The sequence below is a fragment of the Cypionkella aquatica genome (assembly GCF_030161095.1).
In the GTDB taxonomy this organism is placed as follows: domain Bacteria; phylum Pseudomonadota; class Alphaproteobacteria; order Rhodobacterales; family Rhodobacteraceae; genus Cypionkella; species Cypionkella aquatica.
Genome location: NZ_BSPP01000005.1, coordinates 167,100 through 277,228, shown reverse-complemented (window position 1 = coordinate 277,228; position 110,129 = coordinate 167,100). Strand labels below are relative to the sequence as shown.

The 110,129-nt window shown below is 61.1% G+C and carries 118 protein-coding genes, 2 tRNA genes and 1 other RNA gene (1 of these 121 only partly in view); 41 read left to right on the top strand and 80 right to left on the bottom strand.

What is annotated here, in order from left to right; translation table 11 throughout:
* The 25 genes from QQJ98_RS08315 to QQJ98_RS08195 form a co-directional block, all read right to left on the bottom strand.
* Positions 1–965, bottom strand: the 5' portion of a protein-coding gene (locus QQJ98_RS08315) for a PBECR2 nuclease fold domain-containing protein (RefSeq protein ID WP_284324887.1). It extends 424 nt beyond the left edge of the window; only the first 965 of its 1,389 coding nucleotides appear in the window; the start codon lies at positions 963–965; the stop codon falls past the left edge of the window.
* A gap of 110 nt (positions 966–1,075) precedes the next feature.
* Positions 1,076–2,509 (bottom strand): phage portal protein family protein, encoded by a 1,434-nt coding sequence (locus QQJ98_RS08310; protein WP_284324886.1) that lies wholly within the window; start codon positions 2,507–2,509, stop codon positions 1,076–1,078.
* Entirely contained in the window at positions 2,506–4,155 is a 1,650-nt protein-coding gene (gene terL, locus QQJ98_RS08305) for a phage terminase large subunit (protein ID WP_284324885.1), read from the bottom strand. Before terL ends, QQJ98_RS08310 begins: the two co-directional genes overlap by 4 nt.
* Positions 4,152–4,655: a DUF1804 family protein gene (locus QQJ98_RS08300; RefSeq protein ID WP_284324884.1), complete on the bottom strand. Its 504-nt coding sequence runs from the start codon at positions 4,653–4,655 to the stop codon at positions 4,152–4,154. Before QQJ98_RS08300 ends, terL begins: the two co-directional genes overlap by 4 nt.
* Positions 4,642–4,887 (bottom strand): hemolysin XhlA family protein, encoded by a 246-nt coding sequence (locus QQJ98_RS08295; RefSeq protein WP_284324883.1) that lies wholly within the window; start codon positions 4,885–4,887, stop codon positions 4,642–4,644. Before QQJ98_RS08295 ends, QQJ98_RS08300 begins: the two co-directional genes overlap by 14 nt.
* Before the next feature lie 29 nt (positions 4,888–4,916).
* On the bottom strand, positions 4,917–5,957 hold the full coding sequence (locus QQJ98_RS08290) for a peptidoglycan recognition protein family protein (RefSeq protein WP_284324882.1): 1,041 nt from the start codon (positions 5,955–5,957) through the stop codon (positions 4,917–4,919).
* Positions 5,958–6,052: 95 nt separating this feature from the next.
* The gene (locus QQJ98_RS08285; protein ID WP_284324881.1) at positions 6,053–6,445 is read right to left on the bottom strand and encodes a hypothetical protein; all 393 of its coding nucleotides are present in this window, start codon (positions 6,443–6,445) and stop codon (positions 6,053–6,055) included.
* The gene (locus tag QQJ98_RS08280) at positions 6,442–6,867 is read right to left on the bottom strand and encodes a hypothetical protein (RefSeq protein WP_284324880.1); all 426 of its coding nucleotides are present in this window, start codon (positions 6,865–6,867) and stop codon (positions 6,442–6,444) included. The genes QQJ98_RS08285 and QQJ98_RS08280 overlap by 4 nt, the downstream gene beginning before the upstream one ends.
* A complete protein-coding gene (locus QQJ98_RS08275; RefSeq protein WP_284324879.1) occupies positions 6,867–7,295 on the bottom strand; it encodes a regulatory protein GemA in 429 nt (142 codons plus the stop codon). The genes QQJ98_RS08280 and QQJ98_RS08275 overlap by 1 nt, the downstream gene beginning before the upstream one ends.
* Positions 7,292–7,591 (bottom strand): hypothetical protein, encoded by a 300-nt coding sequence (locus QQJ98_RS08270; RefSeq protein WP_284324878.1) that lies wholly within the window; start codon positions 7,589–7,591, stop codon positions 7,292–7,294. The genes QQJ98_RS08275 and QQJ98_RS08270 overlap by 4 nt, the downstream gene beginning before the upstream one ends.
* The gene (locus QQJ98_RS08265) at positions 7,584–8,162 is read right to left on the bottom strand and encodes a hypothetical protein (protein WP_284324877.1); all 579 of its coding nucleotides are present in this window, start codon (positions 8,160–8,162) and stop codon (positions 7,584–7,586) included. Before QQJ98_RS08265 ends, QQJ98_RS08270 begins: the two co-directional genes overlap by 8 nt.
* Positions 8,163–8,169: 7 nt before the next feature.
* An RNA gene (locus QQJ98_RS08260) (hammerhead ribozyme type II) lies at positions 8,170–8,245 on the bottom strand.
* 7 nt (positions 8,246–8,252) lie between these two features.
* Entirely contained in the window at positions 8,253–8,525 is a 273-nt protein-coding gene (locus QQJ98_RS08255; protein WP_284324876.1) for an HU family DNA-binding protein, read from the bottom strand.
* Positions 8,526–8,541: 16 nt separating this feature from the next.
* Complete coding sequence (locus tag QQJ98_RS08250; RefSeq protein WP_284324875.1) at positions 8,542–9,180, bottom strand: hypothetical protein; 639 nt, start codon at positions 9,178–9,180, stop codon at positions 8,542–8,544.
* On the bottom strand, positions 9,180–9,809 hold the full coding sequence (locus QQJ98_RS08245; RefSeq protein WP_284324874.1) for a DUF3164 family protein: 630 nt from the start codon (positions 9,807–9,809) through the stop codon (positions 9,180–9,182). Before QQJ98_RS08245 ends, QQJ98_RS08250 begins: the two co-directional genes overlap by 1 nt.
* A 1-nt stretch (position 9,810) precedes the next feature.
* Complete coding sequence (locus QQJ98_RS08240) at positions 9,811–10,191, bottom strand: hypothetical protein (RefSeq protein ID WP_284324873.1); 381 nt, start codon at positions 10,189–10,191, stop codon at positions 9,811–9,813.
* Positions 10,179–10,757: a helix-turn-helix domain-containing protein gene (locus QQJ98_RS08235; protein WP_284324872.1), complete on the bottom strand. Its 579-nt coding sequence runs from the start codon at positions 10,755–10,757 to the stop codon at positions 10,179–10,181. Before QQJ98_RS08235 ends, QQJ98_RS08240 begins: the two co-directional genes overlap by 13 nt.
* A 1-nt stretch (position 10,758) precedes the next feature.
* Positions 10,759–11,535 (bottom strand): AAA family ATPase, encoded by a 777-nt coding sequence (locus QQJ98_RS08230; RefSeq protein WP_284324871.1) that lies wholly within the window; start codon positions 11,533–11,535, stop codon positions 10,759–10,761.
* A 34-nt stretch (positions 11,536–11,569) separates the two neighbouring features.
* Positions 11,570–13,723, bottom strand: a complete 2,154-nt coding sequence (locus QQJ98_RS08225) for a Mu transposase C-terminal domain-containing protein (RefSeq protein WP_284324870.1) — start codon at positions 13,721–13,723, stop codon at positions 11,570–11,572.
* Positions 13,720–14,187: a hypothetical protein gene (locus QQJ98_RS08220; protein WP_284324869.1), complete on the bottom strand. Its 468-nt coding sequence runs from the start codon at positions 14,185–14,187 to the stop codon at positions 13,720–13,722. Before QQJ98_RS08220 ends, QQJ98_RS08225 begins: the two co-directional genes overlap by 4 nt.
* Positions 14,187–15,038 (bottom strand): ParB/RepB/Spo0J family partition protein, encoded by an 852-nt coding sequence (locus QQJ98_RS08215; protein ID WP_284324868.1) that lies wholly within the window; start codon positions 15,036–15,038, stop codon positions 14,187–14,189. The genes QQJ98_RS08220 and QQJ98_RS08215 overlap by 1 nt, the downstream gene beginning before the upstream one ends.
* 49 nt (positions 15,039–15,087) lie before the next feature.
* Positions 15,088–15,318, bottom strand: a complete 231-nt coding sequence (locus tag QQJ98_RS08210) for a hypothetical protein (protein WP_284324867.1) — start codon at positions 15,316–15,318, stop codon at positions 15,088–15,090.
* The gene (locus QQJ98_RS08205; protein WP_284324866.1) at positions 15,315–15,677 is read right to left on the bottom strand and encodes a site-specific integrase; all 363 of its coding nucleotides are present in this window, start codon (positions 15,675–15,677) and stop codon (positions 15,315–15,317) included. The genes QQJ98_RS08210 and QQJ98_RS08205 overlap by 4 nt, the downstream gene beginning before the upstream one ends.
* Entirely contained in the window at positions 15,677–16,030 is a 354-nt protein-coding gene (locus tag QQJ98_RS08200) for a uracil-DNA glycosylase family protein (protein ID WP_284324865.1), read from the bottom strand. Before QQJ98_RS08200 ends, QQJ98_RS08205 begins: the two co-directional genes overlap by 1 nt.
* On the bottom strand, positions 16,027–16,323 hold the full coding sequence (locus QQJ98_RS08195; protein WP_284324864.1) for a helix-turn-helix domain-containing protein: 297 nt from the start codon (positions 16,321–16,323) through the stop codon (positions 16,027–16,029). The genes QQJ98_RS08200 and QQJ98_RS08195 overlap by 4 nt, the downstream gene beginning before the upstream one ends.
* Positions 16,324–16,473: 150 nt before the next feature.
* Between QQJ98_RS08195 and QQJ98_RS08190 the strand changes: the two genes are divergently transcribed.
* From QQJ98_RS08190 to QQJ98_RS08180, 3 genes are read left to right on the top strand one after another with little or no spacing between them, the layout of a single operon-like run.
* Positions 16,474–17,229 carry an XRE family transcriptional regulator gene (locus QQJ98_RS08190; protein ID WP_348523130.1) on the top strand — a complete coding sequence of 252 codons (756 nt, stop codon included), beginning with the start codon at positions 16,474–16,476 and terminating at the stop codon, positions 17,227–17,229.
* 26 nt (positions 17,230–17,255) lie between these two features.
* A complete protein-coding gene (locus tag QQJ98_RS08185) occupies positions 17,256–17,489 on the top strand; it encodes a hypothetical protein (RefSeq protein ID WP_284324862.1) in 234 nt (77 codons plus the stop codon).
* A gap of 54 nt (positions 17,490–17,543) precedes the next feature.
* Positions 17,544–18,371: a DNA adenine methylase gene (locus QQJ98_RS08180; RefSeq protein WP_284324861.1), complete on the top strand. Its 828-nt coding sequence runs from the start codon at positions 17,544–17,546 to the stop codon at positions 18,369–18,371.
* A 605-nt stretch (positions 18,372–18,976) separates the two neighbouring features.
* Here QQJ98_RS08180 and QQJ98_RS08175 read toward each other — a convergent pair.
* Positions 18,977–19,066: transfer RNA gene (locus QQJ98_RS08175), tRNA-Ser, on the bottom strand.
* A gap of 52 nt (positions 19,067–19,118) precedes the next feature.
* On the opposite strand from QQJ98_RS08175, the gene QQJ98_RS08170 reads away from it, so the two are divergent.
* Positions 19,119–19,355, top strand: coding sequence for an ATPase, T2SS/T4P/T4SS family (locus tag QQJ98_RS08170; RefSeq protein WP_284324860.1), 237 nt, complete (start codon positions 19,119–19,121; stop codon positions 19,353–19,355).
* Positions 19,356–19,500: 145 nt separating this feature from the next.
* On the opposite strand, the gene QQJ98_RS08165 is transcribed toward QQJ98_RS08170, so the two are convergent.
* From QQJ98_RS08165 to ychF, 4 genes are all read right to left on the bottom strand, one after another.
* Positions 19,501–19,923, bottom strand: coding sequence for a hypothetical protein (locus QQJ98_RS08165; protein WP_284324859.1), 423 nt, complete (start codon positions 19,921–19,923; stop codon positions 19,501–19,503).
* Positions 19,923–20,474, bottom strand: coding sequence for a hypothetical protein (locus tag QQJ98_RS08160; protein WP_284324858.1), 552 nt, complete (start codon positions 20,472–20,474; stop codon positions 19,923–19,925). Before QQJ98_RS08160 ends, QQJ98_RS08165 begins: the two co-directional genes overlap by 1 nt.
* Entirely contained in the window at positions 20,471–20,899 is a 429-nt protein-coding gene (locus QQJ98_RS08155; RefSeq protein ID WP_284324926.1) for an RHS repeat-associated core domain-containing protein, read from the bottom strand. Before QQJ98_RS08155 ends, QQJ98_RS08160 begins: the two co-directional genes overlap by 4 nt.
* Positions 20,900–21,232: 333 nt before the next feature.
* A complete protein-coding gene (gene ychF, locus QQJ98_RS08150; protein WP_284324857.1) occupies positions 21,233–22,330 on the bottom strand; it encodes a redox-regulated ATPase YchF in 1,098 nt (365 codons plus the stop codon).
* A gap of 241 nt (positions 22,331–22,571) precedes the next feature.
* Here ychF and trpA point away from each other — a divergent pair, with 241 nt between their 5' ends.
* Both trpA and QQJ98_RS08140 read left to right on the top strand, forming a co-directional pair.
* Positions 22,572–23,363: a tryptophan synthase subunit alpha gene (trpA, locus tag QQJ98_RS08145; protein ID WP_284324856.1), complete on the top strand. Its 792-nt coding sequence runs from the start codon at positions 22,572–22,574 to the stop codon at positions 23,361–23,363.
* 172 nt (positions 23,364–23,535) lie between these two features.
* The gene (locus tag QQJ98_RS08140; RefSeq protein WP_284324855.1) at positions 23,536–24,699 is read left to right on the top strand and encodes an alpha-hydroxy acid oxidase; all 1,164 of its coding nucleotides are present in this window, start codon (positions 23,536–23,538) and stop codon (positions 24,697–24,699) included.
* A 28-nt stretch (positions 24,700–24,727) separates the two neighbouring features.
* On the opposite strand, the gene QQJ98_RS08135 is transcribed toward QQJ98_RS08140, so the two are convergent.
* Together QQJ98_RS08135 and QQJ98_RS08130 are read right to left on the bottom strand one after the other, a co-directional pair.
* Entirely contained in the window at positions 24,728–25,867 is a 1,140-nt protein-coding gene (locus tag QQJ98_RS08135; protein ID WP_284324854.1) for an MFS transporter, read from the bottom strand.
* A gap of 107 nt (positions 25,868–25,974) precedes the next feature.
* Entirely contained in the window at positions 25,975–26,901 is a 927-nt protein-coding gene (locus tag QQJ98_RS08130) for an NAD(P)/FAD-dependent oxidoreductase (RefSeq protein WP_284324853.1), read from the bottom strand.
* Between the two features lie 45 nt (positions 26,902–26,946).
* Here QQJ98_RS08130 and QQJ98_RS08125 point away from each other — a divergent pair, with 45 nt between their 5' ends.
* From QQJ98_RS08125 to QQJ98_RS08115, 3 genes are all read left to right on the top strand, one after another.
* Positions 26,947–27,411, top strand: a complete 465-nt coding sequence (locus QQJ98_RS08125) for an RrF2 family transcriptional regulator (RefSeq protein WP_284324852.1) — start codon at positions 26,947–26,949, stop codon at positions 27,409–27,411.
* Between the two features lie 58 nt (positions 27,412–27,469).
* Positions 27,470–28,066, top strand: a complete 597-nt coding sequence (locus QQJ98_RS08120; protein ID WP_284324851.1) for a 50S ribosomal protein L25/general stress protein Ctc — start codon at positions 27,470–27,472, stop codon at positions 28,064–28,066.
* A 258-nt stretch (positions 28,067–28,324) separates the two neighbouring features.
* Complete coding sequence (locus tag QQJ98_RS08115) at positions 28,325–28,687, top strand: Hint domain-containing protein (RefSeq protein ID WP_284324850.1); 363 nt, start codon at positions 28,325–28,327, stop codon at positions 28,685–28,687.
* On the opposite strand, the gene QQJ98_RS08110 is transcribed toward QQJ98_RS08115, so the two are convergent.
* Entirely contained in the window at positions 28,666–29,700 is a 1,035-nt protein-coding gene (locus QQJ98_RS08110) for a glycosyltransferase family 2 protein (protein WP_284324849.1), read from the bottom strand. The two genes, QQJ98_RS08115 and QQJ98_RS08110, sit on opposite strands and share 22 nt — an antisense overlap.
* A 251-nt stretch (positions 29,701–29,951) precedes the next feature.
* On the opposite strand from QQJ98_RS08110, the gene pth reads away from it, so the two are divergent.
* Both pth and mnmH read left to right on the top strand, forming a co-directional pair.
* Entirely contained in the window at positions 29,952–30,656 is a 705-nt protein-coding gene (gene pth / locus QQJ98_RS08105; RefSeq protein WP_284324848.1) for an aminoacyl-tRNA hydrolase, read from the top strand.
* A 77-nt stretch (positions 30,657–30,733) separates the two neighbouring features.
* Positions 30,734–31,789 (top strand): tRNA 2-selenouridine(34) synthase MnmH, encoded by a 1,056-nt coding sequence (gene mnmH / locus QQJ98_RS08100; RefSeq protein WP_284324847.1) that lies wholly within the window; start codon positions 30,734–30,736, stop codon positions 31,787–31,789.
* A 45-nt stretch (positions 31,790–31,834) separates the two neighbouring features.
* Here the strand turns inward: mnmH and selD are convergent, their stop codons facing one another.
* Positions 31,835–34,030 carry a selenide, water dikinase SelD gene (gene selD / locus QQJ98_RS08095; protein ID WP_284324846.1) on the bottom strand — a complete coding sequence of 732 codons (2,196 nt, stop codon included), beginning with the start codon at positions 34,028–34,030 and terminating at the stop codon, positions 31,835–31,837.
* A 118-nt stretch (positions 34,031–34,148) separates the two neighbouring features.
* Between selD and rpoN the strand changes: the two genes are divergently transcribed.
* The 3 genes from rpoN to QQJ98_RS08080 all read left to right on the top strand — a co-directional run bounded on the left by rpoN (position 34,149) and on the right by QQJ98_RS08080 (position 37,930).
* Positions 34,149–35,477, top strand: coding sequence for an RNA polymerase factor sigma-54 (gene rpoN, locus QQJ98_RS08090; RefSeq protein ID WP_284324845.1), 1,329 nt, complete (start codon positions 34,149–34,151; stop codon positions 35,475–35,477).
* 53 nt (positions 35,478–35,530) lie between these two features.
* Entirely contained in the window at positions 35,531–37,555 is a 2,025-nt protein-coding gene (locus tag QQJ98_RS08085; protein ID WP_284324844.1) for a hydantoinase/oxoprolinase N-terminal domain-containing protein, read from the top strand.
* A gap of 298 nt (positions 37,556–37,853) precedes the next feature.
* A tRNA-Met gene (locus tag QQJ98_RS08080) sits at positions 37,854–37,930 on the top strand.
* 64 nt (positions 37,931–37,994) lie between these two features.
* Here the strand turns inward: QQJ98_RS08080 and QQJ98_RS08075 are convergent.
* Entirely contained in the window at positions 37,995–39,263 is a 1,269-nt protein-coding gene (locus tag QQJ98_RS08075) for a class II D-tagatose-bisphosphate aldolase, non-catalytic subunit (RefSeq protein WP_284324843.1), read from the bottom strand.
* 98 nt (positions 39,264–39,361) lie between these two features.
* Between QQJ98_RS08075 and QQJ98_RS08070 the strand changes: the two genes are divergently transcribed.
* Entirely contained in the window at positions 39,362–40,171 is an 810-nt protein-coding gene (locus QQJ98_RS08070) for a DeoR/GlpR family DNA-binding transcription regulator (RefSeq protein WP_284324842.1), read from the top strand.
* A 23-nt stretch (positions 40,172–40,194) separates the two neighbouring features.
* On the opposite strand, the gene QQJ98_RS08065 is transcribed toward QQJ98_RS08070, so the two are convergent.
* A complete protein-coding gene (locus QQJ98_RS08065) occupies positions 40,195–41,337 on the bottom strand; it encodes an alpha-D-ribose 1-methylphosphonate 5-triphosphate diphosphatase (protein ID WP_284324925.1) in 1,143 nt (380 codons plus the stop codon).
* Positions 41,338–41,509: 172 nt separating this feature from the next.
* Here QQJ98_RS08065 and QQJ98_RS08060 point away from each other — a divergent pair, with 172 nt between their 5' ends.
* Positions 41,510–42,193, top strand: a complete 684-nt coding sequence (locus QQJ98_RS08060) for a DUF1045 domain-containing protein (protein ID WP_284324841.1) — start codon at positions 41,510–41,512, stop codon at positions 42,191–42,193.
* Here the strand turns inward: QQJ98_RS08060 and phnN are convergent.
* The 9 genes from phnN to phnG form a co-directional block, all read right to left on the bottom strand.
* Positions 42,175–42,708 carry a phosphonate metabolism protein/1,5-bisphosphokinase (PRPP-forming) PhnN gene (gene phnN, locus QQJ98_RS08055; protein ID WP_284324840.1) on the bottom strand — a complete coding sequence of 178 codons (534 nt, stop codon included), beginning with the start codon at positions 42,706–42,708 and terminating at the stop codon, positions 42,175–42,177. The two genes, QQJ98_RS08060 and phnN, sit on opposite strands and share 19 nt — an antisense overlap.
* Positions 42,705–43,388 (bottom strand): phosphonate C-P lyase system protein PhnL, encoded by a 684-nt coding sequence (gene phnL, locus QQJ98_RS08050; protein WP_284324839.1) that lies wholly within the window; start codon positions 43,386–43,388, stop codon positions 42,705–42,707. Before phnL ends, phnN begins: the two co-directional genes overlap by 4 nt.
* The gene (locus QQJ98_RS08045) at positions 43,385–44,347 is read right to left on the bottom strand and encodes a magnesium transporter CorA family protein (RefSeq protein ID WP_284324838.1); all 963 of its coding nucleotides are present in this window, start codon (positions 44,345–44,347) and stop codon (positions 43,385–43,387) included. Before QQJ98_RS08045 ends, phnL begins: the two co-directional genes overlap by 4 nt.
* A gap of 1 nt (position 44,348) precedes the next feature.
* A complete protein-coding gene (gene phnK, locus QQJ98_RS08040; RefSeq protein ID WP_284324837.1) occupies positions 44,349–45,158 on the bottom strand; it encodes a phosphonate C-P lyase system protein PhnK in 810 nt (269 codons plus the stop codon).
* A complete protein-coding gene (locus tag QQJ98_RS08035) occupies positions 45,158–46,057 on the bottom strand; it encodes an alpha-D-ribose 1-methylphosphonate 5-phosphate C-P-lyase PhnJ (protein WP_284324836.1) in 900 nt (299 codons plus the stop codon). The genes phnK and QQJ98_RS08035 overlap by 1 nt, the downstream gene beginning before the upstream one ends.
* Entirely contained in the window at positions 46,054–46,377 is a 324-nt protein-coding gene (locus QQJ98_RS08030) for an endonuclease domain-containing protein (RefSeq protein WP_284324835.1), read from the bottom strand. Before QQJ98_RS08030 ends, QQJ98_RS08035 begins: the two co-directional genes overlap by 4 nt.
* Positions 46,378–46,547: 170 nt before the next feature.
* Positions 46,548–47,630, bottom strand: a complete 1,083-nt coding sequence (locus tag QQJ98_RS08025; protein ID WP_284324834.1) for a carbon-phosphorus lyase complex subunit — start codon at positions 47,628–47,630, stop codon at positions 46,548–46,550.
* Complete coding sequence (phnH, locus tag QQJ98_RS08020; protein WP_284324833.1) at positions 47,630–48,196, bottom strand: phosphonate C-P lyase system protein PhnH; 567 nt, start codon at positions 48,194–48,196, stop codon at positions 47,630–47,632. Before phnH ends, QQJ98_RS08025 begins: the two co-directional genes overlap by 1 nt.
* On the bottom strand, positions 48,193–48,657 hold the full coding sequence (gene phnG / locus QQJ98_RS08015; RefSeq protein ID WP_284324832.1) for a phosphonate C-P lyase system protein PhnG: 465 nt from the start codon (positions 48,655–48,657) through the stop codon (positions 48,193–48,195). Before phnG ends, phnH begins: the two co-directional genes overlap by 4 nt.
* A 95-nt stretch (positions 48,658–48,752) precedes the next feature.
* On the opposite strand from phnG, the gene phnF reads away from it, so the two are divergent.
* Both phnF and QQJ98_RS08005 read left to right on the top strand, forming a co-directional pair.
* Positions 48,753–49,502: a phosphonate metabolism transcriptional regulator PhnF gene (gene phnF, locus QQJ98_RS08010; RefSeq protein ID WP_284324831.1), complete on the top strand. Its 750-nt coding sequence runs from the start codon at positions 48,753–48,755 to the stop codon at positions 49,500–49,502.
* A gap of 98 nt (positions 49,503–49,600) precedes the next feature.
* A complete protein-coding gene (locus QQJ98_RS08005) occupies positions 49,601–50,782 on the top strand; it encodes an alpha-D-ribose 1-methylphosphonate 5-triphosphate diphosphatase (RefSeq protein ID WP_284324830.1) in 1,182 nt (393 codons plus the stop codon).
* A 343-nt stretch (positions 50,783–51,125) separates the two neighbouring features.
* Here the strand turns inward: QQJ98_RS08005 and QQJ98_RS08000 are convergent, their stop codons facing one another.
* From QQJ98_RS08000 to phnC, 5 genes are all read right to left on the bottom strand, one after another.
* Entirely contained in the window at positions 51,126–51,743 is a 618-nt protein-coding gene (locus QQJ98_RS08000) for an LbetaH domain-containing protein (RefSeq protein ID WP_284324829.1), read from the bottom strand.
* A gap of 302 nt (positions 51,744–52,045) precedes the next feature.
* Positions 52,046–53,374, bottom strand: a complete 1,329-nt coding sequence (phnE, locus tag QQJ98_RS07995) for a phosphonate ABC transporter, permease protein PhnE (RefSeq protein ID WP_284324828.1) — start codon at positions 53,372–53,374, stop codon at positions 52,046–52,048.
* On the bottom strand, positions 53,375–54,253 hold the full coding sequence (gene phnE / locus QQJ98_RS07990) for a phosphonate ABC transporter, permease protein PhnE (protein WP_284324827.1): 879 nt from the start codon (positions 54,251–54,253) through the stop codon (positions 53,375–53,377).
* 81 nt (positions 54,254–54,334) lie between these two features.
* Entirely contained in the window at positions 54,335–55,225 is an 891-nt protein-coding gene (phnD, locus tag QQJ98_RS07985; protein ID WP_284324826.1) for a phosphonate ABC transporter substrate-binding protein, read from the bottom strand.
* A 33-nt stretch (positions 55,226–55,258) separates the two neighbouring features.
* Positions 55,259–56,071 (bottom strand): phosphonate ABC transporter ATP-binding protein, encoded by an 813-nt coding sequence (gene phnC, locus QQJ98_RS07980; RefSeq protein ID WP_284324825.1) that lies wholly within the window; start codon positions 56,069–56,071, stop codon positions 55,259–55,261.
* A 219-nt stretch (positions 56,072–56,290) separates the two neighbouring features.
* Between phnC and QQJ98_RS07975 the strand changes: the two genes are divergently transcribed.
* From QQJ98_RS07975 to QQJ98_RS07960, 4 genes are read left to right on the top strand one after another with little or no spacing between them, the layout of a single operon-like run.
* Positions 56,291–57,394 carry an ABC transporter substrate-binding protein gene (locus tag QQJ98_RS07975; RefSeq protein WP_284324824.1) on the top strand — a complete coding sequence of 368 codons (1,104 nt, stop codon included), beginning with the start codon at positions 56,291–56,293 and terminating at the stop codon, positions 57,392–57,394.
* 58 nt (positions 57,395–57,452) lie between these two features.
* Positions 57,453–58,319, top strand: coding sequence for an ABC transporter permease (locus QQJ98_RS07970; RefSeq protein WP_284324823.1), 867 nt, complete (start codon positions 57,453–57,455; stop codon positions 58,317–58,319).
* The gene (locus QQJ98_RS07965) at positions 58,316–59,098 is read left to right on the top strand and encodes an ABC transporter permease (protein WP_284324822.1); all 783 of its coding nucleotides are present in this window, start codon (positions 58,316–58,318) and stop codon (positions 59,096–59,098) included. Before QQJ98_RS07970 ends, QQJ98_RS07965 begins: the two co-directional genes overlap by 4 nt.
* The gene (locus QQJ98_RS07960) at positions 59,098–60,165 is read left to right on the top strand and encodes an ABC transporter ATP-binding protein (RefSeq protein WP_284324821.1); all 1,068 of its coding nucleotides are present in this window, start codon (positions 59,098–59,100) and stop codon (positions 60,163–60,165) included. The genes QQJ98_RS07965 and QQJ98_RS07960 overlap by 1 nt, the downstream gene beginning before the upstream one ends.
* Before the next feature lie 148 nt (positions 60,166–60,313).
* Here the strand turns inward: QQJ98_RS07960 and QQJ98_RS07955 are convergent, their stop codons facing one another.
* Positions 60,314–61,372 carry an AbrB family transcriptional regulator gene (locus QQJ98_RS07955; RefSeq protein WP_284324820.1) on the bottom strand — a complete coding sequence of 353 codons (1,059 nt, stop codon included), beginning with the start codon at positions 61,370–61,372 and terminating at the stop codon, positions 60,314–60,316.
* Between the two features lie 221 nt (positions 61,373–61,593).
* Here QQJ98_RS07955 and QQJ98_RS07950 point away from each other — a divergent pair, with 221 nt between their 5' ends.
* The 9 genes from QQJ98_RS07950 (at position 61,594) to QQJ98_RS07910 (ending at position 70,111) form a co-directional block, all read left to right on the top strand.
* Positions 61,594–61,923, top strand: a complete 330-nt coding sequence (locus QQJ98_RS07950) for an acylphosphatase (RefSeq protein ID WP_284324819.1) — start codon at positions 61,594–61,596, stop codon at positions 61,921–61,923.
* 130 nt (positions 61,924–62,053) lie between these two features.
* On the top strand, positions 62,054–62,668 hold the full coding sequence (locus QQJ98_RS07945; RefSeq protein WP_284324818.1) for a Rieske 2Fe-2S domain-containing protein: 615 nt from the start codon (positions 62,054–62,056) through the stop codon (positions 62,666–62,668).
* Positions 62,665–63,510, top strand: coding sequence for an aromatic ring-hydroxylating oxygenase subunit alpha (locus tag QQJ98_RS07940; RefSeq protein WP_284324817.1), 846 nt, complete (start codon positions 62,665–62,667; stop codon positions 63,508–63,510). Before QQJ98_RS07945 ends, QQJ98_RS07940 begins: the two co-directional genes overlap by 4 nt.
* Entirely contained in the window at positions 63,507–64,175 is a 669-nt protein-coding gene (locus QQJ98_RS07935; RefSeq protein ID WP_284324816.1) for a glutathione S-transferase family protein, read from the top strand. The genes QQJ98_RS07940 and QQJ98_RS07935 overlap by 4 nt, the downstream gene beginning before the upstream one ends.
* Positions 64,172–65,530 (top strand): amidohydrolase, encoded by a 1,359-nt coding sequence (locus QQJ98_RS07930; protein WP_284324815.1) that lies wholly within the window; start codon positions 64,172–64,174, stop codon positions 65,528–65,530. Before QQJ98_RS07935 ends, QQJ98_RS07930 begins: the two co-directional genes overlap by 4 nt.
* A 16-nt stretch (positions 65,531–65,546) precedes the next feature.
* The gene (locus QQJ98_RS07925) at positions 65,547–66,638 is read left to right on the top strand and encodes a BMP family ABC transporter substrate-binding protein (RefSeq protein ID WP_284324814.1); all 1,092 of its coding nucleotides are present in this window, start codon (positions 65,547–65,549) and stop codon (positions 66,636–66,638) included.
* A gap of 4 nt (positions 66,639–66,642) precedes the next feature.
* The gene (locus QQJ98_RS07920) at positions 66,643–68,133 is read left to right on the top strand and encodes an ABC transporter ATP-binding protein (RefSeq protein ID WP_284324813.1); all 1,491 of its coding nucleotides are present in this window, start codon (positions 66,643–66,645) and stop codon (positions 68,131–68,133) included.
* On the top strand, positions 68,130–69,203 hold the full coding sequence (locus tag QQJ98_RS07915; protein WP_284324812.1) for an ABC transporter permease: 1,074 nt from the start codon (positions 68,130–68,132) through the stop codon (positions 69,201–69,203). Before QQJ98_RS07920 ends, QQJ98_RS07915 begins: the two co-directional genes overlap by 4 nt.
* Complete coding sequence (locus QQJ98_RS07910; protein WP_284324811.1) at positions 69,200–70,111, top strand: ABC transporter permease; 912 nt, start codon at positions 69,200–69,202, stop codon at positions 70,109–70,111. Before QQJ98_RS07915 ends, QQJ98_RS07910 begins: the two co-directional genes overlap by 4 nt.
* 73 nt (positions 70,112–70,184) lie before the next feature.
* On the opposite strand, the gene QQJ98_RS07905 is transcribed toward QQJ98_RS07910, so the two are convergent.
* The 5 genes from QQJ98_RS07905 to uraH all read right to left on the bottom strand — a co-directional run bounded on the left by QQJ98_RS07905 (position 70,185) and on the right by uraH (position 74,402).
* A complete protein-coding gene (locus QQJ98_RS07905; protein WP_284324810.1) occupies positions 70,185–70,778 on the bottom strand; it encodes an exonuclease domain-containing protein in 594 nt (197 codons plus the stop codon).
* Positions 70,779–70,803: 25 nt separating this feature from the next.
* Positions 70,804–72,012 (bottom strand): ABC transporter permease, encoded by a 1,209-nt coding sequence (locus QQJ98_RS07900; protein WP_284324809.1) that lies wholly within the window; start codon positions 72,010–72,012, stop codon positions 70,804–70,806.
* Complete coding sequence (locus QQJ98_RS07895) at positions 72,013–72,720, bottom strand: ABC transporter ATP-binding protein (protein ID WP_284324808.1); 708 nt, start codon at positions 72,718–72,720, stop codon at positions 72,013–72,015.
* Positions 72,720–73,958, bottom strand: a complete 1,239-nt coding sequence (locus QQJ98_RS07890; RefSeq protein ID WP_284324807.1) for an efflux RND transporter periplasmic adaptor subunit — start codon at positions 73,956–73,958, stop codon at positions 72,720–72,722. The genes QQJ98_RS07895 and QQJ98_RS07890 overlap by 1 nt, the downstream gene beginning before the upstream one ends.
* Positions 73,959–74,048: 90 nt before the next feature.
* Positions 74,049–74,402, bottom strand: a complete 354-nt coding sequence (gene uraH / locus QQJ98_RS07885; protein ID WP_284324806.1) for a hydroxyisourate hydrolase — start codon at positions 74,400–74,402, stop codon at positions 74,049–74,051.
* Between the two features lie 164 nt (positions 74,403–74,566).
* On the opposite strand from uraH, the gene puuE reads away from it, so the two are divergent.
* The 3 genes from puuE to QQJ98_RS07870 all read left to right on the top strand — a co-directional run bounded on the left by puuE (position 74,567) and on the right by QQJ98_RS07870 (position 77,413).
* Positions 74,567–75,982: an allantoinase PuuE gene (puuE, locus tag QQJ98_RS07880; protein WP_284324805.1), complete on the top strand. Its 1,416-nt coding sequence runs from the start codon at positions 74,567–74,569 to the stop codon at positions 75,980–75,982.
* The gene (locus tag QQJ98_RS07875; protein ID WP_284324804.1) at positions 75,979–76,821 is read left to right on the top strand and encodes a bifunctional allantoicase/(S)-ureidoglycine aminohydrolase; all 843 of its coding nucleotides are present in this window, start codon (positions 75,979–75,981) and stop codon (positions 76,819–76,821) included. Before puuE ends, QQJ98_RS07875 begins: the two co-directional genes overlap by 4 nt.
* Positions 76,822–76,924: 103 nt before the next feature.
* Entirely contained in the window at positions 76,925–77,413 is a 489-nt protein-coding gene (locus QQJ98_RS07870; protein ID WP_284324803.1) for an ureidoglycolate lyase, read from the top strand.
* Here the strand turns inward: QQJ98_RS07870 and QQJ98_RS07865 are convergent.
* Entirely contained in the window at positions 77,402–77,884 is a 483-nt protein-coding gene (locus QQJ98_RS07865; RefSeq protein ID WP_284324802.1) for a hypothetical protein, read from the bottom strand. The genes QQJ98_RS07870 and QQJ98_RS07865 overlap by 12 nt on opposite strands.
* A gap of 3 nt (positions 77,885–77,887) precedes the next feature.
* A complete protein-coding gene (locus QQJ98_RS07860; RefSeq protein WP_284324801.1) occupies positions 77,888–78,328 on the bottom strand; it encodes a GNAT family N-acetyltransferase in 441 nt (146 codons plus the stop codon).
* A gap of 66 nt (positions 78,329–78,394) precedes the next feature.
* Between QQJ98_RS07860 and QQJ98_RS07855 the strand changes: the two genes are divergently transcribed.
* The gene (locus tag QQJ98_RS07855; RefSeq protein WP_284324800.1) at positions 78,395–79,264 is read left to right on the top strand and encodes an endonuclease/exonuclease/phosphatase family protein; all 870 of its coding nucleotides are present in this window, start codon (positions 78,395–78,397) and stop codon (positions 79,262–79,264) included.
* 222 nt (positions 79,265–79,486) lie between these two features.
* Here the strand turns inward: QQJ98_RS07855 and QQJ98_RS07850 are convergent, their stop codons facing one another.
* Positions 79,487–80,806, bottom strand: a complete 1,320-nt coding sequence (locus QQJ98_RS07850) for an aspartate aminotransferase family protein (protein WP_284324799.1) — start codon at positions 80,804–80,806, stop codon at positions 79,487–79,489.
* The gene (locus tag QQJ98_RS07845) at positions 80,803–81,807 is read right to left on the bottom strand and encodes a phosphotransferase (protein ID WP_284324798.1); all 1,005 of its coding nucleotides are present in this window, start codon (positions 81,805–81,807) and stop codon (positions 80,803–80,805) included. The genes QQJ98_RS07850 and QQJ98_RS07845 overlap by 4 nt, the downstream gene beginning before the upstream one ends.
* Positions 81,808–82,052: 245 nt before the next feature.
* Here QQJ98_RS07845 and QQJ98_RS07840 point away from each other — a divergent pair, with 245 nt between their 5' ends.
* The gene (locus tag QQJ98_RS07840; RefSeq protein WP_284324797.1) at positions 82,053–82,766 is read left to right on the top strand and encodes a CbiX/SirB N-terminal domain-containing protein; all 714 of its coding nucleotides are present in this window, start codon (positions 82,053–82,055) and stop codon (positions 82,764–82,766) included.
* 135 nt (positions 82,767–82,901) lie between these two features.
* Here the strand turns inward: QQJ98_RS07840 and QQJ98_RS07835 are convergent, their stop codons facing one another.
* The 7 genes from QQJ98_RS07835 to QQJ98_RS07805 form a co-directional block, all read right to left on the bottom strand.
* A complete protein-coding gene (locus QQJ98_RS07835; protein WP_284324796.1) occupies positions 82,902–84,308 on the bottom strand; it encodes a glutamine synthetase family protein in 1,407 nt (468 codons plus the stop codon).
* Positions 84,309–84,315: 7 nt separating this feature from the next.
* Positions 84,316–85,692: an aspartate aminotransferase family protein gene (locus QQJ98_RS07830; RefSeq protein WP_284324795.1), complete on the bottom strand. Its 1,377-nt coding sequence runs from the start codon at positions 85,690–85,692 to the stop codon at positions 84,316–84,318.
* A 125-nt stretch (positions 85,693–85,817) separates the two neighbouring features.
* Positions 85,818–87,386, bottom strand: coding sequence for a 5-guanidino-2-oxopentanoate decarboxylase (locus tag QQJ98_RS07825; protein ID WP_284324794.1), 1,569 nt, complete (start codon positions 87,384–87,386; stop codon positions 85,818–85,820).
* Entirely contained in the window at positions 87,383–88,570 is a 1,188-nt protein-coding gene (locus QQJ98_RS07820) for a pyridoxal phosphate-dependent aminotransferase (protein ID WP_284324793.1), read from the bottom strand. The genes QQJ98_RS07825 and QQJ98_RS07820 overlap by 4 nt, the downstream gene beginning before the upstream one ends.
* Positions 88,567–89,211 carry a TetR/AcrR family transcriptional regulator gene (locus tag QQJ98_RS07815; protein WP_284324792.1) on the bottom strand — a complete coding sequence of 215 codons (645 nt, stop codon included), beginning with the start codon at positions 89,209–89,211 and terminating at the stop codon, positions 88,567–88,569. The genes QQJ98_RS07820 and QQJ98_RS07815 overlap by 4 nt, the downstream gene beginning before the upstream one ends.
* A gap of 195 nt (positions 89,212–89,406) precedes the next feature.
* Positions 89,407–90,327 carry a cation diffusion facilitator family transporter gene (locus tag QQJ98_RS07810; protein ID WP_284324791.1) on the bottom strand — a complete coding sequence of 307 codons (921 nt, stop codon included), beginning with the start codon at positions 90,325–90,327 and terminating at the stop codon, positions 89,407–89,409.
* Positions 90,328–90,402: 75 nt separating this feature from the next.
* Positions 90,403–90,981, bottom strand: a complete 579-nt coding sequence (locus QQJ98_RS07805) for an SH3 domain-containing protein (RefSeq protein ID WP_284324790.1) — start codon at positions 90,979–90,981, stop codon at positions 90,403–90,405.
* A 97-nt stretch (positions 90,982–91,078) separates the two neighbouring features.
* On the opposite strand from QQJ98_RS07805, the gene QQJ98_RS07800 reads away from it, so the two are divergent.
* From QQJ98_RS07800 to QQJ98_RS07785, 4 genes are all read left to right on the top strand, one after another.
* Positions 91,079–92,065 carry a 2-hydroxyacid dehydrogenase gene (locus QQJ98_RS07800; protein WP_284324789.1) on the top strand — a complete coding sequence of 329 codons (987 nt, stop codon included), beginning with the start codon at positions 91,079–91,081 and terminating at the stop codon, positions 92,063–92,065.
* Positions 92,066–92,165: 100 nt separating this feature from the next.
* Positions 92,166–92,852, top strand: coding sequence for an MIP/aquaporin family protein (locus QQJ98_RS07795; RefSeq protein WP_284324788.1), 687 nt, complete (start codon positions 92,166–92,168; stop codon positions 92,850–92,852).
* Positions 92,849–93,271, top strand: a complete 423-nt coding sequence (locus QQJ98_RS07790; protein WP_284324787.1) for an arsenate reductase family protein — start codon at positions 92,849–92,851, stop codon at positions 93,269–93,271. The genes QQJ98_RS07795 and QQJ98_RS07790 overlap by 4 nt, the downstream gene beginning before the upstream one ends.
* Positions 93,272–93,403: 132 nt before the next feature.
* Positions 93,404–94,063, top strand: a complete 660-nt coding sequence (locus QQJ98_RS07785) for a TerC family protein (RefSeq protein WP_284324786.1) — start codon at positions 93,404–93,406, stop codon at positions 94,061–94,063.
* A gap of 156 nt (positions 94,064–94,219) precedes the next feature.
* Here QQJ98_RS07785 and QQJ98_RS07780 read toward each other — a convergent pair whose 3' ends face one another.
* From QQJ98_RS07780 to QQJ98_RS07760, 5 genes are all read right to left on the bottom strand, one after another.
* Positions 94,220–95,461: an NAD(P)/FAD-dependent oxidoreductase gene (locus QQJ98_RS07780; RefSeq protein WP_284324785.1), complete on the bottom strand. Its 1,242-nt coding sequence runs from the start codon at positions 95,459–95,461 to the stop codon at positions 94,220–94,222.
* Between the two features lie 85 nt (positions 95,462–95,546).
* Positions 95,547–96,707, bottom strand: a complete 1,161-nt coding sequence (locus QQJ98_RS07775; RefSeq protein WP_284324784.1) for an iron-containing alcohol dehydrogenase — start codon at positions 96,705–96,707, stop codon at positions 95,547–95,549.
* A 3-nt stretch (positions 96,708–96,710) separates the two neighbouring features.
* Positions 96,711–98,090, bottom strand: a complete 1,380-nt coding sequence (locus QQJ98_RS07770) for an aldehyde dehydrogenase family protein (protein WP_284324783.1) — start codon at positions 98,088–98,090, stop codon at positions 96,711–96,713.
* 76 nt (positions 98,091–98,166) lie between these two features.
* Positions 98,167–99,531 carry a glutamine synthetase family protein gene (locus tag QQJ98_RS07765; protein ID WP_284324782.1) on the bottom strand — a complete coding sequence of 455 codons (1,365 nt, stop codon included), beginning with the start codon at positions 99,529–99,531 and terminating at the stop codon, positions 98,167–98,169.
* Positions 99,532–99,620: 89 nt separating this feature from the next.
* The gene (locus tag QQJ98_RS07760) at positions 99,621–100,439 is read right to left on the bottom strand and encodes an N-formylglutamate amidohydrolase (protein ID WP_284324781.1); all 819 of its coding nucleotides are present in this window, start codon (positions 100,437–100,439) and stop codon (positions 99,621–99,623) included.
* Positions 100,440–100,597: 158 nt separating this feature from the next.
* On the opposite strand from QQJ98_RS07760, the gene QQJ98_RS07755 reads away from it, so the two are divergent.
* Positions 100,598–101,467, top strand: coding sequence for a MurR/RpiR family transcriptional regulator (locus QQJ98_RS07755; protein ID WP_284324780.1), 870 nt, complete (start codon positions 100,598–100,600; stop codon positions 101,465–101,467).
* Between the two features lie 53 nt (positions 101,468–101,520).
* Here QQJ98_RS07755 and QQJ98_RS07750 read toward each other — a convergent pair whose 3' ends face one another.
* From QQJ98_RS07750 to QQJ98_RS07715, 8 genes are all read right to left on the bottom strand, one after another.
* The gene (locus QQJ98_RS07750) at positions 101,521–102,387 is read right to left on the bottom strand and encodes a DMT family transporter (RefSeq protein WP_284324779.1); all 867 of its coding nucleotides are present in this window, start codon (positions 102,385–102,387) and stop codon (positions 101,521–101,523) included.
* A 147-nt stretch (positions 102,388–102,534) separates the two neighbouring features.
* The gene (locus tag QQJ98_RS07745; protein ID WP_284324778.1) at positions 102,535–103,467 is read right to left on the bottom strand and encodes a 2-hydroxyacid dehydrogenase; all 933 of its coding nucleotides are present in this window, start codon (positions 103,465–103,467) and stop codon (positions 102,535–102,537) included.
* A gap of 32 nt (positions 103,468–103,499) precedes the next feature.
* Positions 103,500–104,123 carry a DUF1345 domain-containing protein gene (locus QQJ98_RS07740; RefSeq protein WP_284324777.1) on the bottom strand — a complete coding sequence of 208 codons (624 nt, stop codon included), beginning with the start codon at positions 104,121–104,123 and terminating at the stop codon, positions 103,500–103,502.
* 81 nt (positions 104,124–104,204) lie between these two features.
* A complete protein-coding gene (rodA, locus tag QQJ98_RS07735) occupies positions 104,205–105,344 on the bottom strand; it encodes a rod shape-determining protein RodA (RefSeq protein ID WP_284324776.1) in 1,140 nt (379 codons plus the stop codon).
* A gap of 10 nt (positions 105,345–105,354) precedes the next feature.
* Positions 105,355–107,340: a penicillin-binding protein 2 gene (gene mrdA / locus QQJ98_RS07730; protein ID WP_284324775.1), complete on the bottom strand. Its 1,986-nt coding sequence runs from the start codon at positions 107,338–107,340 to the stop codon at positions 105,355–105,357.
* Positions 107,341–107,364: 24 nt separating this feature from the next.
* Positions 107,365–107,955 carry a rod shape-determining protein MreD gene (locus QQJ98_RS07725; RefSeq protein WP_284324774.1) on the bottom strand — a complete coding sequence of 197 codons (591 nt, stop codon included), beginning with the start codon at positions 107,953–107,955 and terminating at the stop codon, positions 107,365–107,367.
* A complete protein-coding gene (gene mreC / locus QQJ98_RS07720; RefSeq protein ID WP_284324773.1) occupies positions 107,948–108,880 on the bottom strand; it encodes a rod shape-determining protein MreC in 933 nt (310 codons plus the stop codon). The genes QQJ98_RS07725 and mreC overlap by 8 nt, the downstream gene beginning before the upstream one ends.
* Positions 108,881–108,931: 51 nt before the next feature.
* Complete coding sequence (locus QQJ98_RS07715; protein ID WP_284324772.1) at positions 108,932–109,969, bottom strand: rod shape-determining protein; 1,038 nt, start codon at positions 109,967–109,969, stop codon at positions 108,932–108,934.
* Positions 109,970–110,129: the final 160 nt, after the last annotated feature.

Genomic DNA, 110,129 nt, shown 5'->3' with positions numbered 1-110,129 from the left:
TAGTCTTCGACTGGCAAGTCTGGGGCCAAGAGCTTGGCAGTGGTTGGGCGAGCGCGCGCGACAAGATCGGCAATCGGCTCCGGCGTATCGATGGACACCAACTGGCGCAGACCGGCTGCGGCACCTCCCCCTTCGTCGATCAGGGCCGATGGCACCAAACCGCGCTCCCACAGATCTCCGGGCATGTAGTCCCAACCATAGCCGATTCCGGCAGGCTGCATGATCATCTGCTTAGAGGCCGGATCGATGACCGGCATCACTGCATCTCGCGGGGCTTCATCTGGGCCATCTTTACCAAGGCGGCGCAAATCGCCGCGCGACAGGGATTTGACGCCACAGCTGCACAACCAATCATTCGGCGGGAAATGGGTGTCCCACCACGGATCATCCCAACGCAGAACGTGGCCATTCCAATCAGTGTGCAGCTTGCGCGGCGTCAGCGGAATCCGGCTGTCGGCATGGACATACTGCCAAAACGGACGCAGCTTCACCACATCCGGGTCGCGCATTTGCTTCAGGCGACCCGCCATGAAGCTGGTGCGCATGTTGGTCTCAAAAATGGTGCGGATGCGCCAATCACGCTCGCCGCGATAATCCCAGCCATACTTTTCAACGAGGCGGTCAAAATCAGCGGCGAAATCTTCTACCCGACCGCCGTTCTCGGCATGACCTGCCAATGCGTCCTGAAACTCCTCGAGCATGGCAACGTCAGTCGCACCCGCGATGACGAACGACCGATCATGGTTGCCTTGCAGGGTATCGAGCCACCATTTGCTCGGTGTCGGCCGTTTCTGCCGCAGGAAATCCACCTGTTCGCGGAAGGTCAGCCTGACGGCCGTCGCTGCAAAACTTGGGGAGACATCCCCATCCTGAAACGCCGCTTCGCGCCCGGAATAGGCTGAAAGCTCCATCGCGTCGGCAAGCTGCTTTGCCAGCGCGTCAGGCGTCCAGTTCGCCGCCAACATCACAAGTTTGGCGCGCGCCTGATCAAGAGTGTCAGCGGTTACGGCCTGACGGATCGCCTCAATGCGCTTTTCTAAGAGCCGCTTGGTCTGCTGGACCAGCTGATCGGTGATCAGATCAACTGGCCCGTCCTCGGCGGCAAAGCAGCAATGATCATGCTGCGGAAGTTTTTTTTTGAGCCGTCGGCAAAGGCTGCGGGATTGTCAGTCGTAACAGCCGGCGGCTTTGGCCCGCGCGTCGGTGTTGCGGCGGCAAATGCCACGCGTGCGATCACCAGTTGGTCGATTGAAGCATCGGCCATTCGTGTGACAACCTCGAAGCCGACGAGGAAGTCGCGCGCTTGGCCGTCGTCCTCGATGCGCGCGGCCAGCGTCAGGATCGCGACAAGTGTATCAACCTCTGCCGCTTCCGCTTCGGCCATTGCCTTGCGGGCGGCAGCGCGGGCGGTGGCACTTTCCTGACGCTCTCGGCTGACCTTTGGCACCCCGGCTCCGGGCACATTATATTCCACGATCCACCGGATCAGCGTGTCACTTAAGGAGTCGGTCAGCAAATCAGCATCGCTATCGACCAGCATGTCGAGCATATCGGCATGGGTTTCTGACGCGGCCTTTGACCCCGATTTGCCGATATCGGTGGTCAGCGTCTCGCCGGTGACGCAGATCGAAATCTGCTTGTCCCAATAGGTTAAGAATTCCTGATAGCTTACCGAGCCGCCGCGTGCGGCCTCAAGGAAGGATACGTCAGTGCCGATGGGTACGGTGATTGCCGAACTGGTGCGGATCGATGTCAGCGAATTCAGCAAACGGCGCTGTTCTTCGCTGATGGTGCCATAGGGCGTTTTGCCGATGACCGTGGGGCCAGCGAACTTGTCGAGGAAGTGCAGCCAGAACGCCACACCTTCGCGCTTGAACAGCACCGGCCAAAATAACCGAGAACCAACCCCGAGGCCGTAGGGATTGTTGCCTTTGACGCCATGCCGGTGAACGATGAACTTGCGCTCTGGTAACTCAATCCCGTCGCGCATGTTTGCCCAGGTCAACAGGCGCGGCCGCCAATCCTGACCGAACGCAAAGCGGCGCTGGTCGTGCGATTTGACCTGGGCGGGCACGATCCGATTTCCCTTACGCGCCCAGACCACTTCAGAAATTGCAAAGCCCTTCAAGGTGGCATCAAGCAGGTCTTCGCAAATCCGGTCGAACGGGATCGACGCCAAGATTTCGCGCACCACCTCGACGGCCTGCTGATCCAGTTCCGAATCGGAGGATGCGGTGACAGCCCATTCCCGCGCCGTCAGGCTGGAGCGGCGTTTTTGCAGCATCGCCCCGGCATGCGGGTCTTGCGCCACTTCGTCATAGATCTTCAGGCCTTTGCCGCCGCCGCGTTTGATCAGCGTGTCGTCGGCATGTTGCAAAGCCCCGTTGAAAAACGGGATGGTGATATCGTTGGTCGCGTTGGCGATCATGGTGCGGGCTTCAACCGGCAAGTTCGTGCGGGGTGCCGCCTCGGCAAAGGCGGCGGTGCGGCGGTCTTTTTTGCGGCTCATAGCCTGTAATCTCCGTATGAATCGCGCGCGCTGTCATTGGCCGTCATCAAATGCCCGCCGCCGCCCGCCGACGCGCCGCCCGAATAGAGCAGCGCATTTTGCCACAGCATGTCGAGCGCGTCGGGTCCGTCATCGTGATCGGCATTCGGCCATTGCTGTAACTGGTCGATCAGGGTTTGTTGTGTAGGATGCAGACGGATCAGCCCGGCCGAGATCGGCGGCTGCAGCCGCTCGATGCGCAGGTTCTTGTCACTGTTGGGGATGATCGGGATTGCCGAAATGCCCACGCCCTGCTTTGCCGCCTCAATCATCAGCGTGGTGCGCAGAAACTCTTGGAACTGCACCGATTCCACAAACCACAAAAGACACCGATAATCGCGCTGCATTTTGATGGTGTCAGAAATGATGATGTCGGGCAGGCGTTTGCGGATCGACGCCTCAACCACATCCATCTTGCCGGTCAGCCGATCCATTCCGCCGATCAAGATAGCGGACGGGTCTCGGCCATTGCCTTTCTTGCCGAGCGAAGGGTCGATAGCGCCGAAATGCACCCACTCGCGCATCGGCTGGACCCAATAGATCAGCTTGCCAAATGGGTTGCCCTCACTCAGCGGCTTGTTTTGGTATTCGGTCTGGAAAGCGTCATGAGAGGCCGCGCGTTCCAGCATCAGGAACAAGAGGGACTGGATGCCGGGCCAGTTGACGATAGCGCCCGCGTCCATTTCGGCCTTGCGGGCGCTATAGAAGGCCGTGGCAGATTCTTCGCCGTCGTTGTTGTAAGCCTCTTCAAACTGGTCCCAAAGATCCATGCGATCCGGCCATTTGACCACGGCTTGGAACTCAGTCACCCGCCAAACTGGCGATTTTGCCGCGCGCACCAGCACCGCGTCGAAATGCAGCACGGTGCCGACCCAGATGACGTGCATCGAGCCATCGGGCGGGCCGACTTTCAGGGCTGCCCGCGTGATCCATGTTTCCAGCTTTTTACGCTGATCTGGGTTGCGCACTGCTTCGTCATTTTCCAGATCATCGAAAAACATCAGGTCAGGCCGATACGGCCCGTGGCGACGACCCCGGATCTTCTGCAACGCGCCCAAGCCTTCGACTCGGATATTGGTGCGGGTGACGATCTCGCCCTCGCGCCAGACGCGACCCTGACCGCAAGCGTCAGGAAAATCATGGCTCAAGCGCGGATTGGTGGTCAGCTCGGCCTTCAGCGCCTCAATCAGCAGCGCTGCCTGCGCATAGACGTCACAGACCTCGAGGCAGTAGCGGGTTTTGCCCAGCACGATGCAATAGAGTGCAAAACCTAACGACAGGTGGGTCGATTTGGACGAGCCGCGCGGTGCGATGAACAGATCCCGGACACCCTTTGGGCTGCCGAGGATTTCCGGCACGCGAGCGAAAATGTGCTTGTGAAACAAGCTATGCTCGCCACGCACATAGTGCGGCAGGTAGGTTTCCAAGAAATACTGGAAACCATCTTCGGCGCGCACACGGCGCAACCGTTCAGCTTTGGCGGCGAGATCGGCCGGGAAGTCATCGACGCTGAGTTCAATCCAGCGGGAAAAATCGCCAGCCATTACGGCAAGGCGATCTTTGAAATCCTTTTTGCTGACAGCCGCCTTCAGCTGCGGACGCTTCATGACGTGTAAAGCCCAGCCAAGCGTTCACCGAAAGGCTCGATGATCTCCAAGATCGCAGCGGCGTGCTGCGGGAAATTCTGACGCACGAACTCCAGCAAATGCCCCATCACATCCTGGGCAACACCAAGCTCGGAGATTTTCGGAGCCAGCTTGCGCGCAGCTGACGTCATCTTGGTCATGGCGTCTGCAAGCGCGACCAGGTGCTGAACTTTGGCCGCTGTGGTGAGTTCAGGATTGTCGCGGATGTCATCCAGCAGGGATTGCGCCATGATCATGAAGTCTTCGACGACCGAAGATACCACGGTCTCAATGCCTTCACCGGCGATCACAGAGGCGGTGCGCGCTTTATCCCAATCATCGCCTTCATCCTTGGCCGCTTTCTTCCAGCGCCCGAAGGTGGCCTCAGAGATGCCGTACGCAATCGAGATCGTGGAGCCGGTCATCCGGCGATAGATGTAATCGCCGCGGGCTTTACGGCGGGCGTCTTCACGGACCGACATGGAAACCACCTTTCAGCGCAAAGCCGATTGCCGCAAGGATCAAGGCACCCACCACCAAGCGCAGTACCCAAGTGATACCGTCCTGAATTTTGGTGAGCGACTTCTCGATGTTCACGGCGCGCACTTTCTCCTCGGCCGTATTAACTTCCAGCCGGTTGATGCGCCCATCATGCAGGTCCAGCCGCTGATGGGCGTTTTGCAGCCGTTCTACGAATTGCGAAATATCAGACACTTAAGAGCCTTTCTGCTCGATAGCGGCCTTCAGGCCGTCTTGCCGGTGCGCTGGTCTTCAACGCGGGCTTGCCCTGCGCGCCAGGATTGCCAAGCGATAAAGATGCCTGCCACGAGGATGACACCGCCGCCGATCAAACCGTGATCAGCAAACAGCTTTTGAATCGCATTGGATTGCCCAGTGATCTGCGACACCGCGCCGGTGAGCTGATCAATAACGGCAATCGCGCCGCCACCGCCTACCAGCGTGCCGACGACCGCGTTGGCAATCGACGCACTGGCAATGCGGCTGCCACCCGCCGACAAGCTGGCCAGCGAGGCCATGGCCCGCTGCGGCGCTACGGCGCGCGGTTTTGCCACTGTCATCGCTTCACGCGACAATGCGCCAAAAATGCCATCGGCGATCAGATGGTTGTCGGCTTGGAAGGCCAAGACGGCTGACCGCGTGCGTGCGCCGAAATCACCATCCAACGCACCGGCGAAGTAGCCCAGCTTTGCCAAGGATTGCTGCAACAGCTTCACAAGCTCGCCTTTGCTGCCCAGCGTCATCGAAACCACATTGCTTTCGAGCACCTCAAGGCCTTCGCCATCCAGCGGCGGGACCGTCGCGACCTGATAATCAGCTGCCATCGTGATATCGTTAAGATGCGCCTTGGGGTCCAAGCCCAATACTTTGCGGTAGTCGATAACGGGGCAGGTCTTGTTTGCTACCTCACAATGACCGTGGAAGGTCATGATGTTGCGATATGCCTTGTTGATCTGACGGCACAAAGACCGCAGCGTTTTGAACTGCTCTTCGGTGAATTTTTCCTCCAGAAGGCCATGCAGGCAGATCGCGATTGTGCCGACGTTGTTGCCCTCTTGAGCTGCCGGGATTTTTTCCAGATCACGGCCCATTTCCAGCGTGCCGTCTTTGCGGATGAAGAAATGGTAACCGACGCCGGACCAGCCACGCGCTTTGTGCCAAGCGTCCATCGTGGCAACGTTGTCATGGGCTGGATTGTCGGAGGCCGAGCAATGCACGAAAACGCGCGTGACCGGGCGGGCGGGCTTTTTGAAGGTGTAGGACACAGAGGGGCAACCTTGATCAGAGGGAAAGCGCTATGATCGGGGTATGCCTCGCGCGTGGGGTGCGAGTTGCCCGGACATCAGGTCCGGTCTGGCGATTATTCTGAAAAAAGATCGGGTTGACGCTTATCGTCACGGCTGTTTGCCACCCGACGCACATGCCGGGTAGACACGCCCAAGGCCCGCGCAATCGAAGCGCGATCCATGCCGCGCGCTTCCATCCGCATCACATCAGCCCGCACCGATTTTGGCGCACGGGCGTGTGGGACGTAGATCTGATTGCCCGACAGAAACTGGCATAGCGCAAGCGCATCGGTTTCACCAAGAGCCAAAATGACGGGGTGATCCGCCTTGGGTGCCACAGGGAATTTCACCTCCAGCCCGCCGAAGTGTTGGATCAAGGCCAGAGCCACCCGCATGCCAAGCGTCTCCGCGACATCGACAAGCGACATCGGCAGAGCGTTAACATTGACGGGCAGCTGCTGGGTCATCCCCTGACCACCCCTTTTTGATGGACAGATTCAGCGGCAACGCTGGCGCGCATCGCAACACCGAGCCGCACCTCGCAGTAGGCCGAGAGCGTCATACGGGGCCTGAAACCTGCGCCACGCGCCTCCAGTTCGAGCCTGACAGCGGTATTGACCACCGCGAAATAGCTGCAGTCGAAATGCGCGCCGATCTGACGCGCCGCCACGCCTGCCCGCCACATCAGGCGGAATTCCTTTTCTTGATGTGGGCGGATGACCTCGCGACGACCTGTGCGGCGCTGGGGCAAGCCGAGCGCAATAGCGCGGTCCTGAAGACAATCGACAGACATGCCAAGGTTGGCAGCTGCCTCCGGCAGGAGCACCTCGACGTTGCTCCACGCACGCTGGATATCGGCGTTTTTCGCCCGAATTGACCGCATTGCCATCAGCCAGCCCTCCGGGCTTTGCCGCGCTGTTCCATCTTTTTCAGCGCTTCGATGATCGGTGTGGCCTGCACTGAATCGAGCAGATCAGGATCAACCGCGACCGAAGCGTCATCGGGGGCGACGAAACGCTTGCAAAACGCCCGCAGCGCCGGGCGTGAAGCATCGTCGATCACTCCGAGGCGATGGCAGGATTTCCATAGAGCATGGATCAACCGCACATAGGGCTTCACAGAGGCCGGAAGTTTGCGCCCGCCGGATTTCACCCGAAAACCGAGGCGCTTCAATTCGTCAAGAACGTCAAGTTTCTGACGCTCGGTCATGACGCGCAAACTGACCTTCCCCGTCACGCGGGCCAGCATGGCGCGGTAATCGTCCTCGACCATCTGCAGTTGGCCTTTGGCGATGTTGATGATGGCTGTGGTGTTCATGCCGGTTCACCTGCAGCAGATGCCAGGATCGCGTGACCTGCATCCGAGAGGGCGCAGTTTTTATCAATCATTCCGGCAATATAGAGCGGCCAAGCCCCTGCGATGGACATTTTGTGCCCGCGATCTCGGATCTTCTGCCCATCGAGGGTGTCCAGAAACACCTGCCTGCCATCGTCACTAACATGAGCGACGACTCTGCCCGATGCCAACAGCATCAACGCCTCAATGGGTGCCGGTTTAGACATTGCGGCTTGGCACGCACTGATTTCATCTGGGGTGTAAATGCCATCAGTCACGGCTGCACCGCGCGCAGCTGTCGGGGTGAGAAATCGACGGGACAAACGGTGTTTTACACATCGCGCATGGCACCTTGCCGCCGCCCGCCAAATGCTCCTGCAGCTTGCGACATTGTTGCGCCCAGACCGAGCGCAACTGCCCAACGGTCAGATCGAAGGTCGGAGCGATCAGATTGAGCTTTTCGCCCGAACTGATGCGCGCGAAAGCCTCTTCCAACTGAGCTTCGGTCAGGCGGTCGGAGACGACCATCAGAGGCGCGGTCTTTGGCCGTACAGCAGGCACCTTCGGCTTTGCCACAACGGCAGGTGTATGCCTCAGGGGGGGGGAGGCCCGTTTCACCTCAACTACATCCAGAAGCGAAGCCTGTGTCTCTGCCTCAGCCGCTGCTGCATCGCGCAAAGCCTGACCGAATGACGAGACGGCTTGCTCGGGCAACTCGATCTCTTCTTCCTGAAGGAAGAACATGACCCGCGATGCCACATCCTTCTCGGGAAAAATGCCGACAAGGATCGGCCGGGACAGCACGATCTCAAATTGCCCATCGGGGCGGTCACGCAACATATAGCTCATCTCTACCTCCGGGCTGCTCATCAGGACACGGCCACCACGCCGCACCGACCGCCGCCCGGTGTGATCCGGGCGGGGTTTCGCAAGGGACGGTCAGGCCACCTTCTTCGGGGATGGCTTGAAGGTCAGCTTGCGGCTTTCTGGGATTTCCATCGGAACGCCGGTGGCCGGATTGCGACCCGGGCGTGCCGGGCGTGCTTTCACCTGAAACTTGCCAAATCCGATCAGCGAAATAGTGTCGCCTGCCTCGGCGCGCGCGGTGATGCCGTCAAGAAACTGCTCAAGAATGTCCTTGACCACGACCTCGGGGACGCGACTCTTGGTGGCGATTTCGCGGATAATATTGCCTTTGTTAACAGTGCCCATAGGTTCCTCCTTGGGGTTAACCGACCAGCGACGTGCTGGACGGGGCAGTCTCGCTGGGCAGCGTTAGCAGCCCGTCGATTTGAAGTTCTTGTGCGCGGTTCAGCCACGAACGCGCGGCCCATAGCCAATCGGAGCCATGTGGCAGGCGCAGGATCAGCGCAGCACCATGCAAAGCGTCCCGGCGTTCGTCCTCGGTGAGTTCCGCCGGGAGAGGCTCCTTGAAAAAGTATAGCCGCTCGGCCTGCAGCGCGATCCAGTCAGCACGGCGGATTTCCAAGCTCATCGGCTGTGGTGCGCATGACCACGCCGCCCCGATTGCCCGGTCCATGCGGCCCTTGGCATTGTTGATCGCGTTCTGGACCGCCACGGGGTTGCCTGATGCACAGATCAACTCCAAAGCAGGCGTCGTGATATCGCCAAGGAACGCCTCATGTGCGTCGTGTAACAGCGCCCAGCCTTTCAGCGCCTTGGTGGGGCAGAGTGCTTCCACCAGCAGCGAATGCGCGGCAACTGACCACGGCAATCGGCTGTGGCCCGTGAAGCGGTTGATCTTGGAAAGCGCCTCCGCGATCATCGACCCGGCGAAATCACCTGGACAAAGCATCGCCAGATCAACCGGCCCGCGCGAGGTGTGAAATGGGATCTGCATGCCCATCAGGCTTTCGCCAAATTGATGGTGACCTGTTTCCACGCCGCGCCATAATCTGCCCGCCGTTCAATCACGACATAGGATTTGGACCCGATGAGCACGCGGCTATCGGTGATCGCGCGCATAGCCTGTTCCCAGATCGGATGTTCGATCTTGAGGTTTTGCAGCCCGTAGACCGCGTCAGAATTTACCACGCCCGGCTTTTCCATGTGAAAAGCATGGGTCAGCAGCGGCATGATCTCATCCGGGATGCGGTCCCGGAATTCCTCAATGTATTGATCGACCAGCTGTTTCGCGATTTGCAGCTGGGGGCCGAACGCCACCTGATCAGCAATGCTAATCCTGACACGCTTCAGGCCGTCAAAGCTGGTCAGGGTGATATTGCCCTTCTCGCCGCCGCGCTTGACGCCATAATGCTCGGCCAAAAGAGCGACCGTGGTGTAGACGTCGTCATAAGTATGGCCTTTGAAGCGCTCGACCTGACCGTTCAAATCGTCCGCAAATCCATGAATTTTATCGACGGTTTGCGAGATCAGCTTGTCCGCGTCTTTGACGTTGGCGACGGGAACCGCGCGCCCTTTGCTGTCGAGCATGTGGGTCGGGTGATCGCCGGTGATGATGAAGTCAGCTGCCATTTCAGGCCTCCTTTTTGGTTTGGGTGATTGGGTTTAGGGGGCACGCGCGACATGCCGCCCAGAATTTCAATTCGTCCGGGGCAGACATCTTCATGGGTGCCAAGGCATGGCCTTTGCAGACATCGATGCCGATGCCTTTGCGCAAATGTGGGCACAGCACCTGCCCGCGAAACTTCGAGATGACGACCGCCGCAAATTTGGCTGAAACCTTGTCCAGTCCAGCGGGATAGGTGCCTGACAGCAGCATCGAAAGCGAAGGGCGCGGCATGCCGATGTCACGGGCGACAGCTGCAATGCTGCGGCGCTTTACATCGACTTCCGTGCGCAGCAGCTGCACCCACTCAGGATCGGGAAGATCAAGCCCAAGCGCTACTTTGTGCATGGCGTATCCTCCCCGGTGTTCGGATCGCGGATGCAGCCGTATTTGATGCTGTGGACCGGCGCGATATTCCCGGTATTGCGCAGCAAAGTGAATCGGAGCAGGCCATTGCTGGTCGTCGCAGTTCCAGCCTCGCGTCGCGGCTGGCGCTGCAAATATCCGGCCGCTTCAAGCGCGCGATACCACTTGTGCAAATCCTGTTCAGCGTTGACCTCGTCACGCGCCGCCAGCATGGCGATTTTGCGGATCGTGAAGCTACAGGATTGGACCCGCATGGCCTGCCAAGCTCGTTGCCGCAGGGTGCCTCGCACTGGCTTGCGGCAAGCTGCTTCAGCGGTTGGCGCGCCGTTTGGGATTTCCGCGCCGCCTGCGATAAAGGCTTGCCCTGCGGCGGTTGCGGTAAAGCAACCTTCTTCCCGGCGCTCGATCAGGCCGCGATTAATCAGCCGATGCAATGCTTTGGCAATCTTGTAGCGCGGACGCTCAATGGTTGCGGCCAACGCATCAATAGATAGACAAGCCGATCCGACGCCATAAAGCACTTGTGTCTGAGTGGATGCTTCGACCATTTCAGCGACCCGGCACCATGATTGCCTGACCCGATTTCCGGTCATTGATCAAATGCTCACCAGCCATTTCCCGCAGCGTCAGCCCCTCGGGGCCTGCGGGAGCGTTACGCTGGCCAAAGCGTTCGATTGACACGATGGCTTCAAGAATTTCCCGATTAAAGCCACGAGTTGCCTGCGCGACAAAGCTGGCAAGATCAGGGGCCACAGGTATCGCGCATTTGCGATCTAGGAAGACCTGAACATCATCAATGCCAGCAGGTTCAAAGCGGATGTAGCGACTGATCCGGCTGGCAGTCTGCGGGTGCTTGGTCAAATTGTCCCGGATGCGCCCCATGCCGACAAGCACGAAGGGTACCTCGGTCAGATCTGTGAAGTCGCGGATTGTATCGACCAATGCGGACTTGCCAGAAACGTGGTCCGCTTCATCAATGACGATGGCAAATTGCTGACGCGCGGTTTGCGCGCGTGCCAAGCGTTCAGAGAGGGCGGCGATACATGCGCGGAAGCGTTTTTCATGACCGCGCGGGATTTCAGCGTCAGAAACACCGAGGCCGATCAACAATTCGGACATCATCCAATACGCTGACCATTCGGTCTTGGCGCGCAAATAGATGCAATCTTCCATCGCCGCCCAACGATGCAGGATGGTCGTTTTGCCCAACCCCGGAAGTCCGTCTACGACGACCAACCGGCATTCAACTGACCCGCGCGCCTCAAGCGCGGTCATGCCCTCCATGAACTTTGTGTAGTTTCTTGTTTCAACGAAGCCCTGTTTCATTTATTCTGTCCTCTCTTCTACTGCTCGTCAGTGATCAGGCGGCGGACCTCAGCAGGTCGTCCAACATGGCAAGGTCCACGCCTGATATTCTCAAAAACTCACGCCCCGCCCGACCAGCCGTCAGGTCCAGCAAAAGCTGACGCCGCCCACTGGTGAGCTTTGAGGCGTCAGCCAACACATCGAACGCCAGCTCGACATCCGGGTGCTGCGCGCGTGGCACCGCCTTCGGTTTGGGGAAATTCATCGGTCGCACCACTTCGGCCAATTCTGGCTCCGGCGTGATAACGGGCATGGGCATCGCCACCCCAAGATCAATGAGCCGGGCATCGTCCAACTGTTCAACGATCTGCTGCTGCTTTTTGCCGATCCGCTTAAGCTGACCTTTGACGCGCTTCTCTTCCGCCTCGCGTTGATAGGTGTGGGGGATGTAACGCTCTTTGTTGCCCGAGAATTCAGCCACACAGATCAAGCGGCCCGGCTGACCGTCTTCTTCCTCGAACTCACGAACCCAAACTTTATCGGCCCGATGCAGATCATAGCCAACCCAGACCTTGCGGCTGTGCCAAGCCTCCAGATCAGTGTGGAAATACTGGTTTTTGTTCCATTCGACCAAAGCTCGGCGACAAATCCGCACCTCATAGGGCCGGAACAAATCGTCTTCCTCGTCAGCATCAATCGTGACGGGCTCAAAACCCGATGCAACATGCGAGGCCCAGCATTCGTTGGGCGACATATGCCGCATTTTTCCGGTGATCGGGTCTTCGATCTTTGGCAGGCCACTGTGCGGTGCATCATTGTATTCCGTGACGGTCTGTTCGCACATCGCAAGGAAATGCTCCCACGTCGGCAGGTTGTTCGAACGACCGAATTGCTTGATTTCCGAACGGGTCAGCTTGTGGATCGCATTCCCGGCCTGCTTGTCCATCGTTTCGCCGATGTAGGTGGGCAAACGACGGGCCAGCGGGTTCCAACAGGTGCCGTTGAAGCGTTCGATGATGCCTTTGGCCTGCGAATTGTATGGCAGCGCGTGCATCTTGGTGATGCTGAGGCGTCCCATCAAACCGCCGACATCGCCGTCAACGGTCTTGTTTTTGTACCCCGGCCCTCGGTCGGTGTAGAAAATCGCGCAGACACCGTTGCTGGTACAAGATCGGCGCAGAGCCTCGACCACCGCAATGACGTTTTCCTTGCGCGAGATCGCAATGCCAACACATTTGCGCGTGGCGACATCAAGCACCGAGGTGATTTCCGGGCGGATAGCATTGCCGCTGACCGGATCGGCAATTTCGGCGTCAAAGGTTTTGCCATCGGCGGTGTAGATCGTGGTCGGCCAAAGCCCCTCGGTCGTCCTCTGGATATAGGCCATTCGCGACCGCAGCGTCAGCAATCCTTCGCGTCCGACGTTCTTTTCGATGTCGTTCAGCTTGACCTTCAGGGTGTGGCGCACCTGATCAATGGTCAGCGGGAATGCTGGGTTGGTGTCCATATAGGCGGCGAGCGCCTCGGTGGCGTGCGGTTTGGAGCCGATAGCATAGTGTTTCAGGAAATCCACAAAGCCTGGCGGTACAGGATCGGCTTCTTTGCTGACAACCGGAGCAAGTCCTGCGACTCCGCGTGCTTCACGCGCTGCAAACCAGCGCTGGATGGTGCGGATGCTGATTGATTGGTCACCTTTCTGCCGATCATTGGCCATCGTAAGGACTGCCTCTGTCAGCCCAAACATCTCTGGATCGGTCAGCCAATGTCGAAACTCTGCCTGAGCCAAGCCGAAGTCCTTGACCGCCGATGCACGCGATTGACCGCGCGGGATTTGATAAGCTTCTATCGCCAACAGAACCTGCGACCGGGCTTCCATCACGCCGCGCTGACGGGCGGAAAGCGAGGCGGTTTTCAGGGTGGCGAGTTTGCGACCATCAGATTCCTGACGCTGCAGGACTTCTGCAGCCCGATGCACTTTCATATCTCTGCTGGCCAATGCCTGCTGCAATTCAAATGGCAGTAGAGACTGGTGATACTCGCGCCCACCGCCAAGGCCTTTGCGCTTACGGCAAAGGTTCGGCGGCAAATCTATCCAGCCCTCACGGGCCGCATGAACTTGAACGCCACGCTCGCTTTGCGGGAAGGCGGTAACGCCGCGCTTTGTGGCGACCTCGGCCAACTCGCGTGCTGTGAAGAAAACCTGCGTCATTTCCGCACCCTCCGACGCGCCGAAAGCACTTGTCTGCGCGACTGCATTTCTTCGATATGCTCGTCCAAAAGCTGCTCTTCGATCATTTCAGCGTATTCGCTTTCAATGACCGTCAGCCCGAACTCACCCGGCACAAAGCCCAGCAAATCCTTCGCACCTGTTGCATCAACAAGGGCGATGAACGCGTCCAACGGGATACGATGATCTTCTGAGCCCTCTGACGACCATTTGTTCAACATTGCCTCTGAAACCGTGCGCCCCAGATAAAGCGATATGCGGCCCGCAATATCAGCGCGGTCCAGTCGCCCCTCTGCTCTGGCATCACGCAGCGCACGCGAAATCAGCCGCGCAATCTTGTTTTCCAAGGCTCCGCGCCCAGCAACATCAGGACCATAGCCAACAGCCACCTTAGGCGGCTGCCAGCTAAAGAGGTCTTTGGTCAAAGGGTCGCGGTGCCGGGTCATCAGATGCGACCCTGACGCTGCAGGGAGGCGACGATGCGCTCTTGGTTGGCGGCGATCAGGCGATCAAGCACCGGATCGGCCAACTTCCCAAAAACCTTGTTAGCCGTCAGGAACTTGCGCTCGACATCATCAAAGATGACGCCGTTGTTGAGCAACCCCATCGCGTCGGCCACCGAGGAGACACGGGCGTTTTGCGCCAGCAGCTTGTCGAGGATTTCCGCTTGGCGCTTGGGTTTTTCGCCTGAGAGCAGCATAAGCTCTGACTGCTTCTCCGCCCAAGGCGTGCCTGCCAGCCGCTGGCGGCTGTCTGGCGTCAGGTCGGACCAGATTTTGACGGCCATCATGATTGTTCGAGCAGAGAGGCCGATTTTCTTCGCGGTCACCTCGGCAAAACCGAAGACCTCCGCTGGCTTTTCACCAAACTGCAAACTTTGCAGTTTGGTCCCTTCTTTGCCCTTTTTAACGTTTTTGTCGCCGCCACGCTTGGATTGCGGATGCAATCGTTCCCAGACTTGCTTCAAACCATGAAGGTGGTGGCAGCGATCCAATGCGATCAACTCTGCACGACCGAGGTTTTCCATTACCTCTTCCAGCAGCGCCTCATCATCGGTTTGCGCGTCGGAAACAGTGGCTGGAATTTCCCGCCGATCCAACAGGCGATAGGCTTCAAGGCGCACCCGCCCGGCGATCAAGCGATAGCCGTCGCCATCTGACCTTACGCGGATCGGGTGCAGCAAACCTTGCACCGCGATGACCGCGGCCAGCCCTTCCGCCCATGCTGGGTCAAAATCACGCGCCCGGTCGGACGGAACCTCGATATGATCAAGGGAAATGTAGTGAATTTCTGTCATTTAGGTGCCTGTAAACACTAAGGAATGCCCGCGCGTTGATCGCGCGGTGCTATTGATTAAGCGACAAGGCTTGACGACCGGCGGATGTTAAAACGCAGATTTCGCCGTATTCCGCCTTGGCCCACTCAGCGAGTTTCATGCTGATCACGCGCCCAACGACGGTCGGTTGAACTGGCCCAAAGATGCGCCAAGCGCCAATTCCGCAGTTGCGCTTTGTGACTTTTTCAGCGTCGATCTCGCGAAGCGCAGCCTGCTGTGCAGACGTGAGCAGCTTGATCATCGCGCCACCCCTGCGGCCAGATGCGCGCCCCATGCGGCGTCGAAGATCGCGATACCGATCAGGCAGATCGCCGCAAACAGTCCGATGATGTACATTTCGCGCTTTTCGCGCGCCCAGCTGGCATCTTCGATCTTTTGACGGTCCAGCATCTTCAAGACATGCCGCGCCCGTTCTTGATCGATCCAGTCGCTGTTATCGCGCAGCCAGATGCAGGCAGCGCGCATCATGTTCTCGGTGTGCAGGCTGGGCCGAGCCAGCACTGCCCTCGCGGCCTCGGTGTTGGTCTCACGCGGCACAAGGATCACGTCATCATGACCGAGTTTGATGGCGGGTACGCGCAGCTGCAACACTTCGCCCATCACTGCACCGCCCGTTCTTCGCGAGTCTTGATCACCGGCGCATGTGGTGACGGGAAAAGCGTCACCGTCATGCTTTCGACGGTTCGGCGAACCACCGCCTCACGAGCGCGCTTTTCACATAGCCGCAGCTTCGCGCGCAGCAGTTCGACCTGCTCCAACAACCAGTTGCGATGAATGCGCAGGGCCGACGCGGTGGCGCGCACTTCAGTTGGGGGGGCCGAGACGGTCGCGTTGAGCATGCCGATGGCCGCGCCGATCTCGCTGGCCGACAGGGTCAAGTCAGCAATCGCATCGCGCAACTCGCCCGAACCCATGTCAAAGCCGCAGCGGTTTACTGACAAACGAAGGGTCATGCCGCCTCCCGCTTGTCAGCTTCACGTTGTGCTTTTTTACTGGCAATCAGGGCCTCATTCTCCTTAGAAAGGATGCGAGACTTTCTGATGGGATAACGGTCCGGGAAGAGCTCTGCGACGGGGACGCTGAGATACTCAGCAAGTGCTGCCTCCGCAGGGCGATTGGTCCGGTTCCAGACGTGCCGGAAGTGGGACGGGTCAATACCTTGGAGTTGGGCAAGACCGGTCATGGTCATGCCTTTTTCTTCCAGGGCGCATTTGATCCTGGCCTTCGACCAGGTCTGATTATTCATCGGGGTTCTCCAGCTTTGGGCGGGTGCCGCAAACACTCGCCTTTTGTTGAGGCTTGAAACGCAACAGCGGCCTTTTTGAACGGGCCGCATAAATAATGGATAAACAACAAATGGTGCTTAGTAAACACCATTTGTTGTTTAAATGGTGGATTGTTGGCTAGACCTGAAAACGAGCCGAAAACGCCCCTCGCTGCGCGGCTTAGGTCTGTTCGGCAGGCTTTGGGAGACATGGATCGCGATGATCTGGCTGCACAACTTAACGTCAGTAAAAACAGTATCGCGTATTACGAGCGCGGAGATCGCACCCCTGATGCAGACACACTTGCTGCCTACAGCCGCCTGTTCAATGTGAACATGAATTGGGTAATAAACGGCGAAGGCCAGATGTTCCGCACGGCCCTTGACGTCATAGTACAAGCACAACGTCGGGCAGAGGCTAAGGAATTGCTGGCTGAACAAGAGCACCCGAACGAAGGTGCCATGTCCGATATGGTTACCATCCCCCTTTATGATGAGGTGCGCGCATCCGCCGGTCATGGCTCAGTTGCAATCAACGAAACTGCAACTACACGCATAGCCTTCGAGCCAAACTGGCTTGCTGATCTAGGCGTCAGGCCAGAATCTGCGGTAATACTGTCTGCTCAAGGCGACAGCATGGAGCCCACCATCATGAATGGCGCGCCGATGTTGGTCGATACCTCCAAGAAAGATGTTCGAAACGGCTTTATCTATGTCTTTGATGTGGCGGGTGATTTGATGGTTAAACGGATCGAGCGCCTCCCAGACGGCACAATAAATCTGCTCTCTGACAACAGCGGTAAGTATCCGTCACGCAACCTTGATCTCGAAACCGTGTCGAGAATGACCGTTATCGGACGGGTGTATGCCGCCGTCAGCAAATTTTAAAATTGCAACATGCAGGAGCGAAATTGATGATTCCCGATGATGATGAACTCGGAAAATTGCTAGCAGACGGCTGGGATGTTTGCGGATATTCGGTTTGCTTGCTCGCAGCCGGTGCGCAGTCCCATCACATTCTGCTTCGCAAGGGTGTCAGCCTAACCTCCTTCGGCATCCTTCAGAATGGCAAGAACGAGCTGGCCAGAGGTCCTAGTGTGCTGACGCCAAAACCTGAAGCGCCGATAAAGAAGGGCTTCTTTGGCTGACACGCAGGATTGTTCCTGATATGTTCCAGGCTCTCCCAATGAGCCAGGACAATCATGAACGCCCTAAATCCCGCAAACGCGATCTCCCCCGTGGCCCCTTGGCTCGGGGGAAAACGTAACCTAGCCAAGCGCATATGCGCTATCATCGACGCCACACCCTGCACGACATATGCCGAGCCTTTCGTCGGCATGGGCGGTATATTCTTGCGCCGCAGCCAGCGCCCCAAGGCCGAGGTGATCAACGACTATGGCCGGGATGTCGCCAACCTTTTCCGCATTCTCCAGCGCCACTATCCGCAGTTTCTCGAAGTTCTGCGGTTCCAACTGACTACACGGGCGGAGTTCAACCGACTTGTCGATACCAACCCTGAAACGCTCACCGACCTCGAACGTGCCGCGCGCTTCCTTTACCTCCAGCGCACTGCCTTCGGCGGTAAAGTCTCAGGTCGCAATTTCGGCGTATCCAAAGACCGCCCCGGCCGCTTCAACCTGACCACGCTGGAGCCGATGCTCGAAGACCTGCACAGCCGCCTTGCAGGCGTTGTGGTTGAGTGCCTGGACTGGTCTGATTTCATCCGCAGATATGACGGCCCTGGCACGCTGTTCTACTGTGATCCGCCTTATTGGGGCTGCGAAACGGACTATGGCAAGGCGATGTTCGACCGCACCAGCTTCGCCCGCATGGCCGATCAGCTCAGCCACATCCAAGGCCGCTTTATCCTTTCGATCAATGACGTGCCCGAAATCCGTGAGATATTCACCGCCTTCCATATTGAGGGGGTGACCACCACTTACAGCATCACTAACCGCACGGGCGAGGTCAGTGATCGGGCTGAACTGCTAATTTCCAACTGGCCGCTGGCCGTTAGGAACGCCCCGTAAGGCGCAATTTCTAACGCAATACTCGGAAGAGCAGTTCGGAGTCCGCATTTTGCATCATCGCATCATGCCTGCGTTTTTCCAGTGTCCTTTCAAAGGCTTGCGCAAACTCCGAAATGACGCAGCAAACTCCGCATGGATTTCGGAGTTTGCTGCCTAACGATCAACCTTCCTGCCGCCCAACACAGCCTTTGCCGAGCTTACTTTGTGGCCATTCATCAGCGCGAAAGCCTTTATTTCATTGAGTGTTAGCCAAGTGCTAGGCAATGCGCGGACTCTGCCAGCACAATGAAATATTCTGCGCGGTAGATGCGCGATTTGCCCGCCATTTCATCGACCATCTTTCATCGCCGCACACTACCACCGTCAGCTTTTACAGCTCTTTTCTCTGGTGTTCTCAATGCCTTGGGCAGTGACAGGCTCTTTTCAATGGAGATGACAAAGGTAGTCCCCCCCTACAGCTTCTGTCCTAGCTCAAAACCGGGATTCAGGCAACCTGAGGGAGACTCAGTGGGACGCGCGGAAACCCAAATTCCGCGCAACGCACGGAAATAATTGGATAAAATAACTCAATGCGGGACTGCGTGACACTATCAGAAACTGGGTATTGGCGGAAGCGGTGGGATTCGAACCCACGGTAGGGTTCCCCCTACGCTCAGTTAGCAACCGAGTGCTTTCGGCCTCTCAGCCACGCTTCCGACGGGCTTTATTTAGCGGGGCAGGGGGGCGGGGGCAAGAGGGAAAGCGGGGGTGGGGTGCGGTTTTGCGGCTGGGCGGCGGTTGGTTTTGTCGACCTCGCATACCAATGCGGCGGCAGGGGCGGTGGCGCGGTTGGGGAATTTGGGGGTGGCGGAGTTTTTGCTGCGGGATGTGTTGCGGGGGGTGCCGGGGCAGGAGTCGCAGGTGATGCCCAGCGGGACATGCGGCGGGGCGGGGTGCTCGGGTTGTGGCGGCACCGGGGTGGGGGAGCGGCGGCTGCGGGCATAACTGGTGGAAGGGTGAGGGGCGGTCCCGAGTCGGGACCTTTTTTATGTGTTTGGATTCATAGGGTTAGGGTGGGATGTTAAGGTCTTGTTAGGGATTGTAACAGACCATCTTATGCTAGTTTACTTTGACAAAAGCGCTCGCTGGACTAGTTATAGTATCCTGATCGAAATGCCAACAAACTTTCAATAGGAGCCGATGGGTCATCTTTCGCCAGTGACGCAAAAATACTTATCCCTAGCTGATATGCAATCGCACCATCGGATTCGAGTACAGTTTGATCATCAAGACCAGAGAGTAAAGAAACAGCTTTGCCAAAAGCTGCGCCCAAAATGTCCACATCACCTATTTTAGGTCTGGCAGGGCCAGAAAATTCCACTGCTTCCAATAGCCCACTTGAATCATAATAACAGAATATTCCATCGGATTGAAAAAAATCACAAGGGAACGAAGACTGGGATGTTCGCTTAAATGTCTTATACTCACTGCCAATTATAGCTCGAACTTCATATGGGCTCATGTCAAACTTTATTAAGCCAACACCCTTAAGTGGAAAAATTTGAAAATCCATCAGTAGTGTCCCTCGCTTTCCGAATAGTTGAGCATCTGTTCTATTGCCTGATTATATCTATTTCCAAACTTACCTATAATATCATCTACATCCATTTGCTGCGCACCCCGAAAATCGCCTTGAGAAATTCGATCCGCTTGTGCTTGACGATAGTTTCGAGATTCCCTTGAGTTACCCCAACTTGCGGTCATCTGATGATCCTCAACACGCATCGCAACGGCAGGCCCTTTTCCGGTCGGTAGTGGACTGACAGAGTTCGCTGGCGTTTGATGAGCTTCATATCCAGGGATACCTTTGACGTCTTTGTAAGGACCGCCTAATTGAAGAACTTTTGTCTCAGTTGAAACAGTTGCTAATGTAGGGGCACGAGCAGCAGTTGATACCGCTCCAGTATAAACGGCCACGGCAACTTCCGCCATACCTGATAGCTCCCAAGTGGCTGCGCTCAAGTAGTCACCGCGCAAAAATGCTTCTTCAGCTCGATTGGCGGCCACTTTGCCCGGAATCATGTTTGGAGCAGATTTGGCAGTATTTTTTGCCGTATCTGTCACGGCATACCTATCAGTTCGCCCTCCGAGGACAGCTTCAGAGAAAGCTGTACCGACGAACCGACTGCCCTATCGAACCAAGATGGCTCTCGTTCTTTTGCTTGATGCCCTGACGGATCACTCTTATTGACCAGATCGCCGAAGCTATACCCATACCGATTGGTCCCCACCCCTGCCTTCATCACCTCCCACCAATCGGGCTGGATAAACATGCTGAGTTTGGGGTCGTAATACCTTGCGTTGAGGCATTGCAGGCCAGCGTCGCCGTCGTAGCGCTCGCCGATGTAGCCTTTGCTCCCGTTCGCGACGCCAATGTCAGCGTCGTAGGTGATCGCCTCGCCATAGGGGCGGAACACCGAGCGTTCGGTCATTTTGCCTTGTTTGGAAGGCGTGGCGGCATCGGTGGTGAACTGAGTGACACCGCGCACGGTGCCCAAAGCGGCGCGGTGCAGGGCGGTGGCGTAGGTGGCATTGGCGTAGTAGACGAGGCGGATGTTCGGCAGCGGAGAGGCGTAGATCGCCTTATCCTCGGTATCTCACCAATCCCGCACCTCGATCAGGCCTGCATAAACCGTGACGCTTTGCGCCGCTGAGGGGGCGGTGGTGCAGTTGGCGGCGGGGGCGAAGCCTTCGGTCTTTGCGGGCAGCGGTTAGGCGATGCAAATGGGCAGTGATGAACAAAAGCTTAACGGGGTATCCATAACCCCTTGATATATTTAGAGCCCCCCGGTTGTCCACGCGTGGACAACCGGGGGCAGGTCTCAGCCATTAAACAGGAAATGCAGCACATCGCCGTCTTTGACCTCATAGGTCTTGCCTTCCACCCGGAACTTGCCCGCTTCTTTCGCCCCGGCCTCACCTTTGCCGGCGATATAATCGTCATAGGCGACGGTCTCGGCCCGGATAAAGCCCTTCTCGAAATCGCCGTGGATCACCCCAGCCGCCTGCGGGGCGAGCATGCCCTTGTGGATCGTCCAGGCGCGGGCTTCTTTCGGGCCGACGGTGAAATAGGTCGACAGACCCAACAATTTATACCCGGCACGGATCAAACGGTCCAAGCCCGCCTCGTGCAGCCCCATTTCTTCCAGAAACATCGCGGCTTCGTCATCGGCGAGCTGGGAAATCTCTTCTTCGATCTTGGCCGAGATCACCACCGACCCGGCACCCTGTTTGGCAGCCATTTCGGCCACGCGGGCCGATTGGGCATTGCCGTCCGCCGCACAGGATTCCTCGACATTACAGACATACAAAACTGGCTTGGAGGTCAGCAGCTGCAACAGCCGCCATTGCCGCTGATCTTCCTCGGCTACCTGAAGGTTACGCGCCGGGTGCCCCGCTTCCAGCAGTTTCAGTGCTGCGCGCAGCAGGCGATCTTGATCCAAAGTGTCCTGATCGCCGCCGCGCAGCTTCTTTGCCAACCCGGTCAAACGGCGCTCGATGCTTTCCATATCCGCGATCATCAGTTCGGTCTCGATGGTTTCCGCATCGGCCACCGGGTCAATCTTGCCCTCGACATGAGTGATGTCGCCGTCTTCAAAGCAGCGCAGCACATGCGCCACCGCATCACATTCGCGGATATTGGCGAGGAACTGGTTGCCGAGGCCCTCGCCCTTCGACGCACCCCGCACAAGGCCCGCAATATCGACAAATGTCATCCGGGTCGGGATGATCTGTTTGCTGCCCGCAATCGCCGCCAGTTTGTCCAGCCGCGCATCCGGCACCGCCACTTCACCGACATTGGGCTCGATGGTGCAGAACGGGAAGTTCGCCGCCTGCGCCGCCGCCGTGCGGGTCAGCGCGTTGAACAGGGTGGATTTGCCGACATTCGGCAGACCAACGATACCCATTTTGAAACCCATAGCGGCACCTCTTTTGCTGGCTGAATGCCAAGACCGCCTGCGGCATAGGCAGGAGTGGCGGTGCGGTCAAGGCTTTCCCTTTGTAATCCGGGGCGCGCGGCTTTGTTGCAGCCTCTGGTGGGCGCATTTGGGCCAATGTGAAACGGCAAGGCTTGGCCTGTGGCGGGCGGCGTGATGGGCCATTGATTTTCCGGGCTTTCCCATGCAAACCCTTCAAAGCTTTGCAGGGATGGGCCGGAACATGAGCAGAATCGACGATACCTTCGCAGGTTTGCGCGCGCAGAACAAAAAGGCCTTCGTCGCCTATATCATGGCGGGCGACCCGGATGTGGAGCGGTCTCTGGCGGTGATGAAAGGCTTGCCGGGCGCTGGCGTCGATGTAATCGAGCTTGGCCTGCCGTTCACCGATCCGATGGCCGATGGCCCGACCATTCAGCTTGCCGGCCAACGCGCTCTGGAAGCGGGGATGACGCTGGACAAGACCCTGCAGATGGTGCGTGATTTCCGCAGCGGCGATAAGATCACCCCGATCGTGCTGATGGGCTATTACAACCCAATCTATTCCCGCGGCGTTGATCTTTTCCTGCAACAGGCAACCGAGGCTGGCATAGACGGCCTGATCGTCGTTGACCTTCCGCCCGAAGAAGACAGCGAGTTGTGCCTGCCCGCGCAAGCCGCTGGGCTGAACTTCATTCGGCTTGCGACGCCCACCACTGATGCAAAACGCCTGCCGAAAGTGCTGCAGAACACGTCGGGCTTTGTCTATTATGTCTCGGTTACCGGCATCACCGGGGCGGCTGCGGCACAGGCCGCCGATGTCGCGCCCGAAGTCGCGCGCATCAAGCAATCGACCGATCTGCCCGTGATCGTCGGCTTTGGCATCAACACGCCAGAGGCGGCACAGGCCATCGCATCGGTGGCTGACGGCAGCGTGGTCGGCTCTGCCATAGTTGCCCAGATCGCGGCTGGCAAGCCGGTGGCCGAGGTGCTGAGCTTTGTCGCCAGCCTTGCTGCAGGCGCACACGCGGCCTGATCGCGCGGATCGCAACGATTTTTACAGATAACATTTACAGATAACGGGGGGCCGGGGGGTGGAAGCCCCCCGGTTTTTCTGTTGTGCGGGTTTTCTTGGGTGCAAAGCCCATTGCGCCGAAACCCTGAAATTGGTAATCATCCGTTACCAATTTCAGCAAAAGGCCGCGCATATGCCCGTGATCACCTGCATCGACGATCTGAAGCAGCTTTACAAAAAGCGCACGCCGAAGATGTTTTATGATTACTGTGAAAGCGGCTCCTACACCGAGCAAACCTTCCGCGAGAACACCACTGATTTCGCCAAGATCCGCCTGCGCCAAAGGGTTGCCCGCGATCTGACCGGGCGCAGCACGGCCGTCTCGATGCTGGGCAACCAGATCACCATGCCGGTCGCACTGGCCCCAGTAGGCTCGACGGGTATGCAAAGCCCGGATGGTGAGATCAAAGCCGCCCGCGCCGCCGCCGCTTTCGGTGTGCCGTTCACCCTGTCCACCATGTCGATCTGCTCGATTGAGGATGTGGCCGCCCACAGCCCGACGCCGTTCTGGTTTCAGCTTTATGTGATGAAAGACGAAGATTTCGTCGATGCCATCATCGAGCGGGCGCGGGCTGCGAAATGCTCGGCTTTGGTGCTGACGCTTGATCTGCAAATTCTTGGACAGCGCCACAAAGATCTGAAAAACGGCCTGACCAGCCCGCCAAAACTGACCCTGCCAAACATGATCAACATGGCGACCAAACCGCAATGGTCGATGGGCATGCTGCAAACCCCGCGCCGCACCTTCCGCAATATCGTCGGCCATGTGAAAGGTGTGACTGACCTCGCTGACCTCACCAAATGGGCGAATGAGCAGTTTGACCCGATGCTGGATTGGGGCAAGGTCCGTCGCATCCGCGATCAATGGGGCGGCAAGCTGATCCTGAAGGGCATCTTGGACGCCGACGATGCGCGCATGGCGGCTGATGTCGGGGCCGATGCGATGGTTGTGTCCAACCACGGCGGGCGGCAGTTGGACGGCGCTTTGTCGGCAATCCGGGTGCTGCCGTCGATTGTGAAAGCGGTGGGCGATCAGACCGAGGTTTACATGGATTCTGGCATCCGCTCGGGCCAAGATGTGCTGAAGGCGCTGGCGATGGGGGCGAAATCCACCTTCATTGGCCGCAGCTTCATCTATGGTCTGGGGGCTATGGGGCAGGCCGGTGTCACCAAGGCGCTAGAGGTCATCCAGAAGGAACTCGACATCTCGATGGCTTTGTGTGGCGTGCAAAAAGCGGCCCAGATCAGCCGCGAACAAGTGCTGGTGCCGAAGGATTTTGAGGGCGATTGGGCGTGACCAGCGCTGCGATGAATCCCTCGCCAGCTTAGCGCCGCAACAACACCCGTGCCAACACCGGGATGCCAGCCAACATCACCGCCGCACAGACAAAGGCCGCCCGCAATCCGACATGGCCAGCCACAAAGCCAATCGCGGGCGGGCCAAAGAAATAGCCGAAATAGCCGATCAGCGTGGCGCGCGCCACCGCCCGCGCCCGCGCCGCAGGATCGGCACGTTGTCCGACCAGCGAAAACACCGTCGGCGCGATCACGCTTGATCCAATCCCCATCACGATGAACCCTGCATAAGCCATCGCCGGACTCAGCGCCAAAGCCGCCCCCAACGCACCCGCAGCCGAGATCATCGCCCCCGCCGTCAGCAGCCAGATTGCAGGCACCCGCGTCGCCAGACCCTGCCCGAACAGCCGCGCCACCCCCATGGTGATCGCCATGACTGCAGGCCCCATCGCGCCGTCTGACGGGCTGCCGCCAAGGTTTTTCTCAATATGCAGCGCTGACCAGTTTTCGGCGGCATTTTCGGTCAGAAACGCAATCAGCACCATAGCGCCACCGATCACGGGCACCAGCCCCAGATGCGCCGCTCCCTTGCCCTTGGGCCGTGCAAGCCCCTCAATCCGCCCATCTTTTTCATAGGCCGCCAGCGTCACAACCGCCGCCAGCAAAGCCATGCTGCACAGCACCCAAGCCGGCGACCACCCGGCGCTGCGTAACGCCCCGGTGGCAATCGCGCCGCCCGCATAGCCGAAACTATAGGCGGCATGGCACAGGTTCATCAGCGGGCGGCCACTTTGCATCTCAATCGTCGCGACCCGCGCGTTCATCAGCACATCGGTCAGCCCAGTGCCCGCACCGCAGGCCATCATCGCCAAGGGAAACAGCATCAGGCTTGCGGTTTGTCCGGGCAAAGTGAAGGCCAGACACATCAACATGCAAGACAGCAGCATCGCCCGCCGCCCAAATGCCACCCCCAGACGCGGTGCCACCAGCATTGCGCAGACCGCTGCAATCGGCGTCATGAACATCAAGGCTCCCAGATGAGACTCGTCAATGTCCAGCATTGTCTTGATATCGGGCAGATCGGCGGCAAAAGAGCCCCACAACACCCCCATCGCGGCAAAAGCCGCCACGGCGGGGCGGGCGATGCGCAGGGTGGATAGGGCGGTCATTCTGCTCTCCTCACTGCCTTGGCTAAGCGCCCGCCGGCGCTTTGGCTTGCTCAACAGCGACACCCTTGGGCCAGATTGACCGGTGTTTGATCAAATTATCCCAAGGTTTACAAGGGTGGTATCAGGGATTGATGCGCAGCCACGCCCGCCATCGCGCCATCGCGGGCGGCAAACACCGCGCCATACACCGGACGGCTGAGATCGCCCGCCGCATAGACCCCCGGCACCGAGGATTGCTGCATCATATCCACCTCCAGATAGGGGCCGGTCGGGCCATCCATCTGCGCACAGCCCAACTGCTCCCCCAGATCGCAAGCAGGGGCCGAGCGTGAGGTCAGATAGATCACCGCGCAAGCCACCGCTGCACCCGATTGCAACTGCACCACCCGCAACCCCGCCGTATCGGCTTGAAACCCCACAACCGGGCTTTCATGCAGCGCAATCCCGGCGTGGGCAAGACTGGCCTTTTCGTCCGCCGTCAACTGGTAGCCATTGGCAAACACCGTCAGATCATCGGTCCAAGCGCGCAGCAGGCTGGCGTGATGCGGCAACCCATCGGCCCCCATCAAGATGCCGGTTGCGCGGTCGGCGTTCTCATAGCCGTGGCAATAGGGGCATTGCAGCGCCCAGTCGCCCCAACCCTGCGCCAATCCCGGCAGGGCTGGCAGAGTATCGACCATGCCATAAGACAGAATAACCCGGCGCGCATGGATCAGCGTTTTGGCCTGCACCGCAAATACATCGCCCCTGCGTTCAATCTGCGTGACCCGCTCGGCCAGGATCTGCACGGTGGGATAGGCCAGCACATCCGCCCGCCCCGCCGCCTGTATGGCCGCAGGGGCCACGCCGTCCTGCCCCAAAAAACCATGCCCCGCCGTCGAGAACCGATTGCGGGTTTCGCCCAGATCGTAAACCACGACCCGCTGCCGCGCCCGCCCCAAATACAGCGCCGCCGAAAGCCCGGCAAAGCTGCCACCGATCACCGCGACATCGACAGTTTCGGGCACATTCTGGGGCCGATTTTCCATGCTCATCTGATTTTCCTTGCTTGCTGCGAATCATGTAACTATAAAAGTTACATGAAACACAACGGAAAACTAGCCCTCGCCCTGCACAGCCTTGGTCATCTGGCGCTTAGCCAAACGCCGATGACATCCGAAGCCATCGCTGCCCAGAACCAGACCCATCCGGTCGTGGTGCGTCGCGTGCTGGGGCGGTTGCGTGCGGCAGGCCTGTTGCAATCGGAAAAGGGCCATGCTGGTGGCTGGCGACTGGCCCGCCCCGCCGCCCAGATTTCGGTTGCCGATGTCTATGCCGCGATTGACGAGCCGTTTTTGTCGCTGCAATTGCCCAAAGCCCCGCCCGAATGTGGCATCGTCGCTGCCATGCAAACCCTTGTAAGCGCTGCGATGACCGAGGCCGAGGCGGTGCTGCACAGCCATTTCGCGCGCCAAAGTATCGCAGACCTGGCACAGGCCATGCAGGGCCATGGCCATGCAGCCCCTGAAAAACCAGCTTTCCTTCCGGGTGATTCCCCGCTATAGGCCCGCGATCGCGCCATGCACCCTTGAACGTTGGCGGATATATATATGGAGAAACACAATGGCACGCGAGATCCTTGATCTTCACGCCGAAGTTCGTACGGGGACAGGCAAGGGGGCCGCTCGTCAATCACGTCGTGATGGCTTCGTTCCCGGTATCGTCTATGGCGATAACACTGCACCCTTGGCCATCAAGGTCAACTACAACGCCTTGCTCAAGCGCCTGAAAGCTCGCCGCTTCCTGTCGTCGCTGTTCAACCTGAAGGTTGAAGGCCACGCGGACGTGCATGTGATCTGCCGCGCAGTGCAGCGTGACGTGGTCAAAGACCTGCCGACGCATATCGACCTGATGCGCCTGCACGACGAAAACCGCATCAACCTGTTCATTCACGTGACCTTCATCAACCATGATGCGGCTCCGGGTCTGAAAAAAGGCGGCACCCTCACCGTTGTGCGCAACGATGTGGAACTGAACGTCCTTGCAGGCGACATCCCGGATCACGTCACAGTCGATCTGACCGGCAAAAACATCGGCGATGTGATCCACATCAATGACGTGGTTCTGCCAGAAGGCACCAAAGCCACCATCGACCGTAACTTCGTGATCGCCAACGTGGCGGCTCCGGCTGGTTACGTCGAGGCTTCGGAAGCGGAATAAGCGTCTTTCATCGCTTAGACTGACAAAACGCGGCGGGGTAACCTGCCGCGTTTTGCATATGATTTGATCGAGTGCTTTGAAACCAAACCCTGACACGCGCTCCGATCACTGTCCGAGCAAGCGCGATGGTTCCGCGTTGGGAGTGGCGATGGCGATTTACACGATGCGGGCATTTTCAAACGCTGACCTCGGTGGCCCGGCCAGCAGCATTTCAACCGAAACCTTCAACGCAACCCGCGAACGGCTGATCGACAATCTGTGCGCAGGCGACAGGATCGCCAAATCATCGCAAGCTGCCACAGTGAAATCTTCGCAGGCGCACCTGAGAGTCTGGCCTCGGCCAAGCACATGACATGGCGGCCCGGTGTCAGTATCGGCACGGGTGGTTGGGTCAGCTATCAGCATCTGCTGTTTGATCGCCCCGAAATCGTCTTTGCCAATGCTGCAGCCAGCGAAAGCCTGTTTCTGGGGGCAAAATGTCTTGCGGCGCTGACCCGTGACCCACCTGCCGAAGTGATGCAGCTTTGCCCCGATCTGCAACGCGGCCAAGGTCGTGGCGACAGCCATGCGCGCACCGCCCGCCTGTGTGCTGATCGGTTTCAGGCGAGGCTGCTGGCCTGATGGCCGCAGGCCAATGCATCCGCCTGCGCCATAAACGCCGTAAAACGTGGATCATCTTCAGCGCGTTTGCCCGCCTTTTCGGCGATGGCGCGGATATGGTCGGCGCAACACAAAGCATGCAGCCGCGCCACATCTGGTGCTGCCATCACCTGTTCAAACACCGCATCAAACCGCGCCGAATAGCGGAACGCCGATATATCCATCTCGCGCCCCGCATCCGCCGTGCGATAATACAGCGCACGATAGCGGTTGCCCAAAGCCACCGGAGATTTGGTGCCACGTTTCAGCCGAAACGTCTCATTCGAGCGCAGCATGTAATGATTGATCTGCGCCACCTCGTGGCTGACCAGCGGCTCGGGCATCAGCGTCAGATGGGTTTTCAGCGGCACCCAGTGCGGCAATTTCTGCCCGGCACTGTTCACCCAGATGCCCCCGGTTGCGCCGCGTTTCTGCGCCGCGCGCTCATAGTCAAAGCCGCGTGGCGTGTGTTCGGCCAGATGGCTGAAATACTTTGGCAGCCGGAAGATCGACTTCACAAACCGCGACGAGCGATGCGTGGTGGCATGCGCGCTGGTGAACTGCCGATGCACAGGGCGATCCTCGAACGTCTTGCGCCCCGAGGTGCCAAACACCCGCCAATTGATCGACATGCCCAGATAATCCGGCTGATCGCTGGCCAGATCCAGCAGATCGCCGATCAACCCATCGCCGCGATGGATCACCAGAAACTCATCGACATCACAGATCATCAGCCAATCGGCGCGGCGCACCGCCTTGTGATTGGCGGCGGCGTTCAGTTTGGCGCGGGTGATCGGCTTGCCGGGCTCAATATCGTGGCGCAAGTGATGCACCAACCCGGCCTTTTGCAGCGCATCCAGCAGCTGGGGCGAGTGGTCGGTGCAATTGTTTGTCACCACCACGGCATCGGTAAAGCCCAGCATACGATACCAGCACAGCCATTCAACGATGAACGGCCCCTCGTTTCGCATCGACGCCAAAACCGTAATCCGCACGCCTGATGGGTCTTTCTTGTTGTGCTGTCTGGGTCAGCCATTGCGTCTAAGCTGATCTGCACGGGGTGGCAAGTCAAGCACTGCGCAGCGGGGATTTTGGCGGCAAATGTTAATTTTTTCCTAAGATTTATTTTTAACCTATTGAAATATAATGGCTTTGAAATGGTCCCGAGTTGGGACCGCGACCGCCACCTTGCATCCGCGCCCCCCGCAGGGCATCTATCGCGGGCAAGCGACAATGGGGCGGCGGGATGAAACTGTTTGTGGGCCTTGGCAATCCGGGCGCGAAATATGCCGAAAATCGTCACAACATCGGCTTCATGGCGCTGGATCGCATCGCCGCAGACCACGGCTTTACGCCATGGCGGCGCGGTTATCAGGGTCAGGTGTCCGAGGGGCGCTTGGGTTCGGAAAAGGTGGTGCTGCTCAAGCCCGAGACTTTCATGAACCTGTCGGGGCAATCGGTGCGCGCGGCGGTGGATTTCTTCAAGATTGATCTGGCTGACATCACGGTTCTGCATGACGAGCTTGACCTCGCTCCCGGCAAGGCCCGCGTCAAACAGGGCGGCGGTCACGCTGGCCACAATGGCCTGCGCTCGATCCACGCGCATCTGGGTGAAGCTTACGGCCGGGTGCGGCTGGGCATCGGCCATCCCGGCCACAAAGATGCGGTGGCGGCCTATGTGCTACACGATTTCGCCAAGGCGGATCAGGATTGGCTGGATGATCTGTTGCGCGGCATCTCTGACGGCGCGCAGGCCTTGGCCGAGGGCGACGGCCAGCGCTTTATGAACGCCGTGGCCTTGCGGGTGGCACCCCCCAGATCATCGACCGGGGCCGAAGAAAGACCCGCCAAAGTGGCAAGACAACCCAAAACCGACAAGCCCGTGCTGGCAGAACCCGCCCCGCCCGCCGAAATCAGTGCCTTGGCCAAACTGAAAGATTTCTTCCGCTGACACCGCAGTTTGTCCCACCGGACAGCGCCACGCAGCGCCACCTTTCCGCCACGCGACGGATCGGCTAGGCTTGCTGCATGGCAATCACCCTGACCTCGCTTTCCGATCTTGCAGCGCATGGCTTTGATGACATCATCGACGCCCGCGCCCCCGCCGAATATGCCGAAGATCACCTGCCGGGCGCGATCAGCCTCGCGGTGCTGGATGATGCCGAACGTGCGCAGGTTGGCACGATCTACAAACAGGTCAGCCCGTTTTCCGCCCGCAAGATCGGCGCGGCCTTGGTGGCGCAGAACGTGGCGCGGCATTTGCAGGGGCCACTGGCGGACAAGCCCGGCGGCTGGCGGCCTTTGGTCTATTGCTGGCGCGGTGGCCAGCGCTCGGGGTCATTTGCGCTTATCCTTTCGCAGGTCGGCTGGCGGGTAGAGACGATTGCGGGCGGCTATAAGGCGTGGCGGGGGCTGGTGGTCAAGGCGCTGTATGACACGCCGTTTCCGTGCAAAGTCGTGGTGCTGGACGGCAATACTGGATCGGCCAAAACAGAAATCCTCAATCTGTTGCCCGCGCTTGGTGTTCAGGTGCTGGATCTCGAAGGGCTCGCCCATCATCGCGGCTCGGTGTTTGGCAACCGCGGCGCGCAGCCGTCACAAAAGGCGTTTGATTGCGCCTTGGCGATGGCGATGTCGAAACTGGACCCCAGCCGCCCTGTGGTGATCGAGGCCGAAAGCTCGAAAGTCGGCGAATGTCGCTTGCCGCCGGGCATATGGAAGGCAATGCAATCCGCCCCCCGCATCGCCATCGCCGCAGAAGTCCCTGCGCGGGCCGCCTATCTGCTGCGGGCGTACAGCGATATGACCGCCGATGCCGCGCGACTGCTGCGGATTGTCGAACAACTGCGCCCCTTCCATGCCGCCGACCGCATCGCCGCATGGCAAGCCATGGCAGGGGCGGGCGATTTTGCCGAGCTTGCCGCCGGGCTGATGCAGCATCACTACGACCCGCGCTATGCCCGCCACCGCGCGCGGATAGAGACTGGCCTGACCGAGATTGCCGCGCAGGATCTGGGCGCGCAGGATCTGGCGCGGCTGGCGGATCTGGTGGCACGCGCCGTGCAAACGGCGGTCGTGCGGTAAGCTCGGGACGCTCCGCGGGGGATATTTAGACCATTGTGAAACGGCTTAGCGCAGCTCTATCCGGGCTGGGCCCGAGATTAAGCCGGAGATTGGGCCCGAGATTGGGCCGGGGATGATCTCGCCGATCAGATGGGCGTTTGGCAGGCTGTGCAGCAGGGTTGCTGCGATCTCGGCGGGGACGGTTGCAAGCAGGCCGCCTGCGGTTTGCGGATCGTAAAGCAAGGCTTTCAGGGCGGTTTCGGCCCCGCTGATCCGGCCAATCGCCGCCGCCCGGTTGGCGGGCGCAAGGCTGGAGGCTTGGCCCGCTGCGGCCAATGCCAAGGCACCGGGCAGGGTGGGGATCGCCGCGCTGTGCAAAGTGGCCGCGACGCCTGAGGCATCAAGGATTTCCAGCAGATGTCCCACAAGGCCAAAGCCGGTCACATCGGTCATCGCGGTCGCATAGGGGGCCAGCACCGCGGCCGCCGGGCCATTCGGTTGAATCATCTGCTGCAAGGCTGCGGCAACGGCTTCGCCCAAGATCAGGCCGGGGACCAATGCCATCGCCATCTCGGCGGCCATCACTGTGCCAGAGCCAATCGGTTTGGTCAGGATCAGCACGTCACCGGGCCGCGCGCCCCCCTTGGTGATCGCGCGCGTGGTCAAGCCGGTGACAGTGAAACCCACAGTCAGTTCTGCACCAATCGCGGTATGGCCGCCGACCACATCAGCCCCCGCCTCACGAAAAACGGCGGCGGCTTCGGTCATGATCTCAGCCAGCATCAGCGCGGCTTTTTCAGGCGACAGCCGGGGCAAGGTGATCTGCGCCAGTGCCACTTGCGGCGCTGCCCCCATTGCCCAGACATCGCCCAAAGCATGCACCGCCGCGATCCTTGCCATCATCCGCGCATCATGGCTAAAGCTGCGCAGATGGTCGGTGGTGATCACCTGCACGCCCCCCGGCACCGCCAGAATTGCCGCATCATCGCCGGGGCCCGAGATCACCTCGGCCCGCTGCGGTTTCGGCAGGCCCGCCAAGGCTGCAGACAGGTCCGCCGCCCCCAGCTTGGCACCACAGCCGCCGCACATCGGCTTGTCGCCCATCGCCTCGATCAGGCCGGGCACTGCGGGATGCGGCACCTCGCGCGCCATCGTCGGATAGCGGCCGAATTTTGCCATGAATCTGCGGTCGATGCGGTCTTTGCACGCCCACAGCCAAGCGCCATCCAGCGGCAGCCCCCATTTATCGGCCACCGCAGACTTGCCCCCGGTTGAGATCAGCTTGAGGTAATCGCGCTGCGGCTTGAAGGCTTTCAGCGCCTGTCCCAACAGGCTTGCGCGCAGATTATGCAGCAGGATCGGGGCTGCGCGCACTGCATAGACTCCCGCCTTTGGGCGCGGTGCAAAGCCCATATGCACGCAATCGCCCGCCGCAAAAATTGCAGGGTCCGAGGTTTGCAACCGATCCGATACGCTGAGAAACCCGTCCTGGAGGGCAAGCCCAGTCTCAGCCAGCCAAGCCTGCGGGCGGCTGCCTGCCACGGCCAGCGTGAAGTCTGACGCAAGCGCGGTGCCATCTTGCAGCAAAACCGCATCCTGCCGCAGGCGGGCAGGTGCTGCGGCGGTGATCAGCCGGATCTCGGCACGCTGAAGATGGCCCAGCAAAGCCGCCCGCGCGCCGCGCCCGATGGCGGGCAGGGCGGTGGGGCCTTGTTCCAACAGCGTCACCTCAGCGGCTGGCAGTCGGTGTTTGGCGGCCAGTGCCAATTCAACCCCGCCGACACCCGCCCCGATCACCGTGATCTTGGGCTTGGGCAAAGCCCGCGCGATAAAGGCCGCCCAGTCATCGGCGAAATCGCCCAACGGTTTGGCGGCATGGCCAAATTCGGCAAACCCCGGCAGATCCGGCAGATCCGAGCTGATGCCGATGTCGATACTGCACAGATCATAGGTCAGCGGTGGACCAGCAGCCAGATGCAGCAGGCGCGCGCTGCGGTCGATCAGGCGCACTCTGTCCAGCACCAGCCGCGCATTGGCAAAGCGCGCCAGCCGCACAAGGTCGATCATGATCTCGTCGCGCGCGTAATGGCCCGCAATCAGCCCGGGCAGCATCCCCGTGTAGGGCGCGGCGGGGTCCGGGTTGATCAGCGTCAGCCGCACGCCGGGCAAGGGCTGCATCGCCCACATCCGAAGCACCAAGGCGTGCGCATGACCGCCGCCCACCAGCACCAGATCTTTGACGATGGGAAAATCGGTCTGCATCGCGGCTTTCGGTTGTTTTGCGAGTGGTAGCGGGCCATGGCCGCAAACACCACCCTTGCGTGGCGCGGCCGTGCAACGGCCCGTTGCGCGCGGCATCCACTGCGACTAACCTTGCACCATGAGATCACCCCAATCGCGGATCGGCCTGACCCAGACTCAGCGGCTAGAGCTGAACGCCAGCCTGCAAGCCTCGATCGCGATTTTGCGCACCGATGCGGCAGGGCTGACCAAATTTCTAGAAGAACAAGCCGCGCAAAACCCGCATCTGAGGCTGGATCCTGCCCCGGCGCCCAGCCTGCAAGATTGGCTGCCGCGTTGGTCCGGCGTCTTGGTGGCGGGCAGCGGTCTGGGGCTTGCGGCCGAGACGGCGGACACCAGCCCCAGCCTCATGGCGCATGTGATGGGCGAGATTGAACGCCTGAACCTCGCCCCGAAACAGCTGAAAATCGCGGTGGCTCTGGCCGAGGTGTTAGAGCCTTCGGGTTGGCTTGGCGCCGAACTTAGCCTTGTGATGGCCGAGACCCGCTCGACCCTGCCCGAGGTCGAGGCCGTGCTGCAGCGCTTGCAACAGTTTGAACCGACGGGGATATTTGCGCGCAATCTGGCGGAATGTCTGCGCTTGCAGGCGATTGAGGCTGATGCCTTTGATGCCGATATGGCGGCCGTGCTGTCGCATCTTGATCTGCTCGCCACCGGCAATCTGGCGCGTCTGGCCAAGGTGTGCAACACCACCGAGGCCGCCGTCTTGCAACGCTTCAAGGTGATCCGCGCGATGAATCCCAAGCCGGGGGCGGAATTTGCCAGCGTTTCCGCTGCGCAAACGCGCGAGCCTGATCTGGTTGTGACAGCCACCCCCACGGGTTGGGGCATCGCTTTGAACCGATCTGCCCTGCCCAGCCTGCGGGTAGAGCGCTCCGAGGCAGGCTCGGCAGACGGCTTGGCGCAAGCCAAATCGCTGCAACGCATGGTCGAGGCGCGCAATTCCACCCTGCTGCTGGTTGGGCGTGAAATCCTTGCCCGCCAGCAAGAAGCGATCCGGCTCGGGCCGACCGGCCTTGCCCCGATGACAATGGCCGATCTGGCCGAGGCTTTGGGCTTTCACGAAAGCACGATCAGCCGGGTGGTGGCAGGGGCCAGTCTGGACAGCCCGCGCGGCACTTGGTGGCTGCGGCAGATGTTCAGCCCGGCCTTGGGCGGCAACGGCCAGCCGCTGATTTCGGGGGCTGCGATGCGCGGCAGGATGGCCCGGCTGATCGCGGCGGAAAATCCCAGCCGCCCGTTGTCAGATGCAGCGCTGACCATGGCTTTGGCAATCGACACCGGTGTCACCCTTGCACGGCGCACCATCGCCAAATATCGCGAGGCCGAGGGCATCCCCACCGCCTCCAGACGCAAACGCAAGGCTATTCTGCCGCGAACCAGCCGAAAAGGTCGCGTTGAGGGCTGACTTCACCCGACAGCGCCGCTATTTGCGAAGGCAGTTCTATAGCGGGAAGTCAGATGGCGCATTTTCTGGGCGTGGATACCGGCGGCACCTATACCGATGCGGTGATCGTGGACGACGCTGCCGATCTGGTGATCGGCAAGGCGAAATCCTTGACCACCCGCGCCGATCTTGCGCTTGGGATTGGCCGTGCCGTTGACGCGGCCTTGGCGCAATCGGGGGTCGCTGCGCAGGATGTGGCCTTGGTGTCGCTGTCCACCACCCTTGCCACCAACGCTTTGGTCGAGGGCCAAGGTGGGCGGGTCGCGCTGATCTTCGTCGGCTTCGATGATGGCGATCTGGAGCGTGGCGGCTTGATCGAGGCGCTGAAGGGTGATCCGGTGGTCAAGATCGCCGGGGGCCACAGCCATGCAGGCATGCAAGCCGCCCCGCTTGATCTGGCAGCCCTTGCCGCCCAACTGACCGAGCTTGGCCCGCAGGTGATGGGCTTTGCCGTCGCCGCGCGCTTTGCCACCCGCAACCCGGCGCATGAAATCGCCATCCGCGATCTGATCCGCAGCGCCACGGGTCGCCCTGTCACCTGCTCGCACGAATTATCCGCGCAGTTGAACGGCCCGAAACGCGCGCTGACGGCAGTGCTCAACGCCCGGCTGATCGGCATGATTGATCGGCTGGTGGCGGCCTGCGAGCGTCACCTTGCCGAAATCGGCATCACCGCGCCGTTGATGGTGGTGCGCGGCGACGGCGCGCTGATCTCGGCTGCTATGGTGCGCGAACGCCCGATTGAAACAATTCTGTCCGGCCCCGCCGCCAGCATCGTCGGCGCGCGCTGGCTGACCGGGGCCAAGGATGCGCTGGTGTCTGACATCGGCGGCACCACCACCGATGTCGCTTTGCTGCGCGACGGCCTGCCCGAGATTGATCCGCAAGGCGCCCGCGTCGGCGGTTTCCGCACGATGGTCGAGGCGGTGGCGATGCGCACCTCTGGCCTTGGTGGCGATTCAGAGGTGCATCTGATCACCGAGGGCCTCAGCGGCGGCATGCGGCTGGGCCCGCGCCGCCTGATCCCGATTTCTCTGCTGGCGGCGGATCATGGTGCAATGGTGCATGCCGCCTTGGACAAAGCTTTGTCGTCGGACAAGGCGGGCGATATGGATGGCCGGTTTGTGGTGCCGATGGCGGGGCAGACCGGCGGGCTTAGTCCCCGCGAATTGACCGTGCTGGACCGCATCACCGCTCCGATGCCGATGGCGCAGGTGCTGACCACCCGGTTGGAAATTGCTGCATTGGAACGTCTGGTCGCGCGCGGTCTGGTGATGATGGCCGGGGTGACGCCGTCAGATGCCAGCCACGTTCTGGGCGGGCTTGACGCTTGGGACGCAAGTGCTGCCGCAAAGGCGGTCGAATTGATGGGCCGCCGCCGCAATGGCGCAGGCGAGCGGTTCTCGAACGATCCGCGCGCCTTGGCGCAGGGCATTGTCGATCAGCTGACCACGCAGACCGTCGAATGTCTGCTGGAAGCCGCCTTTGACGAAGATCCGGGCTTTACGGGCGAAAATCCCGAACAGCTTGCCCGCCATGCGCTTACAAAAGCCGCGCTGAACCGCCACCGGGGTGTGATCGAATTTACCGCGCGTCTCGGCGTGCCAGTGATCGGCCTTGGCGCCTCGGCCCCCTATTACTACGGTGCAGTCGGTCAGCGCTTGGGGTGTGAGATGATCCTGCCCGAACATGCAGGCGTCGCCAATGCCATCGGCGCGGTTGTCGGCCAAGTCAGCCAGCGCGCCACCGCCATCGTCACCAGCCCCGGCGTCGGGCGCTTTACAGCGCATCTGCCCGATGGTTTGCAAACCTTCGCTGATCCCGAAACCGCGATGGCCGCCACCGAAGCCGCGCTGACGCTGGAAGCGGTACGCCGCGCCAAACACGCAGGTGCCGAAGACCTGCGCATCACCTCTGCCCGCGATCTGCGGCAAGCCTCGGTTGAGGGGCAGGCGATGTTTGTCGAGGCGACAATTTCCGTCACCGCCTCGGGTCGCCCTCGCGTCGCCCATGCGATGCCCGAAGAAGCGGTGCTATAGTCCCATTGGCGGCCCGCCCGCACAGCGCCCGCAGGCAGGGCAGGCGCTGAATTTGCATGTTAGACACCATATTTAGGGGTGGCCATCCTCAAAAACACAACCCACAGGAATCTGTCCCAGCGGGGACAGATTTCACCGCTATGGCACAGGCAAATTGGTCCGCAAACCTCGCCCCCGCGGGTGCAGCACCCAAGCCGCCAAAAACCCCGCCTTTCGCCAGAATACTCCGGCCAAGCCGCAGAATCTGCCACAATACCCCTTGACGCCCCCCGCCCCCCAAACTACTCACCGCGCCAGTGGCGAGGTAGCTCAGTTGGTTAGAGCACACGACTCATAATCGTGGGGTCGAGAGTTCAAGTCTCTCTCTCGCCACCAGCAAAATCCAAGAATTTCTCCTTTGTTTTGCTGGTGGCCATCCGCCGCTTTTGGCGCTGGTCTGCTAGACTTGCTTCCCATAACAAGCGTCGAAATAGGGCTGCAAGGCGCGGGTGACAGCGGCGCGCAGCAGGGCAGGGGCGGTCTTGGCCAGCTTGCCCTGCATCACATCGGGATAGGCCGCGCCAAGGTGTTGCGAGATCAGCGGCTCGGGAATTTCCATATCCCCAAACCGCGCCAACAGCCCTGCGACGGCGGCGCTGGCAACCGGATCGGTCCAGTAATAGCGGATACGGTCGGAATAGCTGTAATGGCGTTGCAGATGCTGGTGCAGAGCGGAACCGTGGTAGTATTTCGCCCAGTAAAGCGGCTTTTGCAGCATCAGCATCTCCATCGCGTCCTGCAACCGCGGCTGGTCTGGGAACAGCACATCGGCGATATGGTCAAGCCCATACAGGGCCTCACGCAGCGCAAAGGTAAGGCCGGGGCCGACTTTCAGGATGCCAAAGCCATCCTGTACCAGATCGGCCAAAGCCTGCGGGGTCTGGTAATCGGTGGAGTGGGCCTCAAACAGCATCGGCAGTTGCGGCAATATCGAGATCAGATCACCCGCGGCAGAGCGGTCATAGGCAACGACGTTTTCATTGCCAAACTCCACCCCCGGCTGCACCACAAGCCCGACCACCCGCGCAAAAGCGGCCTCAATGCCAGCAGCGGCAAATGCCGCGCGTTGCAGGCTGGCGGTTGCCAGCGCGGCTTGCGAGGATGTCGGCACCAACCCCTCAACCTCTTCCCAAGCGCCACCAGGCACCGGCACTTCGGTGCCAATGATGTAAACTGGCGGCGTTGGCGCATGCGCTTCGGCGACAGCCGCAAGCTCGGCATTGCGCGCGGCGATGGTGGCATCGGGCAGCGGCTTCGGATCATCGGCACAAGCCATGCTGGCATCCAGATGGATCTTGGCAAACCCCGCCTGCGCATAACCCGCCACCATGTCGCGCGCTTTCGCCATCGCCGCCGCCGCAGGCAGGGCGGTCCATGGGTTGGGGCCAAGGTGATCACCACCCAAAATCAGACCCGCCGGATCAAACCCCTCGACCGCCGCGATGCCCAGCACATAGGCGCGGAAATCGGCCGGGGTCATGCCGGTATAACCGCCCTCGTGATTAACCTGATTGCAAGTCGCTTCGATCAAGATTGGGGTTCCCCGCGCCAAAGCCGTCGCAAAGCTGGCCGCAATCACCACCGGATGCGCCGAGCAGATCGACGGGATGGCGCGCACCTCGCCAGATTTCCGCGCCGGGGCTAGGGCGAGTAATGCAGCGATGGTCATGGCTGATGATCCTTGTTGATCAAACTGGAAGATAATTTCTTCCTAAAAATCATAAATGATCATCTGGTTGATTGACAATGATTATCTCTGATCGCTGAATGGCAACACCGTGCAAGCCAAGCCATGCCGAGATCGCCATGAAGACTGATCGCCCCACCGCCATCCGGCAGCATCTTTTTGCCCACGGCTATTGCTCGATTGCAGAAATCGCAGCGGCGGTGGGCGCGTCTGAACCGACGGTGCGGCGTGATCTGTTAACGCTTGTCGCTTCGGGACAGATCTTGCGCAGCCATGGCGGCGCGCAAATCGCGGTCAGCTTGGGCACCGAAGTGGCGTTTGAAAGCCGCGAGCAGATCAACCTGCCCGCCAAGCGCGCCATCGGACAGGCAGCTTACGCCATGCTGCGGCCAGAGACGGCGGTGTTTCTGGCAGCGGGCACCACGGTTTTGCAATTGGCGCGGCGCTTGCGGTTGAACCCGATGCCGCTGCGGGTATTCACCAATTGCCTGCCTGTGGCGCAGGTGCTGATGCCCGTCGCCAAGATCAGCGTCACGCTTCTGGGTGGCAATCTGCGGCGGCAAAATGCCTCGATGGTCGGGCCGTTGGCCGAGTCCGCGCTGACGCATCTGTGGTTTGACCAGCTGTTTCTGGGCGGCGGTGCAATTTCGCAGGCCGGAGAAATCTCCAGCGCGGATGAGGCCGAGGCCCGGCTCAACGCGCTGATGCTGGCGCGCAGCACAGCCCCGGTGATCGTGGCAGATGCCGCCAAATTTGGCGCGCAACTGACCTATGGCATCGCGCAATTGGGCGGCGGCATGCATGTGCTCAGCGATGCGGGCCTTGATCAGCGTTGGCGCGACCGGCTTGGCGATCTCGGCTGCACGGTGGCGCTGGCTGCACCTGTTTGACGCCTTGTGCAGCGCTTGGCGCGTTATCCGACGCGCTGCCCCAGCACCCAAGTGCCGCGCAACGCCGCAGCACCTTGCAACCGCGCCACCCGGATCACATCACCGCGCGCGCCAAGGCTTAGGCTGCCCCGATCTGTCAGCCCTGCCGCCCGCGCCGGGGCCTGCGTCACGCAAGCCACACCGCGCGCCACATCGCCCCAAAGATCGCCCAGCAGCAAAGCCGCCGACAGCAACGCCGAAGGCACATAATCGGACGACACAATATCCAGCAAATCCGCCTCGGCCAGCACGCTTGCCGCGACATTGCCGGAATGAGAGCCGCCGCGGATCAGGTTCGGGGCGCCCATCATCACCTTGATGCCATTGGCATGGCAGGCGCGGGCGGCCTCAACCGTGGTCGGAAATTCGGCGAAATGCGCGCCGTGGCGGGCGGAAATCGCCACCTGAGCGGCGGTGGTATCATCATGGCTGGCAAGCACCGCCCCGAAACGCCGCGCTTCGGTGACGGCGGCGGCTTCGTGCGCTTGGCCCAAGCGGCTGGAAATCGCCACCTGTTCGGCAATATGGGATTCAAATTCGGATTCCGACAACCCGTGCTTGCCGCAGACATAAGCGCGCAGCTGGTTGATGTCGCGGAACTGCCGCTGACCCGGCGTGTGATCCATCAGGGACACGATGCCGATGCGATCAGCGGGGCCGAATTTCGCCAGCTCGTCGATCAAAGTCTCACTACAAACTTCCGCCCGCAGATGCAGAAAATGGCTGATCTTCAGCGCACCTTTGTCGCGCAGCCCCAGAATTTCGTCGGCGAGATGCCGGGCATATTCGCCGTAATTCATCTTTTTTGAAGATTGGATCGACCCCACCCGCAGCGCGTCAAACACCGTGGTGATGCCAACGCTAGCCAATTCCGCATCATGCGCGATGATGGCGCTGGCATGCGGCCAGTTGACCTTGGGGCGCGGCTCGATATGGCGTTCAAGATTGTCGGTGTGCAGCTCAATCAGGCCGGGCATCAGCAGATCGCCACCGCAATCAGTGGCCCCGCTTGGCACTGCAGCGCCTTGATCTATCGCGGTAATCACCCCGTTCTCGATGCGGATTGCACCCAAAATCACGTCATTCGGCAGCACCAGCGTGGCATTGGCAAGGATCGTCTCGGTCATCATCAGGCTTTCACTTGTTTTGCTGTGTAGATCTCGGTGGTCGCCGTATCATTAAAAAANGTGGCATTGGCAAGGATCGTCTCGGTCATCATCAGGCTTTCACTTGTTTTGCTGTGTAGATCGCAGAAAACTGTCACAACGGTGTGACGATAGGCGATTAGGGGCGGCGGTTATGGATCAAATGAAACGCTTCGCACTCTATTACGCGCCTGCGCCGGGGGCCTTCGCCGATGCCGCCGCAAGTTGGCTGGGTTGGGATCTGGCGGCGGGACGTGCCGTGGCGCAACCCCAGCCCGATCTGCCGCGCCCCTTGGCCGAAATCACCGCCGAGCCGCGCAAATACGGCTTTCACGCCACCCTGAAGCCGCCGTTCCGACTGGCCGAGGGCAAAAGCCCCGATGATTTGGCGCAGGCTGTTGCACGGCTTGCAAGCACCCTTGGCCCCGTAAAGCTGCCGGGCTTGCAGATGGTCGCGCTTGACGGGTTCCTCGCCCTGACGCCACTTGGCGATCAAACGGTGCTGCAAGACTTTGCCGCCGAAATCGTCCGCAGCATTGACCCATTTCGTGCCGCCCCGACGCCCGCCGAAATCGCGCGGCGTCGCCCCGAACGCCTGACCCCGCGCCAGCGCGTGCTGCTTGACACCTATGGCTATCCCTATGTTCTGGAGCAGTTTCAGCTTCATCTGACCCTGACCGGGCCTTTGCTGGTCGACGAAGCCGCGATCACTCAGGCCGCCATCGCGCATTTTGCCGGGTTGATCCCGCAGCCATTCCACATCAGCGACATTTGCCTGTGCGGCGAGGATGCGATGGGGCGTTTCCACCTGCTGCACCGCTATCCCCTCAGCGCGTAAAGCAGCTTGGCGATGCCCTTTTCGGGGGTGGCGTCATTGCTGATCTCGATGGCGGGCAGGCCCTCGGGCAGCGCATAACTTGCACGTTTCAAGCGATCAGCGATCTCGGCTCGGTTTTCCCGGCCGCGCAGGGCAAGGCGATCCGCCAATACCTCAGGCGGGGCCGAAATCTGGATCACCCGCAGACCCGGATAGGCCGCAAGCGCGCCCGCCAAGGCGGCCCGAGAGCCATTGATCAGCACGTTTCGCCCCTGTGCCAGCGGGGCCAATTCGGCAGCGTCGACACCGTAAGACAGCCCATGCGCCTGCCAATGCAGCGCAAACTCCCCCGCCTGCAACCGCGCTTGGAACGCAGGCGCGCTCACCCCTTCAAACGGCTCGCCCCCGGCCACCTGCGCCCGCGTGATCACCCGGCGCGCCCAATGCAGCCGCGGGTCTGCAGCCACGGCCCCCGCCAGCAACGTATCCTTGCCAGCCCCCGATGGCCCGACAACCAGAAACAGCTGGCCCGTCATGCCGCCACTTTCGGCGTAAAGGCCCTTACATCAACCACCCGGTCACAGACCCTGTCGCGCGCGGCCTCGTCGTGGAAAATCCCCAAAATAGCCGCCCCGCGCGCCTTGGCTTCCTCGATCAGGGTCAGCACCACTTCGCGGTTCACCGCATCCAGACTGGCGGTCGGCTCGTCCAGCAACATCACCGGATAGCGGTGGGCAAAGCCGCGCGCGATGTTGACCCGTTGCTGTTCGCCGCCCGAAAACGTCGTCGGCGACAGCGCCCACAGCCGCTCGGGGATGTTCAGCCGCGCCAGCAATTCCGCCGCCCGCGCGCGGGCTTGGTCTACCGGCACGCCAAGGTTCAAAAGCGGTTCCGCCACCACATCCAGCGTCGGCACCCGTGGCACCACCCGCAGAAACTGGCTGACATAGCCCAACACCTGACGCCGCAACGCGATGATCTGACGCGGGGCCGCCTGCGCCACGTCCAGCCCCGCCACCATGATACTGCCCGAAGCCGCCAGATAATTGCCCCAGACCATCCGCATCAGCGTCGACTTGCCCGCCCCCGAGGCGCCAATCAGCCCGACACATTCGCCTGCACCCACCGCCAGATTGGCCCCCGCCATCACCGGGATCACCGCAGCGCCCTGATTGTGCAGGGTAAAGCTTTTCGCAACGTCACGAATTTCGATCATAGCCAGCGTTTCCATTTGAAGAAAAGATAAGTCCCACTGGCCGAGGCCAGCATCAGGATCAGCGCCAAGGGATAGCCATAGTGCCACGCCAGTTCCGGCATATAGGCAAAGTTCATCCCATAAAGGCTGGCGATCAGCGTCGGCGGCATGAACAGGGCCGCCACGACCGAAACGATCCGCACCGTGACGTTTTGCGACAGATTGATCATCCCCAAAGTTGCATCCGAGGTCAGCGCCAGGCGCGAGCCGAGGAAGTCTGCATGCACCTCTAGCGCCTGCAAATCCCGCATCAAGCCCTTGACCAAAGGCCGCAGCACATCGCCGCCCGCCCGATCCGCAAGCGTCTGCCCAAAGAAGCTCAGCGCGCGTTCAACAGTCAGCAACCCCAGCCGCACCCGCCCCAAAAGATCGCCTTCCCGGCCGACTTTCTGCAATGCCGTCTGCAACGCATCCGCCTGCAACCCATTCGCGCCGCCCGAATAAATCCCCGAGGCGACCTCATCCAGACCCCGACCGATGCCTTCCAGAATATCAGCCATCCGACCAATGATCTCTTCAATCAGCCCAAGGAACAGCTTTTCTGGCCGCTCACAGCCGGGGCCAACTTTGTCGGCGCGTTCAGGGTAGGTCTCAAACGGGCGCGGTGCGTGGTGGCGCACGGTGATCAGGCGTTCGGGCGACAAGATGAAACACACAGGGCCAGAAATCGGCGCTTTGCTTTCGGACAGGCCCGGAAGAACCACTGTCATGTAATCCGCCCCGCCCTCGCGGTAGAGCCGATTGGAAATCTCGATCTCTTCCATATCCTCCAGCGTTGGCACCGGCAGACCCAACCGCGAAACATCGGCGGCTTGGTTCGACAATGGGCGATAAAGGTCGATCCAGATGGCCGCGGTCAGATCAACCGGCGGCGGCATCTGGATCAACCTGCCAGCTTCGGGGCGATAGGCAAAAAGCATGTCAGACCTGCAGAACTGAGGAAACCAACAGCTGTGTATAGCTGTGCTGCGGATCATCCAACACCTGATCAGTCAGTCCCTGCTCGACCACATGCCCGCCCTTCATCACCATCAGGCGATCCGCAAGCAGACGCACCACCGCCAGATCATGCGTGACGATGATCGCAGATAGCCCCATCTCGCGCACCAGACCGCGCAGCAAATCCAACAGCCGCGCCTGAACCGAAACATCCAGCCCGCCGGTCGGCTCGTCCATGAACACCAGACGCGGGCCGGTCACCAGATTGCGCGCAATCTGCAAACGCTGCTGCATGCCGCCCGAAAATGCGCGCGGGCGGTCGTCGATGCGGTCAGAGGCAATCTCGACCCGGCCCAGCCAATCGACAGCTGTGGCGCGAATATCGCGGTAATGTCGCGCGCCCACGGCCATCAACCGCTCGCCGACATTGCCGCCCGCTGACACGCCCATCCGCAAGCCATCGCGCGGGTTTTGATGCACAAAGGCCCAATCGGTGCGCGCCATCCGCCGCCGTTCCGCTTCGGCCATCACCACCGTATCGCGCGGACCCTGCGCGGTTTGAAAAATAACCTCGCCCTGATCCGGTTTCAGATGCCCGGCCAAACACGACAACAACGTCGATTTTCCCGAGCCACTTTCGCCCACAATCCCCAACACCTCGCCGGGAAAGAGGTCAAACGAGACATGCGCACAGCCAACCCGCGCGCCGTAATTTTTGCAGAGCCCCTGCACCGAAAGCAGTGGCGTGGCCTCATTCACATTGGCCCAAATACTCAAATCCACCGCCCCCATCACGCGCTCCCTGCCAGATTTGGCACAGCCATAGCCCCCAAATGCCCCGCCTCCTGCCGCACCCGGCAGAAATCGGTGTCCGAGCAGACAAACATCCGCCCGCCCTGATCATCGGTGATCACTTCATCGAGATAGCTGTCGGATGCGCCGCACAGGTCGCAGTCATGCGGTGCCTTTGATGCCTCGAAAGGGTGATCGTCGAAATCGAGGCTGACGACATGGGTGAACGGTGGCAGGGCATAAATCCGCTGCTCGCGCCCCGCGCCAAACAATTGCAACGCCGGACTGTTTGACAGTTTCGGATTGTCAAACTTCGGGATTGGCGAGGGGTCCATTACATAGCGACCCTCGACCTTGACCGGGTAAGCGTAGGCGGTGGCGATGGTGCCGTGGCGTGCAATGTCTTCGTACAGTTTGACGTGGATCAAGCCGTATTCTTCCAACTCATGCATCTTGCGGGTCTCGGTTTCGCGCGGTTCCAGAAAGCGCAACGGCTCGGGGATCGGCACTTGATAGACAAGGATCTGGCCCGCCGTCAGCGCGGATTCAGGGATGCGGTGGCGGGTCTGGATCAGCGTCGCCTCGACGGTAGATTCAGTCACCGCAACACCCGCAGTGCGCTGAAAAAACTTGCGGATCGAGACCGCGTTGGTGGTGTCATCGGCACCTTGGTCGATGACTTTCAGCCGATCGTCGGGGGTCAGACAGGCCGCTGTCACCTGCACGCCACCCGTGCCCCAACCGTAAGGCATCGGCATCTCGCGGCTGGCAAAGGGCACCTGATAGCCGGGGACGGCCACGCCTTTCAGAATGGCGCGGCGGATCATCCGCTTGGTCTGCTCGTCAAGGTAGGCGAAGTTATAGGAGTCCGCCAGGGTGGCGTCATGATGCGCGGTCATAGGCTCAACTCCTGTGCCAGATGCTGCAAGCAGCCGGGCAGATTGGTCAGAATAGCAGTGGGCTGCAGATGCAGCAGACGAAAGCCCTGCGCTTTCAGCCAAGCCGCGCGGGCAGGCGGCGAAACCGCGTCAATCTCGAGGATCAGCCGCCGCTCGACGCATAGAAAATCAACGATAAATGCTCCAATCGGCGCTTGGCGGCGGAATTTCAGCCCGCCCAAGCCGCGGTTGCGCAGCGCTTGCCACAACGCTTGCTCGGCCAGCACAAGGTTTTGGCGCAGCAGGCGCGCGTCATGGGTTTGCCGTGGATCCTGGCGCATCGCTCCCCTCACCCTGACCCTCTCCCAAGGGAGAGGGAACTCTGGATGCCGCGAAGCATTGCAGAAATATGGTGAGGAAAACCTTAACGCAGACAAGCCCGGCGCAATTTCAGCAAAGCGACCGAGTCCCCTCTCCTGTGGGAGAGGGCTCGGGTGAGGGCGGCAACCGTTCATTCCGCAGCCTCGCGGCTGGCGAAGACTTCGGCACGCAGGCGGCGCACCAGTTCCAGTTCCGATTGAAAATCAACGTAATGCGGTAACTTGATATGCTCCAGAAATCCGGTTGCCTGGACGTTATCGGCGTGCATCAACACGAATTCCTCGTCCTGCGCCGGAGCGCCGGTATAATCCTCGCCCAGTTCTGCCCAGCGCAGCGATCGGTCGACAAGGCTCATCGCAATGGCTTTGCGCTCGGTTTGCCCGAACACCAGCCCATAGCCGCGGGTGAACTGGGGTGGTTCAGTTTTGCTGCCCTTGAACTGGTTCACGGTCTCACATTCGGTCAGCTCGATCTCGCCGATTTCAACGGCGAAACCCAGTTCTGGAATGTCCATTTCCACCGCCACCACCCCGATCCGCAACTCGCCGACGAAGGCATGGGTGCGCCCATAGCCACGTTGGGTCGAATAGGCCATCGACAGGATAAAGCCTTCATCACCGCGCGTGATCGCTTGCAAACGCAAGGCGCGGCTGGCGGGCAGCTCGAGCGGAGCGCGTGTCAGATCGGGCGGCAACGCATTGCCAAAGGCTTCCGGTTCGATCATGCCATCGCGGTCGAGCATTGCCATCACATGCGGCACGGCTTCCATCGCGGCGGGTGCGGTCGGGGCAATGATCGCCTCGCCCTCGGCCGCCAGCTTGAAATCCAGCAGGCGGTGGGTGTAGTCAAACGTCGGACCCAACACCTGCCCCCCCGGCAAATCCTTGAAAGTCGCCGAAATCCGTCGGATCACCGCCATCTTCGCAGTATCCACCGGACATGAAGCGCCCAGACGTGGCAGGGTGGTGCGATAGGCCCGGATCAGGAAAATCGCCTCGATCAGATCGCCGCGTGCCTGTTTGATCGCCAGCGCTGCCAGATCTGGGTCAAACAGCGACCCTTCCGCCATCACCCGATTGACCGCCAAGGTCAACTGCGCGCGGATTTGTGCCACTGACAGTTCGGCCACGCCCAGATCGCCGCGCCGCTCTTCGGCCAACCATGCATGCGCATTGTCGATGGCGCGTTCGCCGCCCTTTACTGCCACATACATCAGACAGCCTCCACACGGGTTGATCGGGGCAGGGCCGCGACCCAGACGCCGCAGGTAAAAAAGCAATCAAAGCCCAGCGGGAACAAGGCGCGATTGGCCTGAAACGCCGCGATTTCAGGCAGCGACAGATGCGCGACTTCTGCAATCCCCGGACCGCGCAGTGCGGCCCCTGTGGCGGTCAGCGTGGCCATCTCGACGATCAAAGTCGCGGCGCGGTCCGGGTAATCCGGTTGGCCAATGGCAAAACGGCCCAACGGGTGCAACGCCGTCCAGTCGCCAAACGCAAAGGTCGCTGCTTCGGCGCCCACCAGCGGCGCGCCACAGTGAAAGGTAATCCAGTCGCGCACCGCAGCGCAGTCATGGCCGCCCGCCAGATGTACCGGGGTTGTGCCATCGCACAGCGTCAACAGCAGCACGCCCGCCGCCACCGACAATGGCGCCGGAGGCAGCGCGCCTTGCAATTCCCGGATTTCGCCCGGTTGCGACAGCACCGCCAAAGCTGCGCGGAACGCATTTGAGGATTGCAGCGGCGCCTGCTCGAACCCGCCCAGCAATGCATCGCTCATTGGTCTTCTCCGCGCACCAGAGTGAAAAATTCCACCTTTGTGGCTGCGGCCTTTGCGGCGCGCTGGCTGCGGCGAAGGGTTTCTTCGGCTTGCAGCGGCTTCAACACCGCAGCGCGCATCGCATCAGCCTGATCGGTCTGCATCAGCGCGTCGATCACGGCGGCCCGCAAGGCATGTGCCTTGTCGCGGCCCTGCACATGCGCATGGCCAACCGCGCCATTGCCAAGCCGCAAAGCACAGCGCGTCACCGTCATCTCACCCAGGTTGAACGGCTGCCCGCTGCCGCCAATCCGGCCTTGCACCATCACAGCGCCAATTTCCGGCGCGCGCAGCAGCGCATAGGCTGGAAGCTCTGGCACCAAAACGGCCAATCGTGCTGGCTTGGCGCGGGCCAACAGCCCCATCCATGCCTTGCGCGCCACCGTGGCATCGCGGGTTTCAGTTTCTGGGCTGGCTTGCATCATCTTGATCCCGACATCTTGCGAAGTTGTCTATTTGACTATACAACTAGACAAATCATTAGCTGAGGAGCCCGCAAATTGCATGTGAAATTTTGGTGACAAAGCCCGCGATCTGGCAATCCATCGCCGAGACTCTCAGCGCCGAGATGTCATCGGGTCATTACCGCCCCGGTGATAAACTACCCACAGAGGCCGCCCTTGCCGCCCGCTTTGGAGTCAATCGCCACACAGTGCGCCATGCGTTGGCCAGCCTTGCCGAGGCGGGTGCGGTGCATGCGCGCCGGGGTGCGGGGGTGTTTGTCACTGCGATCCCGACCGATTACCCGCTTGGCCGCCGCGTGCGCTTTCATCAGAACGTGCGGGCGTCGGGGCGGACGCCGTCGCGGCAATTTTTGCGGCAGGAAACCCGGCCCGCCGATGCCAAAGAGGCCGCAGCCTTGCGCCTGGCCCCCGGCGCCTTGGTGCATCTGGTTGAAGGGCTATCCCTTGCCGATGGTATACCGCTTGCGATGTTTCGTTCTCTGTTTCCTGCGCTGCGCTTTCCCGATCTGCCCGATGCCATCGCGCGGCATGGCTCGATCACTGCCGCTTTGGCCGACGCGGGTCTGACCGATTACACCCGCGCGGAAACCCGCATAACGGCGCTTGGGGCGGATGCCCTGCTGGCGCTGCATTTGCGCTTGGCGCAGGGCGCGCCGTTGTTACGCTCGGTCGCAGTCAATGTTGATACGGCGGGCACTCCGGTGGAGTTTGGTTTGACATGGTTCGCCGGGGATCGCGTCACGCTGACGGTATCGCCTGATGCCAATGACAGCGGCGGGGGGGCTGTGGATAAACTGTCATAACGCCGTTGCTTGGCAGGTGTATCGACGCACAAACCGCGATGCTTATTCTTGATGCCCATACCCTTACCTGATGCCCTTACCTGATGCCGGAGCCTGCAATGCCGCTGCCCTTGCCCCCCTTGCGCCTGACGGGCGCGCATATTTTGCGCGACGGCGCGATGCAGCAACGCTCGATTGGTCTGGCCGAGGGGCGCATCACGCGTGGCCCCTTGCCTGAGGTTGATCTGTCAGGCTTTTTGATCCTGCCGGGCATCATTGATCTGCATGGTGATGGGTTCGAGCGTCACATGGCGCCACGCCCGTCTGCGCCGTTTCCGCTGGCAGCAGGTCTTGCCTCGTTTGACCGCGAGGCCGCAGCGCATGGTGTCACCACCGCCTATCTTGCGCAGGGCTGGAGTTGGGAAGGCGGCCACCGCGGCCCCGACCATGCCGAGGCGGTGATGCTGGCCCTCGACACCTATCGCGGCCAAGCGCTGACCGATCTGCGGCTGCAAATCCGTGCCGAGACGCATCTGGTGTCAGAGACTCTGCGCCTGATCGCGGCGGTAAAGCGGCATCGGATCGGCTATGTCGTCTTCAATGATCATCTGTCCGAGGGCCTGCATATGGCCCGCATCGCCCCCGGCGATTTTGCCGCTTGGGCGCGCAAAGTCGGCAAGACACCCGAAGAACTGGCCGAGGCCATCGAATCCGCCGCCGCGCGTGCCAAAGAAGTGCCGCGCAGCCTGTGCACCTTGGCCGAAACCTTTGACGCTTTGGGTGTGCTTTATGGCAGCCATGACGACCCCGATGGCGAGACGCGCGAGTTCTATTCGATGATCGGCGCGAAGATCGCGGAGTTTCCGTTGACCCGTCGTGCGGCGCTTGCCGCCCATGCGATGATGAGCCCGGTGATCATGGGCGCGCCGAACGTGGTGCGGGGGCGCAGCCAAGCGGGCAATGTCTCGGCCTTGGCTTTGGTGGCGGATGGGCTGTGCGATGTGCTGGTGTCAGACTATCACATCCCGGCGCTGCCCTTGGCGGTTTGGGGGCTGGTTGATCGCGGTGTTTTGGGGTTGCCGCAGGCCTGGGCTTTGGTGTCAAGCCGACCTGCCGAGATCATGCGGCTGACAGATCGTGGTCGGCTGGAGCCGGGGCTGCGCGCCGATATGGTGGTGATCAATGCCGAGACACGCGGGATTGAGGCGACGATTACCGCAGGGCGGCTGAGCTATCTGGCCGGGGAGGCCGCGCGGCGGTTTGTCAGCCAGCCCGAGGCCTTGCGGCTGGCGGCAGAATAGCGCCTTTCGGATCGGGCTGGTGGGTGACTGCGCGGCCGTTGCGGACTTTGCAGCTTGCAGACATTGGGGCTGTTGCGAAGTGTCCCCGCGGGGACAGGCAAGCGCGGAGTTTGCCCTGTGCCAGTCCAAGGATGGCTTGCTGAGAGAGGGCTTTCGGTGTCGCGCCTGAAGCGCAGCTGTGCCTGTGGTCGGGTTGAAACCCGAGGCGAGGCTCAGATTTATGGGGGAGCCTCGGCGCTTTACGGCGTGTTGCAACGCGTGGATTTTTTAGCCGGATTTTGTCCCCGGTGGGACAAAATTATAGGCTTGGTGGTTTTGCAAAAGTCAGCCACAATATCTAGGGTCAGCCGTGGTATTTCTCGAGAAAAGCCTCAACCGCAAGGCTGCGGAAATCGGGCAAAGCGTCGCGCAGGGTGTCGTGCGACCAATCCCACCAAGCCAAGGCTTGCAGGCGGTCAGCGATGCTGTCTGCAAAGCGGGCGCGCAGCGGGGTGGCGGGCAGGCCTGCCATGATCATATAGGGGGCGACGTCTTTGGTGACGACAGCACCGCTGGCGATCACCGCCCCCGCACCGATGGTCACATCGGGTTTGATGATCGCGCCATGGCCGATCCAAGTATCGGGGCCGATCACGGTGCGGCGGGCGTGGCGGGCGGCGAAAAAAGCGTCGTCATCGGGTGCATCCTCCCAATAGGCGCTGCTGCGGTAGAGGAAATGATGCAGGCTGGCGTTTTGCATCGGATGATCGGTCGGGCCGATGCGGGTCATTGCGGCGATGTTGGCGAATTTTCCGACGGTGGTGTTGGTGATGTCGGAAAGCTGGTCGCAATAGGCGTAGTTTTGGAAGCTTGAGTTCAGGATGCGGCTGAAGCGGCCCACCTCGCAATAGCTGCCGAACTCGGCGTTGTGGATCTGGCACCCGTCGTGGATCAGCGGGGCGGCGGCGTTGAGTTTGGGCATCTTTGGCTTTCTGATCTGGGGCGCAGGGCCGGCCGCAGGGCCATCGAGGCCCTTTGGCCGGCGCTGCCGGGGATTGGTTCTGCGGCCCGCCTGAGGGGGGGCAGCGGCAGCAGCCGGATGAGGGGGCTCGATGCCCCCGAGGCCGGCAATTGGGTTTGGCGTCAGGGAGCCTCCGGCGGGAGTATTTCAGAAAGAGCAAATCCTTTGCGCCGGGTGATTAATCTGGTTGGGCTTTGGTATGGCGGGGCTTTGGTATGGTTGGGCTTCGATCTGGCCTCGGTCTTGTTTGGCGGGGTTTTGATCTATCGGCCGATCAGTTTGCGGCGCAGCCAGCCCGAGGCCGTGTCCATCGCCATCACCATCAGCACGATCAGGATCATGTAGTAAGCCACTTCCTCCCAATCCTTTTGGGTGATGATGGCTTGGGTCAGCAGCAGGCCGATGCCGCCGCCGACGATGGCACCGATCACCGTGGCGCTGCGGGTGTTGGATTCGAGGTAGTACAGGACTTGGGACAGCAGCACCGGGGCGATTTGCGGGATCACGCCGAAGCGGGCGCGTTGCAAGGGGCCTGCGCCGGTGGAGCGGATGCCTTCGACTTGTTTTTCGTCGATATTCTCTAGCGCCTCTGAAAAGGTTTTGCCGAAGGTGCCGGTGTCGGTCAGCAGGATCGCCAAAGCGCCTGTCATCGGGCCGGGGCCAAACGCGCGGGCGAGGATGATGGTCCAGATCAGGCCGTCGACGCCGCGCACAAAGTCGAACAGGCGGCGGAAGGCAAAGCGGACGATGCGGATCGGGGTGAAGTTGGAGGCGGCGAGGAAGGCCAGCGGCAGCGCGATCAGGGCGGCCCCCATGGTGCCAAGGAAGGCCATCAGCACGGTTTCAAACAGCGCCCATGCCACATCGCCGTGGTGCCACATTTTGTTGTGCCAGACCTCGGACGCCATATAGGCGAGGTTGCTGCGGGCGGGGTCGATCCGTTCGGCTGTCAGCAAGGCGGTCAGTTGGCCGTAGCTTTTGCCGTAGAACGGGCTGTCGAGGGTGAAGAAAAACAGCTCCCACCCCGGTTGGTATTTGAAGGTTTCCACCTTGGAGCGCGAATAGGCGAAGCGGCCCGCTGGGGTGGTGACAGAGATGCGGGTGTCGGTGACGTTGATCCAGTTGGGGATCGGTTGTGGGGCGATGAGCCTTAGTCTGTTGCCGTCGGGTTTGATGTCGATGGTGCCGTAGCCCGGCACGATATAGCGCGCGCCTTGTGCGTCATAGGTGATCAGATTGCCTTGGCCGAGGTCGATATTGGTGACATCGCCGCTGGTTGTCATCCAATCGGGGTATTGGTTCGGGGCGAAGGTGGCTTTGCTTTCGCCCTCTATCGTGACGCTCAGTTGGCCGGAGCGGTTGTCGCGGGTGACATGGGTTTTATAGCTGACGAAATCGGCCAGCAGGATGCGGGCATTATCCATCCTCGCCCGCGCGGCAAGGCCCGAGATGTCAAAGCTGATGAACAGATAGGCGAGATACAGCACCAGCAGCACCGGGATCGCAAAGGCGGTCAGGCGGCGGGATTTGAACTGGCTTTGCACTTTGGCATAGGTGGGGGCATAGGCGTTGAACGGGGTCGCGTCGGTCATTTAATGGCCCTTTACCAAGCGGTTGCGCGCGTAGCCCGAGAGTTGGTCGACCAGCACGATGGTGCAGAACAGCAGCGCGAAGATGGCGACCACCTGATCGTATTTGCCGCCGCCCCATTGCATCGCCAGTTTCAGATCATAGCCGATGCCGCCCGAGCCTACGAAGCCAAGGATGGCGCTGGCGCGGATGTTGATCTCGAACCGCAGCAGGGCGTAGGACAGCCAGTTCGGGGCGACTTGGGGGATGATGCCAAGCCAGATTTGCTGGCTCCAGGTTGCGCCGGTTGAGGTCAGGCCCTCGACGGGTTTCAGATCCGCGTTCTCGGCGGATTCCGAGAACAGTTTGCCCAAAGCGCCTGCGGTGTGGAAAGCGATGGCCAGCACAGCGGGGACGGGGCCGCCGCCGAGAATGAAGATCAGCACGAGGGCGATGACGATTTCCGGGATGGCGCGCATGATGTCTGCGGTGCGGCGGAAGAGTGGTGTCAGGGCGGGGAAGCGGGCGAGGTGGCGGGTGGAGCCCAGCGCCAGAAACGCGCCGAGCAGACCGCCCAGCAGGGTGGCTGCGGCGGCGATGTTCACGGTTTCAATCAGCGATGGGAAATGCTGGATCACCAAGGCGGGAAGGTTGGCGCGGTTGCGCCATGCTTCAGAGATCACCTCGGATGGGAAAGCGCCGATCTGGTGCAGGCCGGACAGAAAGCCACCGGCGTTGCGATCTTCGGCCACCTGAAACCCCGAGGCAATCAGCGCCACGAACAGGATAAGGAGGATAAAGCCATAAAGCCGTTTGCGGCGGGTTTGGTGTATATAGGCGGCGGTGGGGTTGGTCAGATCGGGGCGATCTCCCGGTGGGGGGCCGAAGGTGATGTCAACCATGGTGCCGCCTTTTCGTGCAGGAACGGGGAGTATGAAAAAGCCGGGCCCGCGGTGCGGCGGGCCCGGCAGAGGGTGCTGAAATTATTCGCCCGAAAGTTTACGGGCCTCGACAATACCAAGATACATGTCGTGGGTGGCGGGGACGAAATCCTTCGCCTCGCCCGAGGCAACGCCATAGGCGCATTTCGCGTCGGTTTCCCACAGATCGGCGGTCAGTTTGGTGACCTTGGCTTTCACGTCATCCGGCAAAGCGGCGCGGACAACCATCGGGCCTTCGGGGATCAGTTTCGAGCGCCAGATTTCGACGAGGTTGTTCATATCGACCAGACCCGCATCGGCGGCCTTGCGGAACGCGCCCGAGTTGTAGCCGTCTTCCCAATTGCCGATGCCATCAGCCCAAGATACGCCCGCATCGAAATCGCCATTGGCGACGCCGACGATGGTTTGCTCGTGCCCGCCCGAGAATTTCACTTCCGAGAAGAATTTATCCAAGGGACCGTAAGCCGCGATCATCTCGGCGGCGGGCACAAGGTAGCCCGAGGTCGAGTTCGGCTCGCCAAAGGCGAATTTCTTGCCCTTGGCCTGTTCGACCGTGGTGATGCCGGAGTCTTTACGCGCGAAAGCGATGGAGTAGTAACCGGTTGAATCATCAAGGTTTTGCTTGGTCAGCTCTACCGTTACCGCTTTCGGGTCGGTCAGGTAGATCTTGGCATAGGCGGATGCGCCCAGCCAAGCCATGTCCAAAGTGCCGCCCAGCAGGCCTTGGATCACGCCATCATAATCTGCGGGGGTGAAGACTTTGACCGGAACGCCCAGCTCTTTTTCAATGGCTGCGCGGTAGCACTCGTTCGAGCTCATGCGGTCTTGCGCGTTTTCGCCGCCCAAGATGCCGATGTTGAATTCTTTGACCTCTTGCGCATGGGCGGTGGTGATGCAGGTGGTGGCTGCCAGAATGGCGATCAGCTTTTTCATCATAGTCTCCGGTTTGGGAAGGGTTTGGTGGGGTCAGGCCAGCATCGCATCGGCATAAGCCGCGTCGCGCGGGCCGGTGATTGCGGTCGATGTGGCGGATTCGTTAAAGCTGGCGTCGGCGCCGTAGATGTCGCGGGCAACGCCAGTGGTCAGTTGATCCGGGGTGCCATCGAACACCACGCGGCCATCGCGCATGCCGATCACGCGGTCACAGTAGCGGCGGGCGGTATCAAGGGTGTGCAGGTTGGCGATCACCATGCGACCGTCTTCTTCATGGATGCGGCGCAGGGCATCCATCACCACTTGCGCATTCATCGGATCGAGGCTGGCGATGGGTTCATCGGCCAAGATCACCTTGGGGTCTTGCATCAGCGCGCGGGCGATGGCGACGCGCTGCTGCTGGCCGCCCGACAAAGCCTCGGCGCGTTTGGGGGCCTGTTCTGCAATGCCGAGACGGTCGAGAATTTGCATCGCGCGGGTGATGTCGGCATCGGACCACAGGTTGAACATGGTGGCGAAGGTCGAGCGCTGGTTCAGCAAACCGTGCAGCACGTTCGAGGCCACATCCATGCGTGGCACCAGATTGAACTGCTGGAAAATCATGGCGCATTGGCCTTGCCACGCGCGCTTGGCAGCGCCTTGCAGCGTTAACACATTGCGGCCTTCAAAGCTGATCTCGCCCGACGAGGCATCGGTCAGGCGGTTCATCATCCGCAGCAAGGTTGACTTGCCCGCCCCGGAACGTCCGATCACGCCGACAAAGGCCGCGCGGTCGATTTCAAAGCTGACATTATCCACCGCAGCCTTTTGGCCGAATATGCGTGTGACAGAACTGACCTTCAACATCGCGGCCCCCTTTTGGTTAGGGCGGCTGATACGCCGGATTCGTGACGTTGATTTATCGGGGCTGTGACGGTTGCGTAACAAAGTCTGTGTTCCGCAACCAATTGCAATGACACGCAAACTTCATAAAGCCGTTACCTATCCGTCATGCGGGCACCCTAAGCCACCGCTTCAGCACCTGCCGCGAAAATGTGCAGCAGGTAGGCTTAACAGGAGACTTCCATGACCGTTTTCAAAACCCTGACCTCGGGCGTCAGCCTGATGGCGATGCTGGTGGCTGGTGCAGCACAGGCGCAAAGCCTTGACGAAATCACCGCTGCGGCGAAGAAAGAGGGTGCCTTGACCACCATCGCGCTGCCGCATGACTGGTGTGGCTATGGTGCCGTGATCGAGGGCTTCAAGAAGAAATACCCAGAGATTGCCGTGAACGAATTGAACCCGGATGGCTCGTCTGCGGATGAGCTGGAAGCCGTGCGCGCCAACAAGGGCAACACCGGCCCGCAAGCGCCCGACGTTCTGGACATCGGCCTGTCGTTTGGCCCGGCTGCCAAGGAAGAAGGGCTGATCCAGCCGTATAAAGTCAGCACCTGGGACAGCATCCCGGATGCCGCCAAGGATGCCGATGGTTTCTGGTATGGCGATTATTACGGTGTGATGTCGTTCATCGTGAACACCGATATGGTGGAAAACGTGCCTGCCGATTGGGCCGATCTGATGAAGCCGGAATATGCGGGCGCGTTTGCTTTGTCGGGTGATCCGCGCTCGGGCAACCAGCCGCTGATGTCGGTGATGGGGGCTGGCATGGCGATGGGCGGTGCTCCGGGGGCCGAGTCTGCGGCCAAGGGGCTGGAGTTCTTTGCCGGGCTGAACAAGGCGGGCAATTTCGTGCCGGTGGCTGGCAAGACCGGCACCATCGCGCAGGGGGCGACGCCGATCGTGGCGGCTTGGGATTACAACGCTTTGGCATGGCGCGACACGCTGGCGGGCAACCCGAAGGCAGAGGTTATCGTGCCTGCGTCTGGCACCGTGGCGGGCGTTTATGTGCAGGCGATTTCGGCTTACGCGCCGCATCCGAACGCAGCAAAGCTGTGGATGGAATACCTGTATTCGGATGAAGGTCAGTTGGGCTGGTTGAACGGCTATTGCCACCCGATCCGCTTCAACGATCTGGCGAAACGCGACGTGATCCCGGCTGATATGCTGGCGAAACTGCCGCCCGCTGCTGCCTACGAAAAGGCCGTGTTCCCGACTTTGGAGCAGCAAGCTGCGCATAAAGAGGCCGTGACCGCTGGTTGGGATGCAACCGTCGGCGTCAAGGTCGAGTAATCTTCAAGCCCGCCCCCATCGCATCGGTGGGGGCGGGTTTCCTTTCAGGATCATAGACATGAGAACTTCCCGCCTTTGGCGCGCCTTGCCGTGGAACGGTTTGGGCGTGTTGCCGTTTGCGCTTTTCGCGTTGCTGTTTTTGCTGTTGCCCACCGCGAATATCGTGGCGGGGGCGTTTGTCGATGGCAGCGGTGATTTCACGCTGGTCAACATCGCCAACCTGTTCACGCCTGAAATCATGAACGCGTTCTGGCTGTCGATCAGGCTCAGCTTCACCTCGGCTTTGATCGGCTGCGCTTTGGGCTTTGCGATTGCCTTGGCGGTGGTGCTGGGGGGCTTGCCTGCTTGGGTGCGTGGGGTGGTGATGACGTTTTCGGGTGTGACATCGAACTTCGCCGGGGTGCCGTTGGCGTTTGCCTATGTGGCGACCTTGGGGCGGGTGGGGTTTGTGACGCTGCTGCTGCGCGATTGGTTCGGGGTGAATATCTACGCCTTGGGCTTTAATATGATCAGCTTTTGGGGGCTGGTTGCGGCCTATGTGTTCTTCCAGATCCCGCTGATGGTGCTGATCATCACGCCCGCGATTGACGGGTTGAAGCGCGAGTGGCGCGAGGCGGCCGAGGTTCTGGGCGCAACCGGTGGGCAATATTGGCGCATGGTGGCGTTGCCGGTATTGGGGCCGTCATTGCTGGGCACGCTGGCTTTGCTGTTCGCCAATGCGTTTGGCGCGGTGGCGACGGCGATTGCGCTAACCGGGTCGCTTTTGTCGATCGCACCGATCCTTTTGTTCAATCAAATCAGGGGCGATGTGCTGCAAGACCCGCATCTGGGCTATGCGCTCGCCTTTGCGATGATCGTCATAACCGGGATTTCCAACGGGGTTTATGTGGTGATGCGCACGCGCGCAGAACGGTGGATCAAATGAAGCGTATGCTGTCTTGGGCCGCGATTGCGGTCGGTGTGGTATATTTCTTCCTGCCGCTGGTGGGGATGCTGGAATTCTCGTTGAAAATGCGGCGGGGCGAGTATTCGCTGGACGCCTACCGGTCTGTGATGGGCGATCCGCAGTTTCAGGCGACCTTTGGTTATTCGGTGCTGATGGCCTGTCTGACGATTGTGTTTGGCGTGTTGGTGGTGGTGCCGACGGTGTTCTGGGTGCGGCTGAAACTGCCACGCTTGCGCCCGTTTATGGAGTTCATCACGCTGCTGCCGTTGGTGATCCCGCCGATTGTGATCGTGTTTGGCTATATCCGTTTGTTCAACACCTCCAGTTGGTTGCCGCTGACCGGATCGGCTTTGGGCACCGATTTTCTGCTGATGTGCGGCTATGCGGTGCTGGCGCTGCCCTATATGTACCGCGCCGTCGATACCGGCCTGGCCGCGATTGATCTGGGCACGTTGACCGAGGCTGCGCAAAGTCTTGGCGCGGGCTGGATCACTATTCTGGCGCGGGTGATCTTGCCGAATGTTTTGGTTGCGGTGCTGTCGGGGGCATTTTTGACCTTTGCCATCGTGATTGGCGAATATGTCTTTGCGGCCTTGCTGGATCGCCCCGCCTTCGGCCCCTACCTCGTCTGGGCGGGCGGCAACAAAGCCTACGAGCCAGCGGCCTTGGCCGTGATCACTTTCGCGCTGACATGGGCCTGCATGGCGCTGATCCAGCTTGCGACCAAATTTTCCAAACACACAAGGATGCCGCGCTGATGGCGTATCTCGATCTGAATGGGCTGCAAAAGTCTTTTGGCGCAAACCAAGTGGTGAAATCCTTTGATCTGGGGATTGAGAAGGGCGAGTTTGTCTCGCTGCTGGGGCCTTCGGGTTGCGGCAAGACAACGGTGCTGCGGATGGTGGCAGGGTTTGAAGCGCCATCTTCTGGCGTGATCCGCATTGATGGGCAGGACGTGACCGCCCTGCGCCCCAATCAGCGCAACATCGGCATGGTGTTTCAGGCTTACGCGCTGTTTCCGAACCTGAATGTGGCGCAGAATGTTGGCTTTGGGCTGAAAATCGCGGGTGTGCCTGCGGCTGAGATCACCGCGCGGGTGGCCGAGATGCTGGCAATGATCGGCCTGCCCGAGATGGGCGCGCGCTATCCGTTTCAGCTTTCGGGCGGGCAGCAACAACGGGTGGCCTTGGCACGGGCTTTGGCGCCGCGTCCGCGCGTGCTGTTGCTGGACGAGCCTTTGTCGGCGCTGGATGCGAAGATCCGCGTGTCTTTGCGGGCGGAAATCCGGGATATTCAGCGGAAATTGGGCATCACCACGATTTTCGTGACGCATGATCAGGAAGAGGCGCTGTCGATGTCAGACCGGGTTGTGGTGATGAACGGCGGGCGGGCGGAGCAGGTGGGCGCACCGTTTGAGATTTATAACCATCCGGCGACGCGGTTTGTCGCGCAGTTTGTGGGCACGTTGAACACTCTGGATGGGGTGGTAACGGATGCCGCGCTGGGTGAGGTGACTGTGCAGGGCCAGTCCTTGCGCCTGCCGCAGCCGATTGCGGCGGCGCAGGGGGCGACGGTGGGATTGGCTTTGCGCCCCGAGGTGGTGCATCTGGAAGCGGATGCTGCGCAGATCAGCCGGGGCGATTTCGCGTTGCCCGCAAAGATTGCCGCCGTGCAGTTTCTGGGGGCAGTGATCCGGGTCAAGGCGGATACGGCGGCGGGGGCGATCTCGCTGGATCTGTTCAACCGCCCTGATGCGCCGCCGCCGCCGCTGGGGGCAGAGGTGGCTTTGCGCTTTCGGGGGCAGGATGTGATCGTGTTGGGATAAGGGGCTTTGGCAACTTTGATATGGTTGCGGCCATTGCCGCTGCCACGCGGTAAGGTTTCGGTTTGTGCGACCGTGGCCCCAAGGCCACGATCAACACCCGCCCCCCGCTTTCTCCCGCCCGAAGCAACCCGCCCAAACCCGCCCCAGCCTAAAACCCCTTGGGCCGGGACAGCCAGCGCGCCAGCATCGGCCCAAGCAACAGCACCAGCAAAAACCGCGCCATATGCATGGTCATCACAAAGGCCACATCCACCGGGGTCGATGCCGCGATGATGGCGATGGAATCCATCCCGCCGGGGCTGGTCGCCAGATAGGCGGTCAGCGGATCAATCCCGGCAAAATGCACCAAGACCCAAGCCGCAGCCCCGCAGACCGCGATCAGCACAAGGATCGAGGCGAACACCCGTGGAAACGCCCGCGCCGCATCGCCCAAAGTTGCGGGCGTAAAGCGCAGGCCAATCGCCCAGCCAATCGCGGCATAGGTCAACGCCAGCAGCCACGGCGGCAGGTACAACTGCATCCATCCGGTTTGCACCAGCGCCATGCCGATGAAGATTGGCAGCAGAAAGGTGCCTCCGGGCAGGCGCAGGCGTTGACCTGCAAAGGCCAAAGCGGCGGCGAGCGCGACGGTTTGTGCTATGCCAAGCGCGGGCATCGCCGGAAACCAGATGATCGCAGGGGCAGGGCCGCCTGCTACGCCAAATAGCCGCGCCACCACGGTTGCGACGATAGCCACGCAAGCCACCCGCAGATATTGCATGAAGGCGACAAGCCGGATGTCGGCTCCATAAGCCCCTGACAGCAGGGTCATTGCGGCGGCTGCCCCCGGCGATGATCCCCAGATCGCCGTGGTGCCGGGCAGCACACCCGAGCGCGCCAACAGCCACCCCAGCAGCGACGAGGCCACAATGGTCGACAGCGTGCCTGCCAGCACAATCGGCCATTGTTGCGCAACTTCGGCCATCAGCGACAGCGGCAGGATCGTGGCGACCATCAGCCCCACCATGCCCTGCGCCACCGTCATCAGGGGCAGCGGCAGGCGGACGCCATGGCCGCGCACCGCCATGATGATCGCCGCCATCATCGGCCCCAGCAGCAAGGCGGCGGGCAGGTGCAGCAGCTCAAATCCCGTGGTGATCAGCGCTGACAGCAGCGCAAGCACGATCCAGCGCAGGGCGCGCAAGCGGTTCGGGGGCAGGTTCTGCAACAAGGGGCGTCCTTCGGGCAGCGGCTGCGGCCTCTTTATCGCGGGCAGAGGCCAAGGGCAATTGCAGGCGGGCTTGGCGCGCGCGACCTGGTCCGGCGCGATCTGGGTGGGCGCGATCTGGGTGGGCGCGATATGGCCACGCGCGATCTGGTCCCGCGCGATCTGGACAGTCGCCCGCCTGCCTGCCAGTTTAGCGGCAGTTTTTGCAGCCCGAGACCCGGATGACCGCCGCTTTGCCCCCAGATCCTGCGCCCGATGCCGCGCCGCTTGCAGCGCCCGAGCAAAGCCAGCGCTTTGCTATTCTGGGCGATGTTGGTGCGCCGGTTTTTGCCGCGTGGATCGCCCGCCATGCCCGGCGCCTTGGCTTGCGCGGTGCGATTTTGCGCCACGACGCGGGCCGCATTGATGTGGTGCTGACCGGGCTGCCTGACCTTCTGGATGCGATGGCTTTGGGCTGTAGCTTGGGCCCGCGCGAGGTCTGGGTGGACCGAATTGACCGCGCGGAGGCGGCCTTGCAAAATCTGAATGAATTTGCTTCGGGCGGCGATTAACTTATGATCATATGCACGGGCGTTGCTGAAATTTGTGGCATTTGCCGGGCTGCGCTGTGGGTGCTTTTGCAATAGCCCTTCCAGTTTTGGCGGCGCAGATGAAGTTGTGGTTGGGGATGACGGGGACAAGATGACGATGTGGGTGGCGAATGGCTTGTCGCAGGATTTGCCGTCGGGCGTGGTGATGGCGGGCAACTGGCAGGGGGCCGAACTTGCGATCTGGCGCAGCGTTTCGGGGCGGCTGGCGGCTTGGGGGGATCGGTGCCCGCATCGTGGCATGCGGCTGTCGCATGGTTTCGTGCGCGGTGAGACTCTGTCCTGCATCTATCACGGCTGGACTTATGGCAGCGACGGCGCGTGCAGCAAGATCCCGGCGCATCCAACGATGGTGCCGCCCGCAGCGATCAAGGCTGAGGTTTATCAATGTGTTGAGGCAGATGGGGTGATCTGGGTTGGTCCTGCCGGACCAGAGGCCGATCTGCCCGATCTGTCAGGGATGGTTGCGGTGCGCTCGGTCAGCGTCTTGGGCGATGTGGCCGCTTTGACGCGGGCCTTGCCGGGGTTTGTTGCGGATGGCGCGCTATGGCGGGGGCAGGTGGGCGGCGTGTCGGTAAGCTTGGTGGTGCAGGCGCGCGGCGCGGGGCTGGGGCTGCACGCGCTTTGCGGGGCAGCGGCGCACCGGGTCGCGGTGTCACGCTGGCTGGATGGCGTGGTGCAACTGGTCGAGCAGGAGGCTTTGACATGATCCCTGCAGCGGTTTTGAACGAATGGTATCCGGTGGCGATGATCGCGCAACTGGCTGCGTGGCCGGGGCGGCAGACCTTGCTTTTGGGCAGCGAGATCAATGTGTTCCGCGATGCCGCGGGTGCTGTTGTGGTGCAGGGCGCTGATGGCCCGCTGGCCGTGACTTTGGCTTACGGCCATGTCTGGGCCTGCCCGGGGGTGCCTGCGCATCCGCTGTTTCCGATCCCCGAAGCGGATCAGCCGGGCCGCCGCTTGGTCGATTGCGGGGTTGTGCGGGTGAAATGTTCGCCGCTGCGGGCGGTCGAAAACTTCCTCGACATCGCGCATTTTCCGTTCGTGCATACCGATGTTTTGGGGGCCGAGCCGCATACCGAAGTCGGGCGGTACGAGGTGCAAATCCGCGAGGACAGCGACGAGGTTTGGGCGACCAAGGTGCATTTCTACCAACCGCAGGCCGCGAAATCGGCGGCGGGCGGGATTGTCACCGAATATATGTATCGGGTGGCTGCACCGACGGCGTCGGTTCTCTATAAAACCTGCCCGAACAATGCCGATGAATGGGATGTGATCGCAATTTTCGTGCAGCCTTTGACGGAAGAACTCTGCGAGGTTTGGCCGTGGATGGCGTTGTTTGACGACACCACGCCGCAGGCCGATCTGATCCAGTTTCAGCAGATGATCTTCTTGCAAGACCGCTCGATTCTGGAAAACCAGATCCCGCGCCTGCTGCCGCTTGATCCGGGGAAGGAGATTCCGACGCAGGCCGATCTGACCTCGATCGCTTATCGGCGTTGGTTGAAACGCAAGGGGCTGACCTACGGTGCGCAGATGGTGGCGGCATGAAACTGTATGATTATGTGCTGTCTGCCAGTTGCTATAAGGTTCGGCTTATGGCGGCGCTGCTGGGCGAAAAACTGAGCACTGAGGCGGTCGATTTCCACCCCGGTCGCGCCCATCGCAGCCGAGAGTTTCGGGCGCTGAACCCGGCAGGCACCCTGCCTGTGCTGGTCGATGGCGGGCTGATCCTGACGGAAAGCACCGCGATGCTGGTCTATCTGGCGCAACGCGCGGGCAAAGTTTGGCTGGGCGACGGCAGCCCCGTTCAAGCCGCGCAAGTGCAGCAATGGCTGGCATTCTCGGCGCGGCTGGGCGGGTCTTTGGGCATGGCACGGCTGCATGATATGTTGCTTTATGCCGGCGATATTGACGCCTTGCGCCGGGCTGGGGTTGCTGCCCTGCGCGAGTTGGAAAGCCATCTGACCGAAGCCCGCTTTGATGGCCGCATCTTCCTGACAGGCACCACCCCCACGATCGCCGACATTGCTTGTTTTCCCAATGTCGCGCTTGCGCCGGATGGCGGCGTATCGCTCGACGATTACCCGTCAATTCGCCTGTGGTCGCGTGCCATCCGCGCGCTGCCCGGTTTCATTGAAATGCCCGGCATCCACCGCCTGCACGAATTGAAGCCCGCCCCCGAAGCCGTGCCACCGCTGGAGGCTTTGCTATGAGTTACCTGCTGAAAAACTGCGCGGCGATTGTGACCTCTGCCTCTGATCTGGTGTTGGCGGGGCAGGATATGCTGATTGAGGGCAAACAGATTGCCGCCATCGGCCCCAACTTGCACGCGCCGGGGGCCGAGGTGATCGACGCCTCGGGCTGGTTCATCTATCCGGGGCTGGTCAATACGCATCACCATTTCTTTCAATGCTTTGTGCGCAACCGTGCCGATCTGGATTGGACCAAGCTGTCGGTGATCGAATGGCTGGACCTGATTTATCCGATCTTCTCGCGCCTGACCGAGGATCAGTTTTATCACGCAAGCGTGGTGGCTTTGGCCGAGTTGATCAAGCATGGCTGCACCACGGCGTTTGATCATCAATACAACTTTCCGCGTCATGCAGGCAGCCGCATCGTGGATCGCCAGTTTGAGGCCGCCGATCTGTTCGGCATCCGCTTTCATGCGGGCCGGGGCGGCAATACGCTGCCGAAATCCGAAGGCTCCACCATCCCGGATGAGATGCTGGAGACGACCGATCAATTCATCACCGATTGCGCGCGGTTGATTGATAGCTATCACGACGCGGGGCCGTTCAGCATGCGGCAGGTGGTGGTGTCCCCCTGCCAGCCGGTGAATTGCTATAAGGATACGTTCGTGGAATCGGTGCGGCTGGCGCGTGACAAGGGCGTGTTCCTGCATACGCATGTCGGTGAAGGCGAAAGCCCGGTGATCGAGGCGCGGACCGGGATGCGCACGGTGCAATATCTTGAGGAAATTGGCTTTTCTGGCCCAGACACCTTCTATGCCCATTGCTGGGAATTGACCCATGCCGAACTCGCCCGCATGGCCGCGAGCAAAACCGGCGTGTCGCATTGCCCCGAGCCGGTCTATCTGGTTGGGGCCGAAGTGACCGATATTCCGGCGATGCAGGCGATGGGTTTGCGGATCGGTATGGGCTGCGATGGGGCTGCGTCGAATGACAATTCCAATCTGATGCACACCATCCATTCCGGCTATATGCTGCAATGCTTGGCCGCCAACACGCGCAAACATCCGGTGCCCGAGCCAAGCGCTTTCCTTGGCTATGCCACCCAAGGCGGCGCAGACCTTTTGGGCCGCAAAGACCTTGGCCGCTTGGCCCCCGGCATGGCCGCTGATCTTTTTGCCATCGACACCCGCCGTCTGGAATATGTCGGAACCCGCCACGACCCGGCCAGTCTGATCCCCAAGGTCGGCGTCGGTCGCCCGGTCGATATGACGATGATCAACGGCCGCATCGTCTGGCGTGATGGCCAGTTCCCCGGCCTTGACGAAGGCGATCTGTTCACTCGCGCCGAAGCATCCTTCCACCGCATCCTGTCTTGATCCCAAAGGAAACCCGATGACCCAAACCCGCCGCTCTTTCCTGAAAACCTCGCTGGCTGCCAGCACCGCGCTGGCGCTGCCGATCCCGGCCTTTGCCCAAGACGGCGTGCTGAACGTCGCTTTGATCGTGCCCTCGCCCGCCGCTGATGTCGGCTGGTCGCACACGCTGGAACTTGGCACTAAGGCGTTGGAGGCCGAATATGGTGACAAGATCAAGGTGACGCTGCTGGAGAATATCGCCGAAGGCCCGGACGGCGACCGGATCATGAACAAGACCGTGGCGGATGGGAATACTTTCCTCATCCTCGGCTCGTTTGGCTATATGAACGGCGGGCTGAAGCTGGCAAAGGCGCATCCGGAAGTGTCGATCCTGCACGCTTCGGGCTATCAGGTGGCACCGAATTTCTCGCCGTTTGGGGCGCGCTATTATCAGGGCACTTACCTGATGGGGATGGCGGCGGCGTCGCTGACCAAATCGAAGAAGCTTGGCTGCGTTGGCGCGTTTGCGATCCCCGAACTGATCACCTCGATCAACGCTTTTACCTTGGGCGCGCAATCGGTTGATCCAAGCATTGAGATTTCGGTGGTCTGGGTGAACTCGTGGTTCGATCCGGCGTCGGAACAAGAGGCCGCGAAGGCGTTGTTGGCGCAGGGCTGCGATGTCGTGTTCTCGAACGCACAAGACACGCCGTCGGTGGTGGCTGCCTGTGAAGAGGCCGGGGCCTATGTGTTCAACCTGAACTCGTCGATGAAAACCTATGCGCCGAAGAAATATCTCGGCGTGGTCGGCACAGATTGGGCCCCGTTCTTCAAAGCGTCGGTCGCGGCGCATCTCGCGGGCACCTTCGCCGGGTCGAGTGCGTGGCTGGGCATGGCGGACAATTGCGTGTTCGTGGCCGATTGGAACCCCGATATTGCGCCCGAGATGGCCGCGAAGATTGAGGCCGTTCACGCCACGCTGCTGGATGGCAGCTTCAGCCCGTTCACCGGGCCGCTGACCAACCAAGACGGTGCCGAGGCTGTCGCCGCTGACGTGACCTTGGGCGATGATGCGATCTTGTCGATGGATTGGCATGTCAAAGGCGTGACCACGCCGCTGCCGAAATAACGCCATGACCGCGCTGCTGTCTTTGCAAGGTGTTTCAAAGCGTTACGGCGCGGTCAAAGCCAATTCCGGGATTGATCTGGTGGTCGATCCCGGCTCTATCCATGCGATCTTGGGCGAAAATGGCGCGGGTAAATCCACGCTGATGAAGCTGATTTATGGGGTGGAAAGCCCCGACGCAGGGTCAATCCTGTGGAAGGGTCAGCCTGTGACCCTTGCCAGCCCCGCCGACGCCCGCCGTCTTGGCATCGGCATGGTATTTCAGCATTTCTCGCTGTTTGAAACGCTGTCGGTGGTGCAGAATATCGCGCTGATCGTGCCGGGGCGGCAGGCCGATCTGGCCCGCCGCATCCGCGCCTTGGGGGCCGAATTTGGTCTTGAGGTTGACCCCGAAGCGATGGTGCATGCGCTTTCGGTGGGAGAGCGGCAACGGGTGGAAATCATCCGCTGCCTGCTGCTGGAACCAGAGCTGTTGATCCTTGACGAGCCAACCTCGGTGCTGCCGCCGCAAAGTGTTGCGCGGTTGTTTGACACCCTGCGGGCGTTGCAGGCGCGCGGCATGGCGATCTTGTTCATCAGCCACAAGCTGGAGGAAATCAAAGAGCTTTGCGATACCGCCACCATCTTGCGTGGCGGGCAAGTGACGGGCCGGGTTACTCCGCGCGATCATTCCGCCAAAGATCTTGCCACGCTGATGATTGGCCGCGCCATGCCGCCGCCTTTGCCTGCGACGCCGCAAGCGCAGGGTGAGGTGCGGCTGGAACTGAGCGGGCTGGACTATATCAACGACGACCCGTTCGGTGTGTCTTTGCGCGATGTTTCCCTGCGTCTGCACAGTGGCGAGATTGTCGGCATCGCGGGGATTTCCGGCAATGGTCAGCAGGAATTGGCGGCGCTGATCTCGGGCGAGGTGATGCGGCCGGGTGATGCGATCCGCATGATGGGCCGCGCAGTGGGCGGGCTTGATGCCGCACATCGCCGCCGCTTGGGCTTTGCCTTCGTGCCGGAAGAACGCTTGGGGCGTGGCGCTGTGCCGGATATGTCTTTGGCGGATAACGCTTTGCTGACCGCCCACAGCGCGGGACTGGTGCAGCGCGGCTTTATCCGGCGCGGCCCCGAGCGCGCCTATACCGCCGCGATCATCGCCGCCTATGACGTGCGCACCCCCGGCCCAGAGGCCGAAGCGGCGGCTTTGTCGGGCGGCAATCTGCAAAAGTTCATCATGGGGCGCGAGATGATGCTGGCCCCGAAATTGCTGTTGGCCTCGCAGCCGACTTGGGGTGTCGATATTGGCGCTGCCACCGATATTCGCCAGCGGCTGGTGGCCATGCGCAATGAAGGGGCTGCGATTTTGGTGATTTCCGAGGAGTTGGAAGAGTTGTTCCAGATCTGCGACCGCCTGCATGTACTGCACAAGGGGCATCTTTCGCCGTCGTTGCAGACGGCTGCGACCAGCGTTGAACAGGTTGGCAGCTATATGATTGGGGCAGGCGCATGAGCATCAGCTTCACCCGCCGCGCTAAGGCCTCGCGCGTGGCCATGCTGCTGGCTCCGGTCGTGGCGTTTTGCTGCGCGATTGTGGCAAGCGTTATCCTGTTCACCGCTTTGGGAAAGTCGCCCGGTCAGGCGCTGTATTCGCTGCTGCTGGAGCCGTTTCTGTCTTGGTATAACTTTTCAGAAGTGCTGCTGAAGATGGCGCCGCTGCTGCTGATCGCCCAAGGTCTTGCGATTGGTTTTCGCGCCAACGTGTTCAATATCGGCGCAGAGGGGCAGTTGATCATTGGGGCCATTGCGGCCTCGGCGCTGCCGGTGTGGTATCCGATGGGCGATAGCGCGTGGATGCTGCCCGCGATGCTTGTGATGGGGGCGGGGGCGGGGATGGCTTGGGCCGGGATTGCCGCGCTGTTTCGCACCCGGTTCAATGCCAATGAAATTCTGGTGACTCTGATGTTGTCGCTGATCGCCGCACAGGTGCTGAACTATCTGCTGCTTGGCCCGTGGAAAGACCCAAATGGCTTTAACTTTCCGCAAAGCGTGATGTTCCCGGATGCGGCCTTGCTGCCGATCCTGTTGCCGGGAACGCGGGTGAATGTGTCTTTGCTGCTGGCGCTTATCGCCAGTGTGCTGGCCTATGTGCTGATGCGCCACCGCTTTTCCGGGTTTCAACTGCTGGTCGGCGGGCTTGCGCCCCGCGCGGCCCGCTATGCCGGGTTCAGCGAGACGCGCGCGATCTGGATGAGCCTTCTGCTCGGTGGTCTGGCGGCAGGGCTGGCGGGCGCGTCCGAGGTGGCGGGGCCGCTGGGGCAATTGCAACGCTCGGTTTCCACCGGTTACGGCTATTCCGCGATCATCGTGGCCTATCTGGGCGGGTTGAACCCGCTGGGCATCGTGATTTCGGCCTTTGTGATGTCGGTGATCTATATTGGCGGCGATAATGCGATGGTGTCTGCCGATCTGCCGGTGGCGGCGGTTTGGGTGTTTCAGGGGCTGTTGCTGTGCTTCTATCTCGCGGGGCTGACCTTTATTCGCCACAAGGTCACATGGATCCGTCGGAAGGTTGCGCCATGAACGCGGTGGATTTCATTCTGGCCGGGATGCTGGCGGCGGCGACGCCGATGTTGCTGGCGGCCTTGGGCGAGATGGTGGTCGAGCGCTCGGGCGTGCTGAACCTTGGGCTTGAGGGCATGATGGCTTTGGGCGCGGCTTTGGGGTTTATCACCACATATACCTATGACAGCCATGCGTTGGGCTTTCTGGTGGCTGCTGTGGGTGGTGCTGCGCTGGCGCTGGTGTTTGCGCTGATCGTGCTGGGGTTTGTCGCCAATCAGGTCGCGGCAGGGCTGGCGATCGGGATTTTGGGCACCGGGCTGTCGTCTTTGTTCGGCAAGAGTTTTGAGAGCCTGACGATCTCTGGCCTGCCGAAACTGGCGCTGCCGCTGCTGTCGGATATTCCGGTGCTGGGGGCGTTGTTCGTGCAGGATGTGGTGGTCTGGCTGACGCTGCTGCTCGCCTTGGCGATTTGGGCGGTGATGAACCATTCCAAACTGGGCCTGATCATCCGCGCTGTGGGCGAAAACCCGCATGCGGCCCGTGCGATTGGGTTTCGGGTGTTGCGGGTGCGCTGTGCGGCGATTGCTTTTGGTGGCGCGCTGGCAGGGATTGCGGGGGCCTATGCCTCAACGGTTTATACGCCATTGTGGGCTGATGGCATGATCGCGGGGCGGGGCTGGATCGCGCTGGCTTTGGTGGTGTTCGGCACTTGGGCCACGGGGCGGGTGGTGTTTGGCGCGTTCTTGTTCGGGGCGTTGTCACTGGGAGAGCTGACCACGCAGGCGGCTGGCGTCAACATCCCGTCGCAACTGTTGGCTTGTGTGCCCTATATCGTCACCATCCTGATGCTGGCGGTGATTTCATCCAATCGGCGGCGGATGCGGTTGAACACGATTGCATCGCTGGGGCAGCCATTTGAGAAATAGCGCGTTGCTGCATCGGTCCGCGGGGGCTCACCCCCGCACCCCGAGGATATTTGAGAACAGATGAAAGCGAATTTTAGTCAAATTGTGCGGGTTTAAGCGCGGTGCGTGCGCCTTGTTTGGCGAGGATCTCGACAAAGCTGCGGCCGGTTCTGGCTTCGGCGTGCAGGACAACTTGGGCTGCGGCGCGGGCATCTTCGCCGGCATCATGGTGTTGAAATTCCAAGGAAAGTGCCTGTTTCAGATGGCCAAGGCCGTGGCCGCCGCAGCCCAGATACTCGGGCCAGGCGCGCCGCGCTATGGTGACGCTGTTCACCCAATGCATCAGCGGCGTGTCAAGCCCGTGCCAGCCGCAGGCGGCATCGACGGCGCGTTGATCGAAGGTTGAATGTTGCACGACAGGTTGTTGCATCATCAGAGGCGCGATGGCTGCGAACACCGCCGGGAACAGCGGCTGGCCGCGCACCGATGCGGCGTTGATGCCGTGGAGTTGGCTGTTGAAATCGGAAAACGGCTCGTCCGGGTCGACCAGCAGGCTGAACGTGTCGATCTGGCCCCAATCATCGACGCAGGCCAGCCCAACCTGACAGATGCTATGGGCATTGCGGTTGGCGGTTTCGACATCGAAAGCGATGAAGCGGTAGGGCGGTTTCAAATGGGCGGGGATCATCGCGCGGGCCTTGAATTGGGGAGGCTTACTGATGGCGCAAAGCTTCGATCGGGTCCAGCCGTGCTGCGCGCCGGGCCGGGAAATAGCCAAACACCACGCCCACCAGCGCCGAAAAGCCAAAGGCCAGCGCCACCACGGCGGCTGAAGGCGCAAACGGGATTGCCATGAAGATCGAGCCGCCAAAGGCAATCGCCAGCCCCAACGCAATGCCGATAGCCCCGCCCAGCAGCGACAAGACCACCGCCTCGACCAGAAACTGCAGCAGCACCTGGCCCGCACTGGCCCCGACCGCCAGCCGGATGCCGATTTCGCGGGTGCGTTCGGTCACTGACACCAGCATGATGTTCATGATGCCAATACCGCCCACCAGCAAGCTGACGGCAGCCACCGACGACAGCAGCCCCGTCAGCACCGCATTGATGCCGCCCAGCATGTTCGACAGCTCTTTCATATCGCTGACGCTGAAATTGTCAGATTGGGTCAGCCCGATCCTGCGGCGCTCGCGCAGAACCTGTTGCACGGCTTTGATGCCATCTGCCGCCGAAACCGATTTGCGCAAAGCCACCGCGATGCTGTCGACATCGGTGTTGCCTTCCATCCGACGCTGCACGGCTTTGACGGGCATCAGCACCACATCATCCTGATCCTGCCCGAAGCTGCCCGCCCCCCGCGCCACCAGCACGCCGAGCACAAGGCAAGAGACGTTTTTCACCCGGATGCTTTGGCCAAGTGGGTCCGATCCGCCAAACAGTTTTGTGCTGACCGACTGGCCCAGCACGCAGACCGCAGCGCCTGCACTTTCCTCGGATGGATCAAAGCTGCGCCCGGCGCTGAGCGGCCAGTTCTGCACCAGTTGATACGCGCCCGAGGTGCCATAGACCTGCGTGCTGGCATTGGCATTGCCGAACACCACATTCTGCGTCGTGCTGACCACCGGCGCGGCATAGACCACCTGCGGCAGCACAGCCAAAGCCTCGGCATCTTTCAGGGTAAAGCGTGGGGCAGGGGCGCCTGCGGTGGGCGGGCCAAAGCCGCGGGTGCCGGGGCGGGCGGTCAGCACATTGGTGCCCAAGGCGGCGACGCTGGCATTGACCTGTTGCGACGATCCTTGCCCGATCGTCACCATCGCAATCACCGCAGCAACCCCGATCACCACGCCCAGCACGGTCAGAAACGTGCGCAATTTGTTGCGGATGATGGTGATGAAGGCAAGGGTTACGGTTTCCCACAGCATCTAAGCGCCCTGCCGCGTAAGGGGGGGAGTGGGCTGGTCATGGCTAAGTTTGCCATCGGTGAACACCAGCAAGCGCTGGGCATAGGCTGCGATGTCTTCCTCATGTGTGACCATCACAATGGTGATGCCGTCGCGGTTCAGCGCCTGCAGCAGTTGCATGATCTCGTGGCTGCGTTGGCTGTCGAGGTTGCCTGTCGGTTCATCCGCCAGAATAACCATCGCATCAGAGGCCAGCGCGCGGGCAATCGCCACCCGCTGCTGCTGCCCGCCCGACAGTTGCGACGGATCATGATGTGCGCGCCCTGCAAGCCCGACCTTTTCCAACGCCGCTTGGGCGCGTGCCACCCTGTCAGACTTGGCCATGCCTTTGTAGATCAACGGCAATTCGACATTTTCCAGCGCCGATTGCCGCGCCAGCAGGTTAAAGCCCTGAAACACAAAGCCCAGACAATGCCTGCGCAACAAGGCGCGGCGGTCTTGGTCTAGGTCTTGCACCTCGACGCCCTGAAACAGGTATTTCCCCGCCGAGGGCCGATCCAGACAGCCAATGATATTCATCGCGGTGGATTTGCCCGAGCCTGACGGCCCCATGATGGCGACGAACTCGCCCGCTTGGATTGACAGATCAACCCCGTCCAGCGCGCGCACTTCGGCTTCGCCTTTGCCATAATGGCGCTGCACATCCGCGAACTGGATCAGCGCCGCCATCAGCGGCTGCCTGCGGTTTGATCAAGGATCACCTGATCGCCCTCGGCCACTGCGCCGCTGACCACGGTATAGCGGCCATCGCTGGCCCCCAGCGTCACCGCCACCTCAGAAGGTTGCCCCGCTTTCAGCAGCCAGACCGATTTGCCGCTGCCGACCGAGGCCCCTTCGCCGCGCCCGCGCGATGGCAGGATCAGCCCGGCCAGACCGCCCGCCGATTGACGCGCCCCGGCTTGCGCGGGCGGCGCATAGCGCAAAGCCGCATTCGGCACCAGCAAAGCCGCTGCCACCTGATCCACCGTGATCGCCGCCGTCGCGGTCATGCCGGGGCGCAACACGCCGTCGGGGTTAGCGACCGACAAAACCGCCTTGTAGGTCACCACATCATTGGTGGTTTCCGGCGCGAACCGCACTTGGGTGATCACCGCGGGAAAGCTGCGGCCCGGATAGGCTTCGACCGTGAAAGCGGCGGTGTCGCGGATGTTGACCTTGCCAATATCGGCCTCGTCAATATCAACCAGCAGCTCCATCCGCTCCAGATCTTCGGCCAGCTTGAAGAGGACGGGGGCTTCAAAGTTCGCCGCCACAATCTGCCCGTCCTCGGCGCTGCGGTTCAGCACCACGCCGTTGATCGGGCTGCGAATTTCCGCCTTGCCCAGATCGGCGCTGACCAGATCGAGATTGGCCTGCGCCAAGGTCAGATCGGCGCGTGCGATGTCGACCGCTGCCTGCGCGCGCTGATCCGATGCTTCAAACCCGACCATATCCTTGCGCGTCGCCACCCCGCGCGATGACAATTCTTGTTGGGTTTTCAACACCTCTGCCGCCTCGCGCGCGGTGGCTTCGGCCTGCGTCACCCGTGCTGTGGCCGAGGCCAGTTGCGCGCGGGCATTGTCGACCTGTGCGACCAACTTGGTGGTATCGAGCCGTGCCAGCACTTGCCCCACCTTGACCACATCGTTGAAATCAACCTCGACGCTGGCCAAAGTGCCCGACAACTCGGACGAGACTTCGACTTCGGTGGTTGGCTGCACCGTCCCCGTCGCCGTCACCACTACGACCAGATCGCCCTTGGTCACGGCTTCGGTGGTATAGCGCACCTGCGCCGCCCCGGCGCTGCGGCTGGTGTAATACCACCCCAAAGCCCCGGCCAAGACCGCCAGCACCAGCACAGCCCAAGGCCAGCGCCGCCGCTTGGCCCGCCCGCCCAGCATCTTTGCAATATCGTCACTGCTTTGCATCTGCACCCTTCGCGGCATTTGGCTTTATACGGCGGCGCAAGCGCGTTCCGTCTGTGAAAGATGTGGTGTCAGACGGTTATGGCAATGGCCTCAACTGCCACGATAGGTTGAATAGGCAAACGGCGAGATCAAAAGCGGCACATGGTAATGCCCCGTCGCATCCGCCACGCCAAACCGGATCGGGATTTGATCGAGGAAAAGCACCTCGCCCACCGCCTGACCGCTGCTGCGCAGATAATCGCCGGCACAAAACACCAGCTCATAAGTGCCCACCGTCAGCGCAGCGCCCTCCAGCAGCGGCGCATCGCTGCGGCCATCGGCATTGGTCACCACCTCGGCGATCTTCTTGTGGCTGTTGCCGCTGACCCGGTAGAGCATGATCTTCACGCCAGCCGCAGGCTTGCCCCGCGCCGTATCCAGCACATGCGTTGACACCTTGCCCATATCCGCCCCTTCCATCCTTGCGCCCCGGCCCTGAAACCCGGCCTTGCACCTTAGCCCAAACTTGCCCGCCGCCGCAGCCCCTGCCAAGCCGCAAAACTCCTTTCGGGATTATTTGATAAACCCCCGCCGATATTCGATATAGTCTGGGTGAAAAGGAGTTGCCCATGTCCCGCTACCCCCGCGATTTCCGAGGCCACGGCCCCGATGCCCCCGACGCGCAATGGCCGGGTGGTGCGAAAATCGCGGTGTCCTTGGTGCTGAACTATGAAGAGGGTGGCGAGAACAACATCCTGCACGGCGACGCAGGCTCTGAGGCGTTTCTGTCCGACATCGCAGGTGCAGCCCCTTGGCCCGGGCAACGCCATTGGAACATGGAATCGATCTACGATTACGGCGCGCGGGCAGGGTTCTGGCGGCTGCACCGCCTGTTCACCGGCATGGATATTCCGGTGACGATCTACGGTGTGTCGACCGCTTTGGCCCGCAACCCCGAACAGGTCGCCGCGATGAAATCGGCAGGGTGGGAAATCGCCTCACACGGTCTGAAATGGGTCGATCACCGCGATATGCCCATCGACGAAGAACGCGCCCAGATTGCCGAAAGCATCCGCCTGCACACCGAAGTCGTGGGCGAGCCGCCGCGCGGCTGGTATACCGGGCGCTGCTCGGTCAACACCGTCGATCTGACCGCCGAGACGGGCCAATTCGACTGGATCTCTGACACCTACGACGACGATCTGCCCTATTGGCGCGAGGTCGGCGACCGCGATCAGCTGGTGATCCCCTACACGCTCGAAGCCAACGACATGCGCTTTGCCACGGCACCCGGCTACATCGAAGGCCAACAGTTCTTCCAATACCTGAAAGACAGCTTTGATACGCTTTATGCCGAGGGCGAAGCTGGCCGCGCCAAGATGTTCTCGATCGGCCTGCACTGCCGCCTGATCGGCCGACCGGGGAAAATCGCGGGCCTCAAGCGCTTCCTCGACTATGCAAAATCCCACAATCACGTCTGGTTCCCCCGCCGGATTGAGATCGCCGACCATTGGGCAAAGGTCCATCCGCACAAGCGCTTCTCCCGGCCTTCTCAGATGACACGCGAAGCCTTCGTCGCCGCCTATGGTTCCATTTTCGAACATTCGCCATGGATCGCCGACCGCGCCTTCGATCTGGAACTCGGCCCCGCGCATGACAGCGCCACAGGCCTGCACAACGCGCTTGCCCGCATCTTCCGCTCCGCCTCGCCAGAAGAACGCCTGCAAGTGCTGCAAGCCCACCCCGATCTTGCCGGCAAACTCGCCGCCGCCAAACAACTGACCGAGGCATCCAGCGCCGAACAGGCCAGCGCCGCCCTCGATGCCCTCACCGATGCCGAGCGCAGCACATTCCAATCCCTCAACGCCCAATACACCCAAAAACACGGCTTCCCCTTCATCATCGCCGTGCGCGACCACTCCAAGGCGCAAATCCTGCAAGCCTTCCAAAACCGCATCGCGCATGACACAGAAACCGAATTCCAAACCGCCTGCAAAAACGTCGAACGCATCGCCGCACTCCGCCTGAAGGACATCTTGCCATGAGCCCATATTACACCCCCCCCGGCGGCCTTCCGGCCCAAACCACGCTGATGACGGGCCGTGCTGTGTTCACCAACGCCTATGCCTTCATCCCGAAAGGCTGCTTTTCCGACATTCTGACCAGTTGCTTACCCGGCTGGCGTGGCACCAAACTCTGGCTGATCGCGCGGCCGATGTCGGGGTTTTCCGAAACCTTCAGCCAATATGTGATGGAGGTGCAACCCGGCGGCGGCTCTGACACCCCCGATGCCGAAACCGGGGCCGAACATTTCTTGTTCGTCACGGGTGGCCTGATCACCCTGACCATTGATGGCATGGGCTACGAAATGGACGCAGGCGGCTATGCCTTCATCCCACCGGGGGCGAAGTGGCAGCTTCTGGCCGAGGGCACCCATCCCGCGCGCTTCCACTGGATCCGCAAACTTTACGAACCGGCCCCCGGCGTGGCTGTCCCGCCCGCCTTTGTGATCAATGAAAAAGATGTCGCCCTCAGCCTGATGCCCGACACGGGCGGCGTCTGGGGCACCACCCGCTTTGTCGACCCGACCGATGTGCGCTACGACGCCCATGTCAATATCGTCACCTTCCAACCCGGCGGCGTGATCCCGTTTGAAGAAACCCATGTGATGGAACACGGGCTTTATGTGCTGGAAGGCAAAGCGGTCTACAAACTCAACCAGGATTGGGTTGAGGTCGAGGCTGGCGATTTCATGTGGCTGCGCGCCTATTGCCCGCAAGCCTGCTACGCCGCAGGCCCGGGCCGCTTCCGCTACCTGCTTTACAAAGACGTCAACCGCCACGCCAATCTGCGGGGGCCGGGCGGCTACCGCCCAAGCCGCTAACCCTCTAAAACTTATCTAAAACTTTTCATCTGTTCCTAAATATCCCACGGGGAGCGCGAGGGGTGTGAAACCCCTCGCTTCGCCCATAACCCAAGGGCGCAGCATGTCCGATATCCACCCCGAACCGCTGACCGCCGCAGCCTTCGCCCCCTTTGGCGATGTGCTGGACGCCACCGCCGATTTCCGCCTGATCAACGATGGCATGTGCCAGCGCCACCACGACCGCGCCCGCCTCGACTTTGCCGCCGAGACCGACGCGACAAACCGCCCCGGCATCTCAATCTTCAAGGCCACCCCCCGCGCGCTGCCCTACAGGTTCGATCTGATCGAGCGTCACCCCGAAGGCTCTCAGGCCTTCATCCCGATGTCCGAACAGCCGTTTCTGGTGATCGTGGCCGCCAGCCCGCAAGACAAACCGCGCGCCTTCCTGACCAATGGCGCGCAAGCGATCAACCTGCATCGCGGCACTTGGCATGGCGTCTGCACGCCCCTGTCAGCCCCCGGCCTGTTCGCCGTGGTGGACCGCATCGGCACCTCGGCCAATCTGGAGGAATATCGCTATCCGCAGCCGTGGGTGGTGTTAGCCCTCTGAATCCGCAGCAAAAACTTGGGTAAACCGCGCGCCATTAAAGGTATGCGTGCAACAGGCACAACTTGGCACCATGTCGTCCAGCCCCAAATCAGGGGCTACTTTCTCCAGCACATTGGCATCGCTGATCCGCAGCCCGCTCCAATAGCTGCTCTCGCCCAGCCGCACGACATCACGCTCCTCCGCTTCACTGCGCGCCACCAGATGATAAATCGGCTCGGCCCGATCCAAACGCGCCACGGCCTCGGCGCGCACCGCATCCCAATCCTGTCCAAGTTTTGAGATCAAAAACCGATACAGCGGCGTGTAATCCAGCCCATGCTTTTGCCCCGCATGCATCGAGCCACGCAGGCTTTCATCGCTTGCCGCAGCTTTGGTATTGCGCGCCCACCGCGCTTCGCCGCCGCCATGATGCACCCCATGCGTGCGCGTGTTCACGCGGCGATACAGCGGCTCTTTCTGCCCGCCCCTCATGGCCTACAACTTGATATCATACGTCACCCATTTTGCCTTTTCAGCCACCCGGTCATAAAGGCCCCGCGCGCGGTAGTTGTCCTCGGCGGTGATCCAGCGGATCAGCGTCCAGCCCCGCTTGCGCCCGACATCCGCAACCCCCGCGATCAACGCCTCGGCCGCGCCCGATCCCCGCGCCAGCGGCCCGACAAACAGATCATCGAGAAACCCGCCCACACTTGCCGACAAGGGCCGCGCAAAGGCGCGGTAATGCGTGATCCCAACCACCACGCCATCCAGCACCGCGACCAACCCCTCGGTGCCATGCGCAGGGTCCATCAGCCAGCCCCAGACCGTGGCCCGCATCGCGTCAGTCTGCTCCACGCCGTAAAACCCCGCATAGCCCGCATAAAGCGCAGCCCAAGCCGCATGATCTTCCGCTTGCAATGCTCTGATTTCCAACATGATCCGCTCCTTCTTGACCGATAGCAAAGCCTAGCCAAAGCCCGAGCGCCGCGCTAGTCTGCTGCGATGAAATTGCTCAGTTACAACATCCAATACGGGTTTGGCGCAGACGGTCACTATGACCTCTCGCGCGCGGCAAAGGTCATCGACGGTGCCGATATCATCGCCCTGCAAGAGGTCGAGCGGCACTGGTCGCGCACAAACCACGACGACCAGCCCGCGATTCTAGAGCGTTTGCTGCCGCACTATTACACCGCCTACGGCCCGGCGTTTGACATGGATGCCTCGACCATCGACGGCCGCCGCGTGATCAACCGCCGCCGCCAGTTCGGCACCATGATCCTGTCGCGCTGGCCGATCATCTGGACCCGCCTGCACCTGCTGCCGATGCGCCGGATGATCACGCCGCTGAACACCCAGAACCCCGCGCTTGAGGCGATGATCCACACGCCGCTTGGGCCCATCCGGGTGATTTCATTGCATCTTGCGCATGTCGGGGTCGAAGAACGCCTGACCCAGATCGACCATCTGCTGGCTTTGCACGCTGGGGCGCATCACACAGGCGGCCCGTGGAGCGGCGCGGATGACGAGCCGTCCCGCAACTGGACCGAGAGCCAACCCGAACCCAAATCTCCGCCAACCGCGATCTGGATGGGCGATTTCAACTGCGAGCCGGGCAGCGTCGAGCATGCCCGCATCACGGGCCACACCCCCTACCACCCCGGCGCGCTTTACGCGGACGCCTTGACCAACGCTGTCGCCCATTTGGGCCAAACCCTTCATACGCATGAGAAAATCATCGCCGGGAAGACCCGCCTGCGCCAGTTGGACCATTGCTTTGTGACGGGCGACCTGACCCCGCATCTGCGCCGGGCTTGGACTGACAACGCGCAGATCGCCTCGGATCACCATCCGCTGTGGGTGGAGATGGCCTGAACCCCTGCGCGACGCAGGCTGCTCTTGCCCGATTTGTCCCGCGACAAATCGGGCCGCGCCTGCCTGCCCCCGGCAGGCGCGAGTCCGCGCCCGCCCAGGCAGCCGCGCCCCGATTTTCACAGCAACGGTTTGCGGCACAACTCCGCTTGCTCAACGGCCTTCAGCCTTATGAGCAACAAACCGGCAAACTCTGCCCCGCAGAGTTTGCTTTCGGTTCGGGCCCTACACTTTCGCCAAAACCCCCTCAAACGCCGCCAGAAAGTGATCGACATTGGCCTTGGAAAACACCAAAGGCGGCCTGATCTTCAACACGTTCGACCTTGGCCCGGTGGCCGAGATCAACACCCGCGCCTCCCTCAACCCATTGACGATCCGCGCGCAGGTCGCGGCATCGGCCTTCAGCGGCCCGCCCGCGACAATCTCTTGCCCCAAAAACAGCCCTGCTGCCCGCAAAGGCCCCAAACACTCAAACCGCCCGGCCAGCCCGCGCAGGCCATCGGCGAAATAGCCGCCCACAACCCGCGCGTTTTCCTGCAAAGCCTCAGACTCAATCACCTCCAGCACCGCCATTGCCGTCGCGGCCGCCACCGCATTGCCGCCAAACGTGTTGAAATAGCGGGCTTTTGCCCCAAAGGCCGCGATCACGCGCGGTTGCATCACCAGCCCCGCCACCGGATAGCCATTGCCCATCGGCTTGCCCAAGCTCACCATGTCCGGCACGACCCCATGGCGCTGAAAGCCCCACATCGTATCGCCACAGCGGCCAAATCCCGGCTGCACCTCGTCAGCGATGAACACGCCGCCCGCCGCCCGGATCGCCGCAACCGCAGGCGCCAGAAATCCCGCAGGCCCCTCAAACACCCCATCCGATGAGAAAATCGTATCAACGATCAGCCCCGCAGGCTTGATGCCATGCCGCAGCATATCGTCAATCGCCGCCTGCACTTCCGCCGCAAAAGCCGCCCCCAGATCGCCCTGCATCCGCAACGGATCGGGCGCGCGGACGGTGCGCACATGCTCGCCCAAAGCGACGCCTTCACCAAGGCTGGGAGACATGCCCGCAATCGCGTAAGTCACGCCATGATAAGCATTTTCTGTAACGATAAACCCGGTGCCACCGGTATGCGCGCGGGCAATCCGAAACGCCAGATCATTGGCCTCGGACCCGGTGCAGGTGAACATCACATGGCTTAATTCCGCTGGAAACGTCGCCAGCAACCGCTCGGCATAATCCAGCACCGTGTCGTGCAAATACCGCGTATGGCTGGACAGGATCGCCGCCTGCTTCGCGGTTGCCGCCACCACGGCAGGGTGGCAATGGCCCACAGACGCCACATTGTTATAGGTATCCAAGTAAGCATTGCCGTCGCCGTCATACAGCCAAACGCCTTCGCCGCGCACCAGATGCACCGGGGTTTCATAGAACAAGCGATAAGCCGGCCCCAAAGCCCGCGCCCGGCGCGCCACCAAATCCTGATCCGCCGCCGACAGATCGCCACGGCCCGGCACATAGGCGTTGATCATCGTTCCGTCGTTTTTCATAAGGCCTCCAAGGCGTTCAGCAGATCAAGGCGCGGCAGCGCGGCCAAGGCGGTCAAGCCTTCGCGTGCAGTTGCCATATTGCGCAGAATATAGGGCGCGTTGTCAGGGTAAACCTTGGCGCGGGCCGAGGCCACGGTGATCGTGGTCAGCATCCGCGTCGCCACCATATCGGCAAACAACCGGCGCTCGGTCAGGGTCAGCGGCAAGGCGGAGTGATAGGCACGGGCGAAATTCAACAGGCTTTCCAGCGGGCGGGCAGGATCGACGCAATAAGACGCCGCAATCGCCGCATCGCAGATCAGCGGCGTATGCACCATATCGCCGAAATCGAGGATGCCCGCGATCTGGTCAGGATTATCCTGCGACACCAACACGTTATGCGGATTTAGATCATTGTGCACCACTTGCCAACGCAAACCCGCCAGTGCCGGGGCAAGCGCATCAAAGCGGTCCAGTGCTGCCACGGCCAGCGCCTGCAAATCATCCGGCACCGCAGGCAACATCGGGCGCAAGGCACTGGCCTGCTTGATATCCCATTGCAAGACATAGCCCGCCGCCGGATGCGAAAATCCGGCCAGCCCCTGCGTCAACCGCGCCGCCATCCGCGCCATATTCGCCGCCTGCGCCGGGGTGCGCGGCGTCATGTGCTGCGGCGTGCCCTCCAGATAGGTCAGCAACCGCAAAGTGCCCTGCGCGATCTGGGCCTCGGTCCGGCCGGTGACACTGCGCATCACTTTTGGCACCGGCAGCCCCGATGTCTCCAGATGCAGCAGCGCCTTGGTCTGGAAATCGGTGACCTCGACCGGCTCGGCAGGGTTGGCGAGCTTTAGCACATAGGCCTGCCCCGGCGTGGTGATCCGCAGGTTCAGATCACGCTCGGATGTCAGGCGTTTGATCGCCCCCGCAACGCCAAAATGCAGACGCGCGATGTCTGCGGCCTCGGTATCGCTCAGCTGTGGTGGGGCAGAGGATAACACCTCACCCAAGCGCGTATCTGTCATTGAAACCCCGGATCTGCTCGGCTGCATCAGGCCCGCCGGACGCCGAAGTGTCAAGCGCCCGACCGCTGATTTGATCGCATCGGGCAGGGGGCAGATGTCTTAACAAAATATGAAGGGCGTCCCGTAACCATTTGAAATTACATGGCGCGGCGGCCTGTCCACGCGTGGACACGCCGCCGCGCCACGCCCGCGCCCTTGCCCCACGCGACAGTTGCTCTACTCTGTCAGCCAACACAGGAGCCCGCATGCCCCCCGTTCTTATCGTCGCCCACGGCCAACCCTCCAACCCCGGCCCCGCTGCTGCTGATCTGGCCGATCTGGCCGCCAAAATCGCGAGCCACCTGCCCGGCCAAACCGTGGCTTCCGCCACCCTTGCCGAACCCGACGCGCTAAGGGACGCCATAACCAAACTTGGCCCCGGTGGGCTGCTGTTTCCGATGTTCATGGCCGGAGGCTGGTTCACCCGGATCAACCTTCCCGCGCGCCTGACCGCCGCAGGTGCGCAAGGATGGCAGGTTCTGGAACCGCTCGGCTGCCTGACAGCGCTGCACGATCTGGCCGTAAAAGTCGCAGCCGAGGCGCTGCAAACCCACCACGGCCCGATCATCCTTGCCGCGCATGGCTCGTTCAAAAGCCCGGTCCCGTCGGATGTCGCCAACCACGTCGCAGCCCAGATCCGCGCCGCTTTGGGCTGTCAGATCGAAACCGCCTTCATTGATCAAGCGCCGCAGCTGAAAGACCTGGCCCCCCTCGGCAGCCAATCCATCTGCCTGCCGTTCTTCGCAGCCGCAGGTGGCCACGTCACCACCGACATTCCTGCAGCCTTGGCCGAGTCTGGGTTCAAGGGCCTGCTCCTGCCCGCGCTTGGCTTGCGCCCGGAAATCCCCGCCCTGATCGCTGCAGCCATCGGCGCGGCCACCCCGGTGTGCCAGCAAGACTGTCGGTTCCGAAAAGCCTAGACAGGTTGCCGCCAAGGCCCAAGCAACCTCTGGCGGGGATATTCAAGCCGCGATGTTGACCAAGAGCGTAAGCTTGGCAATTTCATACTGGCCCAAATATTCCCGCCGGAGGCTTCAACCGATCAACGGCGCGCCTTAAACGGTATGCAGATACAGGTCGAAATCCACTTCCGACACCGTCCGCATCACCCGCGCATATTCCGCCGCTTTGATCGCGGTGAAGGTGCGGTGCATATCTTCCCCCAAGGCGGCTTTCAGAAAGCTTGACGCCTTCGCGGCCTCGATTGCAGATCTCCAATCAACTGGGATCGGCGGCGCATCAGACGTGTCGGTATAGCCGTTTCCGGTGGTTTCCGGCCCCGGATCCATCTGGTGCGCCATGCCATGCCGGATACCCGCCAGCACCGTCGCCGCCACCAGATAGGCATTGGCATCCACCCCCGCCGGGCGGTGTTCAATACGGCGCGCCCGGATGTCGCCTGCGGGGATGCGCAATGCCACCGAGCGGTTGTTGACGCCCCAAGTGGGCGATACCGGCGCGTAAGAGTTCGAGGCAAACCGCCGCCAAGAATTCGCGTGCGGGGCAAAGATCAGCATGGATTCAGCCATCGTGGCGCGCAGGCCACCGATGGCATGCAGGATCGCGGCGTTATACTGGCCCTCGACCGCTTCGATGAAGATGTTCTTGCCCGCATCATTCAGCATCGAGACATGGAAATGCATCCCCGACCCGGCGTAATCCTCATTCGGTTTCGCCATGAAGCAGGCGGTAACACCATGTTGGCGGGCGTGATAGCGCACCATCCGCTTCAGCCGCAACAGATCATCCGCCGCCTGCATCACATCCTCGCGGTAGTGCAAGGTCAGCTCGTATTGCCCCGGTGCAAATTCGGAGATCAGGGTTTCTGCCTTGATCCCGGCCTTCGCCGCATCGGCGTAGATGTCGTTAAACAGTGGCAACATACCATGCAACTGATCCACCGAATACACATCGGTTTTCGAGTTGCGCCGCCCATCGAGCACATCGCGGGCCGGCACCATTTTGCCATCCGGGCCGCGCTCATTGGCCAGCAGAAAGAACTCCAGCTCAAACGCCCCTGCGGGATGCAGGCCCTCGGCCGCCAGCGCATCGACCTGACGTTGCAGCGCATGGCGGGGATCCGAACTCATCGGGGTGCCGTCGAGGTTATAGACGCACATCAGCACCTCGCCGCGCGGCGGAGTGCTGGCGTGGATCGGGCGCAGGGTGCCGGGCAGCGGCCAAGCGCGACGGTCGCCATCGCCTTCGTCCCAGATCAGCCCGGTTTCATGGACATCCTCGCCGCAGATATCGAGGCCCAGAATCGAGATCGGCAGATGCCGGCCGGATTTGAACATGCCCAGCAATTCGTGACGCCGGATGATCTTGCCGCGCCCGATGCCATTGGCGTCGTGCAGCACGATATCAAACGCCTCTATTTCGGGATGGGCGTCAAGAAAGGTTTCGGCCTCGGTGACGGTCGAGCCAGACGGGCTTTGCGGGTTGGGCGAAGTTTGGGTCATGAGGATCTCAAAACAACTCAGAAAGGGTTTCGTCGAAAGCGGCGATCAGGCGGTCAACCTGCCGCTTTTTGGTGGCGGGACTGATCAGCATCATATTGTGAAAAGGTGCGATCAGGCAGCCACGGTTCAGCAGCGCGACATGCAGCGCGGATTCGACTTGCGGCTGATGGGCCATGGCGGCCTCGGTGCCGTTTTGCAGCGGGCCGGGGGCGCAGATGAACTCTACCCGGGCGCCAACCCGCACCACATGCCACGGCGCTTTGTGGCGGGTGATGGATGTCGCAAGGCCAGCAGCCAGCCGATCTGCCAACGCTTCCATATGGGCGTAGTTTTTCGCGGTCATCACCTCTGACAATGTGGCCTTCAGGCACGCAAACTGCATCGGATTGGCCGAAAGCGTGGTGCCCATGCCGGAATGGCCGGGCGCGCGGGCCTCGTTGGCGGCGGCGTAGCGGGCGGCGGTTTCGGGGGTCAGCCCCCAAGCGGCGGTGGGCATGCCGCCTGCGACGCATTTGCCGACGACAAAGATATCAGGCGCAAGATGATGCACCCCGGTATAGCCACCCAAACCGCTCGAGATCGTATGCGTCTCGTCTATCATCAGCAAAGCGCCGTATTTCAGCGACAGCGCCCGCAGACCGGCATGAAAGCCGGGGTCGGGCAGCACCATGCAGGAATTGGTCATCACAGGCTCGGTCAGGATCGCCGCGATATCGCCCCTAGCAAGCGCGGCTTCAACGCCCGCCAAATCGTTGAATTCGCAGGCCACAGCGCCCAAAGTCAGGTCGGCCACTTGCCCCATCAATCCGGCGCGGTTGTGCGTGGTGCAATTTGACAGCTCAACCATCACATCATCAACGGTGCCATGATAGCAACCATTGAACACCAAGATCTTTGCCCGCCCGGTGATGGCACGGGCAACGCGGATGGCAAAGCGGTTGGCATCGGTGGCGGTGGTGGCGATCTGCCAATGGAAATCGCCAAACCGCTCGGTCAGCAGGCGGCCAGCCTCTAAAGCATCCTCGGACGGCAGCATATAGGTCAGCCCGCGCCCAGCCTGACGGCGGATCGCCTTGGCGACTGGGGCAGGGGAGTGTCCGAACATGCTGCCGGTGTCGCCCAGACAGAAATCGTCGATCTCATAGCCGTCAATATCGGTGATCCGCGCGCCCTTGGCCTTTGTGATCAAAGGCAGATGCGGCATCGGCCAGTCTTTCATCCAATGCAAAGGCACGCCATCGAGAAAGGCATCGGCCCCAAGATCCAGCGCCGCGCGGGCCTTTGGGCGGCCCTGTGCGAACCGCTTGGCCTCGCGGGCACGCAGCTTTTCCAGACGTTCGGGGCGGATACCAGCGATCAACGTGTCGGGCAAAGATTCGGACATGGGGCTGCACCTTTCAGGAGATGCCGCCTTATGCCAAATAATTTGATCAAAAGAAAGAGGCCCGACTGCTGCGCCGAAATCGGAATTCGCGCGAATTCCGGGAACGATTTTCGCGCGAAAATCGGCTACCTTGCCACCCGCACCTCGATCATTCTGGGGCCGGTATGCGGCTGGGTCAGCGCGGCGTGCAAAGCCTCGGGGTCAAGCGGCACGCTGGCAAACGGCAGATCGCACGCGGCGGCAAAGGGTTCCATATTCAGAGGTGAGGGAGAGCATCCGATCACCTCGGTATTCGCGCCGCGCATCGCATCGGCGATTTCACCAAAGGCCGCGTTGTTCCAGACGATATAGGTGATTGCCAACCGCTCATCGACCGCCGTGCGCAGCTCGCCCGGGCTGAATTGCAAGCCGCCATCGCCAATCAGGCAGACCACCTCTGCGGTCAGAGCCGCCAAAGCCGCGCCCACCGCAGCGCCCGGACCGTAGCCCAAAGCGCCAAACCCCGTTGCCGCGTTGAACCAACCGCCTGCGCGGTCGTGGTCGTAATAGAGGTTTGCGGCATAGATCGCTTGCGTGCTGTCGCCGACGATCAGCGCGCCGGGCATCGCGGCGCGGATGGTTTCCACCATCTCCAGCCGCCCCGGCATCAGCACGTCCAGTTCGGCCAGTTCCGCCCGCGCAGCTGTGCGCGCCATTTCGGCCCGTGCAGCACCATCCGCCTGCTTGGCCGACACCTGCGCAAGCAGCCCCGCCATCACCGCGCCCGCATCACCCTGCAGCGCCACGCCTGCCTTGTGCCGCGCCAATTGTTGCGCGCAGATATCCACCCGGATCATCCCCGAGACATCGGGAAACCCGCCGCGCACATACATGTCGTAGTCGGTCGGCCCAAATTCGGTGCCGATCGCCAACACCTGATCCGCCGCCGCGATCAACGCCCGCGGCGCATCCAAGCTGGGCGAGGCCGGCACCACCAGCGGATGACCATACATCATGCCGCGCGCGTTCACCGTCTGGATCACCGGAGCATCCAACCGTCCAGCCAAAGCCCGCAACGCCGCCTCTTGGCCGCGCGCACCGCCACCGGCCAAAATCACCACCCGCGCCGCCGCCTCCAGCCGCGCCACCGCAGCCCCCAGATCTGGCACCGCCGCCACGGGCAGCGCAGCCGGAGCGGGCAGGGCGTCACATTCCAACGGCATCACATCGGTCGGCACCTCGATATGCACTGGCCCCGGTCGCCCGGTGGCCATCGTGGCAAAGGCCCAGTCCAACACTTCGGCCACCTCGGAAGCGTCCTTGATCTGCCGCGTCGGGCACAAGGGCCGCACCATTGCCGCCTGATCTGGCAACTCGTGCAGCAACCCCAGCCCCAACCCCAGCGAGTCACGCCGATTGACGCCTGAGATCACCAGCATCGGCACCGAATCCGCTGCCGCTTGCCCCATCGCGGTCAAAGCGTTCAAAATCCCCGGCCCGGTGATCACCAAGGCCACGCCGGGTTTGCCCGACACCCGCGCATAGCCATCCGCCATGAAGGCGCAGCCCTGCTCGTGCCGTGCTGTCACATGCCGCACAGGCGATCCCGACAGCCCGCGATACATCTCAACCGTATGCACGCCGGGGATACCGAAGATTACCTCGACCCCGCGCGCAGCCAAGCCTTCGACCAGACGCTCACCAACCGTTTTCATGCTGCCATCCCTTGCTTGCGCGCCGCATAGGCCGCGATCCGGGCGCAGGCTTCGGCGATCTGCGCATCGTCCTGCGTCAGGCTGACCCTGATCCAGCCCGCAAGGGCCGCCCCAAAGCTTTCGCCCGGCATCACCGCCACAGCTTCATCGGCCAAAAGCCCCAACGCAAAACACTCGCCACTCAGGCCGGTTGCGTTGATATTCACCACCGTGAACATGCCGGCATCGGGCATATGCACCGCTAAGCCATTGACACCATGTAGCTTATCATAAATCAGCGCCGCCCGCCGTGCGAAACGCTCCGCCATGCCGCGCGCCACTTCCGACGGGGCCGAGACCGCCAAAGTCGTCATATCGGCGATGAAAGGCTGGTTGCCGAACAGCATGGTTTCTGCCACCGGCAACAGCCGCGCGGAAAACTCTTCTGGCCCCACGCACCAGCCCGAGCGAAACCCCGGAGCCGCATGGGATTTAGAGATCGAGGCCGCAACCACCACCCGATCCGCCAGATCGGCTTGGTCCAGCGGCGAGGCAAACGTGCCGCCCGCGAACACCAGTTCCTCGTAAACCTCGTCGCTCAGCAGCCACAGATCATGGGCTTTCGCCAGCGCGCCCAAGGCGGCAATCTCATCCGCCGTCAAAATTGCACCGGTCGGGTTGTGCGGCGTGTTCAGAAAAATCATCCGGCTGCGCGGAGTGATCCGTGCCGCCACATCCGCCGCCTGCATCCGAAAGCCATGCTCTGCGCGCAACGGCACTGGCACCGCCACGGCCCCGGTCGCGGCAATCAGCCCCTCATAGGTCGCATAAAGCGGATCACCGATCAGCACCTCGTCGCCCGGCCCGGTCAGAGTCAAAAGCACTGCGTAAAGCGAGGTCTGCGTTCCCGGCAGACAGGCGATCTGCTCGGTAGAGATCGCCCGACCTGTGCGGGCGGAATAGCGCGCGGCCAACGCCTCCAGCAACGCAGGCTCGCCGCGACCATTGGAATAACCCAGACGCCCGGCATCCATTGCCCGCTTGGCCTCGGTGATCAGCGCGGGCGGGGTTGCCACATCAGGCTCGCCAATCGTCAATTGAATAACAGACTTGCCTGCCGCCTGCATCTCTTTGGCGCGGGCATGCACCTCCCATTTGGCACCGCCAAGATGGGCGAGGCGATCCGTGATGGCGGCGTATTTCATGTTTGGGTCCGATCTGGTTGGTAAGCAGCGGCAAGCGCAACATTCAAGATCGCCCCCACCGAAGTCAGGGCAATGTCGATGATCTCTGCAGTGGCAAACGCCTCTGGCAGGATGGAGCCTTCCAGCCACAAGCCGTCAATCACGCCGTTGCAGGCGATAGACTCGCGCCGCAACTGCGCCTCAGAAGCTTCACGGGGCAGGGCGGCAATCAGGGATTGCAGCATATTGCGGAAGGAAAAATAGTTGGTGGTATGCACCTCGCGCATGGCGGGGTCGCGGCGCACATCATGCAGAAACGCCGCCCACAGCCCCACCGCCACCGGATCTGCCACCGGCGGACTGACCGAAGCCGCAACAAAACGTGCCAGCCGCGCCAGCGGATCAGCCGGCGCATGCAACAACACCGATGCACTGTCGCCGATCATGTCTTCCATCAGCCGCTGATAGGCGACGCGGGTCAGATCTTCTTTCGAGGTGAAATAATGCCGGATCAACCCCGGCGTCACCCCGGCCCGATCAGCAATCGCGCGCACCGTTGCCGCATGAAGCCCGCCTTCGGCGACCAGATCAAGCGCTGCCGCGATCAGATCCTCGCGGCGGCGTTCTTCACTTTCCCGACGGTAAGGGCGGCGGTGCGACATGCAGGGCTTCTTATTATACGTCTGTGTAATTCAAATCTAATATGCGGCGGAGTCTGCTTCGTTGCAAGCCATTCGAACAATTTTGCGGCAGTTTGCGCGGAGATTCACCAAAGCGCGCAGGCTTTGATCTGCGATCACACTACCGCAGAAATGGCCGCTCAGATAGCCAATGTTAGTGGCAAAAGGCGGGCGGGCCTAGCCGTCTGGCCGCTGGGAGGCACGTTTGGCAACCTGTTCGGCCCGCGCTACGTCTTTGTGAATGATCACATCTGTCTGCGGATAGGCTTCCAGAATAGCGCGGCGCAAAGCGGCGCCAATCGCATGGGCGTCGTGCAGACTTTGCGCGCCATCCAGCTCGATATGCAAATTGACGAACACCTTGCTGCCCGCCATGCGGGTTTTCAGATCGTGATGGCCATGCACGCCCGGCCACTTGTCTGCAAGGGCGGCGATGCCTGCGACGATGTCCGCATCTGCTGTGCGGTCCATCAGCGCATCAAACGCGCCTTTGCCGATCCGCACCGCGCCGACCACCATAATCGCTGCCGCCGTCAGTGCCACCACCGAGTCGATGCTGCCCAAGCCAAAGCTTTTCGATGCCCAAAGCGAGATGATCGCGCCCATATTGGGCAAAAGATCGCCCATGTAATGCAAGCGGTCCGCCGCCACCACGCGGCTGCCAGTGCGCCGTGCCACGCGGCCCTGCCACCACACCAGCGCCACGGTCAAGGCAACCGAGACGCCCATCACCAGCATCCCCTCGCCTTCGCCCGCCAGATGCGCCTCTGTGGGCCCCAACAGACGTGCGACCGAAGCCCAAGTGATCACACCCGCCGAGATCAGCACGAAAAACGCTTGCCCTAACGCCGCGAGATCTTCGGCCGAGCTGTGGCCAAAGGCGTGATCCTCGTCAGCGGGTTTTGCGGCGTAAATCAGCGCTGCCATCGCGCCCAAGGACACCATCAGATCCATCGCACTGTCCGCCAGCGACGCCGCCACCGACAAAGAGCCGGTCGTGCCATAGGCCCACAGTTTCAGCCCCACCATCACCGCAGCAATCGAGACCGAGGCCAACCCCGCCGAAATGTTCAACTTCATGCTGGCCGCAGTGCTCATGTTCCGCTCCTGATTCCCAAGCATCCGAAACTCGGACCCGCGCCCTATATCCCTGGCCAAACAACCGCAAGCGGATCAGTCGATCACTTCGCCCGGATCGACCCCCCAAAGCGCGGTTTTCAGGATCCATCCCTTTTCGCCGCCGGTGTTCACCCGACACCAATCGGCATTGCACTCCATCAACTTGCCGATCACGCCCAACTCGGCCTGAAACGCCACCCGCGCCTGTCCGTCGGGGCTGTCGCGGAATTCTGCCATATCCTGCGTCACCAGAACCGACCGAGACCCCGACAACAGGTTGAACTGCATCCACCCGCCCATGCCCTGATAATCTTCAACCCGCCGCCAGCGGTCATATTCCGCCGTGATCCGCAGCGGCATGCCTGCTGTGGTGAACACCCAGTCGATGCGATGCGTCATCCCCGGCCCACGCCGCACATTGCCCTCGCGCCCCTTCAGGCTGACATAGCGCGGCAAGGGCAGGTTGGTCACCGGCCCTTTGTTTGGATCGCGCGGCGCCTTGTCATCCGCCTTTGGCAGAGCGTCGTCAGCTGGCATCTCTTCCTGAGCATTTGCCCGCGTGGCCGCCAAACCTCCCGCCAGCCCGCCCGAAAGCACCGCCGCCATGCCCGCTAAAAACTGTTTCCTGTTCATCCCGCCGCGCCCCATTACAGACGGGGGCTTGTGCCTCGCCCCGCTTCCCGCCACTTTGCCACTGTATACGCTGATTTGGAAGTGCAGGGAGGCCTCCATGCCCGCAACACGCTTAAACGTTGTCGTGACACGACGTTTGCCCGAAGCCGTTGAAACGCGGATGAAGGAATTGTTCGATGTCGAGCTGCGCGACCCCGACACCGCCATGAGCCGGGATGATCTGGCAAGCGCGATGCGGCGCTGCGATGTCCTTGTGCCGACGATCACCGATCAGATTGATGCAAGCCTGATCGCGCAAGCGGGCGACAGGCTGAAACTGATCGCCAATTATGGCTCGGGTGTGGACCACATTGATGTCGCAACCGCCCGCAGCCGTGGAATACTGGTGTCAAACACCCCCGGCACGGTGACGGACGATACCGCAGATATGACGCTGGCGCTGATGCTTTCGGTCACACGCCGCATCCCCGAGGGCCTTTCGGTGATGCAGGCGGGCGGCTGGCAAGGTTGGTCGCCTATGGCCAATCTGGGCGGTCGCATCGGGGGGCGGCGTCTGGGCATCCTTGGCATGGGGCGGATTGGGCAGGCTGTGGCCCGCCGTGCCCGCGCTTTTGGCATGCAGGTGCATTACCACAACCGCAAACGCCTGCGCCCCGAAATCGAGGCAGAGCTAGAGGCCACCTATTGGGAAAGCCTTGATCAGATGATCGCCCGCATGGACATCATCAGCGTCAACTGTCCACACACGCCATCAACCTTTCACCTGTTGAACGCGCGGCGGCTGAAGCTGCTGAAACCGACAGCGGTGATCATCAACACCTCACGCGGGGAAGTGATCGACGAAAACGCGCTGGCACGCGGGCTTAAGGCGGGCGAGATCGGCGGCGCGGGCCTTGATGTCTACGAACACGGCACCGAGATCAACCCGACCCTGCGCGACCTGCCCAATGTGGTGCTGCTGCCGCATATGGGTTCGGCCACGGTCGAAGGCCGGGTCGAGATGGGCGAGAAGGTGATCATCAACATCAAGACCTTTGCCGACGGCCACCGTCCGCCGGATCAGGTCGTGCCGGGGATGCTGTAAGGCGAATCGCGGGGCCGGGGCGTCATAATCCTGTTACAAATTTCAGAGATTGCGACAGGCAGATTGTCCGGCATCTGCGCCGACAAGCCACGGAGCAACCTTGAGAGCGACCTTGCTTGCAACACCTGACCTGAGCCGCAAGCTTGCGGCAGAGTTTCTTGGCACCGCAGCACTCGTCTGCACCGTCATAGGCTCTGGCATCATGGCCGACGCGCTTTCTTCCGATGATGCAGTGTCGCTGTTGGGAAATACCATGGCGACGGCGGCGATGCTGTTCGTGCTGATTTCGCTGCTGGGGCCAATTTCTGGCGCGCATTTCAATCCGGCGGTCAGCTTGGTGTTCACCCTGCTGCGCCAACTTAGCCCCGGCTTGGCTTTGGTCTATACTGCGGCGCAAGTGTCGGGTGGGCTTGTCGGCACTTTGGCAGCGCATGCGATGTTTGATCTGCCGCTGTTTGAAATCTCCAGCAAAGCCCGGCAGGGCAGCAGCCAAAGCTTTTCGGAACTGGTGGCCAGCTTCGGGCTGATTGTAACAATTCTGGGCGGGTTGCGGATGCGCCCGCAGGCGGTTCCGGCCTTTGTTGCGCTTTACATCACCGCTGCATATTGGTTCACGGCCTCGACCTCTTTTGCCAACCCGGCGGTCGCCATTGCCCGCGCTTTCACCGATACATTCGCGGGCATCCGCCCGTCAGATGTGCCCGCTTTCATCTTGGCCGAACTGGTGGGGGCGGGGCTTGCCATGCTGCTGGCCGGTTGGCTGTTTGCACCCAAGGACGCCGCATGAGCATTGTCATCCACCACAACCCCGACTGCGGCACCTCGCGCAATGTGCTCGACATCATCCGCCAATCCGGCACCGAACCCGTCGTGATCGAATATCTGCAAACCGGATGGACCCGCCCGCAGCTTTTGGCCCTGTTTGCGGCGGCGGATATTTCGCCAAAGCAGGCATTGCGCGTCAGCAAATCCCCGGCGGCTGACCTTGGCCTGTTGGCCGAGGACACCACGGACGAGATGATCCTTGACGCGATGCTGCAACACCCAATTCTGGTCAACCGCCCCTTGGTCTGCTCGCCCAAAGGCACCCGGATGTGTCGCCCCTCTGAACTGGTGCTGGATTTGCTTTATCGGCTGCCGCCCGGGCCGCTTTTCAAAGAAGATGGCGAAATGATCCTGAACGCGCAAGGCGAACGCGTAGGCTGAGTTAAAGGCTGACCAGATCAAAAGCTGGCCAGATCAAAAGCTGACCAGATCAAAAAAAGCCTGTCACGCATTGAAAGCGTCGCTGCGAGCCATTACTTAGCGCGCAACAACAACACTTGAACCGGGACGGTCATGGAAATTTTCACTTATCCGGGCTTTATCGCCCTGCTTCAGGTCATGGGTATTGACCTTGTTTTGGCGGGCGACAATGCCATCGTCATTGGTCTTGCCGCAGCTGGCCTGCCGAAAGAGCAGCGCAACAAGGCCATTCTGGTCGGTATCATTGCCGCCACCGTGATGCGGATTGGTTTTGCGCTGATCACCACGCATCTTTTGGCCATCGTGGGCCTGTTGCTGGCGGGCGGGATCCTGCTGCTGTGGGTCTGCTGGAAGATGTGGAAAGAGCTGCGCCATGACCAATCGCATGACAACATGGCCGAAGAAGCGCTGACTGACAGCGATCTGAACGCCGATGGCAGCGTTGCAGCCGGGGCGCCGCGCAAAACCTTCGCGCAGGCCGCTTGGCAGATCGTCATTGCTGACATCTCGATGAGCCTTGATAACGTGCTGGCCGTGGCCGGTGCTGCGAAAGATCACCCGACGGTGTTGGTGATTGGTCTGGTTCTGTCGATCGCCATGATGGGCCTTGCCGCTACCTTCATCGCGCGCCTGCTGAACAAGCACCGCTGGATCGCCTACCTTGGCCTTGCGATCATTGTGTATGTCGCGCTGAAAATGATGTGGGAAGGCTGGCACGAAGTGCAGCCTTTCGTGATGACCTATCTGGGCTAATCACCCGTCTTGACTGCAAAAGCCGCCCCCGATCCGGGGCGGCTTTTTGCTGCGCCAAAATGCTTGGGTCGGCGTTAAGTGTTAAGATTCCCTTAATGTGGCAAAGTCAAATATTTGATATATAAAGATTAAATTTGGTCCCGAGTTGGGACCATCCTAAAACCGCCCCGGCAGATAGGGTGTCAGATCCAATTCCGGCGGCCTGCCCGCGACCAGCGCCGCCACCAATCTTGCCGTGATCGGGGCCAAAGTCAGCCCAATATGCCCGTGCCCATAAGCATGGATAATCTCAGGCCCAGCCCGGCTTGGCCCGATCACAGGCACCGAATCCGGCATCGAAGGCCGGAAGCCCATCCACTCCCGATCAGGTTCCCCCAGATCAGGAAAGATCGCCCGCGCCCCCTCGACCAGTTTCTTGATCCGGTGCGGCGAGGGCGGTGCCGTCAGCCCCCCCAACTCCACCGTGCCCGCGACCCGCAGACGGCCAGTCATCGGGCACAGATAAAACCCGCGCGAGGTCGGGCAAGCAGGCCGGTTCAGCCGGGGTGCGGCCATATCCCATTCGACATGATAGCCCCGCTCGGTATCCAACGGCACGCGGTCCCCCGCCTGCAGTGCCAGCGCCTTTGAATGTGCCCCCGCCGCGATGATCACCCTGCGGGCGCGCAGCCGGAGGTTCGGACCCTCGACCACGATGCCATCGAATTGCCGGGTGATCCTGCGCGCCTCGGCCTGCACAAACCCTGCCTGCTTGAACACATGCGTGGCCAAGGTCTGCACCATCAGGCCGGGGTCGGACAGAAACACCGCCTTGGGAAAGAACGCAGCGCCGCCTTCTACCGCAGGCAAACCGGGTTCCATCGCCGCCAAGGTATCGGGAGAGATCAACTCCACCGTAATCCCCTGCGTGCGCCGGAACGCCATATCGTCCTCGGCGGCTTTGAAGCCAGCGGCGGTCTCGTAAAGATACAGGCACCCTTTGTGCTGCAAGATCGCAGCCCCGCCAATCCGGTCGGCCAACGCCAACCAGCTGGGGCAAGCATCGCCAACCAGCGCCGCAATCGCCGCCGCATTGCGCGCGGTCGGCCCCGGCAAAGATTGCCGCGCAAACCGCATAAGCCACGGCGCAAGCGAAGGCAAAGCTGCCCGCCTGATCGCCAGCGGAGAGTTCTTGTTCAGCAGCAGCGACGGAAGATTGCGCAGCACATCCGGGCTGCCCACCGGCATCACCGCGTAATCAGCGATGGTGCCGGCATTGCCATAGCTTGCGCCCATGCCGGGCCGACCGGGATCGACCAGCACCACTTCGCGCCCTTCAGCGGTCAGCGCCTCGGCAATCGCAAGGCCCACCACGCCCGCGCCAAGGATTGCAATATCTGTAGTGACGTGTTCGGTCATGCTGGGCCGGGTCCAAATCAAACTGGGCGTATAGAAACGGGCACCGTCACCGATGCCCGTTTGGGAAGGCTAGGTCTGCCTTGGATTACAGGCAAGCCTCGAACAACGCACGGGTATTCTCGCGTGTCATCGCGACCGGGTTGCCGCCACATGACGGGTCTTCCAATGCCATCTCGGTCAGCGTGTCGAGATCGGGGTTGGTGACGCCCAAAGCGGTCAGGTTTTCCGGGATGTTGAGGGTCTTGCGCAGATCCATCACAGCGGCACGGAAGCCATCAAAGCCGCCCGTGATGCCCAGATAGGCTGCGGCGGCGTTGATGCGATCCTCAATCGCCGCGCGGTTCATATCCAGCACCATCGGCATGACCACGGCGTTGGTGGTGCCGTGATGGGTGCCGTAAACCGCGCCGATTGGGTGGGAAAGGCTGTGGATCGCCCCCAGACCCTTCTGGAACGCAGTAGCCCCCATCGCCGCCGCCGACATCATATGCGCGCGGGCATCCAGATCGTTGGGGTTGGCGTAGACTTTGGGCAGGTTCTCGAACACCAGCCGCATGCCCTCCAGCGCGATGCCTTGGCTCATCGGGTGATAGAAGGGGCTTGAATACGCCTCAAGGCAATGCGCCAGCGCGTCCATGCCAGTGCCTGCGGTGATGAATTTCGGCATCCCCACGGTCAGCGCCGGGTCGCAGATCGTCACCACGGGCAGCAGTTTCGGGTGGAAGATGATCTTTTTCTTATGGGTGACCGAGTTGGTCAACACGCCCGCGCGACCGACTTCAGACCCGGTGCCAGCGGTGGTCGGCACTGCGATGATCGGCGCGATTTTCGACGCATCAGCGCGGGTGAACCAGTCGTCGATATCCTCCAGATCCCAGACGCTCAGGTCTTTGCGCTGATGCGCCATCAGGGCGATCATCTTGCCAAGGTCGAGGGCCGAGCCGCCGCCAAAGCAGATCACGCCGTCATGGCCGCCCGCCAGATAGACCGCGATGCCGTCGGCCATGTTCTTCTCATTCGGGTTCGGATCGACTTCCGAGAATACCGCCGTGCCAAGGCCGTGGGCTTTCAGGATCGCCACGGCTTCGGCGGTGATCGGCAGGGAGGCGAGCGCTTTGTCGGTGACGAACAGCGGCTTTTTCACCCCGGCGGCCGCGCAATGCTCGGCCAGTTCGCTGATGCGGCCCACGCCGAATTTGATCGCGGTGGGGTAGGACCAGTTCCGGTTGGGGACTGAGTGCGTCATGGTTCAGACTTTCTTCAGATGGTAGGATTTCGGGCGGGTGACCGAGAGGAACCCGAGGTAAGACAGGCTGCCGCCGCGTCCGGTGTCTTTGCAGCCGGTCCAGCACAAAGCCGGGTCAAGGTAATCGGCGCGGTTCATGAAGATTGTGCCGGTTTCGATCTGCGCGCCTAATTCGGCGGCGGTGTCGTAATCCTCGGTCCAGATGCTGGCGGTCAGGCCGTAGGGGCTGTCGTTCATCAGGCGCAGGGCTTCGGCGTCGTCTTTCACCTTCATGATGCCGACGACCGGGCCGAAGGATTCTTCCATCATCACCCGCATCGAATGATCCACGTTCACCAGCACTTGCGGGGCGAGGTAGGCGCCACCGTCATCGGCGGGGAACAGGGCGGGGTCGATCAGGGCCTTTGCCCCTGCCGCCACAGCCTCGGCAATCTGGCCGCGCACGACGGCGGCGAAACGCTTGTTCGCCATCGGGCCAAGGGTGCTGTCGGCCTCAAACGGATTGCCGAGTTTGAGGGTTTTCACCCAAGCTACGGCCTTTTCGACAAAGGCGTCATACAGGCTTTCATGCACATAAATCCGCTCAATCCCGCAGCAGCACTGGCCCGCGTTGAACATCGCACCATCCATCAGCGTATCGACGGCGGCATCCAAGTTGGCGTCGGCGCGGACATAGCCGGGGTCTTTGCCGCCGAGTTCCAGCCCCAACGGGGTGAAAGTGCCAGCCGCTGCGCGCTCAATCGCCTGACCACCGCCGACCGAGCCTGTGAAGTTCACGAAATTGAACGCGCGGTTGGCGATCAGATGTTCGGTGGTGGCATGGTCGAGCACAACATTCTGGAACACGTCCGTTGGGATGCCAGCTGCGTGGAACGCTTCGGCCAGACGTTCGCCCACCAGCATGGTCTGGCTGGCGTGTTTCAGCACAACCGTGTTTCCGGCGATCAGGGCGGGGACGAGGGTGTTGATCGTGGTGAGGTAAGGATAGTTCCAAGGGGCAACAATGAACACCACGCCCAAGGCTTCCCGCGCAAGGTAGCGGCGGAACTTGTCACTGTCTTCAACGGTTTGCGGGGCGAGCGTGGTGGCTGCGATTTCCGACATATAGTCGGTCCGGGCGTTCACACCGCCAAATTCGCCACCAAAACGGGTGGGGCGGCCCATTTGCCAAGCCAGTTCCTGCACGATGGTTTCAGCATTGGCGTTCAGGTTGGCAACGCCCGCCTTCACAAGCGCAATGCGTTCGGCCAAGGGGCGCGCGGCCCAGCCTTTTTGTGCGGCTTTGGCGCGGGCGGCGGCGGCTTTGGCCGCGTCAAGTGTCAGCGGCGTGCGTTCGGCATAGACCGAGCCGTCCACTGGCGAGATTAGTTGAATCGGTTTCATCGTGTTGGTCCTTGGTAGGGTGCGTGATTTCACGCGTCTTTATCTGAAGGCAGGTGCGTGAAATCACGCACCCTACTTACGCGCGCTCTAGCAGGCGCTGGATTTCAAAATCGGTCACCACGCGGTCGGTTTCCGAAATCTCCCATTGCGCGGCGTGGTGGTAGTGATCCACCACATCATCGCCAAAGGCTTTGCGATACATGGCGGAGGCGTTCAGCAGATCAGCCGCTTCGCGCAGGTTGTGCGGGATTTCACGGACATCGCCTGCGGCATACATATCGCCCTGCATTTCGGGTTCCAACTCCAGCTTTTGCTCGATGCCGTCAAGACCAGCAGCGAGCAGTGCCGCGCAGGTGAGGTAGGGATTCACATCGCTGCCGGGGATACGACATTCGACGCGGATCGCCTTGGTATGCTCGCCGCAAACGCGGAAGCCAGCGGTGCGGTTGTCGGCAGACCAGACGGCTTTGGTCGGCGCGAACATGCCCACGGTGAAGCGTTTGTAGCTGTTGACGTAGGGTGCGAGAAACACCGTCATTTCCCGCGCATAGGCCAACTGGCCCGCGATGTAGTGTTTCATAAGCTGGCTCATGCCGTGCTTGTCTTTGTCATCAAAGAACGCAGGCTTGCCGTCCAGCGTCCACAAAGACTGGTGGCAATGCGACGACGATCCGGCCTTGCGGTGATCATACTTCGCCATAAAGGTCACCGATTTGCCCTTGGACCAGGCGATTTCCTTGATGCCGTGTTTGACGATGGTGTGGTTGTCGGCGGTATCCAAGGCGTCGGAGTATTTGTAGTTGACCTCCTCTTGCCCGGCATCCGCCTCACCCTTGGAGTTCTCAATTGTGATGCCTGCGCCATACAGCCCGTTGCGCACGGCGCGCATCACGTCTTCTTCCTTGGTGGTCTGGAAGATGTGGTAATCCTCATTATAGGCGCTGACCGGTTTAAGCCCTGTGAAATTGCTGTCGCGCAGAGATTCGTAGCTGTTTTCAAACAGATAGAATTCCAGCTCGGTCGCCATCATTGCATCGAAACCCATGGCGCGGGCGCGCTCGACCTGACGCTTCAGGATGTTGCGCGGCGCGTGTGGCACCGGGTTGTGGTGGTGATCCAGCGTGTCGCCCAGCACCATCGCGGTGCCTTCCAGCCACGGCACGCGGCGCAGGGTGCTCATGTCGGTTTTCAGAATATAGTCGCCGTAGCCAGTCTGCCAGTTTGAGGATTTATAGCCCTGAACCGTATTCATCTCCATATCGACGGCGAGAAGGTAGTTGCAGCAATGGGTCTCTTCATATCCGCCATCGACGAAGAATTGCGCGTGAAAACGCTTGCCCATCAGGCGGCCCTGCATGTCGATGCCAGCCACCAGAACGGTGTCAATTTCGCCAGCTTTTACAGCGGCTTTCAGTTCAGCTAGGGTTAAATTACCGGGCATATCCGGGATCTCCACTTATGTTTTCCCCGACCGATGCGGGGTCATTTGCATTCGGGGCTGACGCCCCGTCGAGAAGCCTCAAACCCGGCTCAACTGGCCTTGGCCTGCCGCTGAATTTCAACCAGCCCCATGTTCAGAACGGCAGCGAGTTGATCAGCCATCGCCTCTGCTGCCGCAGCCGTGGCGATCAGATCATTGCGGATTTCCAGCATCGCATTGGGCAAGCCATACGGCGTCGCCTGCACCCGCAAAGTATGTGTCACATCATCCGCCGCCGAATAGGGCGCGTTCAACTCGGCCTGCAATCCTGTCAGTTTGCGGGCGGCATTGAGGATCGCCACCGAAAAATGCGGGTCGGCGTCGTGGATCACGCCAAATTCGACGCGGCGAGGTTTGCCGTGATAGACGGGCGTGAAAGAGTGGATCGTTACCACAACAGGCCGTAGCCCCAAGGCGATCCGGGTGGCAATCAACCCATGCAGGCCATTGGCCCAGGGCAGATAGACCGCCTCAGTCCGCGCCAGACGCTCAGCTGTTGAGATCATGGCATTTCCGGGGATATCATAGACTTCCGAGCGCGCAGGCATCGCGCCAGCCATATCCGGCGCGCGGTTGCAGTCATAGACCAGACGACTGACCGGGGCATGAATAAGCACCGCATCCAAGCGTTGCGACAGCCCGCGCGATACCGCCAAAGCGCCCGGATCCCAAGCGATGTGGGCTTGGCGCTGCGCTTCTGTCAGCCCCAGATCGCCCCAAGCGGGCGGAACATGGTTCGAGGCATGCTCGCAGACCAGAATGATCCGGCCTTGCGCTGCGACATTCTCGATCACTGGCAAAAACGCCTGTTGCGCAGCCGCGAAATCCTTGGCGTTGGTTGGCGTTTTGGCATCGGTGGCGGCGCGCATGGTGACGAGTCATCTCCTGAAACTGCATCAAGGCTCACCCTTTGCTGCGGCTCTGTCAAGAATGTTTCTTGTGGGGCGGGGCTGATACGATCTTTTCCAAACGGGCTTTTCTTGACGCTGCAATCTGCGCTAGGCTGGCCCGCAAGAGGGAGGCCACAATGAACGCCAGACTGCCGCTGGATGAGCAACTGCGCACGGCCTTGCCCGACCTCACGCGGGCCGAGCGGCAATTGGCGACGCATGTGCTGTCACATTACCCGGTGGCGGCCTTGGGTTCGATCACCATTCTGGCCAAGGCGGCGCAGGTGTCCACCCCGACCGTGGTGCGGTTGGCACAAAAGCTGGGCTACAAAGGCTATCCTGATTTCCAAGCTGCCCTGCGCGGCGAGGTCGAGGCGATGCTGGTCTCGCCCATCGCCAAACATGACCGCTGGGCGGGGGGAGTGCCGGAAACCCATATCCTCAACCGTTTTGCCGATGCGGTGGTCGCCAACCTGCAGGCCACTTTGGGCCAGATCGACCATGCCGAATTTGATGCTGCCGCCTTGCTGCTGGCGGACCCCGCGCGGCATGTGTTTGCGATGGGTGGGCGGATCACCCATTCGATGGCGGATTATTTCACCTCGTTGATGACCATCGTGCGCCCGCAAGTCACGCTGCTGTCGGACAGTTCCTCCACTTGGCAACCCGCACTGCTGGATATGCAGCCCGGCGATGTGCTGTTGGTGTTCGACATCCGCCGCTATGAAAACGCCGTGCTGCAAGTGGCTGAAATGGCAAAGGAACGCGGGGCGGAAATCGTGCTGATCACCGACCGCTGGATATCACCGGCCTCGGCCCATGCCCGCCATACTTTGGCCTGCCATATCGAGGCCCCCTCGGCATGGGACAGCAACGTCTCTTTGATGGTGCTGGTGGAAACCCTGCTTGCCGCCGTGCAAGACCTGACGTGGGATGTCACCGAAGGCCGGATGAAACGGCTGGAAGAGCTTTACGCGCGCACAAGGTTCTTTCGCCGCCACCGCTAAGCTTTCTTCGGTCATCCTTTGTGCTCAATTGTCCTCGGGGTGGCGCGCGCGCGTCACGCCCGCTGAGCCCGCCCGCCATAGGCGTTCAGCAACACCGCGACCAGAAGCACAGCGCCCCCAATCAAAGTGCCGCGCGATACTGTCTCACCCAGCAGCAACCACACCCAAAGCGGTGCCAGCAACACCTCGATCAACGAAAGCAAAGTGGCTTGTGCGGCAGACACGACCTTGCTGCCGACGGTGTAAAGCAACATGCCCCCGGTCAAGGTGATCGCCCCCATCAAAGCCGAGATGGCGATTTCAGGCAGCGGGATCAACACCGCTTTGCCCAACAGCCCCAGCGCTACAGCGCCTGCCAGCATGGAAAACAACCCGCCCAAGGCCACGGCAGGCAACATATTGGCCAATTTGCCCCAGCGCAGCGTCACGGTGAAAATCGCAAAGCCCAAAGCCGAAGCCAGCGCCGCGATATTGCCATCCATCGCCCCACCTGCAAGCCCGCCGCCCACCATCACCAGAATCCCGATCGCAGCAAGCACGATGGCAAACCATGTCAGAGGACTGACCCATTCCCCCAACAGGATCCGTCCCAAGATAGCGGCAAAGAATGGCGAGGCCGCAAACAGCAGCACCGCATTGGCAACGCTCGTGGCTTGAAACGCATAGATCGCGCCAGAAAATGCCATCACCAAGCCAAGCCCGCCCAACACCCCGGCCCAGCCGACAGCGCGGATCTCTGAAACCGCATTGCGGCGCGACGCCATGCCGATCCACAGGGCCAGCACCGGCAGCATCCCGGCCGAGCGCCAGAACAGGATCGCCCAAGATCCGGCGTCCGGGATCAGCCGAATGATCAGCCCCTGCACCGACCACAGCACTCCGGCAAGGATGATAAGAAATGCGCCGCTTAAATATGTCATGGCTGCCCTCGTTTTGGGCAGGCTGTGTCACCCGCCGGCAAAGGTCTGGCTCAATCCCGACCTTTGCCGTGCGGATCGTACCGAAACCGCGCGTGCAGACGATTTCCGTGTTGAAATCGCGGGCGCAAATCGCGCGACTTCTGTCCCTTAATAGCCGCGCGCGCGATCCACCAGATGCAACAGCGGCTCACCTGCTTCCGCGCGGCGTATGTTTTCGATCAGCACTTTGACGGCCCCAGTTGCGCGGGTATCTGCTGCGATATGCGGCGTCACTGTCACACGCGGATGCGCCCAGAACGGATGATCTTGCGGCAAAGGTTCAATGCGGAACACGTCCAGCGTGGCATGGCCGATCTGGCCGCTGTCCAGTGCTGCAAGCAAAGCCGCATCGTCGATCAGCGGCCCGCGACCGGGATTAAGCACAAACGCGCCGGGTTTCAGCAGCGCCAGATGCTCGGCGTTCAGAATATTCTCGGTCTCGGGGGTTTTGGGCAGCAGCGTCACCACGATGTCAGCCCCGTGCAAGGCGGTCTGCAATCCATCCTGGCCGTGAAAGGTCGGGATGCCTTCGACGTTCTTTTCAGTCCTGCTCCACCCCACAACATTGAAATTCAGGGCAGCCAGCGCCTTGGCGCAGGCAGTGCCAAGCGCGCCCATGCCCAGCATCGTCACTTTGCGTTCGCGCGCAAGCGGCGGGCAGGTGGGATCCCAGACCCGGTCCGAGTTGATGATATGCCGATCCATCCCCAGATGATGCCGCAAGCTATGCCCCGTCACCCATTCCACCATGCCCTCGGTCAAGCTGTTATCGACCATCCGGCACAAAGGCTGCGTCAGCGTGGTGTTGCCGACAATGCGTTCGACCCCGGCCCAAAGACCCAGAACCGCCTTGCAGTGGGTGAATGGGGTGAAATCCTGCAACGGCGCCGAGGGCGCATAGATAATGTAATCGACCACACTTGGGTCGGGGGCTTCGGTGACAACATCGGCGTCAATGCCAGCCTCAGCCAGTTTTTGCGGCAACAGATCGCGGTATTCATCCCAGACGAAGGGGGCAGAGAAAAACACGGTAAGGGACATCGCAGGCTCCTGTTAGCAGCAATCAAAGCGGATCATCCGGCACTGTTTACAGCCGCATTGACCGCCAGCGCCAGAATGATCGTGTTGTAAAAGAATGATCCCACCGAATGTACCAGCACCACTTTGCGGATATCGTTGGAGTTTGTGGTGACATCCGCCACCTGTGCGGTCATGCCGATGCCAAAGGCAAAATACAGAAAATCCCACGCGGCGGGGTGCTCGCTGCCGGGAAACACCAGACAGCCTTGGGCTTTCAGCCGCTTGGGTTGGTAGAACATATGCGCATAGTGAAACCCGGCCAGAACCTGCAATGTCGCCCAACCCAAGGGCACCGATCCCAACGCCACGAGCCGCGCCGGGGCGCTGGCGTCCGAAGCGCGCAGCACCAACAAGATCGAGGTCAGGCTGATGCCGACAGCAAGCACCGCCAACAGCAGGATCGTCCACACACCTTCATCATTCTGTGCGGCATGGCTGCGCAGCACTGCCGGAGTGGCGCGGCTGGCAAAGTTAAGCATCAGCGCCAGATAGGTCACAAACACCGCATTGGCGGCCAGCAGCAGTCGCAGCTCGGGCGGAATTTGTGTCAGCTGCAGCGCTGCGGCGCAGACAGCCCCCACGGCCAAGGCTATGAAAAACCGGAAGTGGCGCTGCATAGGGATCCTATCTTGCCTGCTTTGAAGGGGCCCGCCCTATGGTCGCCAGCCTTAACTTGGCCCGCATTAACATGGCCCGCCTCATCGTGGCCTGTGCACGATAGCGCTTTGCACCAAGCCAAAGGCCAGCAAAATCACCAAAGTCGCCGAGCCACCATAAGACAGCAGTGGCAGCGGCACGCCCACCACGGGGGCCATCCCCATCACCATCGCAAGATTAACGGCAAGGTAAAGGAAGAAATTCATCGCCACGCCAATGATCAAAAGCTGGCTGAAGCGATCGCGGTTTTGGATGGCTGCGATGATGCAGAACACCAGCACCAGCGTGTACAGCGCCAGCAGCGAAATCGCGCCGATAAAGCCGAATTCTTCGCCCAAGGTGGTAAAGATAAAATCGGTGTGCTTTTCAGGCAGAAAGTTCAAACGGCTTTGCGTGCCCTGCATAAAGCCCTTACCCGCCCAGCCACCAGAACCCAAAGCGATCTTGGCTTGGATGATGTTATAGCCCGTGCCCAACGGATCCGCAGATGGGTCAAGAAAGGTGTGGATGCGTTTATACTGGTAGTCATGCAGCAACTGCCACGGCGTGCCTTCCGAGGTGATCACAGCCGCAATGCCGCCGCCGCCCAGCAACCCGACCACGCCGAAATACCACAGGCTGACCCCCGCCGCGAACATCACGCCCGCTCCACCCAGAACCAGCATCATCGCGGTGCCAAGGTTCGGTTGCTTCAGCACCAGATAGGTTGGCACCAAGATCAGCACCACCGGGATGATCACCCACAAGGGCCGCGACACCTTTTTGTCATCAAGCCAGTCGTAATAGGCGGCCAGCACCATCACCAGCGTCACTTTCATCAACTCGGACGGCTGCAAGCGCATGAAGCCCAGATCAATCCAACGCTGCGCGCCCATGCCGACGGTACCAAAGAAATGCACCACCAGCAGCAACAGCATCGCCACAAGATAAGACACCCCCGACATGCTGCGCCAGAACCAGATCGGGATGAAGGCGACAAAGAACATCAGCCCGAGACCCATGCCAAAGCGCTTGATCTGCGGCAGCGCCCAAGTGTCGATATCGCCGCCTGCGATGGAATACAGCATCAGCCAGCCAATCGCCGCAATGGCGATCAGCACAAGGATCAGCGCCCAGTGGATGTAGAACACTTTTGCAATGCCGCTTGGCGCAAGCTTTAGCCGATATTCCATAAAACTCATGGCGCGGGCCCTATACTTTCGACTCGGCTGGCAGGCTGCCATCGGGTTTGCGCAACTGCATCGCGTTCTGCTGGGTTTCAATCGTGCCGCGCTGGCTTTCGGGATAGGCGCTCAGCGGCGGCATGCCGCCCGTCAGTGCCCGCAGCAATGCATCGCGTGCAATCGGACCCGCCACCGCCGATCCGCCGCCGCCATGCTCGACCACCACCGACACCGCGTACCGCGGCGCATCCGCAGGCGCAAAGCCGACAAACAAAGCGTGATCGCGCAGCCTCCAAGGCAGGGATTCGTTCTTGCGCGCCCCGCTCAGCTTTTCGCTTTCTGAAAAGTTGCGCACCTGAGCGGTGCCCGATTTACCGCACATCTGCATCGTCGGGTCCGCAATCCGCGAGCCGCGCCCAGTGCCATGCGGCCCGTTCATCACCTCGTACATGCCCATCTGCACGGCCCGCAATTTCGATCCATCCAGATTGATGCCATCGACCTCGGCAATCGGCACGGCAATATCATTGACCGAGTGAACGATCCGCGGTGCGACCTGCCTGCCCGAGGCAATCCGCGCTGCCATCACGGCCAGTTGCAACGGCGTTGCCAGCACAAAACCCTGCCCGATCGAGGCGTTGATCGTGTCGCCGATCACCCAATCCTGTCCCTTGGTTTCCTGCTTCCAAGCCTTGTTCGGCATGATCCCTGCCGAGATCGCCGACATCGGCAGATCATGGCGCAAGCCAAGCCCCAGCTTGTTGCCCATCTCAGCCATCTTATCGATGCCAACCCGTTGGCTGATATCATAAAAGAACACATCGCAGCTTTCGGAAAGCCCGCGTTTCAGATTGACCGGACCATGGCCCCCGCGCTTCCAGCAGTTGAACCGGATGCCGCCCATCTCGATATAGCCGGGGCAGCGCACCACGGTATTTTCGTCAATCACCCCGGCCTCAAGCGCCGCCAGCGCCGTCACCATCTTGAAGGTTGATCCCGGTGGATAGGCACCCTGTACCACCTTGTTGGCCAGCGGGCGGTGATCATGCTCGGTGAGCGCCCGGTAATCGGTGCTGGAAATACCGCGCACAAACAGGTTTGGATCGAACGAGGGCGACGATACCGCTGCAATGATATCGCCATTGTTGACATCCATCACCACGCAGGCGGCACTTTCCTCGCCCAGCCGGGCCTGCACAAAGTTTTGCACATCGGCGTCGATGGTCAGCCGCAGGTCTTTGCCTTTGACGCCTTCTTCGCGGGCCAGCTCGCGCATGACGCGGCCCACATGGTTGACCTCAATCCGCTTGGTGCCCGCAGTGCCGCGCAGGGTATCTTCCATCCATTTTTCAACCCCGATCTTGCCGATCTGGAACTTGGGGATCATCAGCAACGGATCAATCGGCGCACCGGTTTCGACCTGAGCCTCGCGCAGGCCCTCAAGGTCTTTTTCCGACACCGGCCCGACATAGCCCACCACATGCGCGAAATCGAAATCGCGCGGGTAAACCCGGCTTAGGCCCGATTCAGGCGTGACGCCGGGCAGGGCGGGGGCATTGATCGCCACTTTGCTGAAATCGCCCCAATTCAACCGCTCGGCCACCGTGATTGGCACGAAGGCAGAGTTGACCCTTGGGTTCAGCTCTTTCATCGCATCGGCCAGATCTTCGGCGGTCATCGGGATGATGTTGCTGAGACGGTTCAGAACGTCTTCCACCTCGGCATCGGTTTTGCCGGCATTTTCGCGGGTGATCACCACGCGGTAATTCTGCTCATTTCCCGCAATCAGCTTGCCGTTGCGATCCTGGATCAAGCCGCGCGCAGGCGGGATCAGCCGGATGCTGACGCGGTTTTCTTCGGCCAGCAGACGAAACTGATCGGCTTGCTCGACCCCCAGAAACCGCATCCGCGCGCCCAATGCGGCGACCATCGCAGCCATGCCGCCACCCATCAGCAACGCCCGCCGGGTGACAGAGCGCGAGGTGGCTTCGGTATCGCGTGGGGCCCGTCTCATCGCAGCGCTTTCATGGATTAACCCTCACATCCGTCTGCCATAAGCGTCAATCTCACCCATCGCCGGTTTGTGCAGATCCAGCACATAGCGCGACAGGAACACCACGGCAGGATAACACAGAACGGACCACGCCACTTGTATCATCGCAAAGCCGAACCCGGTTTGTGTGACCAGCACCATAGCAAAGACCAGCCGGTACACCACCAGCATCGCCACCATCAACCCCGCGACCAAAAGCCATTCGACCCCAAAGTTCAATTCACGAGTAAGTGCAACCCGACCCCGCACAAATTCAGAGGCCAGCAGCACCAGCGCCGTCCACAGCCCCGGCGGGCGGTCCAGCAGCATATCCTCCAGCAACACCACGGCAGCAATCAGCAGCACCGGCAGATAGTCCGGGCGTCGCATGGTCCAGGCAAAGATGATGCACAGCAGCAAATCAGGCCCCGGTGTGCGGTTCAGCCAGACGGTAAAGCGGCACCACCCCGCCGTTTCGGCGCAATCTGACATCATCGCCATGGGCAACGGCAACAGCCGCCAGAACAACAGCAGCAGCGCAATCGCCACGAACAAGGCGCGATGCAGCCAGACCTCGCGCGTGGCGCCATCAACCATTGCTGGCCCCCGTGGCTTCGGCATCGGGCTCGGGCGTGACGGGTGGCTTTGGCGGCCCTTGCACGGGCGGCGCTGTCACCAAAGCGCCTGCGTCAGTGATCGGTGTCAGGCTATGGCTGCGCAGCACCCGCAGAAACTCAAGCCGCTGATAATCCGCAGACAATGCCACCCGCAGCCGCTTGTCGGTGCCCAAAACCACCGAGCCCACCAGCAACCCCGCCGGAAACATGCCGCCATCGCCCGACGTCACCACCCGATCACCGGGGCGCACCTCATCAGGGTCTTCCAGAAAATCCAGCGGCGGCAGGTCCGAGTTGTCGCCAGACAGCAGCGCCTTTTGCCCCGAGGGCTGCACCGAAATCGGCACCCGGCTGTTGCTGTCGGTCAGCAGAATCACCCGGCTGATTTGCTGCCCCACGCCCGATATGCGCCCCACCAGCCCGATGCCGTCCATTGTGGCCCAGCCATCCTTGATGCCATCGCGCGCGCCGACATTCAGCAAAACCGATTGCCGGAACGGGCTGCCGCTATCCGCCAGCACCACCCCCGTCACATGCGTCAGCATCGGGTCCAACCGCACATGGTTCAGGTCCAGCAACCGGGCGTTTTTCTGCTCCAGCTGCAAGGCGGCCTCTTTCCAAGCCTTCATCTGGCGCAATTCCTCGCGCAGTTGCTGGTTCTGCTCATACAGCCGCGAATAGGATTGAAAGTTATCCAGCACCCCTGCGCTCCAGGTCACTGGAGCAGCCGCCCACTGAAAACTGGGCACAAACCGATCCACCAAAGCCGTGCGAAAGCGCTCCACCCGTGGGCTGTCGATCCGCCACAACGCAAACAAGCCCAGCATCAGCAGAATCAACAGCCCCACCAACACCCGACGCAGCGGGCGGTGAAACTCTTCTGGATCAATGCGGTTTCTTGCCATGGCTGGCCCGTTTCACTTCAAAGACACAAGGACCGCGAACGCGCGCCGGATTTAGCTGTCGTAGTCGATAACGTGGCGCAGTTGCTTTTCATATTCCAGTGCTTTGCCGGTGCCCAAAGCCACGCAGTTCAGCGGCTCGTTGGCGACAGAGATCGAAAGCCCGGTCTGCTCGCGCAAGCTAAGGTCCAGATCGCCCAAAAGCGCACCGCCCCCCGTCAGCATCACGCCACGGTCGACAATATCCGCCGCCAAATCGGGCGGCGTGGTTTCCAGCGCCTGCATCACCGCATCGCAAATCTGCTGCACGGGTTCTGACAAGGCCTCGGCAACCTGCGCCTGATTGATCTCGGTTTCCTTCGGCACGCCGTTCAGCAAATCACGGCCGCGAATGGTCATGCTGGCACCGCGGCCATCATCGGGCATCCGTGCGGTGCCGATGCTGGTCTTGATGCGCTCGGCGGTGGATTCGCCGATCAACAGGTTCTGATGGCGGCGCAGATAGCTGATGATCGCCTCGTCCATGCGATCCCCACCAACGCGGACCGAACGCGCATACACAATATCACCCAGCGACAGAACTGCGACTTCGGTGGTGCCGCCGCCGATATCGACGACCATATTCCCGGTCGGATCAGTGATCGGCATGCCCGCCCCAATCGCCGCAGCAATCGGCTCGGCAATCAGGCCAGCGCGACGTGCGCCTGCCGACAGCACCGATTGCCGGATCGCACGCTTTTCAACGGGTGTCGCACCATGCGGCACACAGACGATGATTTTCGGCTTGGAAAACGTCGTACGCTTGTGCACCTTGCGGATGAAATGCTTGATCATCTCTTCCGCCGCTTCAAAGTCTGCAATGACGCCATCGCGCATCGGGCGGATCGCTTCGATCGACCCCGGTGTGCGCCCCAGCATCAGCTTGGCATCCTCACCCACCGCCAAAACCTGCTTCTTGCCGTCCTTGGTATGATAGGCGACCACGGAAGGCTCGTTCAACACGATGCCCTTGCCGCGCACATAAACCAGCGTGTTGGCGGTGCCGAGGTCAATCGCCATGTCAGACGAAAAGATACTGGAGAGGATGGACATGCTGAGGTGATCCTTGAGGCCCGCGAAAAAAGAAGCGCCCGCGACTCAGCCAAGGCCAAGGCGGGCGCTTTCATATAAGACCATGCAGGGGCCGGGGAAAGGCCCCGACCTTGCAGGCCGCGCCTTTCCGCCTTGGACAAACGAATACCCATTTTGCTGC

Excerpts from the sequence above, each read along its gene's own strand:
- QQJ98_RS08310 (WP_284324886.1), bottom strand. The coding sequence starts at position 2,509 with ATGAGCCGCAAAAAAGACCGCCGCACCGCCGCCTTTGCCGAGGCGGCA.
- terL (WP_284324885.1), bottom strand. The coding sequence starts at position 4,155 with ATGAAGCGTCCGCAGCTGAAGGCGGCTGTCAGCAAAAAGGATTTCAAA.
- QQJ98_RS08300 (WP_284324884.1), bottom strand. The coding sequence starts at position 4,655 with ATGTCGGTCCGTGAAGACGCCCGCCGTAAAGCCCGCGGCGATTACATC.
- QQJ98_RS08285 (WP_284324881.1), bottom strand. The coding sequence starts at position 6,445 with ATGACCCAGCAGCTGCCCGTCAATGTTAACGCTCTGCCGATGTCGCTT.
- QQJ98_RS08280 (WP_284324880.1), bottom strand. The coding sequence starts at position 6,867 with ATGGCAATGCGGTCAATTCGGGCGAAAAACGCCGATATCCAGCGTGCG.
- QQJ98_RS08275 (WP_284324879.1), bottom strand. The coding sequence starts at position 7,295 with ATGAACACCACAGCCATCATCAACATCGCCAAAGGCCAACTGCAGATG.
- QQJ98_RS08265 (WP_284324877.1), bottom strand. The coding sequence starts at position 8,162 with ATGAGCTATATGTTGCGTGACCGCCCCGATGGGCAATTTGAGATCGTG.
- QQJ98_RS08255 (WP_284324876.1), bottom strand. The coding sequence starts at position 8,525 with ATGGGCACTGTTAACAAAGGCAATATTATCCGCGAAATCGCCACCAAG.
- QQJ98_RS08250 (WP_284324875.1), bottom strand. The coding sequence starts at position 9,180 with ATGGGCATGCAGATCCCATTTCACACCTCGCGCGGGCCGGTTGATCTG.
- QQJ98_RS08245 (WP_284324874.1), bottom strand. The coding sequence starts at position 9,809 with ATGGCAGCTGACTTCATCATCACCGGCGATCACCCGACCCACATGCTC.
- QQJ98_RS08240 (WP_284324873.1), bottom strand. The coding sequence starts at position 10,191 with ATGCACAAAGTAGCGCTTGGGCTTGATCTTCCCGATCCTGAGTGGGTG.
- QQJ98_RS08235 (WP_284324872.1), bottom strand. The coding sequence starts at position 10,757 with ATGGTCGAAGCATCCACTCAGACACAAGTGCTTTATGGCGTCGGATCG.
- QQJ98_RS08230 (WP_284324871.1), bottom strand. The coding sequence starts at position 11,535 with ATGAAACAGGGCTTCGTTGAAACAAGAAACTACACAAAGTTCATGGAG.
- QQJ98_RS08225 (WP_284324870.1), bottom strand. The coding sequence starts at position 13,723 with ATGACGCAGGTTTTCTTCACAGCACGCGAGTTGGCCGAGGTCGCCACA.
- QQJ98_RS08220 (WP_284324869.1), bottom strand. The coding sequence starts at position 14,187 with ATGACCCGGCACCGCGACCCTTTGACCAAAGACCTCTTTAGCTGGCAG.
- QQJ98_RS08215 (WP_284324868.1), bottom strand. The coding sequence starts at position 15,038 with ATGACAGAAATTCACTACATTTCCCTTGATCATATCGAGGTTCCGTCC.
- QQJ98_RS08210 (WP_284324867.1), bottom strand. The coding sequence starts at position 15,318 with ATGATCAAGCTGCTCACGTCTGCACAGCAGGCTGCGCTTCGCGAGATC.
- QQJ98_RS08205 (WP_284324866.1), bottom strand. The coding sequence starts at position 15,677 with ATGGGCGAAGTGTTGCAGCTGCGCGTACCCGCCATCAAACTCGGTCAT.
- QQJ98_RS08200 (WP_284324865.1), bottom strand. The coding sequence starts at position 16,030 with ATGACCCTTCGTTTGTCAGTAAACCGCTGCGGCTTTGACATGGGTTCG.
- QQJ98_RS08195 (WP_284324864.1), bottom strand. The coding sequence starts at position 16,323 with ATGAATAATCAGACCTGGTCGAAGGCCAGGATCAAATGCGCCCTGGAA.
- QQJ98_RS08185 (WP_284324862.1), top strand. The coding sequence starts at position 17,256 with ATGATTCCCGATGATGATGAACTCGGAAAATTGCTAGCAGACGGCTGG.
- QQJ98_RS08180 (WP_284324861.1), top strand. The coding sequence starts at position 17,544 with ATGAACGCCCTAAATCCCGCAAACGCGATCTCCCCCGTGGCCCCTTGG.
- QQJ98_RS08165 (WP_284324859.1), bottom strand. The coding sequence starts at position 19,923 with ATGGATTTTCAAATTTTTCCACTTAAGGGTGTTGGCTTAATAAAGTTT.
- ychF (WP_284324857.1), bottom strand. The coding sequence starts at position 22,330 with ATGGGTTTCAAAATGGGTATCGTTGGTCTGCCGAATGTCGGCAAATCC.
- trpA (WP_284324856.1), top strand. The coding sequence starts at position 22,572 with ATGAGCAGAATCGACGATACCTTCGCAGGTTTGCGCGCGCAGAACAAA.
- QQJ98_RS08140 (WP_284324855.1), top strand. The coding sequence starts at position 23,536 with ATGCCCGTGATCACCTGCATCGACGATCTGAAGCAGCTTTACAAAAAG.
- QQJ98_RS08135 (WP_284324854.1), bottom strand. The coding sequence starts at position 25,867 with ATGACCGCCCTATCCACCCTGCGCATCGCCCGCCCCGCCGTGGCGGCT.
- QQJ98_RS08130 (WP_284324853.1), bottom strand. The coding sequence starts at position 26,901 with ATGAGCATGGAAAATCGGCCCCAGAATGTGCCCGAAACTGTCGATGTC.
- QQJ98_RS08125 (WP_284324852.1), top strand. The coding sequence starts at position 26,947 with ATGAAACACAACGGAAAACTAGCCCTCGCCCTGCACAGCCTTGGTCAT.
- QQJ98_RS08120 (WP_284324851.1), top strand. The coding sequence starts at position 27,470 with ATGGCACGCGAGATCCTTGATCTTCACGCCGAAGTTCGTACGGGGACA.
- pth (WP_284324848.1), top strand. The coding sequence starts at position 29,952 with ATGAAACTGTTTGTGGGCCTTGGCAATCCGGGCGCGAAATATGCCGAA.
- mnmH (WP_284324847.1), top strand. The coding sequence starts at position 30,734 with ATGGCAATCACCCTGACCTCGCTTTCCGATCTTGCAGCGCATGGCTTT.
- selD (WP_284324846.1), bottom strand. The coding sequence starts at position 34,030 with ATGCAGACCGATTTTCCCATCGTCAAAGATCTGGTGCTGGTGGGCGGC.
- rpoN (WP_284324845.1), top strand. The coding sequence starts at position 34,149 with ATGAGATCACCCCAATCGCGGATCGGCCTGACCCAGACTCAGCGGCTA.
- QQJ98_RS08085 (WP_284324844.1), top strand. The coding sequence starts at position 35,531 with ATGGCGCATTTTCTGGGCGTGGATACCGGCGGCACCTATACCGATGCG.
- QQJ98_RS08075 (WP_284324843.1), bottom strand. The coding sequence starts at position 39,263 with ATGACCATCGCTGCATTACTCGCCCTAGCCCCGGCGCGGAAATCTGGC.
- QQJ98_RS08070 (WP_284324842.1), top strand. The coding sequence starts at position 39,362 with ATGGCAACACCGTGCAAGCCAAGCCATGCCGAGATCGCCATGAAGACT.
- QQJ98_RS08065 (WP_284324925.1), bottom strand. The coding sequence starts at position 41,337 with ATGACCGAGACGATCCTTGCCAATGCCACGCTGGTGCTGCCGAATGAC.
- QQJ98_RS08060 (WP_284324841.1), top strand. The coding sequence starts at position 41,510 with ATGGATCAAATGAAACGCTTCGCACTCTATTACGCGCCTGCGCCGGGG.
- phnN (WP_284324840.1), bottom strand. The coding sequence starts at position 42,708 with ATGACGGGCCAGCTGTTTCTGGTTGTCGGGCCATCGGGGGCTGGCAAG.
- phnL (WP_284324839.1), bottom strand. The coding sequence starts at position 43,388 with ATGATCGAAATTCGTGACGTTGCGAAAAGCTTTACCCTGCACAATCAG.
- QQJ98_RS08045 (WP_284324838.1), bottom strand. The coding sequence starts at position 44,347 with ATGCTTTTTGCCTATCGCCCCGAAGCTGGCAGGTTGATCCAGATGCCG.
- phnK (WP_284324837.1), bottom strand. The coding sequence starts at position 45,158 with ATGGGGGCGGTGGATTTGAGTATTTGGGCCAATGTGAATGAGGCCACG.
- QQJ98_RS08035 (WP_284324836.1), bottom strand. The coding sequence starts at position 46,057 with ATGACCGCGCATCATGACGCCACCCTGGCGGACTCCTATAACTTCGCC.
- QQJ98_RS08030 (WP_284324835.1), bottom strand. The coding sequence starts at position 46,377 with ATGCGCCAGGATCCACGGCAAACCCATGACGCGCGCCTGCTGCGCCAA.
- QQJ98_RS08025 (WP_284324834.1), bottom strand. The coding sequence starts at position 47,630 with ATGTATGTGGCAGTAAAGGGCGGCGAACGCGCCATCGACAATGCGCAT.
- phnH (WP_284324833.1), bottom strand. The coding sequence starts at position 48,196 with ATGAGCGATGCATTGCTGGGCGGGTTCGAGCAGGCGCCGCTGCAATCC.
- phnG (WP_284324832.1), bottom strand. The coding sequence starts at position 48,657 with ATGCAAGCCAGCCCAGAAACTGAAACCCGCGATGCCACGGTGGCGCGC.
- QQJ98_RS08005 (WP_284324830.1), top strand. The coding sequence starts at position 49,601 with ATGCCGCTGCCCTTGCCCCCCTTGCGCCTGACGGGCGCGCATATTTTG.
- QQJ98_RS08000 (WP_284324829.1), bottom strand. The coding sequence starts at position 51,743 with ATGCCCAAACTCAACGCCGCCGCCCCGCTGATCCACGACGGGTGCCAG.
- phnE (WP_284324828.1), bottom strand. The coding sequence starts at position 53,374 with ATGACCGACGCGACCCCGTTCAACGCCTATGCCCCCACCTATGCCAAA.
- phnE (WP_284324827.1), bottom strand. The coding sequence starts at position 54,253 with ATGGTTGACATCACCTTCGGCCCCCCACCGGGAGATCGCCCCGATCTG.
- phnD (WP_284324826.1), bottom strand. The coding sequence starts at position 55,225 with ATGAAAAAGCTGATCGCCATTCTGGCAGCCACCACCTGCATCACCACC.
- phnC (WP_284324825.1), bottom strand. The coding sequence starts at position 56,071 with ATGTTGAAGGTCAGTTCTGTCACACGCATATTCGGCCAAAAGGCTGCG.
- QQJ98_RS07975 (WP_284324824.1), top strand. The coding sequence starts at position 56,291 with ATGACCGTTTTCAAAACCCTGACCTCGGGCGTCAGCCTGATGGCGATG.
- QQJ98_RS07970 (WP_284324823.1), top strand. The coding sequence starts at position 57,453 with ATGAGAACTTCCCGCCTTTGGCGCGCCTTGCCGTGGAACGGTTTGGGC.
- QQJ98_RS07965 (WP_284324822.1), top strand. The coding sequence starts at position 58,316 with ATGAAGCGTATGCTGTCTTGGGCCGCGATTGCGGTCGGTGTGGTATAT.
- QQJ98_RS07960 (WP_284324821.1), top strand. The coding sequence starts at position 59,098 with ATGGCGTATCTCGATCTGAATGGGCTGCAAAAGTCTTTTGGCGCAAAC.
- QQJ98_RS07950 (WP_284324819.1), top strand. The coding sequence starts at position 61,594 with ATGACCGCCGCTTTGCCCCCAGATCCTGCGCCCGATGCCGCGCCGCTT.
- QQJ98_RS07945 (WP_284324818.1), top strand. The coding sequence starts at position 62,054 with ATGACGATGTGGGTGGCGAATGGCTTGTCGCAGGATTTGCCGTCGGGC.
- QQJ98_RS07940 (WP_284324817.1), top strand. The coding sequence starts at position 62,665 with ATGATCCCTGCAGCGGTTTTGAACGAATGGTATCCGGTGGCGATGATC.
- QQJ98_RS07935 (WP_284324816.1), top strand. The coding sequence starts at position 63,507 with ATGAAACTGTATGATTATGTGCTGTCTGCCAGTTGCTATAAGGTTCGG.
- QQJ98_RS07930 (WP_284324815.1), top strand. The coding sequence starts at position 64,172 with ATGAGTTACCTGCTGAAAAACTGCGCGGCGATTGTGACCTCTGCCTCT.
- QQJ98_RS07925 (WP_284324814.1), top strand. The coding sequence starts at position 65,547 with ATGACCCAAACCCGCCGCTCTTTCCTGAAAACCTCGCTGGCTGCCAGC.
- QQJ98_RS07920 (WP_284324813.1), top strand. The coding sequence starts at position 66,643 with ATGACCGCGCTGCTGTCTTTGCAAGGTGTTTCAAAGCGTTACGGCGCG.
- QQJ98_RS07915 (WP_284324812.1), top strand. The coding sequence starts at position 68,130 with ATGAGCATCAGCTTCACCCGCCGCGCTAAGGCCTCGCGCGTGGCCATG.
- QQJ98_RS07910 (WP_284324811.1), top strand. The coding sequence starts at position 69,200 with ATGAACGCGGTGGATTTCATTCTGGCCGGGATGCTGGCGGCGGCGACG.
- QQJ98_RS07905 (WP_284324810.1), bottom strand. The coding sequence starts at position 70,778 with ATGATCCCCGCCCATTTGAAACCGCCCTACCGCTTCATCGCTTTCGAT.
- QQJ98_RS07900 (WP_284324809.1), bottom strand. The coding sequence starts at position 72,012 with ATGCTGTGGGAAACCGTAACCCTTGCCTTCATCACCATCATCCGCAAC.
- QQJ98_RS07895 (WP_284324808.1), bottom strand. The coding sequence starts at position 72,720 with ATGGCGGCGCTGATCCAGTTCGCGGATGTGCAGCGCCATTATGGCAAA.
- QQJ98_RS07890 (WP_284324807.1), bottom strand. The coding sequence starts at position 73,958 with ATGCAAAGCAGTGACGATATTGCAAAGATGCTGGGCGGGCGGGCCAAG.
- uraH (WP_284324806.1), bottom strand. The coding sequence starts at position 74,402 with ATGGGCAAGGTGTCAACGCATGTGCTGGATACGGCGCGGGGCAAGCCT.
- puuE (WP_284324805.1), top strand. The coding sequence starts at position 74,567 with ATGTCCCGCTACCCCCGCGATTTCCGAGGCCACGGCCCCGATGCCCCC.
- QQJ98_RS07875 (WP_284324804.1), top strand. The coding sequence starts at position 75,979 with ATGAGCCCATATTACACCCCCCCCGGCGGCCTTCCGGCCCAAACCACG.
- QQJ98_RS07870 (WP_284324803.1), top strand. The coding sequence starts at position 76,925 with ATGTCCGATATCCACCCCGAACCGCTGACCGCCGCAGCCTTCGCCCCC.
- QQJ98_RS07865 (WP_284324802.1), bottom strand. The coding sequence starts at position 77,884 with ATGAGGGGCGGGCAGAAAGAGCCGCTGTATCGCCGCGTGAACACGCGC.
- QQJ98_RS07860 (WP_284324801.1), bottom strand. The coding sequence starts at position 78,328 with ATGTTGGAAATCAGAGCATTGCAAGCGGAAGATCATGCGGCTTGGGCT.
- QQJ98_RS07855 (WP_284324800.1), top strand. The coding sequence starts at position 78,395 with ATGAAATTGCTCAGTTACAACATCCAATACGGGTTTGGCGCAGACGGT.
- QQJ98_RS07850 (WP_284324799.1), bottom strand. The coding sequence starts at position 80,806 with ATGAAAAACGACGGAACGATGATCAACGCCTATGTGCCGGGCCGTGGC.
- QQJ98_RS07845 (WP_284324798.1), bottom strand. The coding sequence starts at position 81,807 with ATGACAGATACGCGCTTGGGTGAGGTGTTATCCTCTGCCCCACCACAG.
- QQJ98_RS07840 (WP_284324797.1), top strand. The coding sequence starts at position 82,053 with ATGCCCCCCGTTCTTATCGTCGCCCACGGCCAACCCTCCAACCCCGGC.
- QQJ98_RS07835 (WP_284324796.1), bottom strand. The coding sequence starts at position 84,308 with ATGACCCAAACTTCGCCCAACCCGCAAAGCCCGTCTGGCTCGACCGTC.
- QQJ98_RS07830 (WP_284324795.1), bottom strand. The coding sequence starts at position 85,692 with ATGTCCGAATCTTTGCCCGACACGTTGATCGCTGGTATCCGCCCCGAA.
- QQJ98_RS07825 (WP_284324794.1), bottom strand. The coding sequence starts at position 87,386 with ATGAAAACGGTTGGTGAGCGTCTGGTCGAAGGCTTGGCTGCGCGCGGG.
- QQJ98_RS07820 (WP_284324793.1), bottom strand. The coding sequence starts at position 88,570 with ATGAAATACGCCGCCATCACGGATCGCCTCGCCCATCTTGGCGGTGCC.
- QQJ98_RS07815 (WP_284324792.1), bottom strand. The coding sequence starts at position 89,211 with ATGTCGCACCGCCGCCCTTACCGTCGGGAAAGTGAAGAACGCCGCCGC.
- QQJ98_RS07810 (WP_284324791.1), bottom strand. The coding sequence starts at position 90,327 with ATGAGCACTGCGGCCAGCATGAAGTTGAACATTTCGGCGGGGTTGGCC.
- QQJ98_RS07805 (WP_284324790.1), bottom strand. The coding sequence starts at position 90,981 with ATGAACAGGAAACAGTTTTTAGCGGGCATGGCGGCGGTGCTTTCGGGC.
- QQJ98_RS07800 (WP_284324789.1), top strand. The coding sequence starts at position 91,079 with ATGCCCGCAACACGCTTAAACGTTGTCGTGACACGACGTTTGCCCGAA.
- QQJ98_RS07790 (WP_284324787.1), top strand. The coding sequence starts at position 92,849 with ATGAGCATTGTCATCCACCACAACCCCGACTGCGGCACCTCGCGCAAT.
- QQJ98_RS07785 (WP_284324786.1), top strand. The coding sequence starts at position 93,404 with ATGGAAATTTTCACTTATCCGGGCTTTATCGCCCTGCTTCAGGTCATG.
- QQJ98_RS07780 (WP_284324785.1), bottom strand. The coding sequence starts at position 95,461 with ATGACCGAACACGTCACTACAGATATTGCAATCCTTGGCGCGGGCGTG.
- QQJ98_RS07775 (WP_284324784.1), bottom strand. The coding sequence starts at position 96,707 with ATGACGCACTCAGTCCCCAACCGGAACTGGTCCTACCCCACCGCGATC.
- QQJ98_RS07770 (WP_284324783.1), bottom strand. The coding sequence starts at position 98,090 with ATGAAACCGATTCAACTAATCTCGCCAGTGGACGGCTCGGTCTATGCC.
- QQJ98_RS07765 (WP_284324782.1), bottom strand. The coding sequence starts at position 99,531 with ATGCCCGGTAATTTAACCCTAGCTGAACTGAAAGCCGCTGTAAAAGCT.
- QQJ98_RS07760 (WP_284324781.1), bottom strand. The coding sequence starts at position 100,439 with ATGCGCGCCGCCACCGATGCCAAAACGCCAACCAACGCCAAGGATTTC.
- QQJ98_RS07755 (WP_284324780.1), top strand. The coding sequence starts at position 100,598 with ATGAACGCCAGACTGCCGCTGGATGAGCAACTGCGCACGGCCTTGCCC.
- QQJ98_RS07750 (WP_284324779.1), bottom strand. The coding sequence starts at position 102,387 with ATGACATATTTAAGCGGCGCATTTCTTATCATCCTTGCCGGAGTGCTG.
- QQJ98_RS07745 (WP_284324778.1), bottom strand. The coding sequence starts at position 103,467 with ATGTCCCTTACCGTGTTTTTCTCTGCCCCCTTCGTCTGGGATGAATAC.
- QQJ98_RS07740 (WP_284324777.1), bottom strand. The coding sequence starts at position 104,123 with ATGCAGCGCCACTTCCGGTTTTTCATAGCCTTGGCCGTGGGGGCTGTC.
- rodA (WP_284324776.1), bottom strand. The coding sequence starts at position 105,344 with ATGAGTTTTATGGAATATCGGCTAAAGCTTGCGCCAAGCGGCATTGCA.
- mrdA (WP_284324775.1), bottom strand. The coding sequence starts at position 107,340 with ATGAGACGGGCCCCACGCGATACCGAAGCCACCTCGCGCTCTGTCACC.
- QQJ98_RS07725 (WP_284324774.1), bottom strand. The coding sequence starts at position 107,955 with ATGGTTGATGGCGCCACGCGCGAGGTCTGGCTGCATCGCGCCTTGTTC.
- mreC (WP_284324773.1), bottom strand. The coding sequence starts at position 108,880 with ATGGCAAGAAACCGCATTGATCCAGAAGAGTTTCACCGCCCGCTGCGT.
- QQJ98_RS07715 (WP_284324772.1), bottom strand. The coding sequence starts at position 109,969 with ATGTCCATCCTCTCCAGTATCTTTTCGTCTGACATGGCGATTGACCTC.